Genomic DNA, 110,120 nt, shown 5'->3' on the forward strand with positions numbered 1-110,120 from the left:
TCTTCATGATATCGGCGTCATCGGTGCCGACGTCGGCCCGGAGTATCTCGCCGACCTTGTCCCACTCCCAGCCGTCGTAAATCATCACCATCACGATGGCCTTCTCGGAATAGGTGATCACGATGACGTAGTCGCGATTCTCGTCTTCCTTGTCCTTGTAGCCGCGGCTCGCATTGCAATGCGCGTCCTGCGTACGCTTTTCGATGTTCCAGTCGCCGACCTTGGATTGTTGCGCCTGCACCGGCCTTGCGGTCAAAGCGACCGCGCTCAAGGCGCCGGCCAGCACCCCGGCGGCGAGAAGGAATCGTTTCATGTCAGCCTCCAGCCTGTTCCCGGGCCAAGATGACCACCTCTGCCGACGGCTCGCAAGGGGTTCAGGCGCCTGTGTAGAGTGCGGCCCGTGCCCTACTCCCGACGCGGCACGATCGCGATCGGGGTAAAGGTGTAAACTTCCTCGCCGTTCTGGTTGAACATCGTCCATTTCACCAGCGCGATGCCCTGCGGCTTGGATTTCGACGGCGTCAGGCTCATGACCTCGCCGACCAGATGCAGGCGGTCATCGGGGCGCACCGGGATGGTCCAGCGCAGCCCGTCGACGCCCGCTCCGATCAGCGGATGCAGGCCGAAAGGGCGGGTCTGGATCGCGAGGTTCATGGCAATCGCGGCGGTGTGCCATCCCGAGGCGGCGAGGCCCTTGAACAGGGTCTCCTTGGCGGCCTCGTGGTCGAGGTGCATCGGCTGCGGATCGAACTCAGCCGCGAAACGCTTGATGTCGGCCTCGGTGACGTGAAATTCAGGGGATTTGAACTGCATTCCGATGGTGAGATCGTCGAACCACTCGACCCGCGCCATGATTTCGCCTCGCAATGTGATGCGCCGCTTCCGCGGCTAACAGGATTGAGGAAGAGCGGGATGTAGCGGCTCCGAAACGCACAAACCAGCCAAGGGGGGCCCACGAAACCCGTTTCCCGATACGACGAAACACGCCTGAAACAGATAGCCGGTTATTTAATGGTCAAAATCATACAGGGACGGCCGCCATGCAATTCTTACTCGACCTGATCTGGGATTATTCCTGCTGTCAGCACCTCGTCGCCCTGCCGCCGCAGGAGGACGAGCTATGATCGAGCTGATCTCGGCCCTGCTCGCCCTTTGCAGCGCCGGCGTTTTTGCCGCGCACGCGCTGGATGCCTATCGCACGACGCATTACTGAGCGGTTCGCCTTCCCGGCGCTAGAACGGCCGGCGGTAAAAGTGCTCCGAATGCGTTGCCGGCGGAAACCTGTTGGCGAGCGCCAATGCGCCCCTCTCGTCCGTCTCGAGCGCGATCTTCTGTGCGAGCATCACGTCCCCGGGGACGAGGAAGCCCGACGGGATGAAGCACCACCCCATCGTCGCAATTCCGGCCTCGTCGATCTCATGGACATTGGCGGCCGTGCCATAATGGATGCGATAGGTCTTACCGGTATCGCAGCCGACGACATCGAAATACCGGTATTGCTCGAACTGAGCGCGCTGCGCCGGTGACAGCCATTCGGCCATAAGCCGGCGGCCGCGGGCATCCGGCGTGTTCTCGCCGAAGAAACGCCGATAGAGTTCGCGTAGGGCATGCAGACGCGCACGCGCCGGCCCGCGGAGCCAGACTGCCGCGATCATGAGCAGCTCAAATCAACCGCCGACCAGGCGGGGATAGAACAGCGTTTCCTGCACGGCCGGGTCGAACGATCGGATCCGGGTGACTTCGCCGGGTCCGGTTCGCAGCGCGGCGGTGAAGCCTGCTCCGGTCAGCTCCCGAAAGCGCCGTTCGGCTCGCGCCAACGCTTCGGCATTGCCAGGATCAAACTCGTGGCGCGTGTCGCCAGTCTGGTCCATCACGATCTGGGTCGCCATGTTGAGTCTCCTCATGCCCAGCCCCGAACTGATCAAAGCAAACGTCGTGCTGTCGGTTCCTGATGGCAACAACTTTCTCGTGCTGGCGCATCACGGCTTGCTGAGCTGCTCAACGCGCGGCGGCTGCTCCCGCTCCCTCGTCGATCTGACGTCCCATCAGGGCGATCGCCTTCTGATAGACGCCGGCAGCATTCCAGGCCTCGATGGCGCCGAAATTCGCCTCACCCGGCTGGTAACCGGCTCCTGCGCGCCAGCCGTGCGCCTTGAGGAAATTTGCCGTTGAGTTCAGCGCATTGGCGGCAACTTCGAGATTGCCGGTGCCATAGGCCAGGATATTCTTGGGCATGAACTGGGTCTGGCCGACTTCGCCATGCATCGAGCCGCGGGTTGCCCCGGACAGCGTCCCGCGATCGATCAGCTTCAGCGCCGAATAGAGCTGGTCGGTGAAGAATTCGGGACGGCGGCAGTCATAGGCGAGCGTCGCGATCGAGGAGAGCATGTTCTGGTTGCCGCGCTGGCTGCCGAAGCCGGTCTCCATGCCCCAAATCGCGATCAGCGGGCCCGGCGGGACGCCATAGCGCTGCTGGATCGAGGCGAACAAGGCGGCTTGCGATTGCTTGAGCTGGCGCCCCTTGGCAACGATGGTGGTGGCGCCGCGCTTGGCGAGGAACTGGTCGAGCGTCAGCGAGAAACTGCGCTGGCCGCGGTCGGCCGCGATGGTGGCACTGGCGTAATTGGTCTGCATCAATGCCGAGAGCGCGGTCTGGCCGACACCCTTGCCTTGCGCCTCCGCGCTGAACTCGCGCTTCCAGGCCTCAAAACCCGCCGACGAACTGCCGCATTGCGCGGCCTCGGCTACAGGCGCCAGCGAGAGAAGCAGCGCGGTAGCACCGATCACCGCCTTTGCAACGGTCCTGCCCTTGATCATTCCTCGTTCCTCTCACTTACGCTGCGCGACCCGGCTCGCGCGGACGCATGATCCTACGTCGGCCCTGATCGTCAAGCCCTAGAAGGGGCAACCGGTGCCGGCAAGGCCCTTTGACACCCGGGTGACCGCCTACCCCTGGCCGTTGTGACCGAGCAGGAAATCCACCATGATGCTCTGGTGCTGCTCGTACATGTCCGTGCCGGTTCCTGTCACGCAGCCAAGCTCTCGGGCCGCCGCGATGAAGGGCGAAACTTCCGGCTTGGTGATCACGCAGCCGCAATAGGCCGACGGCGCAAGCCGCGTGACATCGACCGGCAGCGGGTCGCCGTCCGTCATCCCGGCCGGTGTCGCATTGGCGATGAAGTCGAAGCCCGCGGGATCCGCGGTGCCGACCCGCACAGACGCCTTGCCGAGCCCGTTGAGCCGGCCCATCAACGCGTCGCGGCGCTCAGTTGCGCTGTCATGAATTGCGAGTTGGCTCACGCCGGACTCGACCAGCGCAAGTGCAATCGCCGACCCCGCGCCGCCGGCACCGACGAGAAGTGCCCGCATCCCCTTCGGATCGATCCCCTTCGCCCGCGCCGCTCCGACGAAGCCGAGACCGTCTACCATGTCGCCGTGCCAAGAACCGTCGGCGCGCCGGCGCATCAGGTTTACGGTGTGGAGGAAATGTGCGCGCTCCGTCGCACTCACGCAGGCCTGGTAGCAGGAAAATTTGTGCGGGATGGTCACGACGATGCCGTCGAGATTTTTCAGCCGCGTTGCCACGGAGAGGAAATCGGACAAATCCGCTGGTGCGACCTGAACCGGCACGAGAATGCCGTCGTGCTCCCCTGCGGCGAAGGCGGCGCTGACGCCTGCGGGCGAACGCACCTGCGCAATGGGATCGCCGACAATGACATAGAGCCGCGTCGCGCCAGATAGCGCCGGGATCATGCTGTCCGAGCCGGAACCTGGGAGCGGTCCGCCTCTCCGGCAATTCCTTGGGTCAATTCCAACCCTGCCAAATTGCCCTCCTTGCGCCACTTGTCGAGTAGCCGCAGGAACGCCACCGGCCCGCGCCAATACTGGCTGTTTCTTGCTGCAATCGGATCGAACACGCCTTCATTGTTGTAGTAGCCGGGCGTGCATTCGGCGAGATAAGCCTGGCGGCCGAGCGCGGCTTTGACGACCTCGTCGACCCAGGCATTCTCGGCGTCCAGCGTCGGCTCCAGCGTCCGGGCTTTGCGCTTGCGCACCTCGGCGATCACATAGGCGATGTGCTGCGACTGCTCGTCGATGATGTGCGGGAAGTTGGCGCTCTGGCCGGCCTGCACCGTGACGATCTGGAAGCAGTTCGGGAAGCCGCGGCTGTAGAAGCCGTGCAGCGTCTTAACGCCGTCGCGCCAGCGCGCGGACAGGCTCACGCCGTCGCGTCCATACACCTCAAAGCCCATGCGGCGGGCGTAGTCGGTGCCGACCTCGAAGCCGCTGGCATAGACCAGGCAGTCGAGCTCATAGGCCTTGCCGTCGACCACGACGCCATTCTCGGTGATGCGCTCGACGCCCTGCCCCCTGGTGTCGACGAGATGCACGTTGGGACGATTGAAGGTGTCGAGATATTCGTCGTGGAAGCACGGCCGCTTGCAGAACGCCTTGTACCAGGGCTTTAACGCCGAAGCAGTCGCCTCGTCCTTGACGATCGCATCGACGCGTGCCCGGATCTCTTCCATCTTGCGATAGTCGGCCTGCTCGATGACCTTGAGCGCCTCCTCGATCGAGGTCACCGGCTGCTTCTGCCGGCGCGGCGCCAGCAATATCTCGCCGAGCAGGCCGGTCCAGCCGTCCTGCACCAGATCCTGTTCGAACGGCTCGCCGGAGATCACCGCGGTGAAATTGTCCATGCGCTCGCGCTGCCAGCCAGGCTTGAGCCCCTGCGCCCAGCTCTGCTCCGTCGGACGGTCGTCGCGCACCCCGATCGCAGACGGCGTACGCTGGAAGACGTAGAGCTCTTTGGCGGAGCGGCCGAGATGCGGCACGCATTGCACGGCGGTGGCGCCGGTGCCGACGATGCCGACGCGTTTGTCGGCAAGACCCGTGAGACCACCTTCGGCCGTGCCTCCGGTGTAGCCGTAATCCCAGCGGCTGGTGTGGAAGCTGTGTCCCCTGAAGTCTTCGATGCCGGGAATGCCCGGCAGCTTCGGACGATTCAGGGGGCCGCCGGCAAGGATGACGAAGCGCGCGCGGATGCGATCACCGCGATCGGTCTCGACCAGCCAGCGTCCCTCCTGCTCCTGCCATTCCATGCGCGCGACGACAGTCTGAAACAGTGCCCGCCCATAGAGACCGAAGTGACGGCCGATGCGGCGCGAATGTTCGTAGATCTCGGGAGCCCGCGCATATTTGCGCACAGGCATGTAGCCGGTCTCTTCCAGCAGCGGCAGGTAGATGTAGCTCTCGGTATCGCAGGCCGCACCGGGGTAGCGATTCCAGTACCAGGTGCCGCCGAAATCGGCGGCCTTTTCAACGATCCGGAAATCATCGATGCCGGCCGCGCGCAGTCGCGCGCCGCAAAGCAGGCCGCCGAAGCCACCGCCCACGATGAGCACCTCGGTCTCTTCGCTGACAGCCTCGCGCGCAAATCCGGAATCGGCCCAGGGATCGTCGAGATAGCGCCCGAACTCGCGGGTCACCTCGACATACTGCGCCTTGCCCTCGGTGCGCAGGCGGCGATCGCGCTCGTCACGATAGCGTGCACGGAGTGCGGCAATGTCGATTGTAGATTCGTCGGCTGCACCAGTCTTGTGTCTTTCCGCTGACATCCATTTCCTCCCCGGCGGACACTGCTTCGCCGGCAGCTCGCATCACTTAGCCCTGAAAAAGTGATGCATGCAATCACGTCCCTCGCTTTTTGCGTGAACGTCGCGTGGCGTTCCGCTAACCTCAAGCGCACATCACACGTACGCCATGCAACGACATCGCGGTCCGGAGGAACGATGCAGGGATTGATGATGGACATGCCGCTTCTGATCAGCGGCCTGATCCAGTATGCCGCGGATTATCACGGCGAGGCCGAGGTCGTCGCGCGCGAGATCGAGGGCGACATTCATCGTTACACCTATGCGGACGCCCATCCGCGCATCAAGCGCATGGCGCTGGCGTTGAAGCGGCTCGGCATGAAGGCCGGCGACCGCGTCGGTACACTGGCGTGGAATACGCACCGTCACTTCGAGATGTTCTATGCCGCGCCGGGCATGGGCTACGTGCTGCACACCGTCAACCCGCGGCTGTTTCCCGAACAGCTCGTCTACATCGTCAACCACGCCGAGGACCGGGTTCTGTTCATCGACCGCGCCACGCTGCCGATCGTGGAGGCGATCGCGCCGCAGCTCAAGTCGATCGAGGCCTTTGTCGTGATGTCCTCGCGCGAGCGAATGCCGGAAACCAAGCTTGCCAACGTCCATTGCTACGAGGAGCTTCTGGGACGAGAGAACGACGCCGGCTTCGCCTGGCCGGAGTTCGACGAAAAATCGGCGTCCACGATCTGTTACACCTCGGGCACGACGGGCAATCCGAAGGGCGTGATCTATTCGCACCGCGCCGCGATCCTGCAGACCATGACCTGCTCCAGTTTCGACTTCCTGCCGGGCCATGTCGAAGGCGTGCGCGAGGTGATGATGCCGATGGCGCCGCTGTTCCACGGCAACGGCTGGAACATGCCGTTCACCGCGCCCTATACCGGATCGAAACTGGTGCTGCCCGGCCGCAATTACGAGCCCGACAAGCTCTACGAGCTGCTCGAAGGCGAGAAGGTGACGCTGTCGGCGGGTGTGCCGAGCTTCTGGCTGATCCTGCTCGACTGGCTCGGACGCACCGGCAACAGATTCTCGACATTGCGCGCAACGCTGTCGTCGGGCTCGGCGCCGCCGCGCGCGATGGTCGAGAAGCTCAAGCGCGACTACGACATCGATTACATCCAGGCTTGGGGCATGACCGAGGCGCTCGGCTGCTCGATGCCGGGCTTGCGGCCGGGCTCCGAGCATCTAGACGACAGGCAGAAATTCGACCGCCGCCAGGTGTCGGGCCGCGCCTGTTTCGGCACGAGTTTGCGCATCGTCGATGACGGCGGTGCCGAGTTGCCGCGCGACGGCAAGAGCGTCGGCCATCTGCGCGCGCGGGGACCGTGGGTTGCCTCTGGCTACATGAAGCTCGACGAAGGCCTCGACCGCGACGGCTGGCTGATCACCGGCGACATGGCCGTGATCGACCCGCAGGGCCACGTCACGCTGACCGACCGCTCCAAGGACGTGATCAAGTCCGGCGGCGAATGGATCTCATCGATCCAGCTCGAGGACGTCGCATTGTCTCATCCCGATGTGCTGCAAGCCGCCGTGGTCGCGATCAACCATGAGAAATGGCAGGAGCGGCCCCTGCTCCTAGTGGTCCGCAAGAATGGCGCGACCGTTGATGGCAAGACGTTGCTCGATCACATGCGTCCGAAGATCGCGAGCTGGTGGATGCCTGACGCCGTCGAGTTCATGGACGAATTCCCGATGACCGGCACCGGCAAGGTCCTCAAATCGGCGCTGCGCGAGAGATTCAGAGAGTACCGCGTCGCCTGAGCCGACGCGCGATCGCGCGCGGACCCTTTCCGTGCGTGATCGTCTTCATCTTTTGGTGAATTCGGGGGCGATATATCGAGATGTCGCTAGCCCCTTATCGAGGACACCATGGCGTTTTCCGGATCGCCTACTTCCATGCGCAGTTCCGACGCACCAATCCGCTGCCCTACAAAGAGGTCTACACCATACTCGAAGGCATCAGCGGCCGCGGCCACTATGTCGGGACCTGCATGGCCTGGGGCGTCAACAACAACGGCTGGTGGGGCGAAGGCGAGATCAAATTCTTCGTCGACGGCGACGGCGAATTCCCGACCAACTGCGGCACCGGCACCGAGGACTATTTTTACGGCGCCTACAATTTCGATCCCTATGTCGCGCATTCCGGTCAGGGGTCCGCGCAGCAATCGCGCTACCAGGAATTCACCACGCCCTATGCCGGCCTGCCGCAGGTGATCCGCCCCGACGGTGTCTACAAATCGCAGCAGCGGTTCGGCATGTACCGCTGGTACATCCCCGATCCCGTGCGCTTCCGCTCAGATCTGCGCGTGACGATCCAGGCGCTGGGCTGGCTGCCCAGCATCAAGAAGGCAAAGTATCTTCCGTTGCAGGACGACATCGCCTCGGTCGCGTTGTATCAGACGCTTCCGCCCGCGCGGTTCCCGGAGCTGCCCGATCCGGACTATCTCGAAATCGGCTAGCCGCCCTTCCCTGCGCTCGCAGGAGCAGCGCCACCCGGACGTCATGTCAATCGTCCGGGTGGCGTTCGCGTTACGGCTCTTCAGCGCCGGCCTACCAGGAATACTGGAGACCGACTCGCCCAAGTGTCCGCACGTCGCTCCACGACTGCGCCGGGAGCGCCACGCCACTCTCCGTCGCCGTCCGGTTAGACGTCGACGTCAAGCTGCCGCGATCGAGACCGAACGCGATGCCCATGGTCAGTGACAGGTTTCCCTGGATCCTGATCATTCCAACGACACCGGCGGCATGCTGGCCGTCGAACACCGCCCAGTGCGTCGAGATCGCGTAGTTGGTCCCGGCGGGCAAGAACGGATTGACAAGCGAAGTTGCCATCGCCGTTCCCGTCGCTGCACGGGTTATCTGGCGTGCAAGATCGAACTGGCTCTGCACGGCCTGCTGCGCGTTCGTACAGGTGTCGGTCCCCGGTATGTAGAAAAAGCCGGCACCGTAGATTGAGCAGACCTTTTCGTACTCGACCGCAGCATGGCCCGGCGTCGGGATCGTCGGAACCAGAGCCGCGGCCGCGAGAATCGCGCGCAGGTGACGTCCGAAAGCGCATCTTGCCGCCTTCATTTGCTTCCACATGGTTGTCTCCCATCAATGACGGTGGCGCTGCTCAGTAACGAGCAACGATGGCATCGCCGTTGAAGCGGTAGTTCACGCCGAGCTTCAAAAGGTGCAGGTCGTGATCGACATTCTGGGTGCTGATCCGTGTCGTCAGTGCGATCGCAGCCGGACCGAAATACAGGTAGTTGTATTCCGCGCGCGCCGAGAGATTGTTCGTCAGCGCGTATTCAAGACCCACGCCGCCGATCAAACCGGTTCGCTGGTGATTTATGTCGACCGGGAAAGGCGTGCCGGTAAAGGCCTGGTAGTCGACATTGGCCCACGCGACGCCGCCCTTGACGTAAGCCAGCAAGCCGTCGAATGCGTAGCCGACGCGGCCCGTGCCCGTCGCCAGCGCATGATACGCCACGGCAAGGCCGGAGGTGATGACCGCGGGATCGGCGGGGCGGCTACCCTTGATCGATGCCCAGGAGAGATCGAGCTCGGCGCCGACCACGAGGTTGTCGAACTGCCAGTTGGCGCCGACCTGCGCACCTGCGATCGCGCCGCGCGTGTCCATCGTGAAGCGGTCCTGCGCGAAAGCGAAGCTCGGATCGACAAGGCGGCTGCTACCCGCGCCATAGCCGCCGTGAACACCAATGTAGAAGCCGTTCCAGAGCGGCACCGGAGCGACGACCGGAACCTTCACGGTCATATCGGCTGCCATTGCGGAGGTTGCGGTGAGCGAAATGGTTGCGAGAAGCGGCGTGACAGCAGCAGCGCAGGAGAGGAAACGGCGCGCCGATCGCAGGATGGAGATTGTCATGGGATGATCTTTCAAAATACTGGAATGAATTATCGGATGAGGTTTCGGGTGCTTTACCAGGCGTACATGAAGCCCGCGCGGCCGAGGCCACGGACGTCACTCCACGATTGCGCGGGGATCGCCGTGCCGAATTCCGTCTGCGTCCGGTTCGAGCTGGACGTGAGGCTTCCCTTGTCCAGGCCAAGCGAGAAGCCGCCCGAGAACACGAAATTGCCCGAGACCCGCACCAGGCCGGAGAAGCCTGCGGCGTGCTGGCCGTCATAGGTCGCCCAGTGGGTCGAGACCGCGTAGTTCGTGCCGGTCGGAAGCCACGGCGCGACCAGTGATGCAGCCATCGCCGTGCCAGTCGACGCGCGGGTCTGCGCACGCGCGAGGTCGAACTGGTTCGTCACGGCCTGGTTGGCGTTCGTGCAGGTGTCGGTGCCCGGAATGTAGTAGAAGCCGGCGCCGTACAACGAGCAGATCTTGACGTACTCGACCGGAGCAGCGTGGCTCGGTGCGGCGACCATGGCGGTGAGGCCGGCGGCAGCGACGGCGGCAGTGATCGTCCGGGCGGCACGGCGCACAACGAGCCGGCGGTTCATGGATATGGTTGACATGATGTTCTCCAATTTCTGCTGAATGCTGTTTCGATGCGGGGGAATTAGCGCGTGAGGCCGCCGTCGCCGTTGAAGCGCACGTTGATGCCGGCCTTCACCACCTGGACGAAATGCTTGATTTCAGACGTCGTGTCCGGGCTCACCCAGTGGAGCGTTTCGGTCGGGAAAAAGATCGCGTTGTATTCGACCTTGGCGGAGACGTTGCGCAGGAAGGACACTTCCAGGCCGACGCCGCCGACCGCACCGAACAGTTCCCGGTTGTAGTTGGTGAGCTCAGCCGTGAACCTCGACGAGAGCTCCATGCGGGCATAGGCGGCGCCGCCCTTCGCGTAGGCGAGCCATTGGCCCGATGCGTAGCCGACCCGCCCCGTCGCGGTCGCGAGCCCGGTGTAGCCGACGCCGTTGTTGGTGCTCGCCGTGATGAGGGGCGAGGTGCTGGTGTTGCCCTTCACGAAAGACCAGGAGCCGTCGATCTCGGCGCCGAGGACGTAGTTGCCCTGCTGCCAGTTGTAGCCGAACTGTCCGCCAGCGAGCGGCCCGTTGTAATAGGCAAAGAACGGATTGTTGGCGGGGCTGTTGTTGGGATCGCGAAACTCCGACTTGCCCCATCCCCAGCCGCCGTGGACGCCGGCATAAAAGCCGGTCCAGGAGACAATTGGTGCAGGCAGCGGACCGCCGGCAAGAGCAGGTGAAGTGAATGCCGCGCTCGCCGCTGCAATTGCGGCTGCGAGTCCACGTCGGCGAGTTACGAAACGTCCTGAATGTGGGGGCATGTCGATGTCCATTTCCTTATCTAGTATTTAAGTTGATTTATTTATGTGTATCTATTTTAAGTTGTGTTCCAGATTGCAGCTTTAGGATTAAGCTCCTGCTCGTTTTTGAACGCACGGGACCGGCGATCACGCTCGCTGCGGATCGACGGACAGACGTTCCTGGTTGCGGGAAGAGCCCGGGCGCAGCCTAGGACAATGCGCTCCGCGGCCTGTCGATTAGCGAACTAAGGGCGAGCGATCCGCAACGATGCGCTTCCGAAGTCCCCTTGTATTGTCATGATTTCAGCCCCCGTTTTAATTGAGGCCGATCTTAGGCACAGCGCTTTGAATTGCCAGTATCGTGTGAGCAACAGTTGCGGTTTGTTGCTTGTTATTGTCCTGCTCGCTTCTCAATCGCTGCACGACGCAAGACGGCCTGTGAACGGCCGTTAACATCGCAACGCACCATGTCGGCCCTGACCCAAGTTACGGCTGGCCAGCTGATGACGATGCAGCGCCGTGCCGCGCGATCGTCGGCGCGATTCGAATCCAGCCTGCCCCCCGAACGCAGGCGCTGATCTATCCACAGGAGGCCCAGATGCTCTACCCGATGTCGCCCAAAGTCGTCGAGCTCAAGCGCAAGCTCGAAAGCTTCATGGACCGGCACATCTATCCGAACGAGGAGCGCTTCTATCGCGAGGCGGAAGAACTCGGGCCGTGGAAGGTCTATCCGGTTGTCGAGGAGCTGAAGCCGCTGGCGCGCGCCGAAGGTCTCTGGAACCTGTTCCTGCCGGAATCCAGTCACGGCGCGGGCCTCACCAATCTCGAATATGCCCCGCTCTGCGAGGTCATGGGCCGCTCGCATCTCGCACCGGAAGTGTTCAACTGTTCGGCGCCCGACACCGGCAACATGGAGGTGCTGGAGCGCTACGGCACGGAGAAGGACAAGGAGCGCTGGCTGAAGCCGCTGCTCGCAGGCGAAATCCGCTCCTGCTTCGCCATGACCGAGCCTGCAGTCGCCTCATCCGATGCGACCAACATCGAGAGTTCGATCGTCCGCGACGGCGACCATTACGTCATCAACGGCCGCAAATGGTACACGACCAACGCGACCGACCCGCGCTGCAAGATCTGCATCTTCATGGGCAAGACCGATCCTGACAATGCAGACCGCCACAAGCAGCAATCCATGATCCTGGTGCCGATGGAGACATCAGGCCTCGAGATCAAGCGTGCCCTGCCCGTGTTCGGCTTCTACGGCGTGCCCGACCGTGCCTCCGAGGTCGTCTTCACCAATGTGCGGGTCCCAAAGGAAAACATGCTGCTCGGCGAGGGCCGCGGTTTCGAGATCGCGCAGGGACGCCTCGGACCCGGCCGCATCCACCATTGCATGCGGCTGATCGGGCTCTCCGAACGCACGCTGGAAAAGATGTGCCGCCGGGTGCGCAGTCGCGTCGCCTTCGGCAAGCCGGTTTCCGAGCAGACAGTGACGCAGGAGCGCATCGCAGAAGCCCGCATCATGATCGAGCAGGCCCGGCTGCTGACGCTCAACGCCGCCTATGCGATGGACATCGTCGGCAACAAGGTGGCGAAAGCCGAGATCGCGATGATCAAGGTCGCCGTGCCCAACATGGCCTGCCAGATCATCGACTGGGCGATCCAGGCGCACGGCGGCGGCGGCACGTCGAACGATTTTGGATTGACGCAGGCCTATGCGACCGCGCGCTTGCTGCGCCTCGCCGACGGCCCCGACGAGGTCCATCGCAATCAGATCGCACGGTTCGAACTGAAGAAATATTCGAACGCTTGAATCGAGCGATGGCAATCGCGCCTAGTTCAGCACCTCCACCGTCGCCGAGCGTCCCGCGACCAGCGACATATTCTCAGGCACCGGATCCAGCGCGATGCGTACCGGCACGCGCTGGGCGAGGCGGACCCAGCTGAAGGTCGGGTTGACGTTCGCAAGCAGGCTTGCCCCCTCGGCACGGTCGCGGTCCTCGATGCCGGCGGCGATGCTCTCGACACGGCCTGGCAGCATGACCTTCTCGCCCATCAGGCGGACCTGGACCTTGTCGCCGATACGAATGCGCGCAAGTTTTGTCTCCTCGAAGTAGCCTTCCACATGCAGCGTGTCGGTGTCGACGAGTGCCATCACGCCTTTCCCGGCCGTCACGTAAGCGCCGGGACGCAAATCCATGTTGGTGATCACGCCATTCACGGAGGCGTGGACTTCGCTGCGATCGAGGTTGAGCTGGGCGACCGCGCGGTCGGCGACGGCCGCATCGAACGCCGCCTTGGCCTGGAGCTGGGTGGCCAGCACCTGCTCCTGCTTCTGCTGCGACACGGCGTCGGTCGTCAAGGCGTTGTAGCGCTTCAGATCGGCATTGGCCTGGTCGAGCGTCGCCTGATGACCGGCCACCGATGCATCGGCTTGCCGCAACACCAGCGCAAAACGTTCACGGTCGATCCGGAACAACACGTCGCCGCGATGAACCTTCTGGTTGTCCTTCACCAGCACTTCGGTCACGAAGCCCGACACATCGGGCGCGACCTGCACCACATCGGCACGCACGCGGCCGTCGCGGGTCCACGGCTGCTCCATATAATAGACCCAGAGCTCACGGCCGACAGCGAGTGCCGCGACGATGGCAAGCGCGGTGAGTGCGAGGCGACCGAGCCAGGCAAAATTCCCCTTCATGGCAAAAACTCCGAGAGATAGACGACGACGCCGAGAAGGCAGACGAAGATCGCGAAATCGAACAGCGCGCGGTGCCAAACCAGCCGATAAAGATCGAAGCGCTGCATGAACCGGCGAAGCACGGCGCTCAATGCATAGGCGATGATGATCCACAACAGCAGCGCCGGCACGAGCACGCCGTAGAGGTCGATCTGATATCTCATGCCGCAACACTCTCGCCTGTGCGCGGCCGATAGGCCGGTGCGTCCGGAAACAGGCCGCGGCGGATGCCGACGAGGCCGATCAGGGCATCCTCGCGCGCTGTTTCGTTGGGATCCTTCAACGCCCGGGCCAGCGCCCGATCGACGCTGGTCAGGAGTTCGACCGGCATTCCATCGCCCGCATATTTGCGGCAGGCGATGGCGAGCTGGTCGAGCATGTCGTCGATGACGGAAATGGTCGACGCCGCGAGGCCATAGCGAGCGCGTCGCAGGTCGATGATGTTGATCCCGATGCGAAGCTGGACCAGGCTGTCGGCATCGCGGCGATCGCTCTCCGACAGAAAAGCGATGCGTTGCACCAACAATCCGAGCCGGTGCAGCATGAGGCCGGCAAACTCCGCCCGGTCGCGCTTGCCGCGGCGCTCGGCAGCGACCGCGAGCGTCGTCCAGTTCGACAGCACCAGGCGATTGGCGATCCACTCGGCCCCCACCCCACGTGCGATGCGCGTCACGAGTTCGGCGATGGCCACGCCGACGAAGAAGGCGACCGCCGAATTGGCGTAAGACGCAAAATCCGCGCTGTAGGTCGATTGCAGCGCCAGCAGCGTCGCCGTGTTGGCCGCGAGCGCCATGCCGGTGCCGGCCGTCGCCGGCCGCGCAATCAGGAAGCCGTAGAGCAAGAAGGTCGGCGCGAGCGCGGCGACGAGCACCTCAATATGAGAAATCGCAGGCACCAGCGCGAACAAATAGACCGCGACGACCACAATGGCGACCAGCGACCACAGGCCAAAGCTGCGGATGAAGCGTGCGGGCTCGTCCTGCGCGGCGAAGAAGGAACACGCGACCGCAGCCATCATCGGCGCCGACGCGCCGTCGGGCCAGCCGGTCCCGATCCAGAACGCGCAGCAGATCAGGATGGCCGTGGCCGCACCGGCCGCCGACCACAAAGCAAGGCCGCGGTCGCGATGACGCACGGGCGCGGCGCCGGCCTCGGAGTGAAAGGCCAGATCGAGGGTTGTAACATTGCTGCCTTCGGCAATCGCCTCGGTCAACGCACGGCAGTCGCGTGATAGGTCGACCAGGTCGCGCAGCCGCGACAGCAGGCTCGTGGTGATGATCCGCTCCCAGGACGCCATGTCATCGAGCACCGCCTGCCGCTCCGCGATGACGGCGCGGATCCGCTCGGCCGGCTGCCGTGCGCTGAGGTCGCTCGTGATCCATTGCGCCAGATCCTGCAGCAGCCGCTTCAACTCGGGCTGCCGGCGCAGTGCCTCCTCACCTAACGCGGCCAGCCGATCCTCGAGCGAGGCGATCACCGGCAACAGCATCAGCATGCGCAAGCGGATTTCACCGAGGCTACTCACCGCATTGCGATCGGTCAGCCGGTCATAGGCAAGATGGGTGGAGAGCGTGTCGATCTCGACGATGTCGGTTGCGAGCTTGAGGCGCCTGGGGCGGCGGGATTCGCTGGTGCCCTCGCGCAACAGCACGGCCTGGCTGAGACGGCGCGCATCAGACAGCCAGAGATCGACACGGCTCGCAACCGCAGGTGCAACGCTGCGGGGGAAGATGATGGTGGAGACGAGGCTGGCGCAGATGATGCCGAGCGAAATCTCTTCGACCCGAGATACCGCCGTGTCAAAGATGGCGCCGGGCTCGGACACAGCGGGAAAGCCGATCAGCGCGACAGTGTAGCCGGCCAGCATGAAGACATAGCTGCGCGGCGTGCCGTCGAGCAGCGACAGATAAAGGCAGAGCCCGACCCAGAGCGCGATCGCAAGGCACAGAAGCTCGGGCGAATTGATCAGGTTCGGCACCAATGCCACCGTCATGATCGCGCCGACCAGCGTGCCCATCACCCGGAAGAATGCCTTCGAGCTGGTCGCACCCGCCAGCGGCTGCGAGGTGATGTAGACGGTGGCCATCGCCCAATAGGGCCGCGGCAAGTCCATCGCCAGCGCGATGACGAGCGCCAGGATCGACGCGGCAAACGTCTTCAACGCGAAAATGAGGTCCGCGTGGCGGACCAGGAACGGCTCGTCTGCGCGCATGACTATTTCGCCTCTGGAAACGCCTTTGGAAGTGCCTTGGCTTCCTGCAGGCGACTGGCCCGCTGCTCGATGCGCTGAAGAGTCTCGAAGGTTATCGCAAGTTCCTCGGGCCCGACATCCCTGAGGAGACTGGCCCGAACGCGCCGCAGAATCCGGTTGGTCTCCTCGACCTTGGCATCGCCCGCCTTGGTCAGATGTAGCGTTTTGGCACGGCGGTCGGTTGGGTCTTCCCGGCGTTCAACCAGACCCTCGGCCTGGAGCAGGTCGATCAACCGGACCAGCGATGGCCCCTCGATACCGAGCTCGTCGGCGAGCACACCCTGCCGGACGTTCGCGCCCTGGCGCGACAACACCAGCAGCGGGATAGCCGTCGCATAGGACAGGCCGTGATCGGACAACGCCTGATCAGACTCGCGCCGCCAGATCCGGCCAAGGCGCGTGACGAGCCGGCCGATTTCGGCGTGGATATGAGCCTGCGAAGGAGCCATGCAAATTAGATAGGACACGAACTATTAGTCTGCGACTATACAGCCTCGTATATTCAGCCGATCACGCAAAAGCGAACAAGGACAGCGCAGACGGAACCGGATTCCGCGACGGACGGAACTGCCCGGCATTCGCTACGCCTGGCGCTTGCTCGGCCTGCTCATCGTACGCTAACGGAGGAATTGTCGCGCAGCACGGCGATCAGCCGTCAGGGCATGATCATGGGCCTCAATCAGTCGCTGATGTCAGGCGCCAATATCAGCGCCCCACTAATTAGCGGCGCGCTGATCGGCCATCGGCTCTTCGTCTCGTGGGCGTTGGCAATGGCTGCGATCGCGGCAATCGGCGTGGCGCTGGCCGGCCAACTCCTCGACACGCCGCGGACGCGCTAGCGCCCTCGCCTCAGTTCACCGCATACACATCAGGATCAAAACTGGAGCTCGGTTTCTTGAAGGAGCTGCGCAGGGCCGGTGACATCGGGACGTTGTAGTTGAGGCCGCTCGGCGGCGTCGGCGATTGCAGCCACTTCTTGTAGAGGACCTCGATCTCCGGGCTCGCGTACAGCTCCGCAGTCGCGCGGTCGGCGAGCGCCTTGAACGGCGCGTCCTCCCGCCGCAGCATGATCCCGTAAGGCTCCGGCTTCGAGAACGTCTCCTCGCTGATCATGAACAGCTGCGGCTCCTTCGAGCGCGCGATCGCGACTGCGAGCTGCACGTCGTCGAGCGCGTAGGCCTGCGCGCGGTCGGTTTCCAGCAACAGGAAGGCCTCGGCCTGATCCTTGGCCGGCATCACGTTGATGCCGAGATTGCGCTCGGTGTTGACCTTGGCGAGCTGCGTCAAATTGACCGAGCCGGCCACTGCCGTCACCGCCTTGCCCTTGAGATCGTCGATGGTGTTGATCTTCGCGGCTTTCTTGGCCGCAAATCGCGTTGCGCTGAGGAAGTGCGTATTGGTAAAGGCGACCTGCTTCTGGCGATCGGCGTTGTTGGTGGTGGCCGAGCAATGCAGATCGAGCGTGCCGTTGACCATCAGCGGAATCCGGTTCGACGACGTCACGGCGAGAGTGTCGACCGCGATGTCGGGCATGCCGAGCTGCTTCTTCACGGCGTCGACGATCTTGAGGCAGATGTCCATGGCGAAGCCGACCGGCTTCTGGTTTCCGTCCAGATAGCTGAACGGGACCGAAGCCTCCTGATAACCCAGCGTGATCTTCCTGGTCTCCTTGACCTTCTGGAGCGTACCCGTGAGGTCTTCGGCTGAGGCGGCAGTCGCAAGGCATGTGAGGGCCAGGACAACGGTGGGTAAACGCATCGGGGGCTCCTAAAGAAACTTGCGCGTCCATGCCGGGCGCAGCAATCGCAAGGTTGATAGCGCAGGCACGCGCCAGCCGCCAGCGGCCGTTTGTCTCCGTCAAATCGGGGCGGCTCGAGCGCCGGGACGGCTCTTACGCGTCGATGCCGCGCTGGATCAGGATGCGCTCGGCGCTGTCGTTCCAGACGTCCATCTTGGTGATCTTGCCGTTCCGCACCACGAAGCGGTCGACGTAGCGGTTGCCCTCGAACGGGGTCCCATCTTTCCATTCGCCGTAGAGCGTTCCGATGCTGTAGACCACGGTCTCGCCGTCGCCGGGGCAGACGTCGAACCGGTCCATCTTCTTCTTGACCCAGCGGTAACGCTTGGCGTTGAAGGAGGTCGGGCCGCGCGGATGATCGAACTCGCGCCCGCCGGTAAAGGTGATCACCGTGCCCAGCGCCATGTAGGCCGCCGCGGCATCCGGATCGGGGATCATGGATGCGGTAAGATAGGCTTCCACGATCGCGGCATCGGACAACGGACCGGCTTCAGCTCTTGCGGCAACGGACATGGCTCATTCTCCCGGGGTTTGCGCAACACTAACCCCGCTCCCGGGGAACACGTGCATATATTTTGAACATTTCCCTCGCTACACTGCCGATAATCTGGAGCCGCCGATCCCGGCCGATTGCTCTAAATTCCTTCCGCAAGAAGCCATGACCACGCAATCAGCATTTGACCTGATTTTTCGCAACGCCGTGTTGCGCGGTGCTGCCAGCCCCGTGGATATCGGCGTCACGCGCGGCCGCATCACCGCCATCGAACCGACACTCGCCTGCGAGGCCATCGAGGTCAATGTCGGCGGGCGCCTCGCCCTGCCCGGCTTCGTCGACAGCCACATCCATCTCGACAAGGCCTGCCTGCTCGGCCGCTGCGATCATAATCACGGCAGCGTCTCGCAAGCGATCCGCGCCGTTGCCGGGATGAAGAAGGACTTTACGGTCGAGGACGTTTATGCACGCGGCGCCAGGGTGCTGGAACGCGCCATCGTGCACGGCACGACGCGCATGCGAACCCATGTCGAGATCGATCCGCGCATCGGCTTGCGCAGCTTCGAGGCGGTCAAGTCGCTCAAGCGCGACTATGCCTGGGCAATCGACCTTTCGCTCTGTGTGTTTCCGCAGGAAGGCCTCACCAACGATCCCGGCAGCGAAGGGCTGCTGATCCAGGCGCTCCGCGACGCCGGCGAGGTGATCGGTGGCTGCCCCTACACGGACACCGACCCGAACGCGCATCTCGCACGCATCTTCGATCTTGCCGAAGCGTTCGACGTCGACGTCGATCTCCATCTCGATTTCGATCTCGATCCCTCCTGGTGGCATCTCGACGAGGTCTGCCGGCAGACCGAGCGGCGCAACTACGGGGGGCGCGTGGCGATCGGCCACGCGACGAAACTCTCCGCACTGCCACCGGAGCGGCTGAAGGCCGCCACCGCGCAACTGGCGCAAGCCGGCGTTGCCGTCACCGTGCTGCCGGCAACCGATCTCTATCTGATGGGGCGCGAAGCGACCCACAACGCGCCGCGCGGGCTGACACTCGCCCACAAGCTCGCCGGCGAAGGCGTGCTGTGCTCGGTCGCGACCAACAACGTGCTCAATCCCTTCACGCCGTTCGGCGATGCCTCACTGCTGCGAATGGCGAATTTCTACGCCAATGTCGCACATGCCTCGGTCAACGACTTCGACACCTGCCTCGATCTCGTGACCGAGCTGCCGGCGCGGCTGATGAACCTTAGGGATTACGGCATCAAGGTCGGAAACCCCGCCGATCTCGTCGTGCTCGATACGCAAGACAGCCGCTTCGCCATCGCGGAGTTGCCGGATATCGTGATGGGCTTCAAGGACGGCCGGCAAACGTTTGCGCGGCAGCGGCCCACTGTGTTCCGCCCCGGTTCCTGATCCGCTCCCAATGCATATCTGTATTGAAGCGCGGCTGATCGCCAGCAACTTCCGTTCGATATTACCGCCGATCGTTTCAAAATTCCAAATCCGGTAGATTCCCGGATAGTAGATTCTTGCTGATTCCCGATAGCTGCGCGCATTGCAAATCCCGCGGTGCCGGTCATTGCAGGACCTGCACTGATGTCTGCATTCAACGGGAAGCATCGACATGTTCAGCGCATTCAGCAGTATCGACACTCACACCATTCGAGCGAGAACGCCCAGCGAGGCTGCGGTGAAGCGGCTCGACGGCATCGGGCATGTCCTGTCGGACCTCGATCTGGCCGGCGTCCGGACCCAGGATGACCTGACGCGCACGCTCCTCACGCTCGATATCGCCGACAAGTGCATTCGGTCGATCCGCGCAGAATTCCGCACTGAAGCCGCGACCGATCGGCTGGCCCGCAAAGCCGAGAACCTGATGGCGCTGATCGAACGCGCCCGCGACGAGTTCACCGGCTGTCGCACGGCAAAATCCTGAGCAGCAACCGCTTTATTTCTCGCGATTGATCTTCGCCAGGATTTTGTCCGCTTCGGTGCGCCAGTCGGCGCTGCGGGCGAATTCCTTCGTTCCCTTAGGTCCGAACACCCCTTCGTCGGCGAGATCGGCGACCCAGCCCTGACGCTCGGCGGTGCCCTGCGCGGACCACGGCGTCAGCCCCGCCTCGCGCACGGTCTCTGCGACCTCGCGCACTTCCTCGGCGCGGCGGCGGCCATGCTCGATCACGCGCTGGAAGAAATAAGCACCCTGCTTCTCCCAATTGATCGTGGGAAAGGTTTCCGCCAGGGAAGCCAGCACCGCATCCTCGACGCCATAGGCGCGCGCGGTGGTGAAGCTCTCGATCACCATGGCCTCCAGGCCCTTGATCATGATGCTGCGGCACATCTTTACCGCCGAGGAAACACCGAGCTTGTCGCTCACAACCTTGGCCGCAAAACCGATCGCGTTCAAAAGCGGCTCCAGCTCCCTGGCGCCGGGACCGCCGAGCAGCAGCGGCACCTTGATCCTATAAGGCGGCACCGAGGTCATCACGGCACCCTCGACATAGTGCCCGGCGGCGCCGTCGATCAGCGCCGCAGCGCGTTGCTTGGCGCCGGGCGACGCCGAATTGAAATCCAGAAACCAGGTGCCCTGATTGATCGCGGCGGCGCAGGCTTGCGCCACGGGCACGGCCTGACTCGCCGTGACGGCAGAGATGAGGAAATCGGATTTCGTGGTCAGCTCGGCGTGAGAAGCGGCCAGCCCGACACCGAATTTCGCCGCATGCTCTTTCAGGGACGCGCCCTGCTCGCCCCCGAGCTTGACGTCATAGGCTGAGACCTTGATGCCCTGCTGGCGCAGATCCTCGGCCAAAATCCTGCCGACCTCGCCATAGCCGACCAGCCCGATCTGCCAGAGCCTGGGATCACCCGCCATCAGTTCAGTCCTCGCGTCGTCTCGTCGAAGAGATCCTCGACCGCATATCGGCGCGGGATCAGCGACTGCTGGAACGCGTAGTCGACGATCAGCTCCAGCGGCTTTCTGTTCGCCTCGAACCCGAATGGCACGAGATCAGGTGTTGCCGCCGCGCCGATCTGTTCCTTGTTCTGCTTGAGGAGATCATAGACGCCCGCGACCACATCAGGGTGCGATTTCGCGAGCTGCTCGGTCACGACCACGAGATGGTTGACTGGCACGACGCCGCGACGCGCGTACCATTTGGCGGCTTCCGCGGCCGGATCGGGGAACAGCGTCTTCAGCTTGGGATCATTCGAGGCCTCGCCGAGGACGGCGTCGAGCTCACCGTCGAGCAGCATCTGCAGGATCTTCTTGTCCTTCGGTGCGCGCTCGGTGGTGTCGACATATTCGGCGACGTGCGGATCCTCGAAGGTCACCCAGCGGATGTTGTCGAGATTGACGCCGCAATCGTTGGCGAGGATGCCCCTGATCCAGGCGCCGGTCGTGGTCGTGAACGAGCGGATGCCGACGCGCTTGCCTTCGAGATCGGACGGGCCGAGCGTTCCATGCGCAGGATTATAGAGCGCGTAGGAATGCTGGAAGCGACCGAGCATGGTGGCCGGCAGCAGCACCAGCGGCTTGCAATGCGCCTTCGCCATCAGATAGGTGACGATTGCCATCTCGCAGACGTCAAAAGCCTGCTCGCGCACCATCGGCTTGAATGCGGTGTTGGTCGGCGTGTAATCGATGAAATCGAGATCGAAACGGTCGGAGCGGAGCTCGCCGCTCTTCACCGACCGGACATGGAGATGACTGCCCAGCACGGCCTTCAGCTTGAGACGATCCATCAGCGCACTCCGCTTCTGTTCGCTTTAGACGTCCTCGGGATTGTCGACATAGACGAGCCCCGCCTTCGCCAAGGCCTCGCGCATGCTGTACATATCGAGCCCGAGTTCGCCCGAGCCGAGCCGCGTGCGCTTGCCGCCCTCGTCCGCATTGCGCTTCTTCGCCTTCTCGGCGACCTCGGCCGCATAGCGCTTCGGCACCGCGACGACGCCGTCGTCATCGGCCACGATGATGTCGCCAGGATCGACGTTGACGCCGGCGCAGACTACGGGGACGTTGACCGAGCCGAGCGTCGCTTTCACCGTCCCCTTGGCTGAAACCGCGCGCGACCACACCGGAAACTTCATCTCGTGCAGCGCTTTGACGTCGCGGCAACCGGCATCGATGATCAGCCCCTGCACGCCGCGTGCCTGAAGCGACGTCGCGAGCAGCTCGCCGAACATGCCGTCGGTGTTGTCCGTGGTGCAGCCGACGACGAGGATGTCGCCCTTTTTGCACTGCTCGACCGCGACATGGATCATCCAATTGTCGCCGGGCTGCGCCAGCACGGTGACCGCGGGACCGGCAATCGAAGCGCCCGGCCAGACCGGCCGCAAGTACGGCTTCATCAGGCCGATGCGGCCATAGGCCTCGTGCACGGTCGAAACGCCGTATTCGGCCATGCCGGCGGGATCGGCACGCTTGATGTTGCGAACGACGACCGGCCTCATGCCAGCACCTCTGCAACCGTCGGGAACAGGCGCTGATAGGCCTCGCCATAGGTCATCGGCACGCCGGTGTTGCGGCTGCCCTGGATGCCGCGGTTAAGCGCGACGCGCTCGTAATAGCCCCAGAGATGTTTTTGCGCAGCGAGGATCTGGAATGCCTCGTACTTCTCCTTCCAGACCTCGTCGATCTTGAGGAGCAGGTCCGGTTTGTAATTGCACTGCTCCGGCTGGTGCGGCTCGAACAGGAACACCGGCGGCGCGGAGTATTGGTACTGCGCGCCGGGCTTGTGGCCCATGGCCTGCGCGACCACGCGGGTTTCCTGCGCAAAATGCGCCGCGTTCGGATGGTCAAAATTATAGGGGTCTTCCAACGCGTGCGTCAGCACGAAACTGGGATTGAGTTCGCGGTAGATGTCGACCATGCGGTCGAAATGCGCTTCGTTGAGCTTCAGCGGATAGTCGCCGCAATCGAAGAACTCGATCTCGGCGCCGAGCAGCTTTGCGGCCCGCTCCGCCTCGTCCTTGCGGCCCGCCTTGACCGACTCCAGCGTCGCGCCTTTTTCCTTCCAGGCGAACTGGCTCTCACCGCGCTCGCCAAAGGACATGCAGACGATCTTCATGCGAAAGCCCTTCTTCGCATGCAGCGCGATGGCGCCACCGGCGCGCCAGACGAAATCGCCCGGATGGGCGGTGATCACGAGACCTGTTTTCATGGGACAAACTCCCCTCTTTTGTTCGTAAGCGTCATCAGTTCATCAAGCAGCGGCAGCGGGTTCCCCGCCGTCGAGCACGCGCTTCAGGCGTTCGCCATCGAGCGCGCCTTCCCATTTGGCAATCGCGATGGTCGCGACTGCGTTCCCGATCAGATTGGTCGGCGTCAGCCCCTGCGACATCAGGCGATGGATGCCGAGCACCAGCGCGACGCTCGTCACGGGAATGCTGCCGGTAGCCGACAGGGTCGCCGCCAGCACGACAAAGGCGGCGCCCGCGATTCCCGCCGCGCCCTTGGAGGTCACGAGCAGGATCAAGAGCAGCTCGATCTGCTCGGCGAGCCCGAGCGGCGTGTTGGTCGCCTGCGCCAGGAACACCGAGGCGGCGGCGAGATAGAGGCAGGTGCCGTCGAGATTGAAGGAATAGCCGGTCGGGATCACGAGCCCGACCACGCTCTTCTCGCAGCCGGCCTTCTCCAGCTTGGTCAGCATCCGCGGCAGCACCGTCTCGGACGATGTCGTGGCAATGCAGATCAGCAACTCTTCCCAGATGTAGCGGATCAGCTTGAGGAGCGAGAAGCCGCAGAGACGCGCAACGGGGCCGAGCGCCACGATGATGAAGATCACGCAGGTGAAATAAAAGCCGCCCAGCAGCTTGCCGAGGGATGCCAGCGAGCCGACGCCGAACTTGCCGACTGTAAAGGCAATGGCGCCGAACGCGCCGATCGGGGCCGCCCACATTACGAAACCGACGACGGCGAACACCATCCTGGCAACGATGTCGATCAGATTGACCAGCGGCGCGGCCCGCTCGCCGAGCTGCACCAGCGCAAAGCCTGATAGCACCGAGATGAACAGAACCTGGAGGATGTTGCCCTCGGCAAAGGCGCCGATGAAGGTCGCCGGCACGATGTTGATCAGGAACGGCACGAAGCCGATCACGGCGGTCTGCTTGACATAGGGCTCGATCGCGCTGGCATTGATGCTGGCGGGATCGATGTTCATGCCGACGCCGGGCTTGAGCAGGTTGACCGCCACGAGGCCGATGATCAGCGCGATCGTGGTCATGACCTCGAAATAGACGATCGCCTTGACGGCGACGCGCCCGACACGGGCCATGTCGGCCATATGCGCGATGCCATGGACGACGGTGCAGAAGATGATCGGCGCGATCAGCATGCGGATCGCCTTGATGAAGGCGTCCCCAAGCGGCTGCATCTTGGCGCCCGCCTCGGGATTGACGATCCCAAGCGCAATGCCGGCCGCCATGGCGATGAGCACCTGGATCCAGAGCTCCTTCCACCAGGCGCGGCCGCGCGGCTTGTCGATCGCTAGCGCCGTCATTGGTCGAACTCGAACAGGCGCGCCGGATTGTCGACGAGGATCTTCTGCTGATACTCCGGCTCCGGCGCGAACAGCGGGATCAAATCGACGAGATCCCCGTCATTCGGCATCGCCTTGACATTGGGATGCGGCCAATCGGTGCCCCAGATGACACGGTCGGGCGCCGTCTCGACGATTTTTCGCGCGAACGGCACGGCGTCGGTGAACGGCGGACCGCTGGAAGACACCCGCTCCGAGCCGCAGATCTTGACCCAGCACTTCTCGTCGCGCTGCATCAGCTCGATCAGGATCTTGAACGGCAGCTGATCGAGCCCTTCGGATGCCTTCACCCGTCCCATATGGTCGATGGTGTAGCTCAGCGGCAGCTTTGCCAGCATGTCGGCATATTCGGGCAGGTCGATCGCGTCGAAATGCAGGTCGATGTGCCAGCCGAGCGGCGCGACCATCGCGATGACCCGATTGAACACGCTCTTGTCGGGAACGCCGCCGAGATGGCGGACGAAATTGAAGCGGCAGCCGCGGAAGCCGCCCTCGTGCAGCACGTGAAGCCCGCGCTCGATGATGGTGTCGTCGATATTGGCGACCGCGCGATAGGCGCCGTTACTCTGCGCGATGGCATCGAGCGCCACCGTGTTGTCGGTGCCGTGCACACTGGCATTGACGATGACGGCACGCTCAACGCCGAGCTGAGCATGCAGCGCGCGGAAATCCTCGATCGGCGCATCCGGCGGCGTGTAGGAGCGGTCCGGCGCGTAAGGGTATTTCGCGCCGGGTCCGAAGATGTGGCAATGCGCGTCGCAGGACAGCTTCGGCAGCTTGAACTTCGGCGTGCGCGTGTTCGGGTCGGGCGGCGGAATGGTCGGCGTGTACATCATTGCCATCAGATAAACCGCCGAACGAGACCGCGTCTTCAAGTCTTGCTGCTGACGACCGGTCGTCGCCGTGCCGGCGCGGCCTGATCGAGCGCCGGCGCCTGGAACGCGGCCACCGTGGCCTGCACCAATTGCTCGATGGCGCTGGCGGCATCGTTGCCGTCGGCCTCGCCGCGCGACAGGCGCGAGACGCGATCCGGCGTCACCAGCGAGTAATAGAGCGCGCCGAGCAGGAAGTGACTGCGCCAGACGATGTCGGTGCGCGGAACGTGCGGCAGGCTGTCGTGGATCGCATCGATGAAGGCGTGGCTGGTGTCGTCGAAAGTCTGCGCGATGATTTTGCGCGTGACCTCGTTGCCCTCCGCAGACATCACCGCGCGAAGCCGCGTGAACCGCGCCCCGCCCCCGGCGAGATCGCTGCCCGAGGTGAAGGCCGGCGCGACATAGGCCCGCACCACCGCTTCCAGCCGATCCTGGAGATCGCGCACGCGCCTGGCCGCTGCGAGCAGCTCGGAACGACGCAAATTCATCGGCCCGCAATGGCGCCGGTAGATCTCCAGCAGCAGGCCGTCCTTGGTCTTGAAATGATAGGTGACGCTGCCGGGATTGGCGCCGGCGGCCTGTGCGATATCGCGCACCGATACGGCATTGAAGCCGTTGGTGGCGAACAGCTCCTCGGCCGCGGCGAGGATCGCCTCGCGCATGTTCGGCTTGCGGGCCGTTTCCTTGCTGGTGGGCTTGCGTACCATGTGATTTGTACTATCGTACAAAAGATCAGGTCTCGTCAACAAGAACCATGGGCGGCGTCCGGACGGCTCGAAAGAGCGACGGTCAGCGCGCGAACGCCGCAAGGAGTGCTGGAAAATGCTGGGTTTGAACAAGAAGATCGGCGGCTTGATGCTGGGTGCCGGTCTGCTGCTGGCGGGCGGCGCCGCGCAGGCGGCTGACAATTATCCGAGCAAGCCGGTTCACATCCTCGTCCCTTACGCGGCCGGCGGCGCGGTCGACGTGCTCGCGCGCACGCTGAGCCAGGCGCTGGCGAAGACCTGGGGCCAACAGCCTGTGGTCGACAATCGCCCCGGCGCCGGCGGCATCGTCGCCTCGCAGGCACTGACGCAGGCCGCGCCTGACGGCTACACGCTGATCCTGGTCGCGAGTGGCCATCCGCTCAACCAGTTCATCTATCCGAGCGTGCCTTACGACACGTTCAAGGACTTCACCGCGATCACCGAGGTCGCCTCCTCGCCGCTCGCGATCGTCGTCGCCAAGGACAGCCCCTACAAGACGCTCGGTGATCTCCTCGCTGCGGCGAAGAAGGAGCCGGACAAGCTCTCCTACGGCATGTCCGGCAACGGCACCTCGGCGCATCTCGCCGGTGAGCTGTTGAAACACATGTCCGGCACCAAGATCGTCGCGATCCCCTACAAGGGCGGCGCGCCCGCGCTGACCGCAGTGATCGCCGGCGACATCCCGCTCAGTATCAATCCGCTTGCGGAAGCCATCGCCCAGCTCGAAGGCGGCCCGGTGCGCGCGCTCGCGGTGACCTCGGCGGAACGCTCCAAGGCGCTCCCCAATGTTCCGACTGTCGCCGAGTCCGGCGTATCCGGTTACGATGTTTCGGTCTGGTGGGGCGTTCTTGGCCCGGCAAAAATGCCGCCGGAGATCGTGGCGAAGCTCGAGACCGATCTGAACGCGGCGCTGCAGGATGCGAACGTGCTGTCGACGCTCGGCAAGATCGGCGCTGCCCCGGTCGGCTCCTCGTCCAAGGATTTCGACGCCTACATGCACGCCGAGGCAACCAAATGGGAGCCGGTGCTGAAGGCCGCCGACATTCGCGCGCAGTGAGGCGGGCTCATCACATGAGGACCTCGTCCGGACACCTTGCCCGCTCGGCCTTGCTCGCGGTTACTATCATCAGCCTGCTCGGCGCGCCTGCGCACGCCGACGGTGAAGCAAAACTACTGGCGCCAACCGGAACGTTGCGCGTCGGCATCTATCCAGGCAGCCCGACCTCGATGGTAACAGACGCGGCCGGCACGTCGCACGGCCTCGCCTACGATCTCGGCGGCAAGCTGGCAAAACGGCTCGGCGTTCCTATCGACTATGTCAGGTTCCAGCGCGTTGCCGACATCGTCACCGCGATCCATGACGGCCAGGTCGACTTCACCGTGACCAATGCCACGCCGGCCCGCGCCAACGAGGTCAGCTTCAGCCAGCCCGTGCTGGCGATCGAGCTCGGTTTCTTGGTGCCGGCGAACTCGCCGATCGGCACGGTCGAGGATATCGACAAGACAGGCGTGAAGATCGGCGTCACCAAAGGCTCGACCTCCGAGCGCACGCTGCCGGCGAAATTCAAGAACGCGACCATCGTTGCCGCTGAAAGCGTCAAGGTTGCCATCGCCATGTTCGGCCGCGGCGAGATCGATCTCTACGCCACCAACAAGCCGACGCTGTTCGAGTTGTCCGACCAGATGCCGGGCGCGAAAATCCTCGACGGCAATTGGGGCGCCGAGCATATGGCCATCGCGATCCCCAAAGGACGCGAGGAGGCGCTGCCTCTGCTCAACCGCTTCGTGACGGACGAGCAGTCGTCCGGCGCGCTCGACACGATCCAGCAACAGGCAGGCTTGCGCGGCGCCACGAAAGCGACGCGCCAATAGCTCAATGCAATGCAGCATCCTTAGCGCGTGTTCGCGCGCGAAGTCGGGTTAAGGTGCAATCGCCACCGAACTGCGCTATTTCTAGGCAATCATGACTCGACGTACCGGCAGCGCTGATCTTCCTCTTCACAACGGACGGGTTCCGCCGTGGCTTGCGAGCCGCATGGCCTCACTGGGCGCGATCGTGACTCAGGCGGTCGTGCATCATTATGGCCGTGACGCATTCCTCCAGCGGCTCTCGCATCCGTTCTGGTTCCAGTCGTTTGGCGCCGTGATGGGAATGGACTGGCACTCCTCCGGCATCACGACCTCGGTGATCGGCGCGTTGAAGCGCGGGCTCGGACCGCTTCAGGACGAGCTCGGCATCTATGTCTGCGGCGGTCGCGGCCAGCATTCGCGCAAGACGCCGGACGAGCTGTTGCAGCTCGGCGACCGCGTCGGCTTCGACGGCGCGAAACTCACGCGTGCCAGTCGCCTCGTGGCGAAGGTTGACAGCGCCGCGGTCCAGGACGGATTCGACCTTTATCTGCACGGCTTCTTCGTCACCGCCGATGCCAAATGGACCGTGGTGCAGCAGGGCATGAACGGCGACAAGCGGCAGGCCCGCCGCTATCACTGGCATTCCGAGGCGTTGAAGAGCTTTGTCGACACGCCGCACAGCGCGATCGACGGGCCGCTGCAAGGCGAGATCGTTAATCTCACTGACCATCGCGCCGATGTCTCGCGCACTGCGCAGCTCGAACTCCTGAGCGATCTCGGCCCGGATCGTATCGTCTGCGAATTTGAGCGACTCACCGGGACTGGGTCCGAGCCCGCGCAGGCGATGCTGCCGCACCTGATCATGCCAGCCCACCACGACGTGCGGCCGAAGGACGTGTTCGCGCGCCGCCTGCACGGCACACTCGCAGCCGCCGCCGAGCGCGGCCCGGTCGATTTTCCGGAGCTGCTGCTGACGCCCGGCGTCGGTGCGCGTACCGTGCGCTCGCTGGCGATGGTGGCCGAGGTGGTGCACGGCGCGCCTTACCGCTTCAACGACCCTGCGCGCTTCTCGCTCGCCCATGGCGGCAAGGACCGGCATCCCTACCCTGTCCCGATCAAGGTCTACGACGAGACCATTCGCGTGCTGAAAGGTGCGATCCAGAACGCAAAGCTCGGACGCGAGGAAGAGATGCAGGCGATCAAGCGCCTCGACGACCAAGCGCGGCGGCTGGAGCGCACCGCACGCGGGCCATCGGTCGAAGCCTATATCGCCGGAGAGCGCGCGGCCTCGCCCGATCTCGACGGCCGTTCCGTGTTCGGCTGGGAACGCGACCTGGCATCGACAAAAAAACGGACCGGTTGAAAAACCGGTCCGCAAGTTGCTGGGGAGGAATGTCTCGCTTAGGGCTCCTCGCCCTCTTTATCCTCATCCTCGCCCGCGAGCCGGTTGGCCGAGTGATCCTGATATTGGTCGGTCTGGATGGACTTGCCGTCCATGCCGCGAATGTCCGAGTGCTGTGCCTTGTCGCGGTTGGATAGCACCATGTTGTCGCCGATCTTGTCCTTCGGGACTTCGGTGAAGGCACCCGTGCCGTCGCCCTTGCCATGCATGCCCGATCTGAAATGCGTCTTGCTGCCATGCCCACCTGGCATCGGTCTCTCCTCTTGCGTCTTGCGTTGATCGACCCTGAGGCTCAGTGCTTCTCTTGTGCCGGTGTCGGTTTCGGTGGCTTGTGGCCGCTCTGGCCGGCATCGTTGTGCTTGTTGTGGTCGCTCTCCTGGTTGAGACCACCCCGGCTCACCGGGAACTCGCTCTGTCGCGCTTGCCGATTGACGTGATGGACGGCGTTATTTTCGGGGTTCTGGCCGATCGCCTTGTCGAGCTCACGCTGATCTGGAACGTCCGCCTTCCGTTCGAGGATGCGCAGCTGCTGCTCATGCGTCTTGTTGCCTTGCATAGTACCTCCAGTCGTCAGCGACGAGGCCGATGGGAACCGTTGCGCGCGACGTTCTTGTCGATGCCGCCGACCGCGTTGACGTCGTTTTCGAGATCACCCTGGATCGTGTTCTCGCCTATGATCTCCTCGAAATCCTCAGGCGACGCGCCGGCCATGGTCACACCCTTGGATGCGCCGATCAGGGGATTTTCGTGCATGTCTTTCTCGCTCGGGGTGTAGAGCTTGGGTTGCTTGTTGCTCATCGTCGGCTTCCTGCATTCGTGATGTCGTAACAACAGAGGCCGCCGCTAGCCGTTCCTGTCGAATGCATGACATCGCGTTACGATCCGGCAAGGAAATCTGGCAAGGGAACGCCAGATCCTTAACCGCCGCGCGCGACGACACGTCGAGCCGGTCGGACCTGTTCCGGGCGAGACTTAGAGCGGGAGTTGGCCGATCGACTGGAGATGCGGCAATCTGCGGCAACGGGCCTGCGAGATCGCACCGCCCGGACAGAGGGCGGAACCGAGACCAGCTTGTCCTTATAGATGGAACGAGGACGAAAAGCCTATCGTCGTTCCGGCGAGCGCGGCCCAGCCTTGCGCTGCCGCTGATTGGAGTAGGCGTCCCAATTGCTCCAGCTGCCGTTGCTGAGGCTCTGCAGGTCGGTGGTGAGCGGACGGCGCGTGCGCTTGTCGTGATCGGCGACCGCGCGCTCGGATTGCGCGATCTTGCGCTTGAGTTCCCCGATCGCCTTTTGAGTCTGGCCGCTCCGCTTCGAGGCTGCGATCTCGCCCATCGTGAAGCGCGCGGTCTCGAGCGCCTTCAGCTCGGCGCGATTCTTCTTCAATTGAACCCGGTGCCAGGCGATGTTGCTGTCGCTGTCCGCAACCATGTGGGAACTCCGCTGATTCGTTCCCACAGTGTATCGCGTGCCGAATCGGCGCCGCAACGGGCTCCCGACGGCGGAACTACGGTCTTATTGCGAGACAATCCCGGGCCTAGCGCTCGGCGAAGGCCTTTTCGACCACAAATTGGGCCGGCTCGCCGTGATTGCCTTCGACAAGGCCCCGCTCGCCAAGGAGCACGCGGGTATCCGCCACCAGCGCCGGGCTGCCGCAGATCATGACGCGGTCGTGGGCGGCTTCCAGTGCCGGCAGGCCAATATCGGCGAACAGCTTGCCTGACGTGATGAGGTCGGTGATGCGGCCGCGGTTGCGGAAGGGGTCGCGGGTCACGGTCGGATAGTAAATCAGCTGAGCGCGGATGTACTCGCCGATCAGATCGTCATTCGGCAGCGTCTTGGTGATCATCTCGCCATAGGCGAGCTCCTTCACGTGCCGGCAGCCGTGCAGCAGCACGACTTTCTCGAATCGCTCGTAGGTCTCGGGGTCCTTGATCACGCTCAGGAACGGCGCAAGCCCCGTGCCGGTGCCGATCAAATAGAGGTTTCGCCCCTCCTCCAGATTGTCGATCACGAGCGTGCCGGTGGCCTTGCGGCTGACGATGATCTCGTCGCCTTCCTTCAGATGCTGAAGCCGCGAGGTGAGCGGGCCGTCCGCCACCTTGATCGAGAAGAACTCCAGCGTGTCCTCGTAATTGGCGCTGGCGACGCTGTAGGCCCGCAGCAGCGGCTTCTCGCCGATCTTGAGCCCGATCATGGTGAACTCGCCGTTGCGGAAGCGGAAGGTCGGGCTGCGCGTGGTCTTGAAAGAGAACAGCGTGTCGGTCCAGTGGTGGACGCTCAAAACGCTTTCCTGATTGAAATTGCTCATCTCACCCTTCCGTGGCGCTTCCGAGGCGGTCAGCTATGCGTCGTTTGTACACGATCATTTGTATACTAATGAATAATCCGGCTTGATCCCACGGTCAAGGCTGCCCAAGATCGAGAGCGTTGCAGTTAAGGACAAGGACCCATTCCATGGCGCATGACGCACCCCAGGCCACCGGACCCTCGAAGCTCGTGATCCGAAATATCGGCCTGATCCTGTCCGGCGCGCTGGAAAAGCCGATCCTGGACGGCGACACCATCGTCGCCGAGAACGGCAGGATCACCGCGATCGGCCGCTTCAAAGACCTCAACACCGAAGGCGCCACCACCATCGTCGAGGCCAACGGCACCACGGTGGCGCCGGGACTGATCGATAGCCATGTCCACCCAGTTGCAGGCGACTGGACGCCTCGCCAGAACCAGATCGGCTGGATCGACAGCAATTTGCATGGCGGCGTCACCACGATGATTTCCGCCGGCGAAGTGCATATGCCCGGCCGGCCGCGCGACGTCGTCGGCCTGAAGGCGATGGCAATCTTCGCCCAGCGCGCATTCTGGAATCTGCGGCCAGGCGGCGTGAAGGTTCATGCCGGCGCGCCCGTGATCGAATGCGAGATGGTCGAGGAGGACTTCAAGGAATTGGCCGCAGCCGGCGTCAAGCTGCTCGGCGAAGTGGGCCTGGGCGGCGTCAAGGACGGCCCTACAGCGCGAAAAATGGTCGGCTGGGCCCGCAAATACGGCATCCAGAGCACGATCCACACCGGCGGCCCCTCGATCCCCGGCTCCGGCCTGATTGACAAGGACGTGGTGCTGGAGGCCGACACCGACGTGGTCGGCCATATCAATGGCGGTCACACGGCCCTTCCCGACGACCAGATCCGTTGCATCTGCGAGGGCTGCAAGCGCGGCCTCGAACTGGTGCACAACGGCAATGAGCGCTCGGCGCTGTTCACGCTGCGCATTGCGCGCGAGATGAACGATTTGCACCGCGTCATCCTCGGCACCGACGCGCCGGCCGGCTCCGGCGTGCAGCCGCTTGGCATTCTGCGCATGGTCTCGATGCTGTCCTCGCTCGGCGATTTGCCGGCCGAGCTCGCCTTTTGTCTCGCCACCGGCAACACCGCGCGGATGCGCGAGCTCGATTGCGGCCTCATCGAAGTGGGCCGTTCCGCCGACTTCGTGATCATGGACAAGGCGCAGCACTCGGCCGGCAAGAACATTCTGGACAGCATCCAGCTCGGCGACCTCCCCGGCATCGGCATGACCATCATCGACGGCATCGTGCGCACCCAGCGCAGCCGCAACACCCCGCCGGCGGGGAAAGTGCCGGAGGTGGTCGGGAAGTAATGTCGATCGACCTCGGGAAATTGCGTCAAAGCGTATCTGACGAAATCAACAATTACATCTACCCCTACTCGGGCGTAGAGATCGGCAATCCAAAGAGCCCTGAGTGGATTGCCGACCAGCTTCGTCAGATGCGATCCGCATTGGTCAATCCCCATTGGACCACCGTCGGCAACGACCGCTGCGTCACCGTCGCCGACGACGGACGCAACTATTGCTTGGCATACAGCTCCAAGCTCGACGAATACTTTCTCCTCCTACGCAAGAATGGTTCGCTGATCAACATCAATGTCTACGGCGATGCCGTTGGTTGCTTTATGGCGCGTTAGCTAGTGCCGTAGGTCGGCAACGCGGAGCGTACCCACCATTAAACGCTTGAAATCTGCAGACGTGGTGGGCACGGCGCAAGCGCGCCTTTGCCCACGAGACCGAATTCACCGCAGCCTGTTCAACAGCGACATCAGCATCTCGCGCTCCTTGGCGTCGAGCGGCGCCAGCGTCTCCCGCGTGATCGCGAGCGCGCTCGGCGCTACTTTCTCCGCAAGTTGCTGCCCGGCGCGCGTCAGGCTGACCAGCAGCCGCCGCCCGTCTTCAGGATCCTGGCTCGTCTCGGTCAATCCGCGCGCCGTCAATCGATCGATCACGCCCTTGATGGTCGCGACGTCCATGGCCGTCAGCCGTCCGAGCTGGTTCTGCGAACATGGTCCGGTCTCTACGAGCTTCGACAGCGCAGCCCATTGCGTCGGCGTGATATTGGTGCCGATCTCGCGAGAGAAGATCGCGCTGTGGCGCTGCCAGACCTGGCGCAGAATGAAGCCGACCTGCTCATCGAGCACGTAAGAGGGCTTTGCCGGTTTGACGCCCTTCTTCACCGCGACACTTCTCGCCATCAGCTCCCCTTGCCCCTCACAACGACAGATGCGCATCGCGGATGTCCGGACGCGCGTCGAGCTCGGCCATGGTGCCGCCGAAACAGATGCGGCCGCGCTCAATGATATAGGCGCGATCGGAGATCAACCGCGCGAAATGCAGATTTTGCTCGGAGACGACGATACTGACGCCTTCCTTCTTCATGGTCAGAATGGCCTCGACCATCTGCTCCACGATCTTCGGCGACAGGCCCTCCGAGGGCTCGTCGAGCAGCACCAGCGACGGATTGCCCATCAGCGTGCGTGCGATGGTGAGCATCTGCTGCTCGCCGCCGCTCATGCGGCCGCCCGGGCGATTTTTCATCTCGCCCAGATTTGGGAACAGCGAAAACAACTTGTCGCGGGTCCAGTGCGGCGCGTTCGGACGCTTCGGCTGACGGCCGACTTCGAGATTCTCTTCCACCGTCAAATCAGTGAAGATGCGCCGCTCTTCGGGAACGTAGCCAAGCCCATCCCGCACGATCTCATGTGTAGGACGTGCAGAGACATCTCTGCCTTCGAACATGATGCGTCCCGTTCGTTGCGCGACGAGGCCGACGATCGAGCGGAACGTCGTCGACTTGCCGGCCCCGTTGCGCCCGAGCAGCGCCACCACCTCGCCCTCGCCGACCTCGAAGCCGATGTCGAACAGGATATGGGCCGGGCCGTAATGACTATTGAGGTCCTGCACCGTGAGCTTCATGCTGATGCTCCCTCGCGATGCCCGGCATCGTATAGCAGACCCTCGCCGAGATAGACCGCCTGCACCTGCGGATTGCCGCGCACCTCGGCCGGCGAGCCCTCGGCGATCAGCGTGCCGCGATTGAGCACGATGATGCGGTCGGCGTGTTCGAACACCACGTCCATGTCGTGTTCGGTGAAGAGCACGCCGATGGCTTTCTCCCGCGCGATCTGCGCGGTCAGCCGCATCAGATCGACGCGCTCGCGCGGCGCCATGCCGGCGGTCGGCTCGTCCATCAGCAGCAGCTTCGGCTGGTTGGCCAGGGCGACAGCCAGCTCGAGCCGCTTGAGATCGCCATAGGCCAGCTCGCCACAGGGACGATCCGCGTAACCGCCCATGCCGACCAGTTCGAGCAGGCGACCGGCTTCGCCGCGGCCGTAGCCCGGGGCCGATCCCCAGAGATTGAACAATTGTTTTCCGTGCGAGATCAGTGCGACCTGCACGTTCTCGCGCACCGTCATGGTCGCGAAGGTCGCGGTGATCTGGAAGGTCCGGCCGACGCCCATCCGCCAGATCTCGCGCGGCTTCCTGCCGGTGGTGTCCTCGCCAAGCAGGCGCACGTGACCAGTATCAGGCCTGTTCTGGCCGTTGAGCATGTCGAAGCAGGTGCTCTTGCCGGCGCCGTTCGGTCCGATCAGCGCCAAAATTTCGCCGGCGCGCAGCGAGAACGAGACGCCGCGCACGGCGTGGACGCCGCCATAGGATTTGGTGAGACCTTCGACCGCGAGAAGTGGGGGGGCGACACTCATTCGGCGGACTCGATCGGCTTGGCCAGCAAGGGTGATCCCGGTGGCGATGTCTTCCCGCGGCGCTGCGCCAGCATCTCCAGCATGCCGACGATGCCCTTGGGGAAGACGACGACGATCAGAACGATGAAGCCGCCGAGCACGAGTTTTGACAGGTCGGTCTGGCTGATCAGCCAGATGTTCAAAGCCTTGTAGACGATGGCGCCGATCACCCCCCCCGACACCGTCTCGACGCCGCCCAGCAGCACCATGACCAGCGCATCGACCGAGAGCGAGATGCCGAGATTGTCCGGGAAGACACTGCCCTTCAGGTAGGCGAACAACGCGCCGCCGATTCCGGCAGTCGTGCCCGCGATCACGAACGCCGTCCACTGCATCCGCTTGACGTTGACGCCGACGGCCTCGCTGCGCAGCGCCGAATCGCGTGTCGCCCTGAGGGCATAGCCGAACGGCGAGAACACCATGGCCCGTAGCGCGATCGTCACGAGCGCTGCAACGCCGAGCGACAACCAATAGAAGTTCGATGGGCTGGCCGCCCATTTTTCCGGCCAGACGCCCAGAATGCCGTTGTCGCCGCCTGTTACGCTCACCCACTGGAATGCGATCGACCACACGATCTGTGCGAAGGCGAGCGTGAGCATCGCGAAATAGACGCCGGACAGCTGCACCGCGAAGAAGCCGAACACGGCGGCGCCCATGCAGCCCAGCAGCGGCCCGAGCAACAAGCACACGATCATCGGCAGCCCCGCCATCTTGGCGAGAAAGGCCACGCCATAGGCTCCGAGGCCGAAATAGGCGGCGTGGCCAAAGGACGCGAGCCCGCCGACCGACATCAGGAAATGCAGGCTGACGGCGAAGATCACGAAGATCGCGATCTCGGAGCCGACGGTGAGCGCGTAGTTGCCGGCGAACAACGGCAGCGTTGCCGCCACGATGAGCGCTGCAAGCGCGGCCAGCCGCTCATTCGACGTCAGCGGCCGCCAGGGATTGACGGTGAGACCCGGCGTCTTGCGCGCGGGGGCCTCCGGTTTGCCGAACAGGCCCCACGGCCGCACGATCAGCACCGCCGCCATCACTAGGAAGACCAGAATGATGGAGATTTTTGGAAAGATCAGGATGCCGAAGGCGTTGAGTTCCGACACCAGCACCGCCGCGACGAAGGCGCCGATGATGCTGCCGAGACCGCCGATCACGACCACGACGAAGACCTCGACGATGATGCGCAAATCCATCGCGTGATGCACGGCATCGCGCGGGATCTGGAGCGCACCACCCACCGCAGCGAGGAAAACGCCGACTGCAAACACGCTCGTGAACAGCCATTTCTGATTGACGCCGAGCGCTGCGACCATATCGCGGTCCTGCGTCGCCGCGCGTACCAGCACGCCCCAGCGTGTGCGCTGGAACAAAAGCCAGAGAACGCCGAGCACCACCGGGCTGAGCACGATCAGGAACAAATCATAGCTCGGGATGTGCTGGCCGAAGAAATCAATCGCCCCCCTGAAGCCGGGCGCGCGGCGGCCGACGAGATCATCGGGACCCCAGATCAGCACGACGAGGTCCTCGACCATCAAGGTCAGGCCGAAGGTCGCGAGCAGCTGGAACAGTTCGGGTGCGTGATAGATGCGCCGGAGCAGCACCATCTCGACAATGACACCGATCACCGCCACGACAAGCGCTGCCATGACGATCCCGCCCCAGAAGCCGAACGTCCCCGACAGGCGCTCGGTGAGCGTGAATGCGATATAGGCGCCGATCATGTAGAAGGCGCCGTGCGCGAAATTCACGATCCGCGTCACGCCAAAGATGATCGACAGGCCCGACGCCACCAGGAACAGCGATGCTGCGCTGGCGAGACCGGTCAGAAACTGTACGACGTAAAAGGCCATTGGCGGTCCGGGTTGAGCGTAAGTCTCGGTATTGGGGCTACATCCTTCGAGACGGCGCTACGCGCCTCCTCAGGATGAGGTCCGGGATCCTCATGGTGAGGAGCGCGGCAGCGCCGCGCGTCTCGAACCACGAGGCCCGGTCTCTCTTTGCATCAATCCTTCGGACGCAGCTTCCCGACTTCGGCGTCGCTCGGCAGATAGTCTCCGCCCTTCTTGTAAGACGAGTCCACCATCACGCCCTTGCCGTCCTTCAGCGCGGTCTTGCCGACATAGGCACCCAGCGTGGACTGGTGATCGATCTTGCGGAAGGTGATCTCGCCAAACGGCGACGGCATCGACAGGCCCTCCGCGGCAGCAATCAGCTTCTCCGGATCGGTCGAGCCGGCCTTCGCCAGGATCGCCGCTGCCGACTTGATGGTCTGGTAACCGACAATCGAGCCGAGGCGCGGATAGTCGTTGTACTTGGCCTGATAGGCCTTAAGGAACGCGTCGTGCTCGGGGGTCTTGATCGAGTACCAGGGATAGCCTGTGACGATCCAGCCCTCGGGCGTCTCCTCCTTGAGCGGATCGAGATACTCGGGCTCCCCGGTGAGGAACGAGACGACCTCGCGTCCCTTGAACAGGCCGCGGGTGTTACCTTCGCGCACGAGCTTCACGAGATCGGCGCCGAAGGTGACGTTGAGGATCGCTTCCGGATTGGCCGCGGCAACCGCCTGCACCACCGGACCCGCGTCGATCTTGCCCTGCGGCGGCCACTGCTCGTCGACCCATTGAATGTCCGGCCGCTTCTCCGACATCAGCTTCTTGAACACCGCGACGGCGGACTGGCCGTATTCATAGTTTGGCGCGATCGTCGCCCAGCGCTTGGCCGGCAGCTTGCTGGCCGCTTCCACCAACATCGCCGCCTGCATGTAATTGGAGGGGCGCAATCGGAAAGTGTATTTGTTGCCCTTCGACCAGGTGACGGCGTCCGTCAGCGGCTCGGCCGCCAGGAAAAACACCTTCTTCTGGTTGGCGAAATCGCTGACTGCGAGACCGATGTTCGACAGGAACGTACCTGTCAGCATCGCCACGCCCTCGCTCGACACCAACTCGTTGGCCGCGGTCTGCGCATCCGCCGGCTTGCCGCCGTCATCCTTGGAGATGACGACCAGCTTCTTGCCGTTGATACCGCCGGCCGCGTTGATCTCTTCGACCGCGAGCTGCCAACCCTTGCGATAAGGCTCGGTGAACGCCGGCAGCAACGAATAACTGTTGATCTCGCCGATCTTGATATCCTGCGCCAGGGCCGAATGAGCCATGCCGCTCGCCAACAGCGCAAATGCCGCGCCGACGAAAGTGTTTCCTGCTCGCATCCCAACCTCCACTTTTCTGAAAAAATTAACGCAGTCCGTCTTCGCCCTTGATCTCCGCAACCGTCAGCCCGCCGACGCGCGGCAGCGGACGGCCGCTGTCGGTGACGGCGACCGCGACCATGATCTCGTTGGCGCGCGGCGCGTCGTTGATCTGAACTTCCATGCCGTCGAAATGACTGCGCACGAAGGCTGCATCCTTGTGGCCCAGCGGAATGTCCAGCGTCGTGCCTGGACCGCTGCGCTTCTTCGACGACGGGATCAGCGCAGCGCCCTTGCCCAGCACCTTGCGCACCGGCGCGCCCATCTTCGGGTGGAGGATCGCGGCCGCGTGCTCCAGCTCGCCGTTCTCGCCGACGGCCGCGGCCTTGCCGTAGCTCTGGGCCTTGGAACCGTCGATGCCGAGCGCAGCCACCGCGCGCTTCGACAGCAGTTCGCCAAGCTCCTCGCCGATCGCGATCAGCGGCGAAAGGTCCTCGACGTATTTTCCGGCAAAGGGATTTTCGATCACGGCGATCGCCGCCGCGCGCCGCGTCGGAGGCGAGACCTGACGGCCCATCTCCATCTGCGTTTCTTCGACGACGGTGACGATCTTGCGGATGATCGCGCTCATGATTGTTTCCTCAAGTCGCTTCCCTGCTCAGGCATGAACCGCGTTCTCCAGCTCAAGCAGGCGCGATCGTTGCCGTTCAATATCTTTCGTTCCGATGACAAGCATATCACCACAGAGCTGCAATACGGCACCCTCGATCAGTCCACGATCGAACAATTTCCGTGCACATTCTGCGCCAAATTCGAGCGCCGTTGCGATTTCAGCCCGCGACAGTTCACCGACATCGCGGGTGACGAGACGCGCGCCGAGATCGCTATCGGGCTGAAGCTCGCTAGCAGGCTTTCGGATGATGGCGGGATGCCCCGGCAGGTCAACCGCGTTGGCGATGAACGTCGCCGCCGCATCGGCCTGCGACGCCGTTCCCGCCAACACAGTCACCGCATCGGCGATGCCGAGCGAAAAACTGCGACCGTGGCGACCGCTGGTGGCGATGCCGCGCACGAGGTCATTCGCCTCGACCCTCATGGCCCGCATCACGCCGTCGCGATCGGGGCGATCCATCAGGCCGACCGAGAAATGCTCGCCTTTGTCGAGATGGAGAGCAATATCGCCGCCATTATTGACGTAAGCTTGATCAAGCGACGCCGCGCCGAGCGTCGCGCCGAGAACCTCCTCCGCCACGCTGCCGGCTACCGCCGCCATTGGCGTAATGAAGTCATCAACGGCATAAGGCGCGACCGCGGCGTGCATGCGGCGCGCCACAACGCCCTTCAGTGATGTCCGTTTCGGCTCAGCGGCCGCCCGCAGCTCAGGCAGTTCCGCGCAGAGCTCGTCGAGCAACCCGGTGAACCGGCGCGCCGCCGCCTCATAGGCTGCACGCACTTCGCTCGGCTCTCCCCTTGCCTCGACGATCAGATCAATCGGTCCATCCTGCAAATGCAGCCGCCGGCCATCAGACAGCAACGCGATTTGCGGGAGCCTTGTCATACGCGAGGCCCCGGAATCGGGTTCTGCCAGGGCAATTGGCGGACATCGTCGCCGCCCTGCACTTCGGAGAGCGGCTTGACATAATCCATGTGCCCGCCGAGCGCGGCATAATCGGACAGCTTCATCGTGAATTCGATCGGCGCGACCAGCGCGGGTGTGGGCACGTAGCCGAATGCCCCCGCCGGCATCTGCGCCACGTCGACCATGTAGGTGATGCCGCCTCCGGGCCAGACATAAACAGGCGCGCCGCCACTGGTGACGCGCGTCAGCGCGTCCTTCACCGAACGCGTCAGCCGCACCGGATTATCGGTGACGCCCGCCCGCAGCGAGCCGCCGGCGCCCGCCATAAACAGCACCGTGCATAACGCCGGCTCGCAATTCTCCTGGATGCGCTCGACCGAAAACTTGAGGTCATCAGGCATCTCGGTCTCGACCGGCTTCAGGGCCTCGTCGAGCACGTAATAAGACGAATGCTCGCCGGTCGTGGAGACCATCAGCATCGAGAGACCGGCCTTGGCTTCCTTGGCATCGAACGGCCCGAGGATCGCGAGCGGGTCGGAGATATTGGTGCCGCCCCAACCTGTGCCGGGATCGGCGACCTGGAAATAGCGGCCGGGCGTCGAGCGACGCCCCTTCATCTTGATGCCGGTGTCGGCGATATCGAGCAGCTTGCCGGCCTGGTGCTCGCTGAGCACGCCGGTGATGTGGTCATCGACCACGACCACCTCGTCGACCTTGCCGAGCCACTGCTTTGCGAACATGCCGATCGTCGCGGAGCCGCAGCCGACGCGCATGCGCTCTTCTTTCATGCCGTTGACGATCGGCGGCTGGCCGGCCTGCACTACCACGCTCGCGCCGCCGTCGATGGTGAGCTCGACCGCCTTGCAATTGGCGAGCTCCATCAGCGTGTCGCAGGTGACGCGGCCTTCCTTTTTGGAGCCGCCGGTCAGGTGATGCACGCCGCCGAGCGACAGCATCTGCGAGCCGTATTCGCTGGTGGTGACATGGCCGACTGCCTCGCCTTGTGCACGGACGGTCGCGGTCTCCGGCCCGAGATAGCGGTCGGTGTCGATCTTCACCTTGATGCCGCAATAGGAGAAGATTCCTTCGGTGACCACGGTCACCATGTCGACGCCATCGACCTCTGCCGAGACGATGAACGGCGCCGGCTTGTAGTCGGGATAGGTCGTGCCCGCGCCGATCGCGGTGACGAAGGTCGAGGGCTCGTGGACAATCCTGCCGTCCCAGTCCTCGGTGCGGCTGAACGGGACGAGCTTGCCGCCATGCGAGACGGTGCGCTCCAGGATCACATGCGGATCGACGCGGACGAGCTTGCCGTCGTGATTGGCGTAGCGGTCGCAGGCGCCCGCCGCACCCGGCTTGATGTAGCACATCACGGGACAGGCATCGCAGCGGATCTTGTCGATGGCAGCGCTCGTCGTTTCCATGTGCAAGCCAGCGGAGGTCGCGGTTATCATTTGTATACGAACGATGTTGCGCGCGCTCCGGAAGGCTGTCAAGCGGCGGTGCGGCGCAAAAGATGCGCATGCCGCATAAAACCTCATTTGCCTCTCCGCACTGTCCACAAAGAAGGCATTCGCGCTGCACTGCGGCATGCGCGGCTTGCACGTTTGTGTACAAACGGTATCGTCGCAACGTAGATTTTTCGCGAAGCTTTGGCCGCAGGCTTGGGAACGAGGATGACGCAGACACCGATCCGCCTCACCGTGAACGGCAGGATCCACGAGATCACTGCGGCGCGCCAGACGCCGCTGCTCTATGTGCTGCGCAACGACCTCGCGCTCAACGGTCCGAAATATGGATGCGGCCTTGGTGAATGCGGCACCTGCACTGTCCTGATCGACGGCGCCGCCGCGCGCTCCTGCGTCATTCCGATCAGTGGCTGCGCCGGCCGCGACATCGTGACGCTCGAAGGGCTCGTCAGCCGCGACAAACCCGATGTCGTGCAGCAGGCCTTCATCGACGAACAGGCGGCGCAATGCGGCTACTGCCTCAACGGCATGATCATGACCACCAAGGCGCTGCTTGCGATCAACCCCCGGCCCACCGAGCAGGAGGCGCTGGCGGCGCTGCGCTACAATCTCTGCCGCTGCGGCACGCACATCGAAATCCTGCGCGCCGTGATGCGTGCGTCTGGCCAGCTCGCCGAGGCCAGTGATTGATGGCCTCCCCTGCCTCGAACGGAGCAGAGCGGCCATTGGGTTCGCTCGTCGTCGTCCGCACGGTGGACGAATGCACATCCGAGACCTTTCTCCGCATCACCGCGGACGGGTCGGTCACGGCCTATAACGGCCATGTCGATCTCGGCACCGGCATCCGTACTGCGCTCGGCCAGATTGCCGCCGAGGAGCTCGATGTCTCCTTTGCGCGCGTCGTCGTCGTGCTTGGCGATACCGCGATCGTGCCGAACCAGGGCCCGACGATCGCGAGCGAGACCATCCAGATCAGCGCCGTTCCCCTGCGCAAGGCCGCGGCGCAAGCGCGACACTTCCTGATCGCACGTGCGGCCGAATGGCTGGAGCTGCCGGCTGCCGACCTCAAGATCGAAGACGGTCTCGTGCGCGGGCACAATCGCAGCGTCAGCTACGGCGAACTGATCGGCAGCGAGACGATCCGCCTCGAGCTTGCCGACGACGTCGCCGTGAAGCGTGTCGGCGATTACGCCATCGTCGGCCAGTCGATGCCGCGGGTCGACCTGCCGGCCAAGGCCACGGGCGAGCTGACCTTCGTGCATGACATCCGAGTATCAGGCATGCTGCACGGCCGCGTGGTGCGGCCGCCCTATGCCGGCGTCGACGCCGGCCCGTTCGTCGGCACCAGTCTGATTTCGGTCGATGAATCCTCGGTGCGCGACATTCCCGGTCTTGTTGGAGTCGTGCGCATCGGCGATTTCGTCGGCGTGGTCGCCGAGCGCGAGGAGAATGCGATCCGGGCGGCGGAGCAACTTGCGGTGAGCTGGAAGCCCACGCCTGATCTGACCGATCTCGCCGACATTGAGACGGCTCTGCGCGCCAACCCGTCGACGCCGCGCACGCTGATCGACAAGGGCGGCGTCGATGCGGCGATATCAGGTGCGGCCACGCCGATGCAGCGCACTTACGTCTGGCCTTATCAGATGCATGCCTCGATCGGCCCGTCCTGTGCGGTGGCGGATTTTCAAGACGGCAACATCCGGGTGTGGTCGGGCACGCAGAACCCGCATGTGCTGCGCGGCGACCTGGCGCTCTTGATCGAGCGGCCGGACAGCGAGATCGAGGTCATCAGGTTAGAGGCAGCCGGCTGCTACGGCCGTAACTGCGCCGACGATGTCACCGCGGACGCGCTGTTGCTCTCGCGCGCGGTCGGCCGGCCCGTGCGCGTGCAGCTCACGCGCGAGCAGGAACACGCGTGGGAGCCCAAGGGCACCGCGCAACTCATCGACGTCAATGGCGGATTGGACGCAGACGGCAACGTCGCTGCTTACGATCTCGCCACGCGTTATCCTTCGAATGCCGCACCAACGCTGGCGCTGTTGCTGACGGGGCGGATATCGCCGAAGCCGGACGTCCTCCAGATGGGCGACCGCACTGCGATCCCGCCTTACGATTACGACCACATGCGCGTCGTCGCCCACGACATGGCGCCGATCGTGCGCGCGTCCTGGTTCCGCGGCGTCTCGGCGCTGCCGAACACCTTTGCGCATGAATCCTACATCGACGAGGCTGCGACCGAGGCCGGCGTCGATCCGATCGAATACCGCCTGCGCTATCTCAAAGACCGGCGCGCCGTCGATCTCGTCAATGCGGTCGCCGAACGCGCGGGCTGGACGCCACGGCCGGTTCGCGAGGAGAAGAATGGCGAGATCGTCCACGGGCGCGGCTTTGCCTATGCACTCTATGTCCACAGCAAATTTCCCGGCTATGGCGCGGCGTGGTCGGCCTGGGTCGCCGACGTTGCCGTGAACAAGACCACCGGCGACGTCAGCGTGACGCGCGTCGTCGCCGGGCAGGACTCCGGCCTGATGATCAACCCCGACGGCGTACGCCACCAGATCCACGGCAACGTGATCCAGTCCACCAGCCGCGCGCTGATGGAGCAGGTCTCGTTCGAGCGCGGCACAGTGGCAGCGCGCGAATGGGGCGCCTATCCAATCATCCCCTTCGCCGACGTGCCGAAGATCGACGTATTGTTGCTGCCGCGGTCGGACCAGCCGCCGCTTGGCGTCGGCGAGTCCGCCTCGGTGCCGAGCGCCGCGGCGATCGCGAACGCGATCTTCGACGCAACGGGCGTGCGCTTTCGCGAGCCGCCGTTCAGCCCCGAGCGTATCCTTAAGGGGCTGCACGGCGATGCATCGACGATGCCGCAGGCCCTGCCCGCGCCTGCTACACCGCAGCGGTCTCGCATCTGGCAAAATCCGTTCGCCAAACGCGCCGGCCTCTTCGCGGCGGTTGCGGCCGCCTGTACCGCCGCAATCGGCATCGGTGCCGCTCTTTTGCCTGGCCGCGCCATCGCGCCGATCGCTCGACCCGATGCATCTGTCTATTCCGCGGCGACCATCGCGCGCGGCCAGCAGCTTGCGGCGCTCGGCAATTGCGCGGAGTGCCACACCACGATCGGCGGCGCGCTCAACGCCGGCGGCCGTGCTCTGGAGACGCCGTTCGGCACGATCCACGCGACCAACATCACGCCAGACGCCGAGACCGGCATCGGCGCCTGGTCCTATCCTGCTTTCGAGCGCGCGATGCGCGACGGGCTGCATCGCGACGGCCGGCAGCTCTATCCCGCCTTCCCCTACACGCACTTTTCGAAGACCAGCGATTCCGACATGCAGGCGCTCTACGCCTACCTGATGGCGCAGCCTGCGGTGCGCGCGACGCAGCGTGCGAATACGCTCGCCTTCCCGTTCAATCTCCGCCCCCTGCTTGCCGGATGGAATGCGCTATTCCACCAGACGCGCGAGTTCAAGCCCGATCCGGCCAAGTCCGAGGTTTGGAATCGCGGCGCTTATCTCGTCGAGGGTCTCGGCCATTGCAGCGCCTGCCATTCGCCGCGCAACGCGCTCGGCGCCGAGCAGCGTGAGGCCTATCTCGCCGGTGGTTTTGCCGAGGGCTGGGAGGCGCCGCCGCTGACGTCGCTCTCGCACGCGCCAATCCGATGGAGCGAGGACGAGCTTTTCGTCTATCTTCGCACCGGCCAGTCCCGCTATCACGGCGTCGCGGCCGGCCCGATGGCGCCGATCGTCAGGGATCTCGCGATCCTGCCCGACCAGGACATCCGCGCCATGGCCGTCTATCTCAATTCGTTCAATGACACTGCGATCGAGGGACAAACGCAGGACGCACTCGCCAGCAGGCTCGAAGCTTCGACGCGAGTCACGGTCGCTTCTTCCGCGGGCGCCCGGCTCTATCAGGGCGCCTGCGCCGTCTGCCACGAGGTCGGCGGCCTGCCGCTGTTCGGCGCCCGCCCCTCGCTCGCGCTCAACAGCAATTTGCACAGCGAGACATCGGACAATCTCGTGCAAATCATCCTGCACGGCATCGCCGAGCCGGTGTCGAGCGATCTCGGCTACATGCCGGCATTCAAGAACAGCATGAGCGATGCGCAGGTCGAGGAACTCGTCACCTTCCTGCGCAAGCAGTTCGCACCGGACAGGCCGGCATGGAACGACGTGCGCGAGACAGTCACGCGCCTCCGGCCCTCAGCACATTAAGCGTGCTTCTTCACGTCCACCGGCGGTGTGCCGTGGGTGTGGAAGGACTCGATCGTCTTGAGACCCCAGGCCTGCCCTTTCTTGCGCTCCTCTTCCGTCCACACGATCGGCTTCCAGTCGGGCGCGAGGATGAGGCGCGCGCCGGCATTGGCGACTTCGACACGGTTGCCGCCGGGCTCGTAGACATAGAGGAAGAAGGTCTGCTGGATCGCGTGCTTGTGCGGGCCGGTTTCGATGTGGATGCCATTCTCCAGGAAGATATCGGCGGCGCGCAAAACCTCTTCGCGGCTGTCGAGCGCGTAGGTGACGTGGTGGAAGCGGCCGGGGGTGCCGGAATGGTCGAGCGAATAGGCGAAATCGTAGCTCTTGTTCGACATCGTCAGCCACATCGCCGCTTCGCGGCCGTCGTTCAGCACGATCTGCTCGGTGAGGCGGCAGCCGAGATAATTCTCGAAGAATTCGCGGTTCGCCTTGATATCGGTGGCGAGGCAGTTGAGATGGTCGAGGCGGCGGACGTTGACGCCGCGCGCTGGAAAGCGCTGCGCCTGGTTCTTCAGTGCAGGCTTCAGCTCGGGCGGCGCCTGATACCATTCGGTCTCGTAATAGAGCTCGACGATGTGGCCGTCGGGATCGCGGCAGCGGAAGGTCGGCCCCTGCCCCATGTCGGCGTCGGTCCAGCCGATATCGAATCCGGAGCCTTTCAGCGCGGCGACGCGGCGCTCCAGCGCCTGCTGGCTGCGCGCACGCAGCGCCATGTGCTCCATGCCTGATGTGTTCGACGCCGTGAGCTTGAGCGAATAGCGCTCGTAATCGTCCCAGCCACGCAAATAGACCGACTCGCCCTTTTGCCCGCTGACGGTCATGCCCATCACGTCGACGAAGAACTTCAGGCTTTCGTCCGGCTTGGGCGTCAGCAGCTCCATGTGGCCGAGATGAGCAAGATCGAAGATCGGTTCGGGCTGCATGGTTTCCTCCAAGGCGTAGCTTGCGATCCGCTGGACCGGATCCCGCGATCTGGCGCAGGCGGCAATCCGCTCACGCGCCGGTGGGCGGCACTAAGGCCGCCGGTTTCATTTGTACCAATGTACAAATGATTAGGTCTCGTCAACAAACTCGTCTTATCAAAGCCTACCCCGATACTACTCGATCGGTCGCCGTCCCATCGTCGATTCTGCGCCAACCTCTACGCCTATTCGCGCAAGGCTTGGGGCATTCACGCGCGGCGATTTGCCGTCCGGTCCCGGTTTATCTTGACGACGCACGCTATCCCAAGCTGTATGGTTGGGAACCCGAGTAGCAGCCAAGCGCTCGGTGCGCCGGGAGTTGGGGGAAGCTCGATGGCCAAGCAATCCGGGAGCACGGGTTCGGCCGGCAGTTCGACGCCGGGGGGATCGATCGCCACCATTCGCGCATCCGGCATCGAAGACACCGACATCAAAAATCCCGAACTCCTCCCACGCCTCGCGCAGGAGTGGACCTATCTCCTGCGGGTTCGCTCGCGCTGGGCTTCCGATTCCGACTTGCGCAAATCCATCGGCAAACGTGCCGCCAAGGACCTCGCCCGCGTGGGGGTGTCGTCCAAACGGTTGCAGGACCTGGCGCATGTAGACCGTATCGAGGTCGAACTGTACGACTGGGATCGTCAAGATAAAGAGGCTTGCGCGATCCACGAAGCCGCCTGCGAAATTCCCTGGGAATACCTGCTCAGCGCCGGCACGCGCACAGAGGGCCGTTACCACGGCACCTTGATCTCGCGGCTCTTCAGCAGCGGTTTTGCGAAGGTCAGGCCTCACCCCCCGAACAGCGTCCTTTTCGTCGAGAGCGCGCCCGGACGCTTCGGTGACAAGTACGACTTCAAGGACGAGGAACAGCGTATCGATGCCGCGGTCGCTGCATCCAACAGACCGGACGACGACCCATACCGCACGATTCTGCGAACACCCCAGAAAACTGAACTCGCCGAGAAAGTCCGCAGTGCGAACTGGGAAGCGATCCACGTCACCGGGGTCGATACTCACCATGCCGGGTGGATCATCGATGATTTCTATCCGAACATGAAGAAGAACAACGAGGCGCTCTTCAACACGATCATCGACAAGGCCGGACGGCTGCCTGATGGGATGATCCTTCGCCAGGCCCACGAAAGCGAGCTTCCCGTTCTGTACGAAGAGCTTGCCGAGACCCTTGTGAACCCAACCACCCCACCCCGGATCGTGACGCTCAATCTTTACTATTCCGGCGCGCGTATCGCGCGCGAGTTGGTCAGGAAGGGAGCCCATGTCGCTCTCGGTTTTCTCGACGAGATCGATGACGATGTCGCGGAGCTGTTCTTTCAAACATTCTATTGGAACTGGTGCCACGGAACGGATCAACTGATCCTGTCGATTCCGGATGCATTCCTGATGTCGTGGAAGGCGATGCCGTTGGACGTGCATGGCACATCGATCGTGATCTGGATGGGACGCAGTATTTTCGCGCCGGGCACCGAATCCATCCCGAAGCCGACGTTGAAATCCAGTCCGGCAAAGAGATCTAGTCCGGCAAAGAAGAAGGCATCTTCCCGAAAGAAGAGGGCAGCCTCATGATTCCGATCAAGGTGGACCTGGGGGTCGCTCCGGAAATCAACTACTCCCTGCTGCACAACAACAGGACCTTGCTCGATAAGTTGACGCTGACCCGGCTTATTCAGCATCCTGTCGATGCGATCACGATTCAAGTCGAGCTCTGCGTCGGCGCCGAGAACTACCCTTACCGCCTTACGATCCCGGTCATGACAGAGTTGCAGCTGCCGCTGTCCTCCAAGGTGATCGTTCCCCTCACCGCCAGCCTGACGCGCTCGCTGCATGAGCGGGTGCAGTCCGCGGTGTACGTGAAAGTGACTTGCGCAGGAGAGACGGCGTTCGAGGCAACCAGACGTGTCACGCTGATCCCCGTTGACGAATGGATCGATGACACCAAGAACAACCCGTGGCTGCCCTCCTTCGTGCTGCCCAGAGATCCCGCAATTCTTGCGATCATCCGCGCCTCGCGACGCTACCTGATCGGCATTCTCGACGATCCCGGAGCCGGGTTCGACGGCTATCAGCAGGACGAGGATGGCGCCGTCGACCGCCAGGTTCAAGCCATCTGGACCGCGCTCGTGAACGAGTATCGTTTCCAGTACATCAACCCTCCTCCTGCCTATTCCGAGCAGAGTCAGCGGCTGCGCACGCCGAGCGAGATCGTCGCGTCCAACACCGGCACCTGCATCGACCTCGCGCTGCTGCTCGCCTCGTGCCTCGAATATGTCGGCATCTTCCCAGTCGTAGTGCTGCTCAGCGGACATGCCTTCGTCGGCTATTGGCGATCGGAAGAGGCGCATGACGACTTCGTGGGCGTGATCAAGATACCGGCAACGGTGCCGAGCGTCGGGGACGCGGCCACCAGGGACGCGGGACTGCCCTACGTCGATCCCTACGGCTGGAGGCTCACCAAGATGAGTTACGCCGAGATCATGGCCTATGTGACGTCGGGCGACCTCGTGATGCTGGAAGCCACCTACCTGACCGGGGCCTACAGCTTCAAGGACGCGCAAACCGAAGGACGGGCCAATCTGCGTAGCCAAAAGGAATTCGACAGCATGCTCGACATCCAGCACGCACGAAGCCTGAGCGTCACCCCGCTTCCGATCATCGATGAATGACGGCATCGCACATGTCACAGTTTGTTGCGGAAGACCCCGGACGTTTCCTGTCGCAGATCAAGGCGGTCGCGGACAACGACGACCTGTTCGTGCCTCTTTATGTCGATCACGACGACAGAATGGACTCTGTCGCCGGCCTGCGCCGACGCAGACGGCGCGCGTCCAACACACCCGACGACAACATCCTTGCGGCTTCGCTGGTCGAGGAAAACGGTGTCCTGCGCTGGTATGACGGCGTTCCGGCACGCGCGGAAGCGCCACAGCGCCGTCGCCGCGCACGGCGGGCCGGAGGGCCGCCGCCACTTCCCGATCAGACGGTGATCCTGACCAAGGAGTTTCCAAGGCTCCAGCCGAACAGGGCCGCCGCAGCCATCGGCGCCATCGACATGCGCCTCAACTCCGCAATCGACGTCTCGCTGCGCTCACACATACGCCAGCTGCGGGGCGGCCCGTCCAACTTCGTCATCGACGCCGCCGATGCCCACGGTCCCTTCAAGGGGCGCACCTTGCTGCTGGTCCACGGCACCTTCTCGAGCGCCGTCAACATGATCGGCGAGTTCCAGGCCACCGCCGACGGCCAGGCGTTCCTTGGCTCCGCCCTGAACGGATCCAACAAGTACGATCAGGTTCTCGTCTTCGAGCACGCGACCCTTGCCGTCAGCCCGGTTCTGAATGCGCTCGAGCTTGGGCGCGCATTCGTCGATGCAATTGGACAAATCGACGTCATCGCCCATAGCCGCGGCGGCTTGATCGTGCGGTGGTGGCTGGAGGCGTTCGGCCGCTCGCTCGCCGCCACGACGCGCGTCGTCTTTGCGGGCTCGCCGCTCCACGGCACCTCGCTCGCCGCGCCCGACAAGCTCCAGCATGCGCTGAGCCTGCTTTCCAATATCGGCACCTTCGCCGAGAAAACGTTACAGCTCGCCGGTGGGGCCAATCCGTTCCTGTGGGTTGCCGGCAAGCTGGTCGAGGTGGTGATGACCGTCACCGGCACGCTTGCCCACACGCCGCTCCTTGACGGGCTGGTTGCGCTGGTTCCAGGGCTGTTCGGACAATCCATGATCGAAAACAATTACGAACTTAATCTGCTGCGGCTCGGTCCCTGCACGACTCAGCCCGCCTACTTCGTCGTGCAGTCGAATTTCGAGACGACGGATCCCGGCTGGCAGTTCTGGAAAAATTTCAGGGCACTGCGGATCGGCGACCTGGCCGCCGACGAAATCTTTCCCGACAAGAACGATCTCGTGGTCGATACGGTCTCGATGTCGGACCTGGGAGCGACGGGCTTCCCGCTCGCCATCCACGGCGTCGAGGATTTCGGCAACTCGCCCGACGTTTGGCACTGCAATTATTTTCGCCAGGCCAAAACCATCGGCTTCATCCGGCGCAGCTTGGCCTAATCCCCCGGAATCGACGGCTTTGTCGCATGCTCGCGGAACAGCGCGCGCAATTGCCGTCGCAGCGGCACCAGCGGCTTCGACGCGGCACCTGTACGCGCAGAAAGGTCGATGTCAGATCATATGGTAAATCATTCCTTAACCCACCCGCACCCCCAACCGGCCTGGAAAAGCGGCATTTCCCGGCCGTTTCCGCCCATAAGTATGCATTGGGAACAAACCTCACGGCCGAATTGTCGCGGATTTAAGGAAGCGCGAGCGGTTGCCGTTTAACCGTTTGTCCAGCGACGGCCGCGCATAGTCCGGGCAAAGCGCTTGCTCTTGCCAGGTTCATTCATTGTGACATCCTTTGGACGCGTGATTTCGGTTCGCGGATCGCTCGCGCGGGTCGGGCTGCTGGCTGAAAGCCGGATGCCGGACTCGGAAGTTCGGGCCACCGTCGGCCGTTTCGTCAGCATCCGCTGCGCCAGCTCGGTCATCGTCGCGATGATCACCGAGGTGTCCTGCGAGAACCTCTCGAGCACCGACAATTTGATCGCAATCGCCTCGGTGGACCTGCTGGGCGAAATCCTCAATGCCGCCGGCAAGGCCAAATTCCAGCGCGGCGTCACCAACTATCCGACCATCGGCGATTCCGTCGACCTGATCACGAGCCAGGAGCTGCGCACGATCTACGCGCCGACCGGCTCCGACCAGATCAATGTCGGCTTCCTTCAGCAGGATAGCTCCGTCGTCGCCTATGTCGACATCGAGGAAATGCTCTCCAAGCACTTCGCGGTCCTGGGATCGACCGGCGTCGGCAAATCGACCGGCGTGTCGCTGCTGCTCAACGAGATCCTCAAGGCACGCCCGAACCTGCGTATCTTCCTGCTCGACGTGCACAACGAATATGGACGCTGCTTCGGCGACCGCGCGCTGGTGCTCAACCCGCGCAATCTGAAACTGCCGTTCTGGCTGTTCAATTTCGAGGAAATCGTCGATGTGCTGTTCGGTGGCCGCGCCGGCGTGCCCGAGGAGCTCGACGTCCTCGCCGAGGTCATTCCGCTCGCCAAGGGCGTCTACACCCAGTACCAGAATGCCGACCGCATCGGCCTGAAGCGCATCGATCCCAAGCAGATCGGCTACACCGTCGACACGCCGGTGCCCTATCGCCTGGTCGATCTGATGTCGCTGATCGACGAGCGGATGGGCAAGCTCGAAAACCGCTCCTCCCGTATCATCTATCACAAGCTGATCTCCCGCATCGAGGCGGTCCGCAACGACCCGCGCTACGCCTTCATGTTCGACAACGCCAATGTCGGCGGTGACACCATGGCCGAGGTGATCAGCCATCTGTTCCGCCTGCCGGCCAACGGCAAGCCGATGACGGTGATGCAGCTCGCCGGCTTTCCGGCCGAGGTCATCGACTCCGTCGTCTCGGTGCTGTGCCGGATGGCCTTCGACTTCGGCCTGTGGAGCGACGGCGTTTCGCCGATGCTGTTCGTCTGCGAAGAGGCCCACCGCTACGCCTCCGCCGATCGCAATGTCGGTTTCGGGCCGACCCGCAAGGCGGTGTCGCGCATCGCCAAGGAAGGCCGCAAATACGGCGTCTATCTCGGCCTCATCACCCAGCGTCCCGCCGAACTCGACGCCACCATCATCTCCCAGTGCAACACGCTGTTCACGATGCGTCTTGCCAACGAACGCGACCAGGCGCTGCTCCGCGCCGCGGTGTCGGATGCGGCCGCGAACCTGCTCTCGTTCGTGCCCTCGCTCGGCACCCGCGAAGTGCTGGCGTTCGGCGAAGGTGTCGCACTGCCGACACGGCTGCGCTTCAAGGAGGTGCCGCCGCACCAGTTGCCGCGCGGCGAAGCCACCATCAGCAGCGTGCCGTCCGTCACCTCCGGTCACGACATGCATTTCGTCGGCGCCGTGCTCGAGCGCTGGCGTGGTGCCACCTCGCAGCGCGACGTGCCGAATGACCCGGTGTTCTCGGCGCCGCCGGCCAAGACGCTCTCCAACGTCGAGGCGCCGATGCTGCAACCGTCGATGGGGCTGGACCCGGACCGCTTCTCGCTGCTGAAGAAGCCACTGCGGTAAGGCAACGCTGGGTCCCCAACCTCGCAAGGGCGATAGCCCTTGGCCAAGTTGAGCACGACGCCCGCATCGACTATGGTTGCGGGCCCCAAGCCGGAATCCATACCAATGACAAAGTCCGCCGCGCAACGCTTCCCTGCTCCCGCCCTCGACGCGCTCCCCGACGATATCCGCACGCGCCTCCTCGCCGTACAGGAGAAGAGCGGCTTCGTGCCGAATGTGTTTTTGACACTGGCCTACCGCCCGGACGAGTTCCGCGCCTTCTTCGCCTATCATGACGCGCTGATGGAGAAGGACGGCGGACTCACCAAGGCCGAGCGCGAGATGATCGTGGTCGCGACCTCGGCCGCCAATCAGTGCCAGTATTGTGTGATCGCGCATGGCGCGATCCTGCGCATCCGCGCCAAGAACCCGCTTATTGCCGACCAGATCGCTACGAACTACCGCAAGGCCGACATCACGCCGCGGCAGAAGGCGATGCTCGACTTCGCGATGAAGGTCTCGGCCGACGCGCAGCGTACCTCCGAGGAGGATTTCGCAGCACTTGCCCCGCATGGCTTCAGCGACGATGACATCTGGGACATCGCCGCGATCTCCGCTTTCTTCGCGCTGTCGAACCGGCTCGCCAATTTCACCGGCATGCGGCCGAATGAAGAGTTCTATCTGATGGGACGCTTACCGAAGAAATGACCGAGCTCGACTGGCCCGAAATCCTTGCCCGTCTCGGCGCAGCGACTGTCGCCACCGGAGCGATCGGGCTCGACCGCGATCTGCACGGCAAGCCGATCGGACTGAAAACGCTCGGCATCGTCGGGCTCTCCACCGCGACCGTCGTGCTGCTGGCGGTGCAGTTCGCCGAGCCGGGCAAAATGACCGATGCCACGAGCCGGGTCATCCAGGGCATCCTCACCGGCATCGGCTTTCTCGGCGCCGGCGTCATCGTGCACGAGGGCCACCGCTTCCGCGTGCGCGGCCTGACCAGCGCCGCCTGCACCTTCCTCGCCGCCTGCATCGGCATCGCCTGCGGCGTGGGAGAATGGAAGATCGTCCTGGTGGCGCTGGCGCTCGCCTTCGTGCTGTTGACAGTCGGCCGCCGCATCGAGCGCCTTCTGCACCGGATGGTCGGCGGCAAGGACGAGGCGCACGAGACGGAAATGCCGGAACATTAGAGCGAGTTCTATACTGGCGGATCACCAGTTCGGTACCGGTGATACTGTGGCAACGCACTGGGCGCTGCATTCGAATGAGCCAGGATCGGAAAAGCCATCCTGGCGGGAGTCCGCGAGAACGCAGCGCACGTGTATGCGTTAGAACTGGGCTTGGCCTACAACGCCGGCGGGGCGACCACCAACGATGATAATGCCGCGTTCGGCAAGTGACCCGCCGCGTCCGTCCGGCGCGGTTACCGTGATAAGGTGCCGTCCGTCCTGCAATTGCGCGACGAGTTCGTACCCAAGACCTAGGTCGCCGTCCAGATCCGAATGCCACCGAATTTCATCGGACCGGACCACACCGAGCCCGCGGCAGTCGATCATCGCGCCCAACGGCACGGCGCCTGGCGCGATCGGACACTGGGGATCAGGCAGTCGCAGATAGAGCCGGCGACGGCTGCGCTGCAGCTCGAATTGAGAGCTGTCGGCGCTCGCGCTCCGAAATTCCGCGGTTGCGATGGCGCGGAAGAAACAGCGTTCGCCGCCGGGCAAGCGTTCGCTTTCCACCAGCACCTCGCCGTCTGGAGGATCAAACGCGACCGGTTGCCATGTCTCGCGATCATCACCGCTGAACAGCACGACTATCGACGGCTGGGCCCGCGGATGACGCGCGTGCACGCGTAGCGCGAGGAATTGGTCCCGCCGCTCGGGGCCGCTGATATCGACCTGCGGCGGTTCGCCCACTTCGAAAGTCGCGAGCGGTTCGCGGCCATCATGCAACGAGATGGCAGCGACTTCCTCGCTCGGCCATTCGATCGCTTCATGCAGATCGTAGAACGGCTCGCGGTCGAGCGGAACGGCTACACCTCCTCCACAACAGCCGCAGGTCGCTTGCGCGCGTGTGTAGAGACAATGATGAGTCGCAATGATCCGGCGATGGGCATCGAGCAGATCAACCGAGAGCGGCGAAATGGCGCCATCGCTCGGCCGCGATACCATGCCGGCGGCTTCGATCCGGTAAGCCTTGCGAATCTCGATGCGGTTCTCGTCGCTGACGCGGCGATGCACCCGCACTGCCAGGATCAGGAGCGAACGAACGCGACGCGGATCGGCCGGTGCGGATTGGTGATTCTCGCGCGCATTAAGGATCTTCAGATAGGTGTAGGGCGAGATCCACTGCTTCGACTTGTAGGACATGACGTCGGATGTGTCCGACGGGCCGAACAGCGTCGGCGGCGTCGTTCCTGGATCGATGCCGACTTCGCCGATGGAGGTCTTGCTTCCGCCATAGTTTGGATAGTTCGGGTCATCGCTGCTGTCGCCTGGCACCGCGACGTGGTTGCAGGTGAAGACGTGTCCCATCTCGTGGGCGAAAATGAAATCGTAGGCAAAACGTGTGTCGCTCCCCGCGAAGGCGGCGCCGACGCCTTCAGCGCGACCGCACCCCGTGTTGTAGGTGCCGGCAGCGGCGGGAACAGCTGCGCTCGGCACAAACGCGAAGACAATATCGCCGAGCTGGAACAGAGCGGTGAAGATGCGCGTGACAGCCAAGTCAGCGAGCAGGCCGGTCCACGCGGTGTTACAACCTCCACCCGTCGCGGCGGACGCAAATGCTGCCGAGCTGTTCGTCGATGTGCCAAGAATCGTCGTCTCAAAATAGGGAAACGGCAGCATCCGTTCGGCCGTGCGCATCGTGCTGAGCATAATCGCGTCGGCGGGGCTCGTAACGTTGCCGGAGCTGTCGGTCCAGTTGACCCTGGCGACGGCGACACGCGGCGGCCGCACATCCATAAAATCGATATAGCGCCCGGTCGTGGCGCGGTCCTGGGGCGCGGATAAAGCGCCGTCGCTGCCAGCACGCCAGAGCCGGACGGAGAGATAAAAGTGGCCGGTCCGGCAATACCATGCTGGCACGAAAAAATTCAGCGACGAATTGACGTGCGCGAGGTGGAACGCAAGCGCGCCGGGTCCACCAACTGGGACCGTCAACTCGTTGTCCCACAGCTCGCGCGAGAGCTCGTTACGCGCGCCGAGCCGGGCCCCGTCGGCGCGCGTAGGGCCGGTGCGGTAAACGATTCGATCGCCAACCGAAAGCACCAGCTCACCTGTAACGCGTGCGCCAGTGAGTGTGTCCGGCTCGGCAACGCCGGGCTGCACGTATGGATAGGCACGCACCACCAGCGGCTTGAGCGCAACGAGCGGGATCGAATTGTCGTCGCCGTAGCTGACGCCGACGGCGCCGTTGTACTGGATTGATTGGGTCAACTCGAGGCCGGCCAGCGCGAGGTGTCGCCTGGGCCAAAGTACGTCCGGAAGCTGATGCTGTGGATCCCAGGGGAGCGGTAGTTGCTCGAGATCCGGCTGCACTGGCTTGCCGCGAAAAGGGCCAGCAAGCTGCCGAGCGACCGCCGCCACGAGGGCGTCGAGTTCAGGACGATCTTGGGCGTTCATCTGGCGCTCCATGAGTGTCGGGCGCAATTTTCAAAGCGTCGGCCGCAACGTTACCGGGATCATGGAAAACTCTGCTATCCGCAGCACGCGGCGCTTTCAGCCCCCGCGGGTGTGATGCAGAACCCGGCGTGGATAAGTCTGAATGGACTACGCAAAGGTTCATTGGTTGGGGACCTATGTGAGGTTCCCAAGGCCGCTTCATCGCCTTCCCTTGCGCTGAAGCGTTTTCGAACGAAGTGGGTACCGACGCCCGGCCCTACTAACGCTGCGTTGCCTACGGGGTGCGACTATGCCGTTAGCGCTTCGCCATCAACTCGAGCGCCGGCGCAAAGCGCTCGGAAAATGTCAATGTCCTGGTGTGATGAACTGCGGCAAACGAGGCCGAGATCCCTGCTGAGGCGACCGCGAGCAAGGCAACGGCGAAAACCAGACGGCGCATTCCTGCCTCCTGTGTGAGCTCAATTACCTGAAAGATGGACCGGCTCTGTTTCAGGACCGCTTCATGGGGCGCGGGAAATGATTTCGCTCAAGCGGCTGTGATGAGGTCCGTTTTGTGGTGCCGCACGCCGTGCTGAAGTGAGCGTCTCGCCCTAATCATCCTCCGCCGGTCCGCACCAGCCGGGCAGATAGATCGCATCCTTGCTCTTGGCTGAGGACATCGCCTTCTCGAGCGACTTGTCGAAATCGGCATCCACCGCCTTGCGCGACAGTTTTCGGCGTAGATAGTCGGCCCACAGGAATTCGGAGAACGGCGTGGTGTCCTTGGCGAAGCCGCCCATGCGGCGAAGCTCACCGGCAAGGCTCCGGAACGGATCGTCCTTGAGATCGACGATCGATTTCGGCAAGTCGCGGAACGGCCGCCGCTCGCCTTTGGCGTCGTAGGGATAGACCCAGCGCTTGTTGTCCATCACGCCCCAGAACGCCTCGCGCTCGACCATCCTGAGGTCGCCGACGATGGTGACCAGCACTTCCTTGACGCCCTCGTCATGCAGCGCGCGACCGAGATGATGATGGTCGATCACGTAATAGCGCCCGTCGGGGCCGTGCACGACGGGGATCATGTGCCTGCCGAGCAGATCGGCCTGCTTCTTCTTGTCGTGCTCGCGCCAGCGCTTGCGCTTCTCCTTGACCTCGCGCATGCCGACCGTCATCTGCGTCGGCCGAAGCGACAGGATCGGCACCGGATGCACTCTCGGCTCGCGCGTGTTGGTGGTCATGGTCGAAGGGCCCTTCCATGGTTGCAACTGGTGGTTCAGGTTCCCTGGACTATGCCACGGGCTTCGCGCCGGCAAAATGCATTCAGCTGACCGCAGAGTTATTGCAACGCGCCTCCTGCATGCCCGGACGTCGGTTCCGTGATCACCGCAGCCCGAGCAGGATAGTGCGAATGCGCAATGCACGTGCGCGTTGAGAAGATTTTCTGCAACGCGTTCACCACGTATGCTATCTAAAAATCGCTGCTTCGGAGTGATCCCTGCACCATGAAAACCCAGCGGCCCATAAGCTCGGATGACGAGCACCGGGTGCTCCAGTTCAGGCCGCGCACCTCGCCTTCCCCGACGGCCTCCCGGGGCAACGGTACCGTGCAGCAATTGCGCGTCGGGCCCGAGCCGCTCGACCTGTCGCGCTACGAGCAGGCCCGCCCTGAACCGGACGATTTCCGCCATCGCATGCTCGCCAACATCGCAGCGCTGGCCTTCACCATCGCGCTGACCGCGATCGGGATCTGGCTTGCGGTGAGCATCGCCGATCTGCGCCGGACCCAGGATTGCGTGCTGATGGGCCGCCGCGACTGCCTCAAGATCACGACTCCGCACGCCTAGGCGAGATATCTGGCAGGGCCCGCGGCCGGTCCTCGACCGAACGGGTTCCCGCCGGCATCCCCAGCCCTGTCCCCACCCCATCCGGCTCCATTGAACTCAGGGCGGCGCTCCGATATACGGGCTTTCGACCCGGCCAGAGGGGGGTTGAGGGCGTCATCAGGGGCGCGATGCAGACCCACCGTTCCCCTCTGGAAAATCCGACAAATATCAGCAAAATATCAAAGGCTTAGTGATGTCCTCCACATTCGATCAGGTCGCTACGATCATCGCTGAAACCTGCGACATCCCGCGCGACACGATCACGCCGGATAGCCATGCCATCGACGACCTCGGCATCGACAGCCTCGATTTCCTGGACATCGCGTTCGCGATCGACAAGCAGTTCGGTATCAAGCTGCCGCTGGAAAAGTGGACCCAGGAGGTCAACGACGGCAAGGCGACCACCGAGCAGTATTTCGTGCTAAAGAACCTGTGCGCCCGCATCGACGAACTGGTTGCGGCCAAGGGCGCGAGCGCGTAAGCGCGCGGTCATGCAACTCGAATATTTCCACATGATTGATCGCGTCGTCGACCTCAACATCGACGCGCAGACGATTGTCGTCGAGGCGCTGGTCCCGAAGGAGAGCACCATCTTCGAGGGGCACTTCCCGGGCTATCCCCTGATGCCCGGCGTGCTCCTGATCGAATCGATGGCGCAGGCCTCGGGCTGGCTTCAGCTCGGCGTGCTCAAGTTCGAGCGCATGCCGATCCTTGCCGCCGTCAAGGAAGCCAAGGTCCGCGGTTCGGTGTTCCCCGGCGATCTCATGAGCATCGAGGCGAGCCTTTCGCATCAAGGCTCGGGCTACGCGATGACCGAGGCCAAGATCAAGGTCGGCGGCAAGCTGCGAGCGAATTCGACGTTGACCTTCACGCAGATTCCCTTCCCCAATGCGGATATGCGCGCCCACATGGACGCGGTCGCGAAACGGGTCGGCTTTCCGCAACAGGCCGTATCGCCATGACTGAGACTGCTTCGAAGCCCGGCCCGACGGAAGTCTGGATCACCGGCATTGGCCTTGCCACCTCGCTCGGCGAGGGCCTCGACGCCAACTGGGCCGCGCTTCAGGAGAAGCGCATCAATGTCGATGAGAAGGGCTTTGCGCCCTACATCGTGCATCCCCTGATGCCTGTTACCTACGACAGCCAGATACCCAAGAAGGGCGACCAGCGCCAGATGGAAGCCTGGCAGCGCATCGGCGTCTACGCCGCAGGCCTTGCGCTCGATTCCGCTGGCATCAAGGGCAACAAGGACATTCTGTCGAAGATCGACATGGTCGCCGCCGCCGGCGGCGGCGAGCGCGATCTCAACGTCGACACCGGCGTGCTCACGGCCGAGGCCAAGGGCGCCAACGCGCCCGGCTTCCTCAACGAACGCCTGATGAGCGATCTCAGGCCGACGCTGTTTTTGGCGCAGCTCTCCAACCTGCTCGCCGGCAACATCGCGATCGTCCACGGCATTGGCGGCACCTCGCGCACCTTCATGGGCGAAGAGGTGGCGGGCGCCGACGCCGCCCGCATCGCGCTTGCGCGCATCGCCTCGGGCGAGAGCGACATCGCGCTGATCGGCGGCTCGCATAATGGCGAGCGCAAGGACCTGATGGTCCTCTACGAGTTCGGTGACTTCAACCTGAAGGACAAGTTCGCTCCGGTGTGGGCGCGCGAGGACCACGCCGGCTTCGCGCTCGGCTCGGCCGGCGCGTTTCTGGTACTGGAATCGAAGGCGCATGCGGAAGCGCGTGGCGCAAAGCCGTTCGCAAAGCTGTCGAGCGTCGTTGCCGACCTCGCCCGCCGCAAGCAGCCCGGCGACATGGCCGCGACGCTGGAGAAGCTTTGGGCGAAGCTGCCGAAGCGCGACGGCAAGGGCGCGATCATATCCGGCGCGACCGGCGCGGAGCCCGCCACGAGCGAAGAGCGCGGCTTCCTGAAGGGCCACGCCGACTTCCCGGTGCGCTCGACCGGCACGATGTTCGGCCACACCATGGAAACGCAATTCCCGCTCGGCCTTGCGCTCGCGGCGCTGTCGATTTCGCGCGGCGCGCTGTTTCCGCCGAACGATTCGACCGGGACCGAGATTGAAATGCAGGGGGCGCCCACCCAGATTGTGGTCGTGGGGGCCGGACACTGGCGCGGCGAAGGCATGGCGCTGGTCGAGGCAGTTTAGTTAGCTCTATCGGGGGATCGACATGACTGCACCACGCGACAAACTCGGGCGTCCCGTCGTCGTCGTCACCGGCATGGGCATCATGACCTCGCTCGGTAACGGCAAAGGCGACAATTGGGCGAAGCTCGTCGCCGGTGAATCCGGAATTCGCACCATCACGCGCTTTCCGGTCGACGGCCTGAAAACCACGATGGCCGGCACCGTGGATTTCGTCAGCGTCGACCCGTTCTCCTCCACCGGTCTGTCCGAGCGAATGGCCGAACTGGTGACGGAGGAAGCGCTCGCGCAGGCCGGCATCGGCGCCAAGGCCGATTTCCCGGGTCCCCTCTTCCTGGCGGTTGCGCCGGTCGAGGTCGAATGGCCGCAGCGCCGTGAGCTCGGCCGCGCCGTCGGCGCGCTCGACTTCACCTATGACGATCTGCTGCGCATCTCCGGCGGCGGCAAATACAGCGCCTATCATCACCGCTTCATGTTCGGCTCGGTCGCCGCCCACCTCGCCGAGACCTTCGGTACCAAGGGCTCGCCGATCTCGCTGTCGACAGCCTGCGCTTCGGGCGCGACCTCGATCCAGCTCGGCGTCGAGGCGATCCGCCGCGGCGAGACCGACGCCGCGCTGTGCGTGGCGACCGACGGCACCGTGAATCCGGAGGCGCTGGTGCGCTTCTCGCTGCTCTCGGCGCTGTCGACCCAGAACGATCCGCCGCAGGCAGCCTCCCGCCCCTTCTCCAAGAACCGCGACGGCTTTGTCATGGCCGAAGGCGCCGGCGCCCTCGTGCTGGAAAGCTATGAAGCCGCCACCGCGCGCGGCGCAAAAATCCTCGGCGTGATCGCCGGCTGCGGCGAGCTCACCGATTCCTTCCATCGCACCCGCTCGTCGCCCGACGGCAAGCCGATCATCGGCTGCATGAACAAGACGCTGGCCGATGCCGGCATGACGCCGGACCAGATCGACCACATCAACGCGCACGGCACCGCGACGCCCGAGAACGACAAGATGGAGTACAATACGACATCGGCGGTGTTCGGCGAGCTCGTGCAAAAGATTCCGGTCACCTCCAACAAGTCGATGGTCGGCCACACCATCTCGGCCGCAGGCGCGGTCGAGGCGATCTTCTCGCTGCTGACGCTGGAGCATCAGCGCATCCCGCCGACGATCAACTACGACAATCCGGATCCCACGATCCTGTTCGACGTCGTCGGCAACAAGGCGCGCGACGCCCGCGTCACCGCGGTGATGTCGAACTCGTTCGGCTTCGGCGGCCAGAACGCATCGCTGATCCTGACCCGCGAACCGGCCTGACCGGCCGCATGGCGCTGCTTCCTGCGAGGACGAAGGCCCGCGCGCGGGAGGTCGCCAAGTCGATCGGCGGCAGCCTGGTCGGCGCCGCGACCGTCGGCATGCTGCGCACCACGCGCTATTTCGATCCGGCCAAGACCTCGGACTTTTTCGCGCGCGTCACCAAGCTGATCGGGCCGCGCCTGCGCGAGCATCGGATCGGCCGCGCCAACCTCACAGCCGCCTTTCCGGAAAAGTCGGCGGAGGAGATCGAATCCATCCTGATGGGCGTCTGGGACAATCTCGGCCGCGTCGGCGCCGAATTCGCCCATATGGACCACGTCTGGGACTATGACCGCGATCATCCGGAAAACAGCCGGATCGAATTGCCCAAGCATAGCATCGAGCTGTTCGACCGCATCCGCGACGACGGCAAGCCGGCGCTGATCTTCGCAGCCCATCTGTCGAACTGGGAATTGCCTGCGCTCGCGGCGGTTGCGCATGGGCTCGACACGGCGATCCTCTACCGCCGGCCGAACATTGCTTCCGCCGACCGCATCATTCAGGAGATGCGCCAGGTCAACATGGGCACGCTGATCCCGGCGGGACGCGACGCGCCGCTACGGCTCGCGCAGGCGCTGAAGGACGGCAAGCACGTCGCCATGCTGATCGACCAGTATCTGACCGGCGGCGTCGAGGTTACCTTCTTCGGCCGCAAGACCCGCGCCAATCCGATGTTGGCGCGCCTCTTGCGCCAGGTCGACTGTCCCATCCATGGCGTCCGCATTATCCGCCTGCCCGGCAACCGTTTCCGCGCCGAACTGACGGAAGAGATCCCGCCGGTGCGCGACGCCGACGGCAAGATCGACATCCAGGGCACGACGCAGGCGATCACGAACGTGGTGGAAGGCTGGGTCCGCGAGCATCCCGAGCAGTGGCTATGGCTGCATCGGAGATGGCGGTAGCGGGCTCGCCGCTCCGCGGTGGCCGGCTTGTCCCCGCCATCCACGCATCGCCACGCGGCAGGAAAGACGTGGATGCCCGGACAAGCCCGTGCATGACGACTGAGCAGGATGCGTCCGCTCCTCCCAACCCCTCAGCGCCCCGTTTTCACCTTGGTCCACAGTCGATTGATCACCCGCTGCGTCGCCGGATCGCGCGCCGTGATAACGAACAACTTTGAGAGTGTCGCCTCGTCCGGATAGACGTTCTTGTCGCCGAGGATCTTCGGATCGACGAGCTTCTGGCTGGCGAGGTTGCCGTTGGCGTAGGACAGGAAGTCCGAGTTCTTGGCGGCGACGTCCGGGCGGTAGAGATAGTTGATCAGCTCGTAGGCTTCCTTGACGTTCTTGGCATCCGCGGGGATCGCGAGATTGTCGAAGAACATCTGGGCGCCTTCTTTCGGGATCGTGTAGCCGATCTCGATGCCGCCCTTCGCCTCGGCCGCACGGGCGCGGGCCTGCATGATGTCGCCGGACCAGCCCACCACGAAGCAGATCTCGCCGGTCGCGAGCGCGCTTAAATATTCAGACGAGTGAAACTTGCGCACAGAGGGGCGCACCTTGGCGACGACGTCCGCGGCCTTCTCGAGGTCAGCCTGCTTGGTCGAGTTCGGGTCGAGCCCGAGCCAGCTCAGCGCCGCCGGAAAGATGTCGTCGGCGGAATCGAGCATGTGCACGCCGCAATCCCTAAACTTGGCGAGGTTCTCCGGCTTGAATACCATGTCCCAGCTGTCGATCTTCGCATCAGGCCCGAGGATCGCCTTCAACTTGGCGACGTTGTAGCCGATGCCCGTCGTGCCCCACATGTAGTTGGCGGCGTAGACGTTGCCGGGATCGTAGATCGCGAGACGTTCGGTCACCACGGGCCAGGCATTGCCAAGGTTCGGCAGCTTCGACTTGTCGAGCTTCTGGAAGATGTTGGCCTTGATCTGGCGCTGGAGGAAATAAGCCGTCGGTACCACGACGTCATAGCCGGACTTACCGGCCATCAGGCGCGTCTCCAGCGTCTCGTTGGCATCAAACGTGTCGTAGACCACCTTGATGCCGGTCTCCTTGGTGAAGGCATCGAGGACGTCAGGCGCCACGTAGTTCGACCAGTTGTAGAAGTTGACGACCCGCTCCTCGGCCCCGGCGGAACCCGGGAGCCACGCCAGCGCCGCGGCGAACGCGAGACCAAGGCGAGCCCCTGAGCGGCCGACGTTCGTCATCTCCCTACCTCTTGCGCCTGCGCACCGCGTCCGACAGCCGCTCCAGCGCTGTGTCGAGCGTCTCGTCCTTCTTGGCAAAGCAGAAGCGCACCACCGAGGTCACGGGGTCCTGCTCGTAGAAGGCCGAGACCGGGATGGCCGCGACCTTGTAGTCCTTCACGATCCGCCAGCAGAACTCGGTGTCGCTCTCGTTGAGCCCGAGCGGCGACAGGTCGACGGTGAGGAAGTAGGTGCCCTGCGACTTCAGCACCGGGAAGCCGAGGCTCTCCAGCCCCTTGGCGAGGCGGTCCCTGCTCCGCGTCAGGTCCTTGCGCATCGACAGGAAATACTCGTCTGGCTTGCCGAGACCATAGGCAACGGCGGCCTGGAGGTTCGGCGCGGTGGTGAAGGTCAGGAACTGGTGCACCTTGGCCGCGACGCGCAGCAGCGGCGGCGCGGCGCAGACGAAGCCGATCTTCCAGCCCGTCAGCGAGAATATCTTCCCGGCCGAGCCGACCTTGATGGTGCGATCGCGCATGCCGGGGATCGTGATCAGCGGGATGTGCTTGTGCTCGTCGAAGGTGACGTGCTCCCAGACCTCGTCGCAGATCGCGATGACGTCGAACTCCTGGCAGTAGCGCGCAAGCAGCTCGAGGTCCTCGCGCGGAAACACCACCGCGGACGGATTCAGGGGATTGTTGAAGAGCACCGCCTTGGTCTTTGAAGTGAAGACGCTTTTCAGCATCTCCTCATTCAGCCGCCAATGCGGCGGCTCGAGCCGGACCAGGCGCGGAATGCCGCCGGCCTGGCGGATGATCGGCAGATAGGAATCGTACACCGGCTGGAAGCACACCACCTCGTCGCCGGGCTGGACCACCGCGAGGATGGCCGAAGTCAGCGCCTCGGTGCCGCCGGAGGTCACCATCACCTCGCTCATCGGATCGAGCTTGAGGCCATGCCAATGGTCGTAGTGCGTGGCGATCGCCTGGCGCAGCTCCGGCAGGCCCATCATCGACGGGTACTGGTTGTAGCCGTTCAGCGATGCATCGGCCGCGGCGCGGCGGATGTCCTCAGGACCGGGATCGTCGGGAAAGCCCTGCCCGAGATTGATGGCGGCATTGTCGCGCGCGGCCTGCGACATCGCCTCGAAGATGGTGACGGGAAGGTCGGCGAAAACGTTGTTCAGGGACGAGCTCTTGGTCATCGGCCGGTCAGCCACCGACCTTGCTGGGAAGACCCGCCGCCTTCCAGCCCAACATGCCGCCGGCCAGATGCTTGTCATACGGCAGGCCTGCCGCCTGCGCCGCGAGCGAGGCCGTGACCGAGCGTTTGCCGGAGCGGCAGGCGAACACGACCTCCTTGCCGGCGGGATCGGGGATCGCCTTGGGATCGAAGGTCGAGAGCGGCACGACGACACCGTAGGGATAGGCCTCGGCTTCCACCTCGTTCGGCTCGCGAACGTCGACGAGGAGATAGCGGCCCTCCGCGACACCCTTGGAGACCTCGTCCGGGGTCAGATCCTGTACCTGGTTTGCCATATCATCCTCCAACGTCGCAGCCGCATCCGGGGTGATCCCCGCGGGCGGCAACCTCGCCTCTCGGTGAGCGAAAATCAAGCGCTACAAAGGCTTGGGCTCATCCGTGCAAGTTAAAGTTAAATCGCAGCCACTTGAAGTGCGACCCTCAAATGGAGGATCAGATCGTGACCTGGGTTCCGACCTCGACCACGCGACCGCTGGGGATCTGGAAATAGTCGGTGGCGTCGTTGGCGGAACGGCTGAGCGAGATGAACAGCCGGTCCTGCCAGCGCGGCATGCCGGAATGGGCGGCCGGCTTGAGCGCCCTCCGCGACAGGAAGAACGAGGTCGACATGATGTCGAACTGCCAGCCGAGCTTGCGGGCGATCGCCAGCGCCTTCGGCACGTTGGGCGATTCCATGAAGCCGAACTTCAGCGTCACTTTGGAGAAGGTCGGCGAGATCTGCTCCAGCCTCACCCGTTCGGCCGGATTGATGCGCGGGGTCTGCGCGGTCTCGATGGTGAGAATGACGTTCTTCTCATGCAGCACCTTGTAGTGCTTCAGACTATGCATTAGCGCGGTCGGGGCGCTGAGGGGATCGCTGGTCAGGAACACCGCGGTACCAGGTACGCGCTGCGGCGGCCGCTTCTCCAGCATCGCCACGAGGTCGGCGAGGGGGAATTCGAGCTTGCGCGACTTCTCGAACAACAGCCGGCTGCCGCGTCGCCACGTGTACATCAGGATGATCATGAGCGCGCCGAGCGCCAGCGGCACCCAGCCGCCCTCGAACACCTTGAGCAAATTGGCGGCCAGGAACGTGAGATCTAAGAACAGGAACGGCGCGATCAGGGCGGCAGCCGTGAACGGCGACCACTTCCAGACCTTCCAGATCACGACGAAACCCATCATCGCCGTGACGACCATGGTGCCCGTGACGGAGATGCCATAGGCCGAGGCCAGCGCGCTGGAGGAGCGGAACAAGAGCACCAGCAGCACCACCGCGAGCAGCAGGAGCTGGTTGATGCGCGGGATGAAGATCTGGCCCGAATGGGCTTCAGACGTATGGCGAATTTCAAAGCGCGGCAGCAGGCCGAGTTGGATCGCCTGGCGTGTCAGCGAATAGGCGCCGGTGATGACCGCCTGGCTCGCGATGACAGTTGCGGCGGTCGCCAGCACGACCATGCAGCCGCGGAAAAAGCCTTGCGGAAAGAGCTGGAAGAACGGGCTCACGATCGCACCGGGATCGCCGAGCACGAGGGCGCCCTGCCCCAGATAGTTCAGCGCCAGCGACGGCAGCACGATGGACAGCCAGGCGATCTGGATCGGCCGCTTGCCGAAATGGCCGAGGTCGGCATAGAGCGCCTCGGCACCGGTGACCGCCAGGAACACCGCGCCCAGCGTCACGAAGCCGATGATGCCGTGGTGGAACATGAAGGACACGGCGTAGAGCGGGTTCAGCGCGTACAGCACCTGCGGCTGCTCGATGATCGGGTGGATCGCCGCTGCCGCGATGACCGCGAACCAGACGCACATAATCGGGCCGAAGAAGGCGGCGACGCGAGCTGTGCCGCGGGACTGCACGGCGAACAGTCCGACCAGGATGATGATGGTCAGCGGTACGATGTAGGGCTCGAAGCGCAGCGTGACGTCCTTCATGCCTTCGATCGCCGACAGCACCGAGAGCGCCGGCGTAATCACGGCGTCGCCGTAGAACAGGGCGCCGGAAATGATGCCGAGCAGGACGATGGTGGCTCCGCCAGTGCCGACCGCACGCTGGGCCAGCGCCATCAGCGCCAGCGTGCCGCCCTCGCCGTTGTTGTCGGCGCGGAGCAGGATCACGACGTATTTGAGCGTCACCACGACGATGAGCGCCCACAGGATCAGTGAGAGCACGCCGAGCACGGCCGCTTGCGTCGGCACGCCCTCCACGCCGGAAGCCGCCATCACCGCCTCGCGGAACGCGTAGAGCGGGCTGGTGCCGATATCGCCATAGACGACGCCGATGCTGCCGAGCGTCAGCGCACCGAAACGGGCGGTCGTGTGGGCATCGCCATGCCCATTGGCCGCCGCCGTTTCCGGGGCGGAAATCGCTAGGTCACTTGTCATGGGAGAGCCTGGTGGCCTCTAGAATGCTTCACTGCACAATGGCGGAAGGGCGCGCGGCTTATAGGCCTGCGCTATCGGCATAGCCTAGCCTGATTCTGGGCCTTAGCCATGCAATTCTGCATTGCTCAGCCGATCGCGTTCAAATGGTGACTTGGGTTCCGACTTCAACCACCCGCCCGGTGGGAATCTGGAAATAGTCGGTGGCGTCGTTGGCGGACCGGCTCAGCGCGATGAATAAATGGTCCTGCCAGAGCGGCATGCCGGACTGCGCCGACGCCTTCAGCGAGCGCCGCGACACGAAGAACGACGTCGACATGATGTCGAACTGCCAGCCCTGCTTGCGCGCGATCGCGAGCGCCTTGGGCACGTTCGGCTGCTCCATGTAACCGAAGCGCAGGCGGACCTTGAAGAACTTGTCGCTGATCTTCTCCATCCGGAAACGCTCGGACAGATCGACTCGCGGCATATGCGCGGTCTCGATCGTCAGGATCACGTTGTGCTCGTGCAGCACCTTGTTGTGCTTGAGATTGTGCAGCAGCGCGGTCGGCACGAAAGAGGGATCACTGGTCAGGAACACGGCGGTGCCCTTGACGATATGCGGCGGCCGCTTCTCCAGGCTGCGGATCAGATCGTCCAGCGGCACCTCGATCCGGCGCGTCTTCTGGATCAGTATCCCCGACCCTCGCCGCCAGGTCCAGATTGTCCCGGCCATGGCCACGCCGAACAACAGCGGCACCCAGGCGCCTTCGAGCAGCTTCAGAAGATTCGCGCTGAAAAAGCTCAGGTCGACCACGACAAAGGGCAGGATCACCACTGCGGCCGTCGCGGCGCGCCAGTTCCACAATTTCCAGATCACGATGAAACCCATGATGCCGTCGGCGACCATGGTGGTGGAGACCGCGATACCGTAGGCCGAAGCCAGATTGCTGGGGGTGTGGAACAACAGCACCAGCAGCATCACACCGATCAGGAGCAGCCGGTTTACACGCGGCAGATAGATCTGGCCGGCGTGGGTTTCCGAGGTGAAGCGCACCTCAAAGCGCGGCAGGAGGCCGAGCTGCACAGCCTGATAGACCAGCGAATAGGCCCCCGTGATCACCGCCTGGCTCGCAATCACGGTCGCCGCGGTCGCAAGTCCGACCAGCGGCAGCACGAAATGCTCTGGCACCATGCGGTAGAACGAGTGCTCGATCGCGCTGGGATCGGACAGCACCAGCGCGCCCTGCCCGAAATAGTTGATCAGGAGCGAGGGCAGCACGAAGAACATCCAGGCCGACTGGATCGGCTTGCGGCCGAAATGGCCGAGATCTGCATAGAGCGCCTCGCCGCCGGTCACAGCCAGGAACACGGCGCCCAGTGTCACCAGGCCGATCGTGCCATGCGACAGCAGGAATTGCAGCGCGTAATAGGGATTGATGGCAGCAAGCACCGACGGGTCGTCGGCGATGTGAATGATGCCGAGTACGGCAAGAACGGTGAACCAGATCACCATCACGGGGCCAAAGGCCGAGGCCACCAGTGCCGTCCCCTTGCTCTGGACAGCGAACAGCAGCGCCAGGATGAAGACAGTGAGCGGCACGACGTAGTGTTCAAACGCAGGCGTTGCGAGCTTCAGGCCCTCGACCGCCGACAGCACCGAGATTGCCGGCGTGATCATGGAATCGCCGATGAACATGGAAGCGCCGACCACGCCGAGCGCCATCAGGAACCAGCTCCGCCGCCCGAGCGCGCGCTGACCGAGCGCCATCAGCGAAAGCGTGCCGCCCTCCCCGTTGTTGTCAGCGCGCAGCAGCAGCAGCACGTATTTGGCGGTGACGACGATCAGCAGCGCCCAGAGGATCAGCGAGAGCACGCCGAGCACCATGACCCGCGAGACCGGCGCGCCATGGGCCGCGCCCCGTACCGCCTCGTGAAATGCATAAAGCGGCGAGGTACCGATATCGCCGAAGACGACGCCGATGCTCCCGAGCGTCAGGCCCCAGAATCCCGAGGTAACTGGCGCGTCCTGGGGTTCGGTCGATGTGATGCTCGCCGTCATGAGAGACTAGAAACGCTTCTTCCCGAGAAATGATCCGGCGCCTTTTGACGGTTCCGGCGCGCTTGTCAAACGACACGCCACCTTAGCAGGCGCGGAGCCGAATGCTGTGACGGCGCAGCAACGGTCGTCGACGCGCGACGACATGCCTCAGGTAAGATCGTAGCGCAAGGGCTTGGAGCCTTTCCGTTTCAATTGCACCGGAACCGGCTCCAAATTCTGATTTCGACGGGTTTTCTTCGCGCGACCGGCGTCCCTTCGCTTGAAAGCACCCTACGGCTTCAAATTCGGCGGCAGCGGCGGATCTTCGCGCATCAGGGTGATGGTCACCCGCCGGTTGGCCGCGAGCGAGGGATCGTCCGGAAACAGCGGTTGGGTGTCAGCCTTGCCGGCGACGGCGAAGACGTGCGCCGGCGGCAGGCCCTCGCGTTCGAGGATCTGACGCACGGCGTTGGCGCGATCGGCCGAAAGGTCGAAGGCGCCGTAGTCGCTGCGGGTCGGCACGAATCCGGCTGCGGTATGGCCGGCGATGGAGACGCGCAACGGCGTCGCCTTGAGCGGGACAGCGAGCTTCTCGATCAGCCGGCGGGTGCGGTCATAGGGCACCTTGGAGCCGTCGGCGAACATCGAGCGGCCGTCTTGGTCCACGATCTCGAGGTTGAGGCCCTGCTTGGTCTCTTCGAACATGATGTGCTTGGATATCTCGGTCAGTTCCGGCATGTCCTGCAAGGCCTGGCGCAGCGAAGCCGCCGCCAGCGCAAAATTGCGATCGACCTTGATCTTCGCTCCCGACGTGCGGTCATGATCCTCCTGGTCCGGCGTCGGCGTGTTGGAGGCGTCTTCAGGCTGAATGTGGTCGACGTTCTTCAGCCGCGCGCGGGTCGGCAGGCCGTCGGATTCGATGATGCCGGCGTAGCGCGCTTCGCTCTGGACGCCGAAGGCCTCGCGCATGGAGCCCGCGACGATCTTCAGCTTGTTGGAGTCCTGCGTGGAGAATGCGACCAGCATCACGAAAAACGCCAGCAGCAAGGCCATCAGATCGGCAAACGTCACGAACCAGCCATGGCCGCCATGTGCTTCTTCGCGTTTTTTCTTGGCCATGGGTCAGATCCCGACGTCCGGCGTTACGCCGGAACCGGCTCGCCTTCGGCGTGGCGGTGCTTCTCGGGAAGATAGGCCAGCAGCATTTCGCGCACCAAAGTCGGGCTCTTGGAGTCGCGGATCATCAGAATGCCGTCGATGATCAGCGTACGATTGGTTTCCTCGTCGATCAGCTTGCCATGCAGCTTGTCGGCGATCGGCAGGCAGAGCAGGTTCGCGACCAGCGCACCGTAGAGAGTTGCCAGCAGGGCGGTCGCCATGAACGGGCCGAGCTTCGAGGGATCTGACATGTTCGAAAACATTTGCACCATGCCGATCAGGGTTCCGATCATGCCGAACGCGGGCGCGCAGTCGCCGACGGCGCGGTAGATCTTGCTGCCTTCGTTCAGATGCATCAGGAAATTGTCGCGGTCGCGTTCCAAATTATCCCGAATGAAATCGAGGTCGTACCCGTCGGCGACGTAGCGAATGCCCTTGGCGAGGAAAGGCTCGTCGGTCTCGACCTTTTCCAACCCCACCGGGCCCTGCTTGCGGGCAATCTCGGCGATGCGGGCGAGCTCGTCGACCAGATCGTGCGCCGACAGCCGGCTCATCGTGAAGGCGAACTTCATGCCGAGCGGCAGGCCGTGCATCAGCACTGAGAGCGGAAAGCGGATCATGGTCGCTGCGGCCGATCCGCCGAAGATGATGATCATCGCATGCTCGCTGATGAACATGTGCAGATCGCCGCCCAGCAACACCATCGTCGCGACGACGATAATGCCCGCCACGAGGCCGGCGCCCGTCATGATATCCATGGAAGACTCCAACGCGCACACAACAACGGCCGTCCTGGCCGATGGCGCGGCCCAACACCGAACCGCATCGGAAACCCTAGTGAGCTGCGATTAAAGACGCGTAAAGGTTAAGTTGAGCCGGCTCGCCTGGCGGGTGCAGCGCGCTGAAAGGCGCCGGCTTTGCCGACTGCCGACACGACTTTCAACGTTTTGATAACCATAAGGGCTCTCGCGCCCCGTCACTCAAGGCTGTGGGTGCGCGAACCCTTCGGCTGCGGCCTTGCGCCACATCGGGGGTGACGGGTCAGTTGGTATTCTGGCGCGGGCCGGCACACTCATGGCGGAAGGCATCGTAATGGTGACGCTGTTCAGTCTTCTCACCGCGCTTCCCGCAGTGCTGGCGCTCCACATGCTCAAACCCGAGCTCGTCCTGCCGGTGTTCAGCGTGCTGCTCTTTATCGAGGCGGCCTTGGCCGTGATCGCAGCGCGCTTGATCCACATCCCGGACAATGCGGAAGATATTACTCTGTGGGATTTTGCCGGCGGCTTCACCTTGATTGGCTGCGCTGCCGCGGTGTTCGGCGAGCCGGATCAGGCCGCCCTGTTCTTGACGGAACAGGGCAGCCCGCGGGCGGCGCCGCAGCCGTAGATCGTTGCAGTCCCGCCGTTAGTGGATCTCAGCAGAGCGCTTCAGCGCGGCCTTGAGCTTCTCCAGCGAGAAGTCGGGGCTGCGGGCGATCTCGAGGATCGGCGTCTCGCGGCGGCCGCAGAGCTCGGCGGCGTCGGGCAGTTTTGCGGCGATGTCGCGCGGGATCACGATCGCGCCGTGCAGATCGGCGTGGATCAGATCGTCCGATTTCACGGTCATGCCGGCGACGCGCACCTCGCCGCCAAAGCTCTCCGCATGCACCCAGGCATGCGACGGTCCGATCGAGCCGGCCAGCGCCTGGAAGCCCGGGGCCCATTGCGGAATGTCGCGGATCGAGCCGTCGGTGATGACACCGAGGCAGCCGAGCGCCTTGTGCACGTTGCTCTGCACCTCGCCCCAGAACGCGCCGTAGCCGACGTCGGGACCGTCGATGTCCTGGATCACCGAGATGCGCGGACCAAAGCCGGTGCCGACATATTCGTAATAGTCGATGCGGCGCTTCGACTGCTCTTCCGGCGGCAGCGAATTTTTCAGCACCGAGCGGATTGCAACCGTGCGAGCGTAGCCGACGATCGGCGGCAGATCGGGGAACGGGCAGACCAGTTGCTTGGTGGTGTAGCCGATCAGCCGGCGCTCGGGCGCCACGATCTCCATGGCATTGCAGATCGTCGGCGTGTCGTAGCGGCCCAGCGCTTCGAGGACGGAAGCGGGCAGCGGCCCGGTCGCGGTATCAGTCACGGCGTTCTCTCCCAGATTGGCGGCCGCTGTTGGCGCGGTGCCGCCGGCACTGGCGATATAGCCGAGATTGGGCCTCAACCCAACTCAGGGCGCCTCATGGCAGATATCCGAGTCTTGCTGCTCAGGTGTCTTGCTGCTCAGTGTCTTGCCGTTCAGTGCAGGCTTCCTGGCCGGTTGTCCTCGTGCGGCGGCTCCGACAGGTTTGCCAGCGTCGGTGCCGACGGCGGCGACGAGACCTCGCCTCCCGACGGCGCCGTGGCTTCCATCGCGCGCGCCTGGTCGCGATAGGATTTGTAGCCGAGCGGCAAAACGAGGAGATACAACACGGTACCCACCGAGAGTACGTGCCAGGGATAAGCGATCAGGATCGCGATGAAGACGACCACCGCGACGAAGGCCGGCAGCACCAGCTCGGGCGGCACGCGCATGCGCTTGGTCTTGCCGGAGAACACCGGCAGGCGCGACACCATCAGGAAGGCGATCAGCAGTGTATACGCAGCCGTCACCGCCGCAGGCAGCCGGCCGAGATCGAGGAACGCGACATAGATCGGCAGCAACACCGTGATCGCGCCGGCCGGCGCCGGCACGCCGGTGAAGAAATTGGCGGCGAACGCCGGCTTGTTGGGATCGTCCATGGTGGCGTTGAAGCGCGCCAGCCGGAGGCCGCCGGAAATCGCGAACACCATCGCCGCGATCCAGCCCGCATTACCGAGCTCGTGCAGCTGCCAGAAGTACAGCATCAGGCCGGGAGCGACGCCGAAATTGACGAAGTCGGCGAGGCTGTCGAGTTCGGCGCCGAACTTGGACTGGCCCTTGATGAGGCGCGCAACGCGGCCGTCGATGCCGTCGAGCAAGGCCGCGAACACGATGGCGTAGACTGCGAGTGACATCCGCCCCTCGATCGACAGGCGGATCGAGGTCAGGCCGGCGCAGATCGCCAGCAGCGTGATGACGTTGGGCACCAGCATCCGCACCGGGATCGGGCGGAACCGCCGGCGGCGCACGTCAGGATCCTTGAAATCATAGGGCGTCATTGGCTCGTCCTCACCTTGAGGCGAGATATAGCAAGCTGCGCTCCCCTCCGCCATTGCGGCGGAAAGCCCCCTGGACCGCCTTATTGGTTAATTGGAGCGATAGGCGCGGCTCGGGTCGTCCCCGGTGAGATCGGCCAGAATCGTCTCACCGGCGATCGCCGTCTGCCCTTCCGAGACCAGTGCCTTGGTGCCCACCGGCAGGTAGACATCGAGCCGCGAGCCGAAGCGGATCAGGCCGAAGCGCTCACCGGCGCCGATCGCCTGCCCCTCTTTGACGAAGCAGACGATGCGCTTGGCGACAAGCCCTGCGATCTGGATCACGCCGATCCGCGCCGTCGGCGTCGTGATCACCAGCGAGTTGCGCTCATTGTCCTCGCTCGCCTTGTCCAGCTCGGCATTGATGAACAGGCCGGGCCGATAGGCGATACGGTCCACCCTGCCCGTGATCGGACTGCGGTTCACGTGGCAGTTGAACACGCTCATGAACACCGAGACGCGCGGCAGTGGCCGGTCGCCGAGCCCGAGCTCGGCCGGCGGCAGCGCCATGGTGATCATCGAGACGCGGCCGTCGGCCGGCGACACCACGAGCCCCTCGCGGACGGGGGTCACGCGCACGGGGTCGCGGAAGAACAGCGCGCACCACACGGTCAGGATAGTGCCGATCCACCCCAAAGGCGACCACAGCCAGAACAGGATGAGGCTTGCCAGTGCAAAGCCGCCGATGAAGGGATAGCCCTCCTTGTGGATCGGCGGGATCTGACGCTGGATCGAATCGAGAATGGACATCGCTATCTGCCGCTCAGGGTTGATGGCGCAGGTCGTCCCGCGCGGTGGTGTTGTTTAGGCCAGAGTAGGGACCGGAGACAAGGTCACTCCGCCGCCGCAGGCGTCGTCAGGACATCCTGGACCGACGGCGGCTCCCGGTTCGGCGCCTCGCCGGAGTCGGCCATCCGGGCCAGTTTCTCGCGCGCCGCCTCGGCCTCGCGCTGCCTGTTCCACATGCTGGCGTAAAGGCCCCCCTCCGCGAGCAGTTTTGCGTGGGTGCCGCGCTCGGCGATGCGGCCCTGGTCCAGCACAATGATCTCGTCGGCGCCGACGATGGTCGAGAGCCGATGGGCAATCACCAGCGATGTGCGGTTCTTCGCCACGCGCTCGAGCGCGCCCTGGATCTCGTGCTCGGTGTGGGTGTCCAGCGCCGAGGTGGCCTCGTCCAGCACCAGGATCGGCGGCGCCTTCAAGACAGTGCGCGCGATAGCGACGCGCTGTTTTTCGCCCCCGGATAGTTTCAGGCCGCGTTCGCCGACCTGGGTCTCGTAGCCCATCGGCGACATGCGGATGAAATGGTCGATCTGCGCCAGCCGCGCCGCTTCTTCCACCTCGGCATCGCTGGCGTCCCAGCGGCCGTAGCGAATGTTGTAGCGGATGGTGTCGTTGAACAGCACGGTGTCCTGCGGCACCATGCCGATGGAGGCGCGCAGCGAGGCCTGCGTGACCTCGCGGATGTCCTGGCCGTCGATCAGGATCTTGCCGCCGGAGATGTCATAGAGGCGAAACAGAAGCCGCGACATGGTCGACTTGCCCGCGCCGGACGGGCCGACGATCGCGACCGTCTTGCCGGCCGGCACCTCGAAGCTGATGCCCTTGAGGATCGGCCGGGCCGGCTCATAGGAAAAGCGCACGTCCTCGAAGCGCACCGTGCCGGCCGAGACCACCAGCGGCTTCGCGTCGGGCGCGTCCTTGATCTCGGCCTCGCGTCCCAGCACGTTGAACATCTTCTCGATGTCGATGATCGCCTGCTTGATCTCGCGATAGACCATGCCCATGAAGTTCAGCGGCTGGTAAAGCTGGATCATCATGGCGTTGACCAGCACGAAATCGCCGACCGTGTTGGTGCCGTTGCGCACGCCGATCGCGCACATCAGCATGGTCGCGGTCAGCCCCAGCGTGAAGATCACGGCCTGGCCGGTGTTGAGCACCGCAAGCGAGGTATAGGCCTGAACGCTCGACTCCTCGTAGCGTGCGACCGACTTGTCATAGCGCTGCGCTTCGCGGGTCTCGGCGCTGAAATACTTCACGGTCTCGTAGTTGAGCAGCGAGTCGATCGCCTTGGTGTTTGCCTCGGTGTCGGAATCGTTCATCTTGCGGCGGATGCCGATCCGCCACTCGGTGGCGATGTAGGTATAGTACATGTAGACGGTTACCGTGATCAGGGTTGCGACCACGTAGCGCCAGTCGAACTGCCAGAGCAGCACGGCCATCAGGAGCGAGACCTCGACGATGGTCGGGATCAGCTGCAGGATCACCATGCGCACGATGACTTCGATGCCCTCGCGGCCACGCTCGAGTACGCGCGTCAGACCGCCGGTCTTGCGCTCGAGATGAAAGCGCAGCGAGAGTTCATGCATGTGAATGAAGGTGATGGTGGCGAGCTTACGCACCGCGTGCATGGCAACGCGCGCGAAAATGCCGTCGCGCCATTGCGTCAGCACCGCCATCACGATGCGCATCGCGCCGTAGCTGGCGGTCAGCAGCAATGGCGAGGCGATCACCCAGAGGTGCCAATTGTCCGCCTGCACCGGCGCGGTGTTGGCCCCTGTCAGCGCGTCGGTCGCCCATTTGAAGCTGAAAGGAACCGTCAGCGTGATCAGCTTGGCCGCGAGCAGCAGCACCATCGACCAGACCACGCGCATCTTCAGGTCGAAGCGGTCGCCGGGCCAGATATAGGGCCACAGATGCGCCAGCGTGCCCATCAGCGTGGCCCGCTCCAATGGTCCCACGGCGGGAGGATCAGGAACGTCGGCGCCGTCGAACGATTGAGCTTGGTCCATCAAAAAGCCTGAAAGGCCCGCCGGATGCGGGCACGGTACGATTTGCGATTTTCGTTCGTCATATAGAGCCTTCCCGATGCCAGCGCACCCCGCCAGATGGCGAATCTCCGATCGTTTTCCGCCATTTACCGGTAGATTTCCGGACGCCCCGAATCACCGATGGGGCTTGACGCCTCTTCGCTGCAATGCATCATGGCACCAATGAGCACGATCAAAACCGTCTGTGTCTATTGCGGCTCCGGCCCCGGAACCAATCCCCGTTTCACCGATGGCGCCAAGGCGTTCGGCAAGGCCCTCGCCGAGAACAACATCCGCCTGGTCTATGGCGGCGGTTCGCTCGGCCTGATGGGCTCGGTCGCGACCTCCGTGCTCGATCACGGCGGCACCGTCACCGGCATCATCCCCGACTTCCTGCGGATGCGTGAGAACGCGCTGACGCGTGTGCAGGAGATGATCGTCACTCCCGACATGCACGAGCGCAAGCGGCTGATGTTCGAACGCTCCGACGCCTTCGTCGCGCTGCCGGGCGGCGTCGGCACGCTGGAGGAGCTGGTCGAGCAATTGACCTGGAAGCAGCTCGGCCGTCACGCCAAGCCGGTGCTGCTCGCCAACATCGACAATTTCTGGGAGCCGCTGTTCTCGCTGCTGTCGCACATGCGCCAGACCGAGTTCATCCGCGCCGGCCTTTCGGTCGATATCCTCAAGGCTGATCGGATCGAAGAGATTTTGCCGAAGCTGAAGGCGGCTGCGGCACAGATCGACGAAGCGGAAAAGAAGCTCGCTCCCGAAGTGGCGCGCAAGCTTTAGTCCGCAGGAAACGTCACCGCCTCGATCCGATTGCCGTCGGGATCGATGACGAAGGCCGCGTAATAGCGCACGCGGTCGTGCGGGCGGATACCCGGCGCACCGTCGGATGCACCGCCGGCGGACAGCGCTGCAGCGTGAAATGCATTGACCTCGGCGGTCGTCTTGGCCCGCAGGCAGATGTGCACGCCGCTCTCTGGCGTGACGTGCGTCATTCCCTCGCGCAGATTGATCCAGAATTCGGGATAGGCCTTGCCGAAGCCGATCGTCCGCGGTCGCGTGACGAGGCGCGTGAGCCCGAGGGTCGCGAGCGTAGCTTCGTAGAAGCGAGCGGAGCGATCGAGATTGCTGACGCCGACGGAGATGTGGTCGATCATGGGTCGCGCTCCCCTCTCTCCTCGTCATTGCGAGCGAAGCGAAGCAATCCAGACCGGCTCTGCGGAAGCAGTCTGGATTGCTTCGTCGCTTCGCTTCTCGCAATGACGGCGTTTTATGGCGCCGCCATAGCTCACCTCACTATCCCCTACGCCGGCGCCCCCGACTTCACCAGCTTGTAGATCACCGAATCCATCAGCGCCTGGAACGAGGCGTCGATGATGTTCGGGGACACGCCGACCGTGGTCCAGCTGTCGCCGTTCTCGTCCTCGCTCTCGATCAGCACGCGCGTGACCGCGCCTGTGCCGCCGTTGAGGATACGCACGCGGTAGTCGATCAGCGTCAAACCCTCGATGTATTTCTGGTACTTGCCGAGATCCTTGCGCAGCGCAACGTCGAGCGCATTGACGGGGCCGTTGCCTTCAGCCGCCGAGATCAAATGCTCGCCGGCGACGTCGACCTTCACGACAGCGAGCGCCACGGTGACGCGCTCGCCGTGCGAATTGTAGCGCTGCTCGACATTGACGTCGAACTGCTCGACCTCGAAATAATGGGGCACCTTGCCGAGCGTGCGGCGCGCCAAAAGCTCGAACGAGGCGTTGGCGGATTCATAGGCATAGCCTTGCGCCTCGCGCTCCTTCAGTTCCTCGACCAGCCGCGTCAGCTTCGGATCGCTCTTCTCGTAAGCGATGCCGGCGCGGTCGAGCTCGGCGATGACATTGGAGCGGCCGGCCTGGTCGGACACCAGCACCTTGCGGTGGTTGCCGACCAATTCAGGCAGGACGTGCTCATAGGTCTGCGGATCCTTCAGCACGGCGGAGGCATGGATGCCGGTCTTGGTGACGAAGGCGCTCTCGCCGACATAGGCCGCGTGCCGGTTCGGCACGCGGTTGAGCATGTCGTCGAGCGTGCGCGAGACTTTGACCAGGGTCGCGAGCTTCTCGGACGTGACGCCGATCTCGAAGGCGTCGGCAAATTCATGCTTCAGCTTCAAGGTCGGGATCAGTGAGCAGAGATTGGCGTTGCCGCAGCGTTCGCCGAGGCCGTTCAGCGTGCCCTGGATCTGCCGCGCGCCGGCGCGCACCGCGGCGAGCGAATTCGCCACCGCCTGCTCGGTGTCGTTATGGGCGTGGATGCCGAGATGATCGCCGGGGATGTGCTTTGCCACCTCGGTGACGATGGCCTCGACCTCGTTCGGCATGGTGCCGCCGTTGGTGTCGCATAGCACCACCCAGCGCGCGCCGGCCTCATAGGCAGCCTTGGCGCAGGCGAGCGCGAAGGCGGCGTCCTCCTTGTAGCCATCGAAAAAGTGTTCGCAGTCGAGCATGACCTCGCGGCCGGCGGCCTTGGCCGCCCCGACGCTGTCGCGGATCGAGGCAAGGTTCTCCTCCTTCGTCGTCTCCAGCGCGACACGCACCTGATAGCCTGAGGCCTTCGCCACGAAGCAGATCGCGTCCGCCTTCGCCTCCAGTAGCCCGGCGACGCCGGGATCGTTGGAGACCGAGCGCCCTGCCCGGCGCGTCATGCCGAAGGCGGTGAATCGCGCATGACGGAGCTTGGGCTTGGCGCCGAAAAACTCGGTGTCGGTCGGATTGGCACCGGGATAGCCGCCCTCGACATAGTCGATGCCGAGATCATCGAGCATCGCCGCGATGACTTGCTTGTCCTTCAGCGTGAAATCGACGCCATTGGTCTGCGCGCCGTCGCGCAGCGTGGTGTCGAAAAGATAGAGGCGCTCCTTGCTCATTGCAGTGCTCCCGACGCGGGTCCGGTGCCGAGCGTCTTCTGCATGGTGGTGTTGGCGAGCCACTCGTCGTTGACGGTGATGCTGTTGCGCTGCATGGCGACATAGCCGCGCTTGGCAAAAAAGCCCTGCGCGTTGTCGCTGGCGTCGACCGTCAGCTTGTCCGCGCCGCGGCCGCCGGCAAGCTTTTCCAACGCATCGACGAGCATCGTCGCCAGGCCCTGCCCGGCCACGGCCGGATGCACATAGAGCATGTGGATGTGATCCTTGCCGCGCAGCGACGCGAAGCCCACCGGCGATCCCTCCAGCGTTGCGATCAGCGTCAGGTCGGAGGCGAGCCGCTTGCCGAATTCTTCGTCCTCCGCCGCTGCCATCCAGGCCTGCTGCTGCGCTTCGCTGTAGTCGTCGCCCGTCAGCTCCTCGATGCTTGCTATGAAGATCGCGGCGAGAACCGGCACGTCGTCCGGCAGGAACGGCCGCAAGCCAGGCTTTGGAAGCGCATGTGCCATCACGCCAGCTCCCAGGTCGTCACCGGCTTGCCGTCGGCGTCCTTGCCGTCCTTGAGCACCACGCCCTTGGCGACGAGTTCGTCGCGAATGCGGTCGGACTCCCTAAAGTCTTTTTGCGCACGCGCAGCCGCGCGCGCCGCGATCAAGCGGTCGATTTCGCCGGCGTCGACGCCAGTTGCCTGCTGCTTGCGGCTTTCCCATTGCGCAGCGCTCTCGGACAGGAAGCCGAGCAGACGCAGCGACCCCGCCAGGGCGCTCACATCGGTGCCACGCAGGCTGTGCAATGCCGCGATCGCGAGCGACGTGTTGAGGTCGTCGAGCAGCGGCTCGACGACGGATGCGGCCGGCTGGCCGGGCGCGACGTCGGCCGCGACGCGATACCAGTCGTCGAGCGTCCTGGCGCTCTCCTCCAGCGACTTCATGGTCCAGTCGATCGGCGAGCGGTAATGCGTCTTGAGCATATTCAGGCGCAGCACCTCGCCCGGCCAGTCCGCAAGCAGTTCGTGGATCGTGACGAAATTGCCGAGCGACTTCGACATCTTCTCGCTCTCGACCTGCAGGAAGCCGTTGTGCATCCAGTAGTTCGCCATGCGCTCCCGGTGGAAGGCACAGCAGGTCTGCGCGATTTCGTTCTCGTGATGCGGAAACACGAGATCGATGCCGCCGCCATGGATGTCGAAATGTTCACCGAGATGTTTCCAGGCCATCGCCGAGCACTCGACGTGCCAGCCCGGCCGCCCCTGCGCGGCGATGCCGGCCGGCGACGGCCATGACGGCTCGCCCGGCTTGGACGGTTTCCACAGCACGAAATCGGTATTGCCCTTCTTGTAGGGCGCGACATCGACGCGCGCACCGGCGACCATCTCGTCCAGCGAGCGATTGGACAGCGCGCCATAGCGCGGCAGGACGGAGTTGGCCGCGTTCATCGCCTGCGGCGAGAACAGCACATGGTCCTCGGCGACATAGGCAAAGCCGCCGGCGACCAGCCTTTCGATGATCTCGCGCATTTCGGCGACATGCTCGGTCGCGCGCGGCTCGACGCTCGGCCGCAGCGCGCCGAGCGCATCGACGTCGGCGTGAAATTGCCTGCCGGTCTGCTCGGTGACTTTCCGGATCGCTTCGTTCAGCGGCAGGCCGGGGAAATCGCGCGCGGCGCGGTCGTTGATCTTGTCGTCGACGTCGGTGATGTTGCGGACATATTTGACGTGGGCCTCGCCATGGAGATGGCGCAGCAGCCGAAACAGCACGTCGAACACGATCACGGGCCGCGCATTGCCGATATGGGCGAAGTCATAGACGGTCGGTCCGCAGACATACATGCGGACGTCCTTCGCATCGAGCGGCACGAAGGTGCGCTTTTCCCGGCTCAGCGTATCGTAGAGGCGCAATTCCATATGGATACCCGTCGGCTGTTGGCCGGGCGTCCAGTGCTCTCAATGTTTTTGAGATAAAGACGGCTCCAGCCAGCGAATCGCTAGCTAATAATCTCGCGGCAAATTGCGCAAATGGCGAGGAGACCGTTCATGCGGCGACATATGGGCCACGAAGGGCCCACGCGTCAAGGGAGCCGCGAAAATGCCGTTTTATCCCCGCATTGCGCGGCCGCCCTACGTCGATTGTTCATCATCCTTAACCATTTGAGCCCACTCTGGAGCCGGCGGTTCCGCCTTTTTGCGCCCAGGTGTTTTCATGCGATTATTGCTCGCGCTCATTTCCTGCGCCTCCATCCTTGCGGCATCCAGCGCTCTTGCCGAGACCCGCGTCTTCATCATTCCCAACCAGGCGGACGGCTACGGCGTCGACCAGTGCCTGGCCAAAAGCGAGAAATGCGGCGCACAGGTCGCGCGTACCTATTGCCAGTCACGCGATTTTGCCCAGGCTTCGGCCTATCGCCGGGTCGATCCCGACGAAATTACCGGCTCTGTCCCCAAATCCGGCGCAAACTGCTCCCATGGCCATTGCGACGAATATGTCGCAATCACCTGCCAGCGCTGAATTCGCTCGGAACTGGCGTACGTTAGGCGCAATCTTTAGCCGCTGAAACGACGTGACGATGCCGCAGGAAGCGGCTATGGGAGGGCGCGCTTCGGCCCCCCAAATCACGCGTGGCCGTGACCTCGCTAGAATGGCGGATATGCCTGAATTTTTGTCTCTCCCCCGAGCTCGCTTCCTCCTTGCCTGCACCGTGCTCCTGAGCACGGTCGTGCTTGTCACCGGCGCTTTCGCACAGGCCGGCCCGCCCGGGCCGCCGCCGCCTCAGCCCGGCCAGAACGGGCTTGGACCGAATCCGATGTGCGTGCGACTGGAGGGCCAGCTCGCCGCGCTCGATCGTAGTGGTGGCGGCGGTGACCCCGCGCGCGAAGACCAGATCCGCCGCTACCAGGAGTCCCAGACCCGGCAGCAGGCCGAGCTCGACCGCGTCACCATGCAGGCCAAGCGCATGGGCTGCGATTCCTCCGGCTTCTTCTCGCTGTTCAGCGGCCAGTCGGCGCAATGCGGTCCGGTCAACACCCAGATCCAGCAGATGCGCGCCAATCTGGACCAGATCACCGGCAATCTCGAACGCCTGCGCGGCGGCGGTCCCGGCGGCTTCAGTCCGGAGCGCGACAACCAGCGCCGCTCGGTGCTGGCCGCGCTGGCGCAGAACAATTGCGGCCCGCAATATGCCAACGCCGCGCAGTCGCAAGGCGGCAACTTCCTGAGCAATCTGTTCGGCGGCAACAACCCCAACAGTCCACAAGGCGTGCCGCCCTCCGATCTCGGCCCGCAGTCAGGCACCTATCGCACCGTGTGCGTGCGCACCTGCGACGGCGCCTACTTCCCGGTCTCGTTTGCGACTGTGCCCGCGCGCTTCCCCGACGACGAGAAGACCTGCAAGGCGCTGTGCCCGGCCGCCGAAGCCGTGCTCTACACTCATCGCAATCCCGGCGAAGACATGAACTCGGCGGTCTCCACCAGCGGCCAGCCCTACACGGCGCTGCCGACCGCGTTCAAATTCCGCAGCGAGTTCAACCCGTCCTGCTCCTGCAAGGCCGCGGGCCAGACCTGGGCCGACGCGCTGAAATCGGCTGACGACAAGGCGTCGGCCGAGCAGCAGGGTGACATCATCGTCACCGAGGAGAGCGCCAAGAAGATGCAGCAGCGGCAGCTCACCAAGGGCACGCCTGCCACGGCTGCGAAGAAGGGCGCAACGCCGCCCCCGGCCACGGCCGGCACACCGGCCGCCGCACCGCCCGCCGATACTGGCACCGCTGCGACCACCGAGAACAAGCCCATCCGTTCGGTCGGACCGACCTTCATCCCACCGAAGCAATAATTCTGCACCAATCTCGAGCCAAGTGGGCCGCCGGGAGCGGCCCTCTTGCTGTTACTGCTCGCCCTCGCGGCTCCACGGGAAGAGATTGGCCGGAAAGTCCGCCGCATAGCGCCGCCCCTTCGGGGGCGGCGGCGGTTCATCAGGTGGATTCGGATTCGGCTCGACCACCCTCCGGTAAAGATGCCAAGTGGCATGACCGAGCACCGGCAGAACGACAGCGAGACCGACGAAGAGCGGCAGTGAGCCGATCACGAGCAGTGCCGCGACGACCAGCCCCCACCCCGCCATCGCAACCGGATTGGCCGCCACCGCCCGCAGGGAGGCCCGGATCGCATCGATCGCCGTCGCATGCCGATCGAGCATCAATGGAAACGATACGACGCTGACGCATAGGGCCGCGACGGCAAACAGGAAGCCGACACCGCAACCGACGATGATGAGCGACCATCCTTCCGGCGTCGTCAGCACGCGGGTTGCGAAGTCAGGAATGCTTGCGGCCGCCGCGTGACCGAAGATGGCGACATAGATCGCGTTCGCGACGCCGATCCAGACCCCGAACAGGACGAGCAAGAGAACGCCGAGCTCGAGCATGGCGCCGAAGGACGGTGCACGCAAAATCTTGATCGCGTCCCACGCCTCGACCTCCTCGCCGCGCTCGCGGCGACGGCTGAGTTCGTAGAGACCGATCGCGGCAAAGGGACCTATCAAGGCAAATCCGGCCGCCAGCGGAAACAGCAGCGGCAGGACCGAATGGCCGAGGACCATCCTGAACAGGACGAGACCGAGAACGGGATAAATCAGGCATACAACGACCGCGTGACTCGGCATCGCCTGGAAATCCTCCCAGCCCAGGCGCAGCACCTCTCTCAGGTCGGACAAGCCGATCTTGCGAATGGGATAAGAGACCGCCTCGCCGAACAGGTGCCGTTTTACGATGTTGTTGGAATAAAGAGTGGCCATGGACACACCCTCCTCTGCTGAAGTCGCCGCGGCGAACCGCGCGCTTTCCGGCCGCGCGCATCCGCCTTTATGTGCGGGAGACGCGATCGAGCCGAATACGGCAGTTCCAGGCTCAACGAGGAAGGAGCTTAGCCGGACGAAACCCGTCGCGACCTGCGCTCCAAGCTTAGCGCGGGCGCATCGGAATGACCAGCGCTCCCACTTGGTGAATTGTGTTTCGCATATTTGTGCGATGCATCACATCGAGAATGCAACTGGCGCTCGCCAGCTTGCACCGCGATCGTCGCGCCAGCTAAGCGCGTTGACATGCTATTGACGTCGGGTTCGCGGGGGATCATCTTAAAAACCTAGACGCCCCCAGCAGTGAGCGGTCGCGATCTTTCTCTTGAATGTCGCGACCGGTTGAATGGGCGAGACAAGAGGCGCGGCGATGGCGCATATGTCAGTATAGATGCCAGCACAACAGAAGAGTCCGCCATCGCGACCAATGTGAGCTTCGCCCTGGATTCGTATCCGCAGCCTTCGATGGCGCAGCCTTCGATGGCAAGGATGGATCAGGATGGCTGTCGCACTGATACTGCTTCTGGTCGCGATCGGCTCGGTGCTGTTTCACCTTTACAGCCCGTGGTGGTGGACGCCCATTGCCACTAACTGGAGCTACATCGACCAGACGATCAACATCACATTCTGGATCACCGGATTCGTCTTTACCGCGGTCGTTGCATTCATGGCCTATTGCGTCTTTCGCTTCCACCATAGGGAGGGAAGACAGGCAGACTACAATCCCGAAAACAAAAAGCTTGAATGGTGGCTCAGTATCGGGACCGGCATCGGCGTCGCCGCCATGCTCGCACCCGGCCTGGTCGTCTGGCACCAGTTCGTGACGGTGCCCGCAGACGCCACCGAGATCGAAGTCATGGGCCAGCAATGGCAATGGAGCTTCCGTTTGCCGGGGAAGGATGGTCGGTTGGGCACGTCCGACGTCGGCAACATCAGTCCAGACAATCCGATGGGCCTCAATCGCAGCGATCCGCATGGCCAGGATGACGTCGTGATCGAGAACGGCGACCTGCATCTTCCAACCGGCAAGCCCGTCAAGGTTCTGCTCCGCTCCGTCGATGTCCTGCACGATTTCTATGTGCCGGAATTCCGGGCCAAGATGGACATGGTCCCTGGCATGGTCACCTATTTCTGGATAAGGCCGATCCGAACCGGGACCTTTGATGTTCTCTGCGCGGAACTATGTGGCGCCGCTCATTATCAAATGCGGGCCAAGGTGATCATCGAGGAAGAGAGCGACTATCACGCCTGGCTCGATCAGCAGAAGACGTTTGCCGAATTATCCGGCCCAAAGGCCGTCGTGAGGGCGACGTACCAATCGGGCGGCAAATAGGGAAATGCCGCTGCGAACATGGATCGGGCGCGTGAACCAACTCATCGCCCCCGAAGGAAACGACCGAGGAGGTGCTCTATGGTCGATGTTCCATATGATGGGATCACAGGCATTCCGCCTGCCGAAGTGCCTGAAGTCGAGCTCTACCATCCGAAAAGCTGGTGGACGCAGTACGTCTTTTCGCAGGACGCCAAGGTCATCGCCATCCAGTACTCGCTTACAGCCTCGGCCATCGGTCTCGTGGCCCTGGTGCTGTCGTGGCTGATGCGACTGCAACTGGGATTTCCCGGCACCTTCTCCTTCATCGATGCCAACCAGTACCTCCAGTTCATCACCATGCACGGCATGATCATGGTGATCTATCTGCTTACCGCATTGTTCCTCGGAGGCTTCGGCAACTACCTGATCCCGCTGATGGTCGGAGCACGGGACATGGTCTTCCCCTATGTGAACATGCTGAGTTACTGGGTCTACCTGCTCGCGGTCCTGGTGCTGGCTTCGACCTTCTTCGTGCCCGGCGGCCCCACCGGCGCCGGCTGGACGCTGTACCCGCCGCAGGCGATTCTCTCCGGCACGCCCGGACAGGAATGGGGCATCGTGCTCATGCTGTCCTCCCTGATCCTGTTCATCATCGGCTTCACCATGGGCGGGCTGAATTACGTGGTGACCGTGCTGCAGGCGCGCACCCGCGGCATGACCTTGATGCGTCTGCCCTTGACGGTGTGGGGCATCTTCACCGCCACCGTTATGGCGCTGCTGGCATTCCCTGCGCTGTTCGTTGGCTCGGTGATGTTGCTGCTCGACCGTCTGCTGGGAACCAGCTTCTTCATGCCGTCGCTGGTCGAGATGGGCCAACTCAGCAAATATGGCGGTGGCAGCCCGCTGCTTTTCCAGCACCTGTTCTGGTTCTTCGGTCATCCCGAAGTCTACATCGTCGCTTTGCCCGCCTTTGGCATCGTCTCCGACCTGATCAGCACGCATGCGCGAAAAAACATCTTCGGCTATCGCATGATGGTCTGGGCAATCGTGGCGATTGGCGCGCTCAGCTTCGTCGTGTGGGCGCACCACATGTATGTGAGCGGCATGTACCCATATTTCGGGTTCTTCTTCGCCACGACGACGCTGATCATCGCCATTCCCACCGCCATCAAGGTCTACAACTGGGTCCTGACCCTTTGGCGTGGCAACATACATCTCACGATACCGATGCTGTTCGCGCTTGGATTCATCGTCACCTTCGTGAACGGTGGGCTTACCGGCCTATTCCTCGGCAACGTCGTGGTCGATGTGCCGCTTTCGGATACCATGTTCGTCGTCGCGCATTTCCATATGGTGATGGGCGTCGCGCCGATCATGGTTGTGCTAGGGGCGATCTATCACTGGTACCCGAAGGTCACGGGGCGAATGTTGAACAACGTTCTGGGCCAGTTTCATTTCTGGGTCACGTTCCTCGGCGCCTACCTGATCTTCTTCCCCATGCACTATCTCGGGCTGCTCGGCGTTCCGCGCCGATACTTCGAGCTCGGCGAGGCGGCGTTCATTCCGCCGTCCGCCCACTCGCTCAACCAGTTTATCACCATGGTCGCGTTGACGGTTGGCTTCGCCCAGATGGTGTTCCTGTTCAATCTGGCCTGGAGCTTGTTCGAGGGCGAGCCGTCGGGGGGTAATCCTTGGCGAGCGACGACGCTGGAATGGCAGACGCCGGAGACGCCGCCAGGGCACGGCAACTGGGGCAAGGAACTCCCGGTCGTTTATCGTTGGGCCTATGACTACAGCGTGCCGGGTGCTGCTGAGGACTTCATTCCACAGAACCAGCCGCCCACGACGGGGGCCATTCAGGGAGCTGCTCCGTGAGCGCCGTTATCCTGTTCCTGGGCGTGATCGCGGTCATCGCCGGATGGTGGCTCTCGCAGCAACGGCTGACTGCCAAACCGTGGCTGGAGGCGGGTCCGATCGATGACTTCCCAGGCACGGGCGCAATGACCTGGCCGGCAGCGAAGGTCGGACTTGGCGTATTCCTCGCCGTCGCCGGCTCGCTGTTCACACTTTTCATCAGCGCCTACTCCATGCGCATGAACATGGCGGACTGGCGGACAATGCCCGTGCCGACGGTACTGTGGTTCAACACGGGCGTGCTGGTCATAAGCAGTGTCGCATTGCAATGGGCGTACGTTGCGACGCGCCGGAACGACATCGACGGCGCCATCGTCGGTCTGCTCGCCGCTGGAGGGGCAGCGATCACGTTTCTCGCAGGACAGCTTCTCGCGTGGCAACAGCTGAACGCCGCCGGCTATTTCGTGGCGTCCAATCCGGCCAATGCCTTCTTCTACATGATCACCGCGGTGCACGGGCTGCACCTGACCGGCGGTTTGGTGGCGCTCGGCAGGACCACAGCCAAGGTATGGCACCGTAACGCCGCGACGGCCGAGATGCGCCTGAGCGTGGAGCTCTGCACCATCTACTGGCATTTCCTCCTGCTGGTCTGGGTTGTCCTGCTCGGTCTCCTGACGGGTTGGACGAACGATTTCGTCGACATCTGTCGCCAGTTGCTGAGCTAGGGAGGGTGAAAACAGATGGCTGAGACTGTGCTGACGAATACGGGGCAAGGTGCTGGGCGACTTCCGGGCTGGCAAGGCATCGCCGCGGACTGGGCTTCTGATCAGCGCGCCTTCAAAAACGTGTCCTGGGGCAAAGCCATGATGTGGATCTTCCTCCTCAGCGACACCTTCATTTTCAGCTGTTTCCTCCTGTCCTACATGACGGCACGGATGTCGACGACCGTGCCATGGCCCAACCCAAGCGAGGTCTTCGCGCTTAATCTCGGCGGCAAGGACGTCCCCCTCATCCTGATCGCCATCATGACCTTCGTCTTGATCAGCAGCAGTGGGACGATGGCGATGGCCGTCAATTTCGGCTACCGCAGGGATCGCGTCAGGACCGCAATCCTGATGCTGGTCACGGCAGCATTCGGCGCGACGTTTGTTGGCATGCAGGCCTTCGAATGGACAAAGTTGATCATGGAGGGCGTTCGCCCCTGGGGCAACCCGTGGGGCGCGGCGCAGTTCGGCTCTTGCTTTTTCATGATCACCGGATTCCACGGCACCCACGTCACGATCGGCGTGATCTTCCTGATTGCAATTGCGCGCAAGGTCTTGCGGGGCGACTTCGATGTCGAAAGGCGCGGCTTCTTCACGAGCCGGAGAGGCTATTACGAGATCGTCGAAATCACCGGCCTGTACTGGCACTTCGTCGATCTCGTGTGGGTGTTCATCTTTGCGTTTTTCTATCTTTGGTGAGGTCGGCGCATGACAAATGCCACGGTACACATGGAAGGACAGCTCCAGGCCCATGTGCATGACGCAGTCGCAGCGGCGGCGGCACACGCCAAGGGCCAGCAGCACCCGATCAAACTCTACCTCGTGGTCTGGGCATGGTTGTTCGTGCTCAGCACCTGCTCCTATCTCGTCGACTATTTTGGCCTGCACGGCAGTCTGAGATGGTCGCTGATCCTGCTGTTCATGGTGTTGAAGGCCGGCCTCATCGTTGCCGTCTTCATGCATATGGCCTGGGAGCGGCTGGCCCTGGCCTATGCCATCCTGCTACCGCCGGTCGCGGTGTTGGTTTTTGTGTCGATCATGGTGCTTGAGTCCGAGTACACGCACTTGCTTCGAGTGGTGTTTTTCGCGACGCCGTTGTAGAACCCGCGGGCTCGCCCAAGGCCGGGAATTCACCCCTCGAACGCGTCGATCGACGCTTTGCTCCCACGCGACACCAGCGTCTCGTCCGGGGCGGCTAGCTGCTCGCCTTTGTCGCGAAAGCGGTTGGTGATGGGATAGCGGCGGTCGCGGCCGAAATTCCTGGCCGTCACCTTGACGCCGGGTGCCGCCTGGCGGCGCTTGTATTCGGCGACGTTGAGGAGATGGTCGATGCGCACCACCGTCTCGCGGTCGAAGCCGGCGGCGATGATTTTGTCGAGCGGCTCTTCGCGCTCGATGAGACGCTCGAGAATGGCATCGAGCACCTCGTAAGGCGGCAACGAATCCTGGTCAGTCTGGTTCTCGCGCAGCTCCGCCGTCGGCGGACGTGTAATGATATCGGGCGGGATCACCTCGCCGGCCGGCCCGAGCGCGCCATCGGGCTTCCAGACATTGCGCAAGCTTGCCAGCCGAAACACCTGCGTCTTGTAGATGTCCTTGATCGGATTGAAGCCGCCGTTCATATCGCCGTAGAGCGTGGCGTAGCCGACCGACATTTCCGACTTGTTGCCGGTGGTCATCACCATCAGCCCGGTCTTGTTCGAGATCGCCATCAGCAGCGTGCCGCGGGTGCGGGCCTGGAGATTTTCTTCGGTGATATCCGGCGGCAAATTCTTGAAGATGCCGGACAATATGGTCTCGAACCCGGTCACGGCTTCGGCGATCGGCAGCACCTCATAACGAATCCCGAGATGGCCGGCGAGCTCGCCGGCGTCCGCGATCGAGCTTGCCGCAGTGTAGCGGTAAGGCAGCATCACACCGTGCACCTGATCGGCGCCGAGCGCATCGACCGCGATTGCCGCGCAGAGGGCAGAGTCGATGCCGCCGGAGATACCGAGCAGCACACCGGGAAAGCCGTTCTTGGCGACGTAATCACGCAAGCCGAGCACGCAGGCTGCATAGTCGGCATAGTCGCCCTCGGGCTGCTCCGCGACAGGACCGGTGCAGCGCCAATCGTCGCCGTTTCTGGTGAAGCGCAGTGTGGTGATGCTTTCCGCGAACGCCGGCAATTGCGCCGCGAGCGAAAGATCGCCGTTGAGCGCGAAGGAAGCACCGTCAAACACCAGCTCGTCCTGGCCGCAAACCTGGTTGAGATAGACCAGCGGCAGACCGCTCTCGGTGACGCGCGCGACCGCAACCGACAAACGCACGTCGGCCTTGTCGCGGGCGTAGGGCGAGCCGTTCGGCACCAGAATGATCTCGACGCCGGTCTCGGCCAGCGTCTCGACCACGTTCTCGTAATCCTCGGACTCTTCCAGCCAGATGTCCTCGCAGATCGGCACACCGATCCGAACGCCGCGCACGGTCACCGGCCCCGCGGCGGGGCCGCGCGAAAACAGCCGCTTCTCGTCGAACACGCCGTAATTCGGCAGGTTGCATTTGAAGCGAAGCGCGGCGATACGGCCGCCATCGAGCAGCGCGCAGGCATTGTAGAGTCTGCCCTCCTCCACCCAGGGCGTGCCGACCAGCATGGCCGGGCCGCCATCAGCGGTCTCGCGCGCAAGCGCCTCGATCGCGGCGCGGCAAGCGGCCTGGAAGGAAGGCTTCTGCACGAGATCTTCCGGCGGGTAGCCGGCAATGAACAATTCCGGAAACAGCACGAGATCGGCACCGTCGGACTTGGCCTGCGCGCGCGCGGCACGCGCCTTGGCGGCATTGCCGTCGATGTCGCCCACGGTCGGATTGAGCTGGGCGAGCGTGACCGCGAATTCGTTGAGACGTTCGGTCATGGCCGCCGCGCTCCGATCAGAGCATGATCCGGAAAAGTGTGAAGCGGTTTTCCGAAAAGATCATGCTCAAAACAACAACCTAAAGCGCGATTAGCGCTTTAGAGGAACCCCAACCGCTCGATGATGGCGATGATCCAGAACGCGCCGGCCATCAGGAGCGCAACACCGACCGCGGCCGAGCCCATGTCCTTGACCCGGCCGATCTGTTTGTCGTGATCCATGGTCAGCCGGTCGGCAAGCTTCTCGATCGCGGTGTTGAGCAGCTCGACCACCAGCACGAACGCGACTGAACACACCAGCTCGACCGCGCGCATCGCGGTCGCGCCGACGAACCACGCCAGCGGCAGCGACAAAAGGAGCGCGACAATCTCCTCGCGGACAGCCTGCTCCGACCGGAACGCAAAGGCCAGACCGTTGCGGGAATTGACCGTGGCCTTCAATATCCGCAGCAAGGTCTCAGAGCCCCGCTGCGGCCGGCATCGGCATGACCTTGCCGGCGCGCTCCTGCTTGAGCAGCTCCGCGATCAGGAAAGCCATGTCGATGGATTGCTCGGCATTGAGCCGGGGATCGCAGACCGTGTGATAGCGATCGTTGAGATCCTCGTCGGTGATCGCGCGGGCGCCGCCGATACACTCAGTGACATCCTGGCCGGTCATCTCCAGATGCACGCCGCCGGCGTGCGTGCCTTCTGCCGCGTGGATGGTGAAGAACGACTTCACCTCGGACAGGATGCGGTCGAAGGGGCGCGTCTTGTAACCCGACGTCGAGGTGATGGTGTTGCCGTGCATGGGATCGCACGACCAGACCACCACTTTGCCCTCGCGCTTCACGGCGCGGATCATGTTCGGCAGGTGCTCGCCGACCTTGTCGGAGCCGAAGCGACCGATCAGCGTCAACCGGCCCGGCTCGTTGTCGGGATTGAGCACGTCGATCAGCTTCAGCAGTTCGTCGGGCTTGAGCGACGGACCGCATTTGAGCCCGATCGGGTTCTTGATGCCGCGGAAATATTCGATATGGCCGTGATCGAGCTGGCGGGTGCGGTCGCCAATCCAGATCATGTGGCCCGAGGTCGCGTACCAGTCGCCCGTGGTGGAATCGACGCGGGTCATGGCCTGCTCATAGCCGAGCAGCAGCGCCTCGTGGCTGGTGTAGAAATCGGTGGCGCGCAGCTCGGGGTGAGCCTCGAGATCGAGGCCGCAGGCGCGCATGAAGTTGAGCGCGTCCGAGATGCGGTCGGCCAATTCCTTGTAGCGGCGGGACTGCGGCGAGTCCTTGAGGAAGCCGAGCATCCACTGATGCACGCTGCCGAGATTGGCGTAGCCGCCGGTCGCGAACGCGCGCAACAGGTTCAGCGTCGCCGCCGATTGCCGGTAGGCCATCAGCTGGCGCTGCGGATCAGGGACGCGCGCTGCCTTGGTGAAGGCGATGTCGTTGACGATGTCGCCGCGATAGCTCGGCAGCTCGACGCCGTCGATCTTCTCGGTCGGCGACGAGCGCGGTTTTGCAAACTGACCAGCGACGCGGCCGACCTTCACCACCGGCACGGCACCGGCATAAGTCAGCACCACCGCCATCTGGAGCAGCACGCGGAAGAAGTCGCGAATGTTGTTGGCGCCGTGTTCGGCAAAGCTCTCGGCGCAGTCGCCGCCCTGCAGCAGGAAGGCCTCACCGGCAGCGACTCGCGCCAGCGACTTCTTCAGGTTGCGCGCCTCGCCCGCGAACACCAGCGGCGGAAAGGTCGCAAGCTGCGCCTCGACGTCGGCCAGGGCCTTGGCGTCGGGATAGTCGGGCACCTGTAGCACCGGCTTGCTGCGCCAGGACTCGGGCGTCCACCGCTCGGACATCGCAATCTCTCCGTGAAGCAAAAAGTGCAACCTGATCTGTGAGTTGCGAGGGCCGCCTTATACACAGGCTAATCCTTGGCCGCCAGTTGTAAATCCATCTGGCACTGCAAACCCTTGCGGGAAAAGCCAAATTCGCATTTGCTGGGAACGGCGAGGAAACTGGCAGGATACCTTCTGCCCATGGACGCGGCATTGGACGACGTTTTCGTTGACGAGATCAGCTTCCCGGCGACCGACGGGTATGCGCTGAGCGGCACCCTGTTCCTGCCGCGCGGCACCAAACGCCATGCCGTACTGATCAACTCCGCCACCGCCGCCCTGCGGAAAATCTATCGCGGCTTTGCCTCCTATCTCGCCCATCGCGGCTGCGCGGTCCTGACTTACGACTATCGCGGCATCGGCGACTCCCGGCTGCCGGCGATGGTCGGCTACAACCAGCCGAAATCGCTGGTCGGTTTCAAGGCCTCGATGTCGGACTGGGCCGCGCTCGACGTCACCGCCGCAGTGCACTGGATGCGCGCGCGCTACAGCCCCTTCCCCTGGCCTATGTCGGCCACTCCTTCGGCGGCCAGGCGCTCGGCTGATCGCGAACAACACTGACATCTCGCGCGCCGCGTTCGTGGCCTCGCAGGCGGCCACCTGGCGGCTGATGACGTCGCCGGAAAAATACCGGGTCTTCGCCTTCATGAATTTTGTCGGCGTGCCGCTCGTCCACGCACTCGGTTACGCACCGGGCTGGGCCGGCATCGGCGAGGATTTGCCCAAGGGCGTTTTCCTGCAATGGGCCGAGTGGGTCTCGAGCCCCCGCTATCTGTTCGATTCAAAGCTGCCGGCGCTGGAGAATTTTGCCAAATTCAAAGGCGAGCTGCGCACACTCTGCTTCTCCGACGACCCGTGGGCGACGCGGCCCGCCGTCGAACTGCTTGCGAGCGGGTTCACCGCGATCAAGCCAGAGGTGGTGACGGTCAAACCGTCAGAGGTCAGCGCCAAGGGAATAGGCCATTTCGGCTTCTTCCGCCCCGAGCATCGCGACACGCTGTGGCGCGGCGTGGCGGAATGGATCCAGGGGGAGTGAGGCGGACACTTAGCGGACGATCGTGTTCAGCGACGAGTAGCGCTTGTTCGGCTTGGCTTCGCCCGGCGCGAATTGCGCAAACGCCTCGCTGACGCGGACCGCCGGCGGCGTATCGCCGGCGAAACGAAACTCCTTCGGCCGCGGCGCGTAGAAGCTGCCGCTGTAATAGGCGTCGTCGAAGCGCGCCTCGCCGACCCCGAACAATGCGTCGCACGCGATCAGGAGCGCGTAGACTCCCGCGACCGCGACGACGACCTCCCTGAGAACTGACATGCTGGTGCCCCACCCTGTTGCAGGCAGGATGCACGCCGGTTCCAAAGCCGGGGTTTAAGGTCGCGTGGTTCTTGTCCGCAGGGTTTGCCGCCCCTGAGCGGAATGCAGGCAATTTTACCGATCTCGAAAAAGAGCCCGCCGGATCGGGCGATCAGGCGGGCTCCAGGCTTGGCCGCTCGGGAGGTATCAGACGGCCAGGTTCATCCACACAGCCTTCGGCTCGGTGAAGTTGTCGAGCGCGGCGCTGCCGTGCTCGCGGCCGAGGCCGGAGTCGCGCTCGCCGCCCCAGGGCAGGCGCACGTCGGTGTAGCCATAGGTGTTCATCCAGACCGTGCCCGCGCGCGCCCGCTTGGCGAAGCGGTGGAGCTTGCCGATGTCGCGGCTCCACACGCCGGCAGCCAGGCTGTAGGCCGTGCCGTTGGCGATCCGCAGCGCGTCGGCTTCATCCCTGAACTTGATGACACTGACGACGGGGCCGAAGATCTCCTCCTGCGATATCCGCATCTCGTGCGCGACATTCGCGAACACCGCGGGGCTGATGAAGTAACCACGCTCGCCGACACGTTCGCCCCCGGTGACAAGGGTCGCGCCCTCCTTCCGGCCGATGTCGACATAGTCGAGGATCGACTTCATCTGCTTCTCGGAGATCACGGGCCCGAGCACCGTCTTGCGGTCGAGCGGATCACCGATCCTGAGCAACTTCGCGCGTGCCGCCAGCCGCTCGACGACCTCGTCATAGGCCTTCTCCTGCACCAGCACGCGGGAGCCGGCCGAGCAGACCTGGCCGGCATTGAAGAAGATGCCGGAGGCCGCTGCTTTGGATGCGGCTTCGAGATCGGCATCGTCAAAGATGACGTTGGCCGACTTGCCGCCGAGCTCGAGCGAGACACGCTTGAAGTTGCTTGCGGCACCCTTCATGATTCCACGACCCACGCCGGGGGAGCCGGTGAAGGTGACCTTGTCGACGTCAGGGTGATTAACCAGCGCATCGCCGACGACCCGCCCGGGCCCCGTGACGACGTTGAAGACGCCCGCCGGCAGGCCGGCCTCAAGCGCGAGTTCGGCGATGCGCAGCGCCGACAGCGAGGTCAGCTCGGCCGGCTTCATCACGATGGTGCAGCCGCAGGCCAGCGCCGGCGCAAGCTTCCACATCCCGATCATCAGCGGGAAGTTCCAGGGCACGATCGCCGCAACCACGCCGACAGGCTCGCGCACGGTGTAGGTCAGGGCGTCGTCGCGCACAGGCACGACGTCGCCGCTGATCTTGTCAGCCCAGCCGGCGTAGTAGATCAGCGTGTCGACCGCGGCCGGGAAATCCTGCCGCGAGGTCGCGGCGATCGGCTTGCCGGCATCGATCGACTCGAGTTCGATGATCTCGTCGGCGTGCTGCTTGAGCAGGTCTGCCCAGCGCAGCAGGATCTGGCCCCGCTCGGACGCCCGCATCGTGCGCCAGGCGCCTTCGAAAGCCCGGCGCGCGGCGGCAACCGCATGCTCGACATCGGCCTCGTTGCCTTCGGCGACGACGGCGATGACCTGCCCGGTGGCCGGATTGAGCGATTTGAAGGTGCGACCGGAGCTTGCGGGGACGCGGCGGCCGTCGATCAGCAGATGCTGGGGCCGGGACATGAACTCGGTGGCCGGAGAATGCGCAACATCATATGCAATGGACATCATATTTTTTCCAGTTCTGGAAGATCAGACTAGGCGCATATGTATTGGAGTAAATATGATATGGTTTGCAAATGGACGCCCCACATATGAAGCGTGGTTCATAAGGATAAGAGATGCTTCAGATCGAGATCGAGGCCGTCTGGCGGTTTCGCCGCGAGGGCAATCCGCGCACCGCCATCATCATGCTCGGCGTCCTCAACGAAATCAGGAGGACCGGGAAGATCACCAGCGCGGCCCGCGACGCGCACCTCTCCTATCGCCACGTCTGGAATCTGATCGAGCAATGGTCGGAGTTTTTCGGCACGCCGCTGGTCGAGACCCAGCGCGGCAAAGGCTCGAAACTCACGCCGTTCGGCGAGCGGCTGGTGTGGGCGGGTGAGCGCATGCAGGCCCGGCTCGGACCTCAGCTTGAGAATTTGGCGCAGGAGCTGGCGAGCGAGATCAAGCCGTTCCTCGAGCAGCGCCCGTCGGTGATCCGCGTGCATGCCAGCCACGGTTTTGCGGTCGCAAAACTGCGCGAATTCCTCGACCGCGAGCCGGGCATCGGCGTCGATCTGCGCTATGTCAGCAACCAGCATTCGCTGGTCTCGCTGGCGCAGGGCGCCTGCGATCTCTCCGGCCTGCATCTGCCGCACGGCGCGCTACGGGCCCAGGGCATCAAGGCTGCCCGCGAATGGCTCGATCCGCGCGAGGACCGCATCATCAGTTTCGTCACGCGCGAGATGGGGCTGATGGTCGCGCGCGGCAACCCGCTGCGCATCGCTTCGCTTGATGATCTGACCGGACCAAAAGTCCGCTTCGTCAACCGCGACCACGATTCCGGCACGCGGCTTCTGTTCGACCAACTGCTCGCGGCAAACGGCATCGAGGAGAGCCGCATCAACGGTGCGCAGCAGATCGAATTCACCCACGCCGCGGTCGCAGCCTATGTCGCGAGCGGCATGGCGGATGCGTGCTTCGGCGTCGAAGCCGCCGCCCGGCATTTCGGCCTCGATTTCATCCGGCTCCTGACCGAGGATTATTTCTTCGTCTGCAAGCGCGCGTTCCTGGACACCGGGCCGATGCAGCGCATCCTCGATATCATCCGCAGCGCTGATTTTCGCGCAGCGGTGGCGACCCTGCCCGGCTACGTGCCATCGGACACGGGCACCGTCACCGGCGTGAAGGCCTTTCTGGAGATGCACGCCGTGCGATGATGCATGGCGTGTTCGCCTTGTCCGTGACGGGCAGGAATGCCAATCTCCGCAGCAATGATCCAAGAGAGTCCGTCATGCCGCGCGCGAGCGCCAAATCGGCGCCTGAGAAGGCCGATCGCGCTCAGCCGTGACCGGCCGCCTTGTTGCGGTGGCCGCTCTCGCTGAGGCGGTCGACCCAAGCGATGCCGATCGCGGAGATGATGAAGGTCAGGTGGATCAGCACCTGCCACATCACGCCGGACTCGGTGAAATTGCTGCGCGTCGTGCCGAGATTACCCGCCTCGATGAAGGTCCTGAGCAGCGAGATCGAGGAGATGCCGATGATCGCCATCGCAAGCTTGATCTTGAGCACGCTGGCATTGACGTGGCTGAGCCATTCCGGCTCGTCCGGATGACCGTTCAGGTTCAGGCGCGAGACGAAGGTCTCGTAACCACCGACGATCACCATCACCAGCAGGTTCGAGATCATGACGACGTCGATCAGCCCGAGCACGACCAGCATGATCTGTTGCTCGCTGGCGTCGAACGAGTGCACGACCAGGTGCCAGAGCTCCTTCAGGAACAGCAGCACATAGACGGCCTGCGCGACGATGAGACCGACATAGAGCGGGACCTGCAGCCAGCGCGAGCCGAAGATGAGCTGGGCAAACGGGCCGATTTGCGGCGCCGGCACCGGCTCGGCCGAAAGTGCTTTGGGTTCAGACGTCATTGATCACTCCGGATGATAGGCAGAATCGTTGCCCTACAGGCTCGCGATGACAGGCGCGAGCTCGAGCGAGCCGCGATAGATCATCTCGAAGGCGACGTAGACGATGATAGCGAGACCGACATAGCCGATCCAGCGCTGCTTCTGAAGCACGCGGCCGAGCAAATCGGCAGCGACGCCCATCAGCGCGACCGACAATAGCAGGCCGAAGGCGAGGATGTAGGGATGCTCGCGCGCCGCGCCCGCGACCGCGAGCACGTTGTCGAGCGACATCGAGATGTCGGCGGCGACGATCTGCACCGCCGCCTGCCTGAAGGTCTTGCGCGGAGCGGCAGCAGCGCTCCCGTCGCCGCCATGGCTGAACGCGAGCTCGTTCGCATGCGCGGCCTGCTCGCGCAGCTCCCGCCACATCTTCCAGCAGACCCAGAGCAGCAGCACACCGCCGGCGAGCAACAGCCCGATCACTTGCAGAAGCTGGGTCGCGACGCCGGCAAAGACGATGCGCAAGGCGGTGGCGGCGATGATGCCGACGACAATGGCGCGCCGGCGCTGCTCGGCCGGCAGGCCGGCTGCGGCAAGGCCGATGACGACGGCGTTGTCGCCGGCGAGCACGAGGTCGATCAGGACGACCTGAAGCAGCGCGGTCAGCGCTTCGGTGGTGATGAATTCAGTCATGATTGATCGTTTTTAGGTGCCGACGGATCGAGCCATTGCGGCTTCTTCCGCTCGACCCAATCCAAAACCTTGCCGCGCGCGGATCGCAACGCGGGCACGTCTTCCGCGAGCAAAGCGAGGCCGAGCGGCAGCATCCAGACGCCGAGCACCGGCAGGAAGGAGAGCACGCCGCCGACAATGAGCAGCGCGCCCGAGGGGATTCTCACCCAGCGGCTGGACGGCTTGAGCAGATAGGTGACGGTGTCGCCCATGCGCGGCGGCAGGCGCCGGACAAGCTTGTCGAGACGCGGGTCGCCGCCGGCCATCTGGCCGGTAGCGCCCGAAGCCCCTATCTTATCCTCGTCCGAAACTGCGCTCATGCTTACTCCTCGGCGGCAATGCGCTGTTCGGCACGCACTGCACCCGGCGCCACCTGCTTTGCGCGCGGTAGCACCAGCGTCAGCAGGCGCAACAGCTTGATCGCCTGCAGTTCATGGGGATGGACGTCCTCGTCCGCGGCCGCGACGCGCTCCGACAGTTCCATCAAATGAGCCGACAGCCGCAGGTCCGAGACCGGACGCAGATTGTCGATCACCACATTGGCGAAATCCGGTTCCTCGAGTCGTTCGGCAAGCTCGTCGAACATCGCATAGAGCCGGTCGTCCGGGATGTGCGGTGCCAGCTTGCGATCCCGGATGAAACGGACGACCTCGTCGCGTTCGACCGGTGAAACTTGCCGGTCGGCGACCGCAACCAGCGCGCCGACGATCACCAGCGCCACCGCAGCCTGCTCGTTCAGGCTGGACGGCTCGGTGATCTCGATTTCGATCGGATTTGAATGCTTGGCGTCAGACATCGTTGCTCCCTTATCTTGCGAAATGACCGCACGGAGCTGCGATGGGGACGATTGGGTCGGAGAGACTCTCAAGAAGGCCCGACGATCGGCCGATCCATCGCATTCGCGCGGGACAGGTCATCCGACATCACGAGGTTTTGCCGACAGCGTCGACTTCCTCGCCAGAGGGGCCCGGATTCTTGTTCCTTTCACACATAAAGATGGGCCTGTCGGAATCAAGGCGACGACACTGCGACCAGCCGCCGCATCGGGTTCCGTGTTGGTCTGTTTGGCAGACGCACCGTCATTGCGACGAAGCCCGTGTTACTCCACCCGCTCGACAAGATGCGCCCGCGAGGGCGACCGCTCGAACTTGTCGCCAAAATACTGCGTCTCCTGCGCCACCAGACCGTCGCGGAATTCCATGATGCTCACCACGTAAGACGGCACCCCATCATACGTCAGCACGAATTCGCTCACCCACAGATCGCCGCCCCCGACGATGCGCCGAACTGTGAAGCGCTTCTTGTTCGGCTGCACGAAGCGGCTCTCCTGAATGTTCCTGCGGCCGCGGATGCGCTCGCCGGACTGCGGATAGTCGAGCACCGCGTCCTCGCGATAGATGTCGTGCTCGGCCTCGAAATCGTTGGCGTCCGACGCGTCCCAATGACGCTGGAGCGCGGCCAGCTTGCCCTGATCATCCATCGCGATCTCCCTCTTTGCGGACTTTGTCTCGTGACGCCCATCTGAAATTGGCCTGAGGGCCGCCGGTGGCAAGGCTTGCTCGCAACGTCTAACAACGCCTAACGAGCCAAAAACCCGGTCCGGGTGCAAGGATGACGGCAGAGCCGCGCAGTCACGGTTGGGAACACGCAATGGCACGTTTGCTTTCGGTCAATGTCGGCCTGCCGCGCGACGTCGCCTGGCAGGGAAGGACCGTCCACACCGGTATCTGGAAGGCACCAGTCAAAGGCCCGCGCAAGGTGCGCCGGCTCAACATCGATGGCGACGGCCAGGGCGATACGGCCGGTCATGGCGGCGAGCATCGTGCCGTATTCGTCTATCAGGACGATTCTTATCGATACTGGCAGGAACATCTGGGTCGATCGAACCTCGTTCATGGCGAGTTCGGTGAGAACTTTACGGTCGAGGGCCTTGCCGACAGCAACGTGTGCATCGGAGACCGCTACAGGATCGGCTCGGCCCTGTTCGAAGTGACGCAGCCGCGCGTCACCTGCTACCGGCTCGGCATTCGCATGGACGAGCCGGACATGGCGGCGCTGGTGGTCAGGCACGGCCGGCCCGGGTTCTATTTTCGTGTGATCGAGGAAGGCGACGTCGAGGCCGGTGACGAAATCATTCAGATCGCCGTGGGGCCCGAGCGCATGAGCGTGTTCGAGATCAATGCGCTGCTTTACCTGCCGCCTCATCCGCGCGAACGCCTGGAGCGGGCGCTGCGGATTCCGGCGCTGAGCCGCGGCTGGCACCGCTCTTTCGAGGCGCTGCTCGAGCAGCGCAAGGAGAACAAAGCGGCGGGAAACGCCGGGCTCGGATCGGCGGCGAGCCCACCTCCGGCCTGGCGCGGATTCCGGCCGTTTCACGTAGCCCGCAAGATCGCAGAAAGCGGCAACGTGACGTCGCTGATCCTCGAACCCGTCGACGGACATCCTGTGGCCGCCGCCCTGCCCGGTCAGTTCGTCGTTGTCCGACTCGGGCCGCTGGCTGCGCAAGCGATGACGCGCAGCTATTCGCTCTCGAGCGGCTCCGATGCCGCGCCCTATCGGATCAGCATCAAGCGCGAATCGCACGGTGCCGCCAGCCGTTACATCGCCGATGATCTCGGAATTGACGACGTCGTGCAGGTCGGTGCACCCCGCGGCAGTTTCACGCTCCGGCAAGATGCGCGCCCCGTCGTCCTGTTGAGCGCCGGAATCGGCGTGACGCCGGTGCTCGCAATGCTCCACGCGCTCGCCGCTGAAGAGACGACGCGGGACGTCTGGTGGCTTCACGGCACTCGCGACGGCCGCAAACATGCGTTCGCCGCCGAGGCGCGCGAATTGCTAAGTGGGCTCGCTCATCACCATAGCCACGTCTGTTACAGCGCGCCTGACCCGGGCGATCGTCTCAATGTGGAGTTCGATACAGCCGGACATCTGGACGCACGCCTGCTCCAGAGTCTCAGCGTGCCACGTGACGGCGATTTCTATCTGTGCGGACCGGCCGCTTTCATGAGCGATCTGAAAGCTGGCCTAACCACGTTGGGCGTCGCGCCGGATCGCATCCACACCGAATTGTTCGGCGCCGGACCATCCTTGACGCCCGGCATAGCGTCCTCCCCGCAGAAGCGAGCGCACTCGCCGGCCGGCGCCCCCGGCCCCGGCCCGATGGTTTCGTTCGTCCGAAGTGGACTCAATGTGTGCTGGGGACCGGCCTACGCCAGCCTGCTGGAGCTGGCCGAAGCCTGCGACGTCCCCGTGCGCTGGTCGTGCCGGACCGGCGTCTGCCACAACTGCGAGAGCGGACTGATCGCGGGAGCGGTCAGCTACGCGCCGGATCCACTCGACCCGCCAGCGGAGGGCAACGTCCTGATCTGCTGCTCGCGGCCCCGAAGTGATGTCGTGATTGATCTGTGAAAGTGGAGACTCATTATGCGAGTCGGCGCCCGGTCTCAGGGCGCTGTGGGACCAGGGCCGCAAGGAGCATTTTTATCCCTACGGCAAGGCTTACGTCGAAACTCTCGGCGAACCGGACTGGAACCACATTCCGACATCGTCCGCTCGGGCGAATGCCGGCTTGGAATGTGGATGATCCAGATGAAGACCAATCCCGCTCCCCGGGCCGGCCGCATGGGCGCGCGCCAGATCTACGATGCCCTGAGGGATCAGATTTTGGCGCGGGTATACGGGATCGACGGGTTGCTGCCGTCCTCGCGCGCGCTTGCCGGCGAGATGGGTGTGGCCCGCTCGACCGTCAGCGTCGCCTACGAACAGCTCGCCGCCGAAGGCTTTATCGAGACACGCCATGGCGCGCGGCCGCGTGTGGCTCGCGCCATCGTCGAGCGAGGACGCACGCGCGTGGCGTCGGGGCCGTCGGCGCGGAAGGTACGGCCGTCGGTCTTCGGCGAGCGGTTGCTTCGGGACCCGCTGCGCAGCTGCGCGGAATCGTCGGCGTGCGCATTCCCGTCGTGCGGTTCGAAGGCAAGCGCAAGATGAGCCAGAACCGTCCCGAGGCCGACCGTGTCGGCGTCGCGCAAGGACTTGCGGCGAGCGAGAACGCGCTTGATCGGGAGGTTGCGCCCCTCATTCCGGTGCCGATGTGAGCGAAGTTCGGCGCGCCGAGGCGCGCTTGAATAGTTGCAGGGCGGCGTCGTTTCGATCCGCATGTAGCAGACCGGAGCCATCCTGGCGTCAGGCTGCCGTGGACATGGCGAAGTGGGCCGACAGTCCGTACGGCAAGCCCGAGCGGACTGTCCGTCGGTCGTTCGAATGAATGGCATCAGACACCCGGCCGCTGGCACTTGCTGATCGGCGCAGCTGCACGTCCGCGCAGGACGTGCCGACAAATTAGACAAGACGCGTCTCGTCACTGGATCTGCAGGCTTGGCGAAGAGGGCCATGCAGGCCCGTGAAGCGGGTCATCTAACATCAGGTGCAACCTCGATTTTTCTTGGCGTGGCGGCGAGCCGAAGAGCCCGCGTGCTGCGCGTCACCTCGACTGGCCCAAATTTCGCAAGGCAGCATCAAGCCTGATTCCCTGCTCTCCCACGATTGGAGCGGCAAGATGCGTGCGCCGAGAGACCGGGTGAGCGGCCCAGAATCGGAGAATGCCATGAACGTGCATGCCGCCGGCGATCTCAAATTCACCGGGCTGACCCGCCCGGACGGCGCGCCCGTTCGCCTCAACGCTCGGGATTTCGTGGCGATCGATCGCGACCGGAATGCGAAGTTCGAAGCGACGTACCGGCCGCAAGCGCTCTACAATCGCGCCAACGAAGGCTTTCACGCCAACAACGAAACCTTCCTGCTGCACGAAGTCGCGACCAATCTGCCGATCTACCGTCCGGACACCGGCCCTACCGATTTCCACCTGCATCTTCCGCCGGGCGGCTTTCAGCTCGTGCTGGTCACCTCCGGCGCGTTCACCTTCGACTATGACGGGCGCTTCCACAGTGTCGGCCCTGGCGCGGTGATGTTGCAGAGCGCGATCGTGCACCGCCAGCTGTTCTACACCTGGTCGGGACTGTCGACCGAAGAGAACCTGAAGACGCCGCAGACGGTGGTGCCGGATCCGATTTCCATGGGCTATTCGGGCAAATTCCTCGAAGCCTTCGTGACCGATCCCACCACCTTTCCAAACCCGAGCATCGTCGGCCCGGACCAGATCAACGAGGCCGAGACGCCGCGTGTGGCCTGGAGCCACTCACTGCATGATCGCCCGGCCGATGCAGGCTTCTGGCTTCAGGATCCCCTGGCGCTGGATGCGCTGTTCAAGCCGTTCACCGACAGCCCTGTCAAATCGGCGATGCCGGTCTATGTGCGCGATATCGGGATCGAGGCCCCGAGCGGCCATCTCGTCACCGGCCACATCATCGCGACCGACCCGCGTGGCCAGTCACTTTTGCCGAAGAGCACATCGGCTGCAGCCGATGGTAGCTGTTTGGCCAAGGGCGAGGTTGCGATCTATCGCGTCATTCGCGGCACGGCTGAATTCAAGAGCAAGGCCGGCGAGACCTTTGAGCTCGCGGCTGGCGATGTGGTGACCGCCGGCAACAACGCGATCAGCCTCACAGGCATCGGTGACAACACGCAAGTTCTCCGGCTCGGCCTTCTCAAGGGCATGAACGACCTTCGCAGCTGGACGCCGACGCAGCGCGACGAGATCGACGGCCTCGCCGGCCAGATCATCACGCAGAAGGACATCCGTCCCCTGCGCACCGAAGGCAAGCAGGTCGGGTATCTGTACGGCTGAGCGCGGGGGTTACTCCGCCGCCTGGCGCACATGCCGCGCGGTCGGGGTGCGCATCGTGACGAGCTCTTCGGCCGCGGTCGGATGCAGCGCAATGGTCGCGTCGAAATCGGCCTTGGTCGCCTTCATCTTCACCGCAATCGCGACTGCCTGCGTGATCTCGGCCGCGGCATCACCGACGATGTGACAGCCGAGCACGCGATCGGAGGCACCGTCGACGACGAGCTTCATCAGCACGCGGGTATCGCGGCCCGACATCGTCGCCTTGATGGGGCGGAACGTCGTCTTGTAAATGTCGACATGGCCAAATTGCGCCCGCGCCTCGGTCTCGGTGAGGCCAACGGTGCCGACCTCCGGCTGCGAGAACACGGCGGTCGGGATGGTGGCGTGATCGACCTGCACCTCGCGCTTGCCGAACACGGTATCGGCGAACGCATGGCCCTCGCGGATCGCGACCGGCGTCAGGTTGAAGCGGTGGGTGACGTCGCCGATCGCATAGATGCTGTCGACCGAGCTCCTCGAGAAATGATCGACCGCGATGCCGCCATTCCTGGGATTGATGGCGACGCCGGCCTTCTCCAGGCCGAGATTGGCCACCGCCGGATGGCGGCCGATCGCGAACATCACCTGGTCGGAGGCAAGGCTCGATCCGTTCGACAGATGCGTGGTGAACTCCTCGCCGTGCCGATCGACCTTCGCTACCGTGCAGCCGGTGAGGATGGTGATGCCCTGCTTCTCCATCTCGGCCCGGACGTGCGTGCGAACATCCTCGTCAAAGCCGCGAAGGATGTTGTCGCCGCGATAGATCACGGTGACGTCGGAGCCGAAGCCGGCGAAGATGCCGGCGAATTCCAGCGCGATGTAGCCGCCGCCCTGGATCACGATCCGCTTCGGCAGCTTGGTCAAGTGGAAAGCTTCATTGGAGGAGATCACGTGCTCGATGCCGGGGATCGAGGCGCCGTGATTGGGCGCGCCGCCAGTGGCGATCAAAATGTATTTTGCCGTGATCTTCTTGTCGTTTTCGAGCAGGCGGACGGTGTGCTTGTCCTCGATCACCGCACGGCTCTTCACGACCTGCGCACCCGCCTTCTCGACGTTGGCAGTGTAGATCGCCTCGAGCCGGGCGATCTCCCTGTCCTTGTTGGCGATCAGTGTCGGCCAGTCGAAGCTGGCAGGCGGAACGGTCCAGCCGAAACCCGCGGCATCCTCGATTTCATGACGGAAATGCGAGCCGATCACGAACAGCTTCTTCGGCACGCAGCCGCGGATCACGCAGGTCCCGCCCATGCGGTACTCTTCCGCGATCGTCACACGGGCGCCGTAGCCGGCCGCGATGCGGGCGGCACGCACGCCGCCCGAACCACCACCGATGACAAAGAGGTCGACGTCGAATTCAGCCATTGTCCACTCCGACCTCTTTCAGCAACTCCTGATCAGATAGTATCTGTCAGATCTCCTTGCCACGCTTGCGCATCTCGGCGCGGAAGTTGCCCATCACGGTCTCGGAGAAATTTTGGGCCCAGGAGTTCATGAAGGCCATGCTCAGCCCGATTGCGCGCGGCTCGGCCTCGATCAGCTTCTTGCCCAGCGGCGACTTGTAGAAGGTGACGAGATCCTTCAGCTCCTGCTCGGTGAACTCGCTGGCATAGACCTGCGCCATGCCGTCGCCGATTTCGCTCTCGCGGCCCTTGAGCTGCTGGGCGACGACCTGTGCGACCTCGTTGAGGTCCTTCTGGTAGTTGAGGTTCTGCTGGATCAGCGTGATCTTGGTCTTCTCGACCATGCCGGGCACCGCGTTGGCGTACATCGCGCCGGCGTTCTTGATCGCCAGGATCTCCTTGGCGGCCGCGATGGCGCTCGGTGAGGATTTCGGCGGGGCCGCCTGCTGGGCGAGCGCCGGGGCGGCCGAGAGGGCCAGTCCCACAGCGAGAGTCACGACCGGCAAGAACTTCAAAACGCTCTTCATTCCTAGTCTCCTTTCGGCTTTCGCCGTTCAACCACGCGGATTCCCTCGCCACCCGCCAAAACAGCCGAGCTGGCCAAGCCGATAAACAACCCATGCTCGACCACGCCGGGGATCGCGCTCAACGCCTTGGCGAGGCGGGGCGGATCCACGATCTGTCCGAGCTGGGCATCGACGATCCAGTGGCCGCCATCGGTGACGAAAACGTGGCCGTCCTTGCCTTTGCGGACCGCCATTTGCCCGGAAACGCCGCATTCCGCAAATGCCTTCTCGATCGCACGCCGCGTTGCGCCGAGCCCGAACGGGATGACCTCGACCGGCAGCGGAAAGCGGCCGAGCGTCGGCACCCACTTGGTGTCGTCGGCAATCACGATCATGCGATCGGAGGCGGCCGCCACGATCTTCTCGCGCAAAAGCGCGCCGCCACCGCCCTTGATCAGGTTGAGCGCGGGATCGATCTCGTCGGCGCCGTCGACGGTGATGTCGAGATGGTCGATCGCGTCCAGCGTGGTCAGCGGCACGCCGCAGCGCTCGGCATCGAGCCGCGTCGCCTCGGAGGTCGGCACGCCGATCACCTTCAGCCCGGCGCGGACCCGCTCGCCGAGCAGCTCGACGAAATGTTTGGCGGTCGAGCCGGTGCCGAGCCCGAGCTGCATGCCGTCACGGACATCCTCGAGGGCGCGCGCCGCAGCCTGCCGCTTCAACTGGTCCATGTTCACGATGCGCCCGCCTCTGGATTAGGGAGTGTGCCGACGATAAAGCTCGCTTGCGGCGGCCTATGTAGCCCCGTTTCCCCTCGGAGAACAGGGTCTGGGAACAGCTCTATAATCTGATCTTATGGCGCCGCCCCTTGCGCCTATACGGCCAGGCCGGTAGCGCTGGGATCATGACCTCTCCTCACACCATCGTCTTCGATCTCGACGGCACGCTTGTGGATACGGCGCCCGACCTGATCACCGCGCTCAATTACGTGCTCGACCGCGAAGGGCTGCCGCCCGTGCCGATGGCCTCGGCCCGCAACATGATCGGCGCCGGCGCCCGCAAGCTGATCGAGCGGGGGCTGGAGGCCGAGGGCCGCAGCGTCACGCCCGCCGACATGGACCGGCTGACGGCAGATTTCATCGTCTATTACGCCGACCATATCGCCGTCGAATCCCGGCCCTTCGAGGGGCTGGAAGCCGCGCTCGACCATTTTGCGGCCCAGGGCCATCGCCTCGCGGTCTGTACCAACAAGCTGGAATGGCTGTCGAAGCGGCTGCTGGACCAGCTGGACCTGAGCCGGCGCTTCGCGGCGATCTGCGGCGCCGACACTTTTGGCGTCCAGAAACCCGATCCGGCCATTTTTCGCGAAACGGTGGCGCGGGCCGGCGGCGAGGTCAAAGCCAGCATTATGGTCGGCGATGCCGGACCCGATGTCGGCGTGGCCCGGCGCGCTGGAGTTCCCGTGATCGGGGTCAGCTTCGGCTATACGGACGTGCCGATCGCCGAGCTCAAGCCGGACCGGCTGATCCATCACATGCGCGACCTGCCGGCGGCAGCCCACAGCCTGATGACGGCGTAAGAACACATCAAGCCACTGAAATCACGTGGTTATTTTTCTGTACCTGCGTTAACCATCTATTAATTATGCGCGGCCCGCCGGTTGCTTGCCTGGAACGACGCTCCTAGGTTTAGCCGGGGATGTGGCGGTTCGTCGCAGCAGAAGTGGATGGTCATGCGTCGTGTCATCGCGATTGCGTTAACTGGGGCAAGCCTCCTGGGGGCAACAAGCCTCGCCGGCTGCTCCTCGATGTCCTGGGACGTGTTCAAATCGGCCCCGCCGACGGTCCAGGTCCGGCTCGAATCCAATCCTCCGGGTGCTGACGCCACAACCTCGCTCGGTCCGGGCTGCAAAACCCCCTGCTCCGTCTCGGTTCCGGCCGCCGACGCCTCCTTCATGGTGGCTTTCGCCCTGCCAAAATATCAGCCGGCGAGCGTGCCGGTGAACGTCATCAAGAATCCCGGCGATTTCACCACACCCGCCTCGGTCACGACCGACCCGAGCCCGGTTTTCGCTGAACTCCAGCCGGCCACCCCGCCAAAACCGGTCCGCAAGCCGCACCGGCCCAAGAAGCCGAAACCGGCGGCTTCCGCCGCACCGGCCGCAGGTTCGCCGTTCCCCGATCCGAATGCCGGCAAGCGCTGACCTCCGTTATCCCCCCAATTGTCTCTGACGCCTCTGATGCTTAGATTGCTTCCAGAGCACCGCTGACGCAAAGCTGCGCCCGTTGCCGTAAGGGACAAGGCATTTGGTATGAACGGACTTTCCGCGAGCCCCCGCGCCGCGCTGTCGAGCGCGATGACCGATCCGTTCGGACGGACCATCTCGTATTTGCGCGTCTCCGTCACCGACCGCTGCGACCTGCGCTGCTTCTACTGCATGTCGGAAGACATGACGTTCCTGCCCAAGGCGGATCTGCTGACGTTGGAAGAACTCGACCGGCTCTGCTCGGCCTTCATTGCCAAAGGCGTGAAGAAGCTGCGGCTCACCGGCGGCGAGCCGCTGGTCCGCCGCAACGTGATGACGCTGGTGCGTTCGCTGTCGCGGCATCTCGAGAGCGGCGCGTTGGGCGAGCTGACGCTGACCACCAACGGCACCCAGCTTGCGAAACATGCCAGCGAGCTCGCCGATTGCGGCGTCCGCCGCATCAACGTCTCGCTCGACACGCTCGACCCGCAAAAGTTTCGCGAGATCACCCGCTGGGGCGAGATCGACAAGGTGCTGGAAGGCATCGAGGCCGCACGAGCCGCGCGGCTTGCCGTGAAGATCAACGCAGTGGCGCTGAAGAACCTCAACGAAGACGAACTTCCCGACCTGATGCGCTGGGCCCACGGCAAGGGCATGGGGCTGACGCTGATCGAGGTCATGCCGATGGGCGAGATCGGATCGGGACGGCTCGACCAGTATCTGCCGCTGTCGCTGGTGCGCGCGCGCCTCGCCCAGCAATTCACGCTGACGGATCTGGCCGAGAGCACCGGCGGGCCGGCGCGCTATGTCAGCGTCGCCGACACCGGCGGCAAGCTCGGCTTCATCACCCCGATGACCCACAATTTCTGCGAATCCTGTAACCGGGTGCGCGTCACCTGCACGGGAACGTTGCACACCTGTCTCGGCCACGAGGATGCCTCCGACTTACGCAAACCTCTGCGTGCATCTGATGACGATGTGCTGCTTGCGGATGCG

Annotated in this window: 110 protein-coding genes and 3 pseudogenes (2 of these 113 running past the window's edge); 43 read left to right on the plus strand and 70 right to left on the minus strand. The window is 63.8% G+C overall.

The features are described from left to right. The 7 genes from ABIB00_RS06445 to ABIB00_RS06475 all read right to left on the minus strand — a co-directional run. On the minus strand, positions 1-313 hold the 5' portion of the coding sequence (locus ABIB00_RS06445) for a hypothetical protein (RefSeq protein WP_247345677.1). 200 nt of this gene lie to the left of the window's left edge; 313 of the gene's 513 nt are visible here — the first part of the coding sequence; its start codon is at positions 311-313; its stop codon lies off the left edge, out of view. A gap of 92 nt (positions 314-405) precedes the next feature. After that, positions 406-852 (minus strand): MaoC family dehydratase, encoded by a 447-nt coding sequence (locus tag ABIB00_RS06450; protein WP_247345672.1) that lies wholly within the window; start codon positions 850-852, stop codon positions 406-408. Between the two features lie 380 nt (positions 853-1,232). Then, entirely contained in the window at positions 1,233-1,655 is a 423-nt protein-coding gene (locus ABIB00_RS06455) for a hypothetical protein (RefSeq protein ID WP_247345670.1), read from the minus strand. A 12-nt stretch (positions 1,656-1,667) separates the two neighbouring features. Then, on the minus strand, positions 1,668-1,889 hold the full coding sequence (locus ABIB00_RS06460) for a hypothetical protein (protein ID WP_247345667.1): 222 nt from the start codon (positions 1,887-1,889) through the stop codon (positions 1,668-1,670). 109 nt (positions 1,890-1,998) lie between these two features. After that, positions 1,999-2,817: a lytic murein transglycosylase gene (locus tag ABIB00_RS06465; protein ID WP_354103765.1), complete on the minus strand. Its 819-nt coding sequence runs from the start codon at positions 2,815-2,817 to the stop codon at positions 1,999-2,001. Positions 2,818-2,946: 129 nt separating this feature from the next. Continuing rightward, positions 2,947-3,753 (minus strand): shikimate dehydrogenase family protein, encoded by an 807-nt coding sequence (locus ABIB00_RS06470; RefSeq protein WP_354103766.1) that lies wholly within the window; start codon positions 3,751-3,753, stop codon positions 2,947-2,949. Then, positions 3,750-5,618 (minus strand): flavin-containing monooxygenase, encoded by a 1,869-nt coding sequence (locus ABIB00_RS06475; RefSeq protein WP_354103767.1) that lies wholly within the window; start codon positions 5,616-5,618, stop codon positions 3,750-3,752. The genes ABIB00_RS06470 and ABIB00_RS06475 overlap by 4 nt, the downstream gene beginning before the upstream one ends. 174 nt (positions 5,619-5,792) lie before the next feature. On the opposite strand from ABIB00_RS06475, the gene ABIB00_RS06480 reads away from it, so the two are divergent. Continuing rightward, positions 5,793-7,418 carry a long-chain fatty acid--CoA ligase gene (locus ABIB00_RS06480; protein ID WP_354103768.1) on the plus strand — a complete coding sequence of 542 codons (1,626 nt, stop codon included), beginning with the start codon at positions 5,793-5,795 and terminating at the stop codon, positions 7,416-7,418. Positions 7,419-7,498: 80 nt separating this feature from the next. Continuing rightward, on the plus strand, positions 7,499-8,116 hold the full coding sequence (locus ABIB00_RS06485) for a glycoside hydrolase family 172 protein (protein WP_354103769.1): 618 nt from the start codon (positions 7,499-7,501) through the stop codon (positions 8,114-8,116). Between the two features lie 91 nt (positions 8,117-8,207). Here the strand turns inward: ABIB00_RS06485 and ABIB00_RS06490 are convergent, their stop codons facing one another. From ABIB00_RS06490 to ABIB00_RS06505, 4 genes are read right to left on the minus strand one after another with little or no spacing between them, the layout of a single operon-like run. Further along, entirely contained in the window at positions 8,208-8,741 is a 534-nt protein-coding gene (locus ABIB00_RS06490) for a porin (RefSeq protein ID WP_354103770.1), read from the minus strand. A gap of 31 nt (positions 8,742-8,772) precedes the next feature. Further along, the gene (locus ABIB00_RS06495; RefSeq protein ID WP_354103771.1) at positions 8,773-9,528 is read right to left on the minus strand and encodes an outer membrane protein; all 756 of its coding nucleotides are present in this window, start codon (positions 9,526-9,528) and stop codon (positions 8,773-8,775) included. A 53-nt stretch (positions 9,529-9,581) separates the two neighbouring features. Continuing rightward, entirely contained in the window at positions 9,582-10,127 is a 546-nt protein-coding gene (locus ABIB00_RS06500; RefSeq protein WP_354046669.1) for a porin, read from the minus strand. Positions 10,128-10,171: 44 nt separating this feature from the next. Further along, the gene (locus ABIB00_RS06505) at positions 10,172-10,900 is read right to left on the minus strand and encodes an outer membrane protein (protein ID WP_354103772.1); all 729 of its coding nucleotides are present in this window, start codon (positions 10,898-10,900) and stop codon (positions 10,172-10,174) included. A gap of 577 nt (positions 10,901-11,477) precedes the next feature. Here ABIB00_RS06505 and ABIB00_RS06510 point away from each other — a divergent pair. Further along, the gene (locus ABIB00_RS06510) at positions 11,478-12,689 is read left to right on the plus strand and encodes an acyl-CoA dehydrogenase family protein (RefSeq protein WP_354103773.1); all 1,212 of its coding nucleotides are present in this window, start codon (positions 11,478-11,480) and stop codon (positions 12,687-12,689) included. 21 nt (positions 12,690-12,710) lie between these two features. Here ABIB00_RS06510 and ABIB00_RS06515 read toward each other — a convergent pair whose 3' ends face one another. Genes ABIB00_RS06515 through ABIB00_RS06530 form a run of 4 tightly spaced genes read right to left on the minus strand, consistent with a single transcriptional unit; the run spans position 12,711 to position 16,316 of the window. Then, positions 12,711-13,577, minus strand: coding sequence for an efflux RND transporter periplasmic adaptor subunit (locus ABIB00_RS06515; RefSeq protein WP_354103774.1), 867 nt, complete (start codon positions 13,575-13,577; stop codon positions 12,711-12,713). After that, positions 13,574-13,780: a DUF1656 domain-containing protein gene (locus ABIB00_RS06520; protein ID WP_354103775.1), complete on the minus strand. Its 207-nt coding sequence runs from the start codon at positions 13,778-13,780 to the stop codon at positions 13,574-13,576. Before ABIB00_RS06520 ends, ABIB00_RS06515 begins: the two co-directional genes overlap by 4 nt. Further along, complete coding sequence (locus tag ABIB00_RS06525; protein ID WP_354103776.1) at positions 13,777-15,828, minus strand: FUSC family protein; 2,052 nt, start codon at positions 15,826-15,828, stop codon at positions 13,777-13,779. The genes ABIB00_RS06520 and ABIB00_RS06525 overlap by 4 nt, the downstream gene beginning before the upstream one ends. A gap of 2 nt (positions 15,829-15,830) precedes the next feature. After that, the gene (locus tag ABIB00_RS06530) at positions 15,831-16,316 is read right to left on the minus strand and encodes a MarR family winged helix-turn-helix transcriptional regulator (protein WP_354103865.1); all 486 of its coding nucleotides are present in this window, start codon (positions 16,314-16,316) and stop codon (positions 15,831-15,833) included. A 213-nt stretch (positions 16,317-16,529) separates the two neighbouring features. Between ABIB00_RS06530 and ABIB00_RS06535 the strand changes: the two genes are divergently transcribed. Then, entirely contained in the window at positions 16,530-16,706 is a 177-nt protein-coding gene (locus ABIB00_RS06535) for a hypothetical protein (protein ID WP_354046661.1), read from the plus strand. A gap of 10 nt (positions 16,707-16,716) precedes the next feature. Here ABIB00_RS06535 and ABIB00_RS06540 read toward each other — a convergent pair whose 3' ends face one another. After that, positions 16,717-17,625: an amino acid ABC transporter substrate-binding protein gene (locus ABIB00_RS06540; protein ID WP_354046659.1), complete on the minus strand. Its 909-nt coding sequence runs from the start codon at positions 17,623-17,625 to the stop codon at positions 16,717-16,719. Between the two features lie 133 nt (positions 17,626-17,758). Continuing rightward, a complete protein-coding gene (locus tag ABIB00_RS06545) occupies positions 17,759-18,178 on the minus strand; it encodes a nuclear transport factor 2 family protein (RefSeq protein WP_354103777.1) in 420 nt (139 codons plus the stop codon). Between the two features lie 145 nt (positions 18,179-18,323). Here ABIB00_RS06545 and ABIB00_RS06550 point away from each other — a divergent pair, with 145 nt between their 5' ends. Both ABIB00_RS06550 and ABIB00_RS06555 read left to right on the plus strand, forming a co-directional pair. Beyond that, positions 18,324-19,565: an amidohydrolase family protein gene (locus ABIB00_RS06550; RefSeq protein ID WP_354103778.1), complete on the plus strand. Its 1,242-nt coding sequence runs from the start codon at positions 18,324-18,326 to the stop codon at positions 19,563-19,565. A 211-nt stretch (positions 19,566-19,776) separates the two neighbouring features. Further along, a complete protein-coding gene (locus tag ABIB00_RS06555; protein ID WP_354103779.1) occupies positions 19,777-20,088 on the plus strand; it encodes a hypothetical protein in 312 nt (103 codons plus the stop codon). A gap of 12 nt (positions 20,089-20,100) precedes the next feature. Here the strand turns inward: ABIB00_RS06555 and ABIB00_RS06560 are convergent, their stop codons facing one another. From ABIB00_RS06560 to ABIB00_RS06590, 7 genes are read right to left on the minus strand one after another with little or no spacing between them, the layout of a single operon-like run. Next, on the minus strand, positions 20,101-21,024 hold the full coding sequence (locus ABIB00_RS06560; protein ID WP_354103780.1) for a DUF1932 domain-containing protein: 924 nt from the start codon (positions 21,022-21,024) through the stop codon (positions 20,101-20,103). After that, positions 21,024-21,893 carry a substrate-binding domain-containing protein gene (locus ABIB00_RS06565; RefSeq protein ID WP_354103781.1) on the minus strand — a complete coding sequence of 290 codons (870 nt, stop codon included), beginning with the start codon at positions 21,891-21,893 and terminating at the stop codon, positions 21,024-21,026. Before ABIB00_RS06565 ends, ABIB00_RS06560 begins: the two co-directional genes overlap by 1 nt. A gap of 24 nt (positions 21,894-21,917) precedes the next feature. Continuing rightward, positions 21,918-22,601 carry a 4-carboxy-4-hydroxy-2-oxoadipate aldolase/oxaloacetate decarboxylase gene (locus tag ABIB00_RS06570; RefSeq protein WP_354103782.1) on the minus strand — a complete coding sequence of 228 codons (684 nt, stop codon included), beginning with the start codon at positions 22,599-22,601 and terminating at the stop codon, positions 21,918-21,920. After that, positions 22,598-23,311 (minus strand): PIG-L deacetylase family protein, encoded by a 714-nt coding sequence (locus tag ABIB00_RS06575; RefSeq protein WP_247345618.1) that lies wholly within the window; start codon positions 23,309-23,311, stop codon positions 22,598-22,600. The genes ABIB00_RS06570 and ABIB00_RS06575 overlap by 4 nt, the downstream gene beginning before the upstream one ends. Positions 23,312-23,353: 42 nt before the next feature. Beyond that, positions 23,354-24,652, minus strand: a complete 1,299-nt coding sequence (gene dctA / locus ABIB00_RS06580) for a C4-dicarboxylate transporter DctA (protein ID WP_354103783.1) — start codon at positions 24,650-24,652, stop codon at positions 23,354-23,356. After that, positions 24,649-25,533, minus strand: a complete 885-nt coding sequence (locus tag ABIB00_RS06585) for an amidohydrolase family protein (protein WP_354103866.1) — start codon at positions 25,531-25,533, stop codon at positions 24,649-24,651. Before ABIB00_RS06585 ends, dctA begins: the two co-directional genes overlap by 4 nt. A gap of 29 nt (positions 25,534-25,562) precedes the next feature. Beyond that, positions 25,563-26,273: a TetR/AcrR family transcriptional regulator gene (locus tag ABIB00_RS06590; RefSeq protein WP_247446755.1), complete on the minus strand. Its 711-nt coding sequence runs from the start codon at positions 26,271-26,273 to the stop codon at positions 25,563-25,565. Positions 26,274-26,388: 115 nt separating this feature from the next. Between ABIB00_RS06590 and ABIB00_RS06595 the strand changes: the two genes are divergently transcribed. The 3 genes from ABIB00_RS06595 (at position 26,389) to ABIB00_RS06605 (ending at position 29,526) form a co-directional block, all read left to right on the plus strand. After that, a complete protein-coding gene (locus ABIB00_RS06595) occupies positions 26,389-27,369 on the plus strand; it encodes a tripartite tricarboxylate transporter substrate binding protein (protein ID WP_354103784.1) in 981 nt (326 codons plus the stop codon). 14 nt (positions 27,370-27,383) lie between these two features. Further along, positions 27,384-28,184: an ABC transporter substrate-binding protein gene (locus ABIB00_RS06600; protein ID WP_354103785.1), complete on the plus strand. Its 801-nt coding sequence runs from the start codon at positions 27,384-27,386 to the stop codon at positions 28,182-28,184. 91 nt (positions 28,185-28,275) lie between these two features. Beyond that, complete coding sequence (locus ABIB00_RS06605) at positions 28,276-29,526, plus strand: DUF763 domain-containing protein (RefSeq protein WP_354103786.1); 1,251 nt, start codon at positions 28,276-28,278, stop codon at positions 29,524-29,526. Positions 29,527-29,564: 38 nt separating this feature from the next. On the opposite strand, the gene ABIB00_RS06610 is transcribed toward ABIB00_RS06605, so the two are convergent. The 5 genes from ABIB00_RS06610 to ABIB00_RS06630 form a co-directional block, all read right to left on the minus strand. After that, a complete protein-coding gene (locus ABIB00_RS06610) occupies positions 29,565-29,816 on the minus strand; it encodes a hypothetical protein (protein ID WP_354069727.1) in 252 nt (83 codons plus the stop codon). A 41-nt stretch (positions 29,817-29,857) separates the two neighbouring features. Beyond that, the gene (locus ABIB00_RS06615; protein WP_354103787.1) at positions 29,858-30,121 is read right to left on the minus strand and encodes a hypothetical protein; all 264 of its coding nucleotides are present in this window, start codon (positions 30,119-30,121) and stop codon (positions 29,858-29,860) included. Positions 30,122-30,135: 14 nt separating this feature from the next. After that, entirely contained in the window at positions 30,136-30,363 is a 228-nt protein-coding gene (locus tag ABIB00_RS06620; RefSeq protein WP_354103788.1) for a hypothetical protein, read from the minus strand. 305 nt (positions 30,364-30,668) lie between these two features. Next, positions 30,669-30,995: a hypothetical protein gene (locus ABIB00_RS06625; protein ID WP_247345589.1), complete on the minus strand. Its 327-nt coding sequence runs from the start codon at positions 30,993-30,995 to the stop codon at positions 30,669-30,671. A gap of 106 nt (positions 30,996-31,101) precedes the next feature. After that, complete coding sequence (locus ABIB00_RS06630) at positions 31,102-31,875, minus strand: ferredoxin--NADP reductase (RefSeq protein ID WP_354103789.1); 774 nt, start codon at positions 31,873-31,875, stop codon at positions 31,102-31,104. A 146-nt stretch (positions 31,876-32,021) separates the two neighbouring features. Between ABIB00_RS06630 and ABIB00_RS06635 the strand changes: the two genes are divergently transcribed. Both ABIB00_RS06635 and ABIB00_RS06640 read left to right on the plus strand, forming a co-directional pair. Beyond that, positions 32,022-33,218 (plus strand): amidohydrolase family protein, encoded by a 1,197-nt coding sequence (locus tag ABIB00_RS06635; protein ID WP_354103790.1) that lies wholly within the window; start codon positions 32,022-32,024, stop codon positions 33,216-33,218. Then, a complete protein-coding gene (locus tag ABIB00_RS06640; protein ID WP_354103791.1) occupies positions 33,218-33,544 on the plus strand; it encodes a hypothetical protein in 327 nt (108 codons plus the stop codon). Before ABIB00_RS06635 ends, ABIB00_RS06640 begins: the two co-directional genes overlap by 1 nt. Before the next feature lie 105 nt (positions 33,545-33,649). On the opposite strand, the gene ABIB00_RS06645 is transcribed toward ABIB00_RS06640, so the two are convergent. From ABIB00_RS06645 to ABIB00_RS06680, 8 genes are all read right to left on the minus strand, one after another. After that, positions 33,650-34,105 (minus strand): MarR family winged helix-turn-helix transcriptional regulator, encoded by a 456-nt coding sequence (locus tag ABIB00_RS06645; RefSeq protein WP_247345576.1) that lies wholly within the window; start codon positions 34,103-34,105, stop codon positions 33,650-33,652. Positions 34,106-34,121: 16 nt separating this feature from the next. Then, complete coding sequence (locus ABIB00_RS06650; RefSeq protein ID WP_354103792.1) at positions 34,122-34,826, minus strand: ABC transporter ATP-binding protein; 705 nt, start codon at positions 34,824-34,826, stop codon at positions 34,122-34,124. Beyond that, positions 34,823-35,614, minus strand: a complete 792-nt coding sequence (locus ABIB00_RS06655; protein ID WP_247446738.1) for an ABC transporter ATP-binding protein — start codon at positions 35,612-35,614, stop codon at positions 34,823-34,825. Before ABIB00_RS06655 ends, ABIB00_RS06650 begins: the two co-directional genes overlap by 4 nt. Beyond that, positions 35,611-37,500, minus strand: a complete 1,890-nt coding sequence (locus ABIB00_RS06660) for an ABC transporter permease (RefSeq protein ID WP_247446737.1) — start codon at positions 37,498-37,500, stop codon at positions 35,611-35,613. The genes ABIB00_RS06655 and ABIB00_RS06660 overlap by 4 nt, the downstream gene beginning before the upstream one ends. A gap of 152 nt (positions 37,501-37,652) precedes the next feature. Further along, on the minus strand, positions 37,653-38,855 hold the full coding sequence (locus tag ABIB00_RS06665) for an ABC transporter substrate-binding protein (RefSeq protein WP_354103793.1): 1,203 nt from the start codon (positions 38,853-38,855) through the stop codon (positions 37,653-37,655). 25 nt (positions 38,856-38,880) lie between these two features. After that, positions 38,881-39,465, minus strand: a complete 585-nt coding sequence (locus ABIB00_RS06670) for an amino acid synthesis family protein (RefSeq protein WP_354103794.1) — start codon at positions 39,463-39,465, stop codon at positions 38,881-38,883. 27 nt (positions 39,466-39,492) lie between these two features. Beyond that, a complete protein-coding gene (locus ABIB00_RS06675) occupies positions 39,493-40,392 on the minus strand; it encodes a UPF0280 family protein (protein ID WP_354103795.1) in 900 nt (299 codons plus the stop codon). Next, complete coding sequence (locus tag ABIB00_RS06680; RefSeq protein ID WP_354103796.1) at positions 40,389-41,840, minus strand: 6-hydroxynicotinate reductase; 1,452 nt, start codon at positions 41,838-41,840, stop codon at positions 40,389-40,391. The genes ABIB00_RS06675 and ABIB00_RS06680 overlap by 4 nt, the downstream gene beginning before the upstream one ends. Before the next feature lie 252 nt (positions 41,841-42,092). Here ABIB00_RS06680 and ABIB00_RS06685 point away from each other — a divergent pair, with 252 nt between their 5' ends. Further along, positions 42,093-42,575: a (2Fe-2S)-binding protein gene (locus tag ABIB00_RS06685; RefSeq protein ID WP_354103797.1), complete on the plus strand. Its 483-nt coding sequence runs from the start codon at positions 42,093-42,095 to the stop codon at positions 42,573-42,575. Next, complete coding sequence (locus ABIB00_RS06690; RefSeq protein ID WP_354103798.1) at positions 42,575-46,102, plus strand: molybdopterin cofactor-binding domain-containing protein; 3,528 nt, start codon at positions 42,575-42,577, stop codon at positions 46,100-46,102. Before ABIB00_RS06685 ends, ABIB00_RS06690 begins: the two co-directional genes overlap by 1 nt. Here the strand turns inward: ABIB00_RS06690 and ABIB00_RS06695 are convergent. Then, on the minus strand, positions 46,099-47,067 hold the full coding sequence (locus tag ABIB00_RS06695; protein ID WP_354103799.1) for a catechol 2,3-dioxygenase: 969 nt from the start codon (positions 47,065-47,067) through the stop codon (positions 46,099-46,101). The genes ABIB00_RS06690 and ABIB00_RS06695 overlap by 4 nt on opposite strands. Positions 47,068-47,439: 372 nt before the next feature. Here ABIB00_RS06695 and ABIB00_RS06700 point away from each other — a divergent pair, with 372 nt between their 5' ends. The 6 genes from ABIB00_RS06700 to ABIB00_RS06725 all read left to right on the plus strand — a co-directional run bounded on the left by ABIB00_RS06700 (position 47,440) and on the right by ABIB00_RS06725 (position 54,423). After that, positions 47,440-48,687, plus strand: coding sequence for a hypothetical protein (locus ABIB00_RS06700; protein WP_354103800.1), 1,248 nt, complete (start codon positions 47,440-47,442; stop codon positions 48,685-48,687). Then, complete coding sequence (locus ABIB00_RS06705; RefSeq protein WP_354103801.1) at positions 48,684-49,784, plus strand: transglutaminase-like domain-containing protein; 1,101 nt, start codon at positions 48,684-48,686, stop codon at positions 49,782-49,784. Before ABIB00_RS06700 ends, ABIB00_RS06705 begins: the two co-directional genes overlap by 4 nt. Positions 49,785-49,795: 11 nt before the next feature. Continuing rightward, on the plus strand, positions 49,796-51,181 hold the full coding sequence (locus ABIB00_RS06710) for an esterase/lipase family protein (protein ID WP_354103802.1): 1,386 nt from the start codon (positions 49,796-49,798) through the stop codon (positions 51,179-51,181). A gap of 336 nt (positions 51,182-51,517) precedes the next feature. Beyond that, positions 51,518-53,257, plus strand: a complete 1,740-nt coding sequence (locus ABIB00_RS06715) for an ATP-binding protein (RefSeq protein ID WP_247345535.1) — start codon at positions 51,518-51,520, stop codon at positions 53,255-53,257. Between the two features lie 105 nt (positions 53,258-53,362). After that, complete coding sequence (locus ABIB00_RS06720; RefSeq protein WP_247345533.1) at positions 53,363-53,944, plus strand: peroxidase-related enzyme; 582 nt, start codon at positions 53,363-53,365, stop codon at positions 53,942-53,944. After that, positions 53,941-54,423, plus strand: a complete 483-nt coding sequence (locus ABIB00_RS06725) for an MgtC/SapB family protein (RefSeq protein ID WP_354103803.1) — start codon at positions 53,941-53,943, stop codon at positions 54,421-54,423. The genes ABIB00_RS06720 and ABIB00_RS06725 overlap by 4 nt, the downstream gene beginning before the upstream one ends. 138 nt (positions 54,424-54,561) lie before the next feature. Here the strand turns inward: ABIB00_RS06725 and ABIB00_RS06730 are convergent, their stop codons facing one another. The 3 genes from ABIB00_RS06730 to ABIB00_RS06740 all read right to left on the minus strand — a co-directional run bounded on the left by ABIB00_RS06730 (position 54,562) and on the right by ABIB00_RS06740 (position 58,073). Next, the gene (locus tag ABIB00_RS06730; protein WP_354103804.1) at positions 54,562-56,868 is read right to left on the minus strand and encodes a hypothetical protein; all 2,307 of its coding nucleotides are present in this window, start codon (positions 56,866-56,868) and stop codon (positions 54,562-54,564) included. A gap of 283 nt (positions 56,869-57,151) precedes the next feature. Beyond that, positions 57,152-57,295: a hypothetical protein gene (locus ABIB00_RS06735; protein WP_247446726.1), complete on the minus strand. Its 144-nt coding sequence runs from the start codon at positions 57,293-57,295 to the stop codon at positions 57,152-57,154. A gap of 151 nt (positions 57,296-57,446) precedes the next feature. Continuing rightward, positions 57,447-58,073, minus strand: a complete 627-nt coding sequence (locus ABIB00_RS06740; RefSeq protein WP_354103805.1) for a ParB-like protein — start codon at positions 58,071-58,073, stop codon at positions 57,447-57,449. A 264-nt stretch (positions 58,074-58,337) separates the two neighbouring features. Between ABIB00_RS06740 and ABIB00_RS06745 the strand changes: the two genes are divergently transcribed. The 6 genes from ABIB00_RS06745 to ABIB00_RS06770 all read left to right on the plus strand — a co-directional run bounded on the left by ABIB00_RS06745 (position 58,338) and on the right by ABIB00_RS06770 (position 63,120). Then, positions 58,338-58,679: a hypothetical protein gene (locus tag ABIB00_RS06745; RefSeq protein WP_247345517.1), complete on the plus strand. Its 342-nt coding sequence runs from the start codon at positions 58,338-58,340 to the stop codon at positions 58,677-58,679. Positions 58,680-58,911: 232 nt separating this feature from the next. Further along, complete coding sequence (locus tag ABIB00_RS06750; protein ID WP_007592476.1) at positions 58,912-59,199, plus strand: acyl carrier protein; 288 nt, start codon at positions 58,912-58,914, stop codon at positions 59,197-59,199. A gap of 10 nt (positions 59,200-59,209) precedes the next feature. Beyond that, a complete protein-coding gene (locus ABIB00_RS06755) occupies positions 59,210-59,680 on the plus strand; it encodes a 3-hydroxyacyl-ACP dehydratase FabZ family protein (protein WP_354103806.1) in 471 nt (156 codons plus the stop codon). After that, positions 59,677-60,879, plus strand: a complete 1,203-nt coding sequence (locus tag ABIB00_RS06760; protein WP_247446723.1) for a beta-ketoacyl-ACP synthase — start codon at positions 59,677-59,679, stop codon at positions 60,877-60,879. The genes ABIB00_RS06755 and ABIB00_RS06760 overlap by 4 nt, the downstream gene beginning before the upstream one ends. Positions 60,880-60,901: 22 nt before the next feature. Next, positions 60,902-62,179, plus strand: coding sequence for a beta-ketoacyl-ACP synthase (locus tag ABIB00_RS06765; protein WP_247345509.1), 1,278 nt, complete (start codon positions 60,902-60,904; stop codon positions 62,177-62,179). Between the two features lie 8 nt (positions 62,180-62,187). Next, positions 62,188-63,120, plus strand: coding sequence for a lipid A biosynthesis lauroyl acyltransferase (locus tag ABIB00_RS06770; protein ID WP_354103807.1), 933 nt, complete (start codon positions 62,188-62,190; stop codon positions 63,118-63,120). A 131-nt stretch (positions 63,121-63,251) separates the two neighbouring features. Here ABIB00_RS06770 and ABIB00_RS06775 read toward each other — a convergent pair whose 3' ends face one another. The 7 genes from ABIB00_RS06775 to ABIB00_RS06805 all read right to left on the minus strand — a co-directional run bounded on the left by ABIB00_RS06775 (position 63,252) and on the right by ABIB00_RS06805 (position 71,900). Beyond that, complete coding sequence (locus ABIB00_RS06775) at positions 63,252-64,364, minus strand: polyamine ABC transporter substrate-binding protein (protein ID WP_354103808.1); 1,113 nt, start codon at positions 64,362-64,364, stop codon at positions 63,252-63,254. A 4-nt stretch (positions 64,365-64,368) separates the two neighbouring features. After that, positions 64,369-65,547, minus strand: a complete 1,179-nt coding sequence (locus ABIB00_RS06780) for an aminotransferase (protein WP_354103809.1) — start codon at positions 65,545-65,547, stop codon at positions 64,369-64,371. A 7-nt stretch (positions 65,548-65,554) separates the two neighbouring features. Continuing rightward, entirely contained in the window at positions 65,555-65,881 is a 327-nt protein-coding gene (locus ABIB00_RS06785) for a rhodanese-like domain-containing protein (protein ID WP_015686918.1), read from the minus strand. A gap of 157 nt (positions 65,882-66,038) precedes the next feature. Next, on the minus strand, positions 66,039-67,967 hold the full coding sequence (locus ABIB00_RS06790) for a potassium transporter Kup (protein WP_354103810.1): 1,929 nt from the start codon (positions 67,965-67,967) through the stop codon (positions 66,039-66,041). 139 nt (positions 67,968-68,106) lie between these two features. Then, on the minus strand, positions 68,107-70,005 hold the full coding sequence (locus ABIB00_RS06795) for a potassium transporter Kup (RefSeq protein WP_247345494.1): 1,899 nt from the start codon (positions 70,003-70,005) through the stop codon (positions 68,107-68,109). Between the two features lie 270 nt (positions 70,006-70,275). After that, entirely contained in the window at positions 70,276-71,103 is an 828-nt protein-coding gene (locus tag ABIB00_RS06800) for an OmpA/MotB family protein (RefSeq protein ID WP_247345491.1), read from the minus strand. 23 nt (positions 71,104-71,126) lie between these two features. Continuing rightward, the gene (locus ABIB00_RS06805) at positions 71,127-71,900 is read right to left on the minus strand and encodes a motility protein A (protein ID WP_247345488.1); all 774 of its coding nucleotides are present in this window, start codon (positions 71,898-71,900) and stop codon (positions 71,127-71,129) included. Positions 71,901-72,234: 334 nt separating this feature from the next. On the opposite strand from ABIB00_RS06805, the gene ABIB00_RS06810 reads away from it, so the two are divergent. Beyond that, the gene (locus tag ABIB00_RS06810) at positions 72,235-72,528 is read left to right on the plus strand and encodes a hypothetical protein (protein ID WP_354103811.1); all 294 of its coding nucleotides are present in this window, start codon (positions 72,235-72,237) and stop codon (positions 72,526-72,528) included. A gap of 18 nt (positions 72,529-72,546) precedes the next feature. Here the strand turns inward: ABIB00_RS06810 and ABIB00_RS06815 are convergent, their stop codons facing one another. The 4 genes from ABIB00_RS06815 to ABIB00_RS06830 form a co-directional block, all read right to left on the minus strand. Further along, entirely contained in the window at positions 72,547-73,266 is a 720-nt protein-coding gene (locus ABIB00_RS06815; RefSeq protein ID WP_354103867.1) for an RraA family protein, read from the minus strand. A 152-nt stretch (positions 73,267-73,418) separates the two neighbouring features. After that, positions 73,419-74,300 (minus strand): CDP-alcohol phosphatidyltransferase family protein, encoded by an 882-nt coding sequence (locus ABIB00_RS06820; RefSeq protein WP_354103812.1) that lies wholly within the window; start codon positions 74,298-74,300, stop codon positions 73,419-73,421. 87 nt (positions 74,301-74,387) lie between these two features. Further along, positions 74,388-75,092: a phosphatidylserine decarboxylase gene (locus ABIB00_RS06825; protein ID WP_346730951.1), complete on the minus strand. Its 705-nt coding sequence runs from the start codon at positions 75,090-75,092 to the stop codon at positions 74,388-74,390. A gap of 77 nt (positions 75,093-75,169) precedes the next feature. Further along, a complete protein-coding gene (locus tag ABIB00_RS06830; protein WP_247345477.1) occupies positions 75,170-77,128 on the minus strand; it encodes an ABCB family ABC transporter ATP-binding protein/permease in 1,959 nt (652 codons plus the stop codon). Between the two features lie 201 nt (positions 77,129-77,329). Between ABIB00_RS06830 and ABIB00_RS06835 the strand changes: the two genes are divergently transcribed. Next, on the plus strand, positions 77,330-77,935 hold the full coding sequence (locus ABIB00_RS06835) for an LOG family protein (protein ID WP_247446715.1): 606 nt from the start codon (positions 77,330-77,332) through the stop codon (positions 77,933-77,935). Here the strand turns inward: ABIB00_RS06835 and ABIB00_RS06840 are convergent. From ABIB00_RS06840 to cysS, 4 genes are all read right to left on the minus strand, one after another. Next, the gene (locus ABIB00_RS06840) at positions 77,932-78,309 is read right to left on the minus strand and encodes a VOC family protein (protein WP_354103813.1); all 378 of its coding nucleotides are present in this window, start codon (positions 78,307-78,309) and stop codon (positions 77,932-77,934) included. The two genes, ABIB00_RS06835 and ABIB00_RS06840, sit on opposite strands and share 4 nt — an antisense overlap. 146 nt (positions 78,310-78,455) lie before the next feature. Next, positions 78,456-80,054, minus strand: a complete 1,599-nt coding sequence (gene cimA, locus ABIB00_RS06845; protein WP_354103814.1) for a citramalate synthase — start codon at positions 80,052-80,054, stop codon at positions 78,456-78,458. Beyond that, the gene (locus tag ABIB00_RS06850) at positions 80,051-80,560 is read right to left on the minus strand and encodes a GNAT family N-acetyltransferase (RefSeq protein WP_354103815.1); all 510 of its coding nucleotides are present in this window, start codon (positions 80,558-80,560) and stop codon (positions 80,051-80,053) included. Before ABIB00_RS06850 ends, cimA begins: the two co-directional genes overlap by 4 nt. Beyond that, positions 80,560-81,954, minus strand: a complete 1,395-nt coding sequence (cysS, locus tag ABIB00_RS06855) for a cysteine--tRNA ligase (RefSeq protein ID WP_354103816.1) — start codon at positions 81,952-81,954, stop codon at positions 80,560-80,562. Before cysS ends, ABIB00_RS06850 begins: the two co-directional genes overlap by 1 nt. Positions 81,955-82,249: 295 nt before the next feature. Here cysS and ABIB00_RS06860 point away from each other — a divergent pair, with 295 nt between their 5' ends. After that, a complete protein-coding gene (locus ABIB00_RS06860; RefSeq protein ID WP_354103817.1) occupies positions 82,250-82,555 on the plus strand; it encodes a hypothetical protein in 306 nt (101 codons plus the stop codon). A gap of 130 nt (positions 82,556-82,685) precedes the next feature. Then, positions 82,686-83,876, plus strand: a complete 1,191-nt coding sequence (locus tag ABIB00_RS06865; RefSeq protein WP_354103818.1) for a DUF2865 domain-containing protein — start codon at positions 82,686-82,688, stop codon at positions 83,874-83,876. Between the two features lie 51 nt (positions 83,877-83,927). Here ABIB00_RS06865 and ABIB00_RS06870 read toward each other — a convergent pair whose 3' ends face one another. Further along, entirely contained in the window at positions 83,928-84,836 is a 909-nt protein-coding gene (locus ABIB00_RS06870) for a DUF2189 domain-containing protein (RefSeq protein WP_354103819.1), read from the minus strand. A gap of 559 nt (positions 84,837-85,395) precedes the next feature. Between ABIB00_RS06870 and ABIB00_RS06875 the strand changes: the two genes are divergently transcribed. The 5 genes from ABIB00_RS06875 to ABIB00_RS06895 all read left to right on the plus strand — a co-directional run bounded on the left by ABIB00_RS06875 (position 85,396) and on the right by ABIB00_RS06895 (position 89,927). Continuing rightward, positions 85,396-86,229 (plus strand): cytochrome c oxidase subunit II, encoded by an 834-nt coding sequence (locus tag ABIB00_RS06875; protein WP_247340812.1) that lies wholly within the window; start codon positions 85,396-85,398, stop codon positions 86,227-86,229. Positions 86,230-86,307: 78 nt separating this feature from the next. Next, positions 86,308-88,083, plus strand: coding sequence for a cbb3-type cytochrome c oxidase subunit I (locus ABIB00_RS06880; RefSeq protein ID WP_354103820.1), 1,776 nt, complete (start codon positions 86,308-86,310; stop codon positions 88,081-88,083). Beyond that, on the plus strand, positions 88,080-88,787 hold the full coding sequence (locus ABIB00_RS06885; protein ID WP_247446708.1) for a cytochrome c oxidase subunit 3: 708 nt from the start codon (positions 88,080-88,082) through the stop codon (positions 88,785-88,787). Before ABIB00_RS06880 ends, ABIB00_RS06885 begins: the two co-directional genes overlap by 4 nt. A gap of 15 nt (positions 88,788-88,802) precedes the next feature. Further along, positions 88,803-89,525, plus strand: a complete 723-nt coding sequence (locus tag ABIB00_RS06890) for a heme-copper oxidase subunit III family protein (RefSeq protein WP_247340816.1) — start codon at positions 88,803-88,805, stop codon at positions 89,523-89,525. Between the two features lie 9 nt (positions 89,526-89,534). Further along, positions 89,535-89,927, plus strand: a complete 393-nt coding sequence (locus tag ABIB00_RS06895) for a cytochrome C oxidase subunit IV family protein (RefSeq protein WP_247340817.1) — start codon at positions 89,535-89,537, stop codon at positions 89,925-89,927. 29 nt (positions 89,928-89,956) lie between these two features. On the opposite strand, the gene ABIB00_RS06900 is transcribed toward ABIB00_RS06895, so the two are convergent. The 3 genes from ABIB00_RS06900 to ABIB00_RS06910 all read right to left on the minus strand — a co-directional run bounded on the left by ABIB00_RS06900 (position 89,957) and on the right by ABIB00_RS06910 (position 93,559). Next, the gene (locus ABIB00_RS06900) at positions 89,957-91,714 is read right to left on the minus strand and encodes an NAD+ synthase (protein WP_354103821.1); all 1,758 of its coding nucleotides are present in this window, start codon (positions 91,712-91,714) and stop codon (positions 89,957-89,959) included. 98 nt (positions 91,715-91,812) lie between these two features. Continuing rightward, on the minus strand, positions 91,813-92,166 hold the full coding sequence (locus ABIB00_RS06905) for a diacylglycerol kinase (protein ID WP_247340819.1): 354 nt from the start codon (positions 92,164-92,166) through the stop codon (positions 91,813-91,815). Between the two features lie 4 nt (positions 92,167-92,170). Then, positions 92,171-93,559, minus strand: a complete 1,389-nt coding sequence (locus ABIB00_RS06910; RefSeq protein ID WP_354103822.1) for a class II 3-deoxy-7-phosphoheptulonate synthase — start codon at positions 93,557-93,559, stop codon at positions 92,171-92,173. Positions 93,560-93,739: 180 nt separating this feature from the next. On the opposite strand from ABIB00_RS06910, the pseudogene ABIB00_RS06915 reads away from it, so the two are divergent. Then, positions 93,740-94,634: pseudogene (locus ABIB00_RS06915) on the plus strand (alpha/beta hydrolase family protein). A gap of 9 nt (positions 94,635-94,643) precedes the next feature. Here the strand turns inward: ABIB00_RS06915 and ABIB00_RS06920 are convergent. Together ABIB00_RS06920 and ABIB00_RS06925 are read right to left on the minus strand one after the other, a co-directional pair. Continuing rightward, positions 94,644-94,907, minus strand: coding sequence for a hypothetical protein (locus ABIB00_RS06920; protein WP_354103823.1), 264 nt, complete (start codon positions 94,905-94,907; stop codon positions 94,644-94,646). 186 nt (positions 94,908-95,093) lie between these two features. Next, positions 95,094-96,578, minus strand: coding sequence for an aldehyde dehydrogenase family protein (locus ABIB00_RS06925; protein WP_354103868.1), 1,485 nt, complete (start codon positions 96,576-96,578; stop codon positions 95,094-95,096). Positions 96,579-96,691: 113 nt separating this feature from the next. Between ABIB00_RS06925 and ABIB00_RS06930 the strand changes: the two genes are divergently transcribed. Further along, positions 96,692-97,774: a substrate-binding domain-containing protein gene (locus ABIB00_RS06930; protein ID WP_354103824.1), complete on the plus strand. Its 1,083-nt coding sequence runs from the start codon at positions 96,692-96,694 to the stop codon at positions 97,772-97,774. A 121-nt stretch (positions 97,775-97,895) separates the two neighbouring features. On the opposite strand, the gene ABIB00_RS06935 is transcribed toward ABIB00_RS06930, so the two are convergent. The 5 genes from ABIB00_RS06935 to ABIB00_RS06955 form a co-directional block, all read right to left on the minus strand. Beyond that, positions 97,896-98,483, minus strand: a complete 588-nt coding sequence (locus ABIB00_RS06935; protein WP_354103825.1) for a TIGR00645 family protein — start codon at positions 98,481-98,483, stop codon at positions 97,896-97,898. Between the two features lie 33 nt (positions 98,484-98,516). After that, on the minus strand, positions 98,517-99,155 hold the full coding sequence (locus ABIB00_RS06940) for a TerC family protein (protein ID WP_354103826.1): 639 nt from the start codon (positions 99,153-99,155) through the stop codon (positions 98,517-98,519). After that, a complete protein-coding gene (locus tag ABIB00_RS06945) occupies positions 99,152-99,514 on the minus strand; it encodes a hypothetical protein (protein ID WP_354103827.1) in 363 nt (120 codons plus the stop codon). Before ABIB00_RS06945 ends, ABIB00_RS06940 begins: the two co-directional genes overlap by 4 nt. Positions 99,515-99,516: 2 nt before the next feature. After that, positions 99,517-99,990 (minus strand): TerB family tellurite resistance protein, encoded by a 474-nt coding sequence (locus ABIB00_RS06950; RefSeq protein WP_247446700.1) that lies wholly within the window; start codon positions 99,988-99,990, stop codon positions 99,517-99,519. Between the two features lie 303 nt (positions 99,991-100,293). Beyond that, entirely contained in the window at positions 100,294-100,674 is a 381-nt protein-coding gene (locus ABIB00_RS06955; RefSeq protein WP_247340830.1) for a nuclear transport factor 2 family protein, read from the minus strand. A gap of 170 nt (positions 100,675-100,844) precedes the next feature. On the opposite strand from ABIB00_RS06955, the gene ABIB00_RS06960 reads away from it, so the two are divergent. The 4 genes and pseudogenes from ABIB00_RS06960 (at position 100,845) to ABIB00_RS06975 (ending at position 104,937) form a co-directional block, all read left to right on the plus strand. Then, on the plus strand, positions 100,845-102,602 hold the full coding sequence (locus ABIB00_RS06960; RefSeq protein WP_354103828.1) for an MOSC domain-containing protein: 1,758 nt from the start codon (positions 100,845-100,847) through the stop codon (positions 102,600-102,602). Positions 102,603-102,773: 171 nt separating this feature from the next. After that, positions 102,774-103,118: pseudogene (locus tag ABIB00_RS06965) on the plus strand (GntR family transcriptional regulator); the annotation flags it as partial. After that, positions 103,112-103,288, plus strand: a pseudogene (locus ABIB00_RS06970) (FMN-binding negative transcriptional regulator); the annotation flags it as partial. The pseudogenes ABIB00_RS06965 and ABIB00_RS06970, both read left to right, overlap by 7 nt. A 509-nt stretch (positions 103,289-103,797) precedes the next feature. Further along, complete coding sequence (locus ABIB00_RS06975) at positions 103,798-104,937, plus strand: cupin domain-containing protein (protein WP_247340832.1); 1,140 nt, start codon at positions 103,798-103,800, stop codon at positions 104,935-104,937. 9 nt (positions 104,938-104,946) lie between these two features. Here ABIB00_RS06975 and gor read toward each other — a convergent pair whose 3' ends face one another. Genes gor through rpiA form a run of 3 tightly spaced genes read right to left on the minus strand, consistent with a single transcriptional unit; the run spans position 104,947 to position 107,616 of the window. Beyond that, the gene (gene gor / locus ABIB00_RS06980; RefSeq protein ID WP_247340833.1) at positions 104,947-106,335 is read right to left on the minus strand and encodes a glutathione-disulfide reductase; all 1,389 of its coding nucleotides are present in this window, start codon (positions 106,333-106,335) and stop codon (positions 104,947-104,949) included. Positions 106,336-106,381: 46 nt separating this feature from the next. After that, complete coding sequence (locus ABIB00_RS06985; RefSeq protein ID WP_247446692.1) at positions 106,382-106,900, minus strand: DUF2059 domain-containing protein; 519 nt, start codon at positions 106,898-106,900, stop codon at positions 106,382-106,384. Between the two features lie 2 nt (positions 106,901-106,902). Next, a complete protein-coding gene (gene rpiA / locus ABIB00_RS06990) occupies positions 106,903-107,616 on the minus strand; it encodes a ribose-5-phosphate isomerase RpiA (RefSeq protein WP_247340835.1) in 714 nt (237 codons plus the stop codon). A 167-nt stretch (positions 107,617-107,783) separates the two neighbouring features. Here rpiA and ABIB00_RS06995 point away from each other — a divergent pair, with 167 nt between their 5' ends. From ABIB00_RS06995 to moaA, 3 genes are all read left to right on the plus strand, one after another. After that, complete coding sequence (locus tag ABIB00_RS06995) at positions 107,784-108,458, plus strand: HAD family hydrolase (RefSeq protein ID WP_247340836.1); 675 nt, start codon at positions 107,784-107,786, stop codon at positions 108,456-108,458. Positions 108,459-108,611: 153 nt separating this feature from the next. After that, positions 108,612-109,082: a hypothetical protein gene (locus tag ABIB00_RS07000; RefSeq protein ID WP_354043805.1), complete on the plus strand. Its 471-nt coding sequence runs from the start codon at positions 108,612-108,614 to the stop codon at positions 109,080-109,082. 108 nt (positions 109,083-109,190) lie between these two features. Continuing rightward, positions 109,191-110,120: the 5' portion of a GTP 3',8-cyclase MoaA gene (gene moaA / locus ABIB00_RS07005; protein ID WP_354103829.1), read on the plus strand. It continues 105 nt past the right edge of the window; only the first 930 of its 1,035 coding nucleotides appear in the window; it begins with the start codon at positions 109,191-109,193; its stop codon lies beyond the right edge, outside the window.

The organism is Bradyrhizobium sp. LB14.3 (assembly GCF_040547985.1).
GTDB lineage: Bacteria > Pseudomonadota > Alphaproteobacteria > Rhizobiales > Xanthobacteraceae > Bradyrhizobium.

What these genes read in the sequence shown, in the direction of transcription:
- ABIB00_RS06950 (WP_247446700.1), bottom strand. Translation starts at nt 99,990, where the DNA reads ATGTCTGACGCCAAGCATTCAAATCCGATCGAAATCGAGATCACCGAG.
- ABIB00_RS06875 (WP_247340812.1), top strand. Translation starts at nt 85,396, where the DNA reads ATGGCTGTCGCACTGATACTGCTTCTGGTCGCGATCGGCTCGGTGCTG.
- ABIB00_RS06610 (WP_354069727.1), bottom strand. Translation starts at nt 29,816, where the DNA reads ATGCCAGGTGGGCATGGCAGCAAGACGCATTTCAGATCGGGCATGCAT.
- ABIB00_RS06740 (WP_354103805.1), bottom strand. Translation starts at nt 58,073, where the DNA reads ATGACCACCAACACGCGCGAGCCGAGAGTGCATCCGGTGCCGATCCTG.
- ABIB00_RS06930 (WP_354103824.1), top strand. Translation starts at nt 96,692, where the DNA reads ATGCTTCAGATCGAGATCGAGGCCGTCTGGCGGTTTCGCCGCGAGGGC.
- ABIB00_RS06900 (WP_354103821.1), bottom strand. Translation starts at nt 91,714, where the DNA reads ATGACCGAACGTCTCAACGAATTCGCGGTCACGCTCGCCCAGCTCAAT.
- ABIB00_RS06470 (WP_354103766.1), bottom strand. Translation starts at nt 3,753, where the DNA reads ATGATCCCGGCGCTATCTGGCGCGACGCGGCTCTATGTCATTGTCGGC.
- ABIB00_RS06800 (WP_247345491.1), bottom strand. Translation starts at nt 71,103, where the DNA reads ATGGCCAAGAAAAAACGCGAAGAAGCACATGGCGGCCATGGCTGGTTC.
- ABIB00_RS06755 (WP_354103806.1), top strand. Translation starts at nt 59,210, where the DNA reads ATGCAACTCGAATATTTCCACATGATTGATCGCGTCGTCGACCTCAAC.
- ABIB00_RS06555 (WP_354103779.1), top strand. Translation starts at nt 19,777, where the DNA reads ATGTTCAGCGCATTCAGCAGTATCGACACTCACACCATTCGAGCGAGA.
- ABIB00_RS06595 (WP_354103784.1), top strand. Translation starts at nt 26,389, where the DNA reads ATGCTGGGTTTGAACAAGAAGATCGGCGGCTTGATGCTGGGTGCCGGT.
- ABIB00_RS06605 (WP_354103786.1), top strand. Translation starts at nt 28,276, where the DNA reads ATGACTCGACGTACCGGCAGCGCTGATCTTCCTCTTCACAACGGACGG.
- ABIB00_RS06775 (WP_354103808.1), bottom strand. Translation starts at nt 64,364, where the DNA reads ATGACGAACGTCGGCCGCTCAGGGGCTCGCCTTGGTCTCGCGTTCGCC.
- ABIB00_RS06940 (WP_354103826.1), bottom strand. Translation starts at nt 99,155, where the DNA reads ATGACTGAATTCATCACCACCGAAGCGCTGACCGCGCTGCTTCAGGTC.
- ABIB00_RS06685 (WP_354103797.1), top strand. Translation starts at nt 42,093, where the DNA reads ATGACGCAGACACCGATCCGCCTCACCGTGAACGGCAGGATCCACGAG.
- ABIB00_RS06665 (WP_354103793.1), bottom strand. Translation starts at nt 38,855, where the DNA reads ATGCGAGCAGGAAACACTTTCGTCGGCGCGGCATTTGCGCTGTTGGCG.
- ABIB00_RS06695 (WP_354103799.1), bottom strand. Translation starts at nt 47,067, where the DNA reads ATGCAGCCCGAACCGATCTTCGATCTTGCTCATCTCGGCCACATGGAG.
- ABIB00_RS06705 (WP_354103801.1), top strand. Translation starts at nt 48,684, where the DNA reads ATGATTCCGATCAAGGTGGACCTGGGGGTCGCTCCGGAAATCAACTAC.
- ABIB00_RS06625 (WP_247345589.1), bottom strand. Translation starts at nt 30,995, where the DNA reads ATGGTTGCGGACAGCGACAGCAACATCGCCTGGCACCGGGTTCAATTG.
- ABIB00_RS06640 (WP_354103791.1), top strand. Translation starts at nt 33,218, where the DNA reads ATGTCGATCGACCTCGGGAAATTGCGTCAAAGCGTATCTGACGAAATC.
- ABIB00_RS06725 (WP_354103803.1), top strand. Translation starts at nt 53,941, where the DNA reads ATGACCGAGCTCGACTGGCCCGAAATCCTTGCCCGTCTCGGCGCAGCG.
- ABIB00_RS06730 (WP_354103804.1), bottom strand. Translation starts at nt 56,868, where the DNA reads ATGGAGCGCCAGATGAACGCCCAAGATCGTCCTGAACTCGACGCCCTC.
- ABIB00_RS06575 (WP_247345618.1), bottom strand. Translation starts at nt 23,311, where the DNA reads ATGAAAACAGGTCTCGTGATCACCGCCCATCCGGGCGATTTCGTCTGG.
- ABIB00_RS06570 (WP_354103782.1), bottom strand. Translation starts at nt 22,601, where the DNA reads ATGAGGCCGGTCGTCGTTCGCAACATCAAGCGTGCCGATCCCGCCGGC.
- ABIB00_RS06675 (WP_354103795.1), bottom strand. Translation starts at nt 40,392, where the DNA reads ATGACAAGGCTCCCGCAAATCGCGTTGCTGTCTGATGGCCGGCGGCTG.
- ABIB00_RS06945 (WP_354103827.1), bottom strand. Translation starts at nt 99,514, where the DNA reads ATGAGCGCAGTTTCGGACGAGGATAAGATAGGGGCTTCGGGCGCTACC.
- ABIB00_RS06805 (WP_247345488.1), bottom strand. Translation starts at nt 71,900, where the DNA reads ATGGATATCATGACGGGCGCCGGCCTCGTGGCGGGCATTATCGTCGTC.
- ABIB00_RS06770 (WP_354103807.1), top strand. Translation starts at nt 62,188, where the DNA reads ATGGCGCTGCTTCCTGCGAGGACGAAGGCCCGCGCGCGGGAGGTCGCC.
- ABIB00_RS06480 (WP_354103768.1), top strand. Translation starts at nt 5,793, where the DNA reads ATGCAGGGATTGATGATGGACATGCCGCTTCTGATCAGCGGCCTGATC.
- ABIB00_RS06745 (WP_247345517.1), top strand. Translation starts at nt 58,338, where the DNA reads ATGAAAACCCAGCGGCCCATAAGCTCGGATGACGAGCACCGGGTGCTC.
- ABIB00_RS06530 (WP_354103865.1), bottom strand. Translation starts at nt 16,316, where the DNA reads ATGGCTCCTTCGCAGGCTCATATCCACGCCGAAATCGGCCGGCTCGTC.
- ABIB00_RS06880 (WP_354103820.1), top strand. Translation starts at nt 86,308, where the DNA reads ATGGTCGATGTTCCATATGATGGGATCACAGGCATTCCGCCTGCCGAA.
- ABIB00_RS06935 (WP_354103825.1), bottom strand. Translation starts at nt 98,483, where the DNA reads ATGACGTCTGAACCCAAAGCACTTTCGGCCGAGCCGGTGCCGGCGCCG.
- ABIB00_RS06600 (WP_354103785.1), top strand. Translation starts at nt 27,384, where the DNA reads ATGAGGACCTCGTCCGGACACCTTGCCCGCTCGGCCTTGCTCGCGGTT.
- ABIB00_RS06680 (WP_354103796.1), bottom strand. Translation starts at nt 41,840, where the DNA reads ATGGAAACGACGAGCGCTGCCATCGACAAGATCCGCTGCGATGCCTGT.
- ABIB00_RS06830 (WP_247345477.1), bottom strand. Translation starts at nt 77,128, where the DNA reads ATGGACCAAGCTCAATCGTTCGACGGCGCCGACGTTCCTGATCCTCCC.
- ABIB00_RS06450 (WP_247345672.1), bottom strand. Translation starts at nt 852, where the DNA reads ATGGCGCGGGTCGAGTGGTTCGACGATCTCACCATCGGAATGCAGTTC.
- ABIB00_RS06960 (WP_354103828.1), top strand. Translation starts at nt 100,845, where the DNA reads ATGGCACGTTTGCTTTCGGTCAATGTCGGCCTGCCGCGCGACGTCGCC.
- ABIB00_RS06635 (WP_354103790.1), top strand. Translation starts at nt 32,022, where the DNA reads ATGGCGCATGACGCACCCCAGGCCACCGGACCCTCGAAGCTCGTGATC.
- ABIB00_RS06985 (WP_247446692.1), bottom strand. Translation starts at nt 106,900, where the DNA reads ATGAAGAGCGTTTTGAAGTTCTTGCCGGTCGTGACTCTCGCTGTGGGA.
- ABIB00_RS06995 (WP_247340836.1), top strand. Translation starts at nt 107,784, where the DNA reads ATGACCTCTCCTCACACCATCGTCTTCGATCTCGACGGCACGCTTGTG.
- ABIB00_RS06895 (WP_247340817.1), top strand. Translation starts at nt 89,535, where the DNA reads ATGACAAATGCCACGGTACACATGGAAGGACAGCTCCAGGCCCATGTG.
- ABIB00_RS06615 (WP_354103787.1), bottom strand. Translation starts at nt 30,121, where the DNA reads ATGCAAGGCAACAAGACGCATGAGCAGCAGCTGCGCATCCTCGAACGG.
- ABIB00_RS06670 (WP_354103794.1), bottom strand. Translation starts at nt 39,465, where the DNA reads ATGAGCGCGATCATCCGCAAGATCGTCACCGTCGTCGAAGAAACGCAG.
- ABIB00_RS06585 (WP_354103866.1), bottom strand. Translation starts at nt 25,533, where the DNA reads ATGGCAATGATGTACACGCCGACCATTCCGCCGCCCGACCCGAACACG.
- dctA (WP_354103783.1), bottom strand. Translation starts at nt 24,652, where the DNA reads ATGACGGCGCTAGCGATCGACAAGCCGCGCGGCCGCGCCTGGTGGAAG.
- ABIB00_RS06475 (WP_354103767.1), bottom strand. Translation starts at nt 5,618, where the DNA reads ATGTCAGCGGAAAGACACAAGACTGGTGCAGCCGACGAATCTACAATC.
- ABIB00_RS06870 (WP_354103819.1), bottom strand. Translation starts at nt 84,836, where the DNA reads ATGGCCACTCTTTATTCCAACAACATCGTAAAACGGCACCTGTTCGGC.
- ABIB00_RS06520 (WP_354103775.1), bottom strand. Translation starts at nt 13,780, where the DNA reads ATGAGATATCAGATCGACCTCTACGGCGTGCTCGTGCCGGCGCTGCTG.
- ABIB00_RS06645 (WP_247345576.1), bottom strand. Translation starts at nt 34,105, where the DNA reads ATGGCGAGAAGTGTCGCGGTGAAGAAGGGCGTCAAACCGGCAAAGCCC.
- ABIB00_RS06525 (WP_354103776.1), bottom strand. Translation starts at nt 15,828, where the DNA reads ATGCGCGCAGACGAGCCGTTCCTGGTCCGCCACGCGGACCTCATTTTC.
- ABIB00_RS06590 (WP_247446755.1), bottom strand. Translation starts at nt 26,273, where the DNA reads ATGGTACGCAAGCCCACCAGCAAGGAAACGGCCCGCAAGCCGAACATG.
- ABIB00_RS06630 (WP_354103789.1), bottom strand. Translation starts at nt 31,875, where the DNA reads ATGAGCAATTTCAATCAGGAAAGCGTTTTGAGCGTCCACCACTGGACC.
- ABIB00_RS06975 (WP_247340832.1), top strand. Translation starts at nt 103,798, where the DNA reads ATGAACGTGCATGCCGCCGGCGATCTCAAATTCACCGGGCTGACCCGC.
- ABIB00_RS06710 (WP_354103802.1), top strand. Translation starts at nt 49,796, where the DNA reads ATGTCACAGTTTGTTGCGGAAGACCCCGGACGTTTCCTGTCGCAGATC.
- ABIB00_RS06500 (WP_354046669.1), bottom strand. Translation starts at nt 10,127, where the DNA reads ATGTCAACCATATCCATGAACCGCCGGCTCGTTGTGCGCCGTGCCGCC.
- ABIB00_RS06540 (WP_354046659.1), bottom strand. Translation starts at nt 17,625, where the DNA reads ATGCGTTTACCCACCGTTGTCCTGGCCCTCACATGCCTTGCGACTGCC.
- ABIB00_RS06925 (WP_354103868.1), bottom strand. Translation starts at nt 96,578, where the DNA reads ATGTCCATTGCATATGATGTTGCGCATTCTCCGGCCACCGAGTTCATG.
- ABIB00_RS06510 (WP_354103773.1), top strand. Translation starts at nt 11,478, where the DNA reads ATGCTCTACCCGATGTCGCCCAAAGTCGTCGAGCTCAAGCGCAAGCTC.
- ABIB00_RS06790 (WP_354103810.1), bottom strand. Translation starts at nt 67,967, where the DNA reads ATGACAAGTGACCTAGCGATTTCCGCCCCGGAAACGGCGGCGGCCAAT.
- ABIB00_RS06460 (WP_247345667.1), bottom strand. Translation starts at nt 1,889, where the DNA reads ATGGCGACCCAGATCGTGATGGACCAGACTGGCGACACGCGCCACGAG.
- ABIB00_RS06720 (WP_247345533.1), top strand. Translation starts at nt 53,363, where the DNA reads ATGACAAAGTCCGCCGCGCAACGCTTCCCTGCTCCCGCCCTCGACGCG.
- ABIB00_RS06690 (WP_354103798.1), top strand. Translation starts at nt 42,575, where the DNA reads ATGGCCTCCCCTGCCTCGAACGGAGCAGAGCGGCCATTGGGTTCGCTC.
- ABIB00_RS06850 (WP_354103815.1), bottom strand. Translation starts at nt 80,560, where the DNA reads ATGGCACATGCGCTTCCAAAGCCTGGCTTGCGGCCGTTCCTGCCGGAC.
- ABIB00_RS06810 (WP_354103811.1), top strand. Translation starts at nt 72,235, where the DNA reads ATGGTGACGCTGTTCAGTCTTCTCACCGCGCTTCCCGCAGTGCTGGCG.
- ABIB00_RS06835 (WP_247446715.1), top strand. Translation starts at nt 77,330, where the DNA reads ATGAGCACGATCAAAACCGTCTGTGTCTATTGCGGCTCCGGCCCCGGA.
- cysS (WP_354103816.1), bottom strand. Translation starts at nt 81,954, where the DNA reads ATGGAATTGCGCCTCTACGATACGCTGAGCCGGGAAAAGCGCACCTTC.
- ABIB00_RS06620 (WP_354103788.1), bottom strand. Translation starts at nt 30,363, where the DNA reads ATGAGCAACAAGCAACCCAAGCTCTACACCCCGAGCGAGAAAGACATG.
- ABIB00_RS06840 (WP_354103813.1), bottom strand. Translation starts at nt 78,309, where the DNA reads ATGATCGACCACATCTCCGTCGGCGTCAGCAATCTCGATCGCTCCGCT.
- ABIB00_RS06650 (WP_354103792.1), bottom strand. Translation starts at nt 34,826, where the DNA reads ATGAAGCTCACGGTGCAGGACCTCAATAGTCATTACGGCCCGGCCCAT.
- ABIB00_RS06865 (WP_354103818.1), top strand. Translation starts at nt 82,686, where the DNA reads ATGGCGGATATGCCTGAATTTTTGTCTCTCCCCCGAGCTCGCTTCCTC.
- ABIB00_RS06490 (WP_354103770.1), bottom strand. Translation starts at nt 8,741, where the DNA reads ATGTGGAAGCAAATGAAGGCGGCAAGATGCGCTTTCGGACGTCACCTG.
- ABIB00_RS06785 (WP_015686918.1), bottom strand. Translation starts at nt 65,881, where the DNA reads ATGGCAAACCAGGTACAGGATCTGACCCCGGACGAGGTCTCCAAGGGT.
- ABIB00_RS06955 (WP_247340830.1), bottom strand. Translation starts at nt 100,674, where the DNA reads ATGGATGATCAGGGCAAGCTGGCCGCGCTCCAGCGTCATTGGGACGCG.
- ABIB00_RS06565 (WP_354103781.1), bottom strand. Translation starts at nt 21,893, where the DNA reads ATGGATCGTCTCAAGCTGAAGGCCGTGCTGGGCAGTCATCTCCATGTC.
- ABIB00_RS06515 (WP_354103774.1), bottom strand. Translation starts at nt 13,577, where the DNA reads ATGAAGGGGAATTTTGCCTGGCTCGGTCGCCTCGCACTCACCGCGCTT.
- ABIB00_RS06455 (WP_247345670.1), bottom strand. Translation starts at nt 1,655, where the DNA reads ATGATCGCGGCAGTCTGGCTCCGCGGGCCGGCGCGTGCGCGTCTGCAT.
- ABIB00_RS06465 (WP_354103765.1), bottom strand. Translation starts at nt 2,817, where the DNA reads ATGATCAAGGGCAGGACCGTTGCAAAGGCGGTGATCGGTGCTACCGCG.
- ABIB00_RS06545 (WP_354103777.1), bottom strand. Translation starts at nt 18,178, where the DNA reads ATGTCCGTTGCCGCAAGAGCTGAAGCCGGTCCGTTGTCCGATGCCGCG.
- ABIB00_RS06700 (WP_354103800.1), top strand. Translation starts at nt 47,440, where the DNA reads ATGGCCAAGCAATCCGGGAGCACGGGTTCGGCCGGCAGTTCGACGCCG.
- gor (WP_247340833.1), bottom strand. Translation starts at nt 106,335, where the DNA reads ATGGCTGAATTCGACGTCGACCTCTTTGTCATCGGTGGTGGTTCGGGC.
- ABIB00_RS06660 (WP_247446737.1), bottom strand. Translation starts at nt 37,500, where the DNA reads ATGGCCTTTTACGTCGTACAGTTTCTGACCGGTCTCGCCAGCGCAGCA.
- ABIB00_RS06760 (WP_247446723.1), top strand. Translation starts at nt 59,677, where the DNA reads ATGACTGAGACTGCTTCGAAGCCCGGCCCGACGGAAGTCTGGATCACC.
- ABIB00_RS06920 (WP_354103823.1), bottom strand. Translation starts at nt 94,907, where the DNA reads ATGTCAGTTCTCAGGGAGGTCGTCGTCGCGGTCGCGGGAGTCTACGCG.
- ABIB00_RS06765 (WP_247345509.1), top strand. Translation starts at nt 60,902, where the DNA reads ATGACTGCACCACGCGACAAACTCGGGCGTCCCGTCGTCGTCGTCACC.
- ABIB00_RS06535 (WP_354046661.1), top strand. Translation starts at nt 16,530, where the DNA reads ATGATCATGGGCCTCAATCAGTCGCTGATGTCAGGCGCCAATATCAGC.
- ABIB00_RS06735 (WP_247446726.1), bottom strand. Translation starts at nt 57,295, where the DNA reads ATGCGCCGTCTGGTTTTCGCCGTTGCCTTGCTCGCGGTCGCCTCAGCA.
- ABIB00_RS06495 (WP_354103771.1), bottom strand. Translation starts at nt 9,528, where the DNA reads ATGACAATCTCCATCCTGCGATCGGCGCGCCGTTTCCTCTCCTGCGCT.
- ABIB00_RS06655 (WP_247446738.1), bottom strand. Translation starts at nt 35,614, where the DNA reads ATGAGTGTCGCCCCCCCACTTCTCGCGGTCGAAGGTCTCACCAAATCC.
- ABIB00_RS06860 (WP_354103817.1), top strand. Translation starts at nt 82,250, where the DNA reads ATGCGATTATTGCTCGCGCTCATTTCCTGCGCCTCCATCCTTGCGGCA.
- ABIB00_RS06750 (WP_007592476.1), top strand. Translation starts at nt 58,912, where the DNA reads ATGTCCTCCACATTCGATCAGGTCGCTACGATCATCGCTGAAACCTGC.
- cimA (WP_354103814.1), bottom strand. Translation starts at nt 80,054, where the DNA reads ATGAGCAAGGAGCGCCTCTATCTTTTCGACACCACGCTGCGCGACGGC.
- ABIB00_RS06560 (WP_354103780.1), bottom strand. Translation starts at nt 21,024, where the DNA reads ATGGCGGGTGATCCCAGGCTCTGGCAGATCGGGCTGGTCGGCTATGGC.
- ABIB00_RS06795 (WP_247345494.1), bottom strand. Translation starts at nt 70,005, where the DNA reads ATGACGGCGAGCATCACATCGACCGAACCCCAGGACGCGCCAGTTACC.
- ABIB00_RS06910 (WP_354103822.1), bottom strand. Translation starts at nt 93,559, where the DNA reads ATGTCCGAGCGGTGGACGCCCGAGTCCTGGCGCAGCAAGCCGGTGCTA.
- ABIB00_RS06890 (WP_247340816.1), top strand. Translation starts at nt 88,803, where the DNA reads ATGGCTGAGACTGTGCTGACGAATACGGGGCAAGGTGCTGGGCGACTT.
- ABIB00_RS06780 (WP_354103809.1), bottom strand. Translation starts at nt 65,547, where the DNA reads ATGACCAAGAGCTCGTCCCTGAACAACGTTTTCGCCGACCTTCCCGTC.
- ABIB00_RS07000 (WP_354043805.1), top strand. Translation starts at nt 108,612, where the DNA reads ATGCGTCGTGTCATCGCGATTGCGTTAACTGGGGCAAGCCTCCTGGGG.
- ABIB00_RS06820 (WP_354103812.1), bottom strand. Translation starts at nt 74,300, where the DNA reads ATGACGCCCTATGATTTCAAGGATCCTGACGTGCGCCGCCGGCGGTTC.
- ABIB00_RS06550 (WP_354103778.1), top strand. Translation starts at nt 18,324, where the DNA reads ATGACCACGCAATCAGCATTTGACCTGATTTTTCGCAACGCCGTGTTG.
- ABIB00_RS06485 (WP_354103769.1), top strand. Translation starts at nt 7,499, where the DNA reads ATGTCGCTAGCCCCTTATCGAGGACACCATGGCGTTTTCCGGATCGCC.
- ABIB00_RS06505 (WP_354103772.1), bottom strand. Translation starts at nt 10,900, where the DNA reads ATGCCCCCACATTCAGGACGTTTCGTAACTCGCCGACGTGGACTCGCA.